The sequence below is a fragment of the Phyllobacterium lublinensis genome, assembly GCF_020164435.1.
GTDB classification, from domain to species: domain Bacteria; phylum Pseudomonadota; class Alphaproteobacteria; order Rhizobiales; family Rhizobiaceae; genus Phyllobacterium; species Phyllobacterium lublinensis.
The window spans coordinates 57,448-170,830 of the sequence record NZ_JAIUDQ010000006.1 but is presented as its reverse complement, the minus strand read 5'-3'; the positions used below and the strand labels follow the sequence as shown (position 1 = coordinate 170,830).

Sequence of the window (113,383 nt, the reverse complement as noted above, 5' to 3'; positions counted from 1 at the left end):
CCCGCTGTCTTCAACAATTTCCATTGCGCCCTCGCCTGTTCCAGCTGTTGCTGGTCGTGACCATCGAACATCAGGACGAGACGTTCATAGGCCTCGACATTCCGGGGCTCTGCACCATCAACCAAGAACCGCACGGTTGCACCATTTGGATTGGCGTCGCTGGTCGTCAGTATGATGGGCTGTTCCTCCGGATACGGTTCCTGATCGGTGGCATGCGCGAGAAAGGAGGCGTCGGTCCAAGTCCACAGGAGATTGTCGAGACTGTCGCGGCGCTCTTCGGAACCGGTTTGAATGACGACCTTCCATTTCCGTTCCAGGGACCGCTCGACCAGTCCAGGCAGAGCATTCTCCAGTGTCGATTCGGTCAGGTGGTAGAAGAGAATGTCGGTCATTATCGCCCAAGGTCAGAATTTCGTATGTTTCGATCTGGTAGCCGTCATGATTGGCGTTGTTCGAAAGCTGTTCCACCATTCGCGCAAGCGGGGCCGTTCGTCAATCAGAGCCGTCCCCTGCGCCACGCTGTCGGCCGCGGCGAGAACGCTTGCAAGATAGTACGTCGCCAATGTCGGCTCGTTGAAGCCGGCGTCGGGTGATGATTCGGCAAACCCCTCAAGGACATTGAGGACATGGCGTGCCTGAGCTACCGCCTCGCGCGCAGGTTCAAGCCCTTCACGCCACCAGACTGGAACATAAATTCCCCAGACCAGCGCTGCATAGGCGTAATTGTCGACAACACGCATGATCTGGCGCATGCGCGCTGCGACAACAGGATTGCCGGGCGTGAGTTTTGGAACCGTGACCGCATCGACATAATGGACGATGGCATCTGTCTCATAGAAGGCAGTGCCATCCACTTCCAATGCCGGGATCCGCTTGAAGGGGTGCCGGAGATCGTAACCTTCCGGCAGGCTGCCCCCTTCGAAGGGATTGGCATCGACGAATACGAACTCAACCTGCTTGGCCAGGAGAACGAACCGTACAATGCGCGTGTAGACGCTCTCCTCGGTGCCGTAGAGCCTGACCTCCACGCGATCTAGCCTTCGAAATGATCTCGAATCAGCCGATCCAGCAGGCGCACGCCAAATCCCGATGCCCAGGACTGGCTGTACTCCGTCGCTGGCGCGCCCATTGCCGTTCCGGCAACATCGAGATGGGCCCAAGGGGTTTCGCCGACGAAACGCTTGAGGAACTGGGCGGCGATGATTGCACCACCGTGGCGGCCGCCAATATTCTTCATGTCGGCGTTTTTGGTGTCGATCAGCTTGTCATATTCTTCGCCGAGCGGCATGCGCCACAGCTTCTCCCCCGTTGACTGCCCAGCATCGAAAAGCTGTTCGGCCAGGGTATCGTCATTGGAGAAGAGTCCGGCGCGATAGACACCCAGCGCCACCATGATCGCGCCGGTCAGGGTCGCAAGGTTGACCATGAATTTCGGATTGAAGCGCTCATTGCAATAATAGAGCGCGTCGGCAAGGACCAGGCGGCCCTCTGCATCGGTATTGAGGACCTCAATGGTCTGGCCGGACATGGAGGTGACAATATCTCCCGGGCGCTGGGCATCGCCGTTGATCATGTTTTCGACGATACCGATGATACCGACGACATTCACCTTGGCCTTGCGCGAGGCCAAGGCATGCATGAGCCCTGTCACGGCCGCCGCGCCGCCCATGTCGCCCTTCATTTCATCCATGCCGGCGGCAGGCTTTATGGAAACACCACCCGAATCGAAAGTGACGCCCTTGCCGACAAAAGCGATGGGTTTGTCTTTGCCCTTTCCGCCGTGCCACTCCATGATGGCAAGACGCGCCGGACGCGCCGAGCCTTGTGCCACGCCAAGCAGGGAGCCCATGCCAAGCTTTTTCATGTCTTTCTCGGTGAGAATTTCCACCTTGACGTCAAGCTTCTTCAACTCTTCGACACGCTCCGCAAACTCGACAGGCCCGAGGATGTTGGCAGGTTCATTGACGAGGTCCCTCGCCAGGATGACACCCTCGGCAACTGCCTCGGCGCTGACATAGGCCTTTTTCGCCGCGCCGGCGTCCGCCACCTGTATGGTGATCCTGGCCGGCGATTTGTCTTCCTTCTCCTCGCCGTTGTCCTTGCCGCGTTTTGTCTTGTATTTGTCGAACGTGTAAGAACGAAGCAGCATGCCAAGTGCGAAGTCGGCCGCGTTCTCCGCAGAAATCTGTGCATCAGGCAACGCCAGAAGTACGGTTACGTGCTTTGCGACCCCGATCTTCGAAAGGGCGGCGCCGCCGATTTTCAGCCAATCGTCGCCCTTCAGCTTCGCCGGATCGCCGCAGCCGACAAGTACAAGGCGTTCCAATTCCGTGCCCGCCGGCGCGATCGTGGAAAAGCCCGCGGCTATTTTTCCCTTGAATTCCGAGACATCGATGATACGCGACAGCAAAGCTGGTCCAACAACGGATTCGGCTTCCGCAGCAAACTTGCCTTCAGCAGCGGCGAGCAGGACAGCAGTGCCGCTTTCTACCGGCGCAAATTTGGCGAAACTGATGGATGGGCGTTTGGACATGATATCTCCAGATGAACAAAAATGTGACTTTCCTAATCACCAGAACTGGTGAATGGAGGGGTTGATGACGAAGGGGTTGGCTAAGGCCTTGTTAACCAGCTTTCTTCGCCTATTTTTAGCCAAGCCTGACTAGAGTGAACATATGTCGGGTTTTTTGAACATGTAACGGGTTCGTCCCATAGTGCGGCAAAATAATGCCCTTTATGCCTGGGCATCGATGAACGGTCGGCTAATCGAACAAGGTGGCGGAACTCATTTGCGAAACATGACATGCGCCTGATTGAGATATACATCTTGCGACGGATCGTCGTCATGTTTTTTGCCGTGCTGCTTTCAGCGGTGGGCATTACATGGATTGTTCAGGTGCTCGCCCGCGTTAATTTCCTGACCACCAGCGGGCAGAGCTTCTTCTATATCCTCAAGTTCAGTTCCAATCTGCTTCCCAATGCATTCCCCATCGTTATGCCGTTTGCGCTGGTCATTGCTGTCACGCAAATCCTGTCGACGATGAATCAGGATTCGGAACTCGTCGTCATCAATGCGGCCGGAGCGCCGCGCTCGACGGTTATCCGTCCCGTCATGATCTTCGCGATCATTATTTCCATCTCGTCATTCCTCATCGCCAATTTCATTGTTCCCTACTCCCAGACCAACATGCGCCAGATGGTCGCCGAGGCGCGAGCCGACGTGGTCAATCTTGTCGTCCAGCAGGGTACCTTCAAGAAACTTGACACCGACCTCTATCTTCAGATCGAAAGCCGCGATGCCAATGGAGCGATCAGGGGTCTGTTCGTCTCCGACTCGCGTGACAAGACGACCGACCTGATCATCTACGCCAAAGAGGGGCTTGTCGTTGAGACGGGGACTCAAAGCCTACTGGTCATGAAGGATGGCGAGATTGACCGCCGTGACGTCCAGACCGGCAATGTATCGATCATAAAATTCAATACCTATGCCCTTGATCTGGCATCGTTCCTTTCATCGGACGACCAAGAAGTCAGCATTTATCCCAAGGACCGGCCGCTTGCCTATCTGTGGAATCCGGATCCGAACGACAAGCAGTATCAGCAGAGACCGCTCCGCTATAAAGCGGAGTTGTATAAACGCCTGTCAGACTGGATGTATCCGATCGTTTTTGCCCTCATCGCCCTGGCGGCGGCCGCAGATTCGCGATCGCACCGCGAAGCGCGCATATCAGCATCGTTCAGCGCCATCACACTGTGCCTCATTGTTTTCTGGCTTGGTTACTCGGCCGGACAGGGCGCCGATAAAAATGCTTCCTTGCTGCCACTGCTCTTTGCCATACCCATTCTCGCTGCCCTTTCGGCAATTTATGCGCTTGCGACCAACCGCCAGGTTGGCGTCCCGGTGAAATGGAGCAGCTGGTTCAGACGCACCTTCGAATCGCGGCAGGAGGCAGTTGCCCGGGCCGGAACGAAATGGTTCGGACGCAAGCGCGGAGGTCGCAGATGATGATTGGCTGGACGCTTGGACGATATTTCTTCCTCCGCTATGTGAAGATCACGGCGTATTTCCTGTTGGGCAGCTTTGCCTTGGCGCTGATTCTCGACTTCACGGAACTATCCGGCAAGCTGTCATCCCTGCCGGACTATTCGGCGATTCAGGCTTTTGGCCTGTCTGCGATGCGCATACCCTCGATCATGCAGCAGGTGTTCCCCTTCATCGCCCTGTTTGCGGCGATGGCAACGCTGATTTCCCTCAACCGGAAGTATGAGCTGGTCGTAGCGCGGTCAGTCGGCGTTTCGGCCTGGCAGTTTCTCCTGCCTGCCTGTGCGGGTGCCTTCCTGTTCGGTATCGTCGCGGTGCTGGTTGTCAATCCGCTTGCCGCTTGGGGATTTGAGCGAAGCGAGCAGATAACGGCCAGCTGGCGGGCCGGAAAATCCAATGATGTGCAGGCCGAGCGCGTGCCCTGGCTGCGCCAGAAAACCGAGGATGGCGAGACCATCATTGGCGCCAAGACGATCGTCAACCGTGGCCTGCGTCTCGTTGATGCCACGTTCATTCGCCTGGACCAGAATCAGGATGTTCTGGAACGGCTGGATGCCAAATCCGCTGACCTCGACAACGGGTTCTGGCAGCTGACCGACGTGACGAAATTCGTGCTTGGCGAGAAACCGGTTTCGCTCAGCGAAGTGCGTGTCCCGACTCATCTTCGCCCTGAATTCGTTGAAGAAAGCCTTGCACGGCCCGAGACGATTCCTTTTTTTGAGCTGCGTAACAAAATTGCCGCAGCTCGTTCTTTTGGCTATCCGGCCAATGCTTTTGACATGCATTTCCAGTCTTTACTGGCTTTGCCGGCGCTTCTGATGGCGATGACTTTGATCGCCGCAACCGTTTCGTTGAAATTTGTCCGCTTCGGACAATCTGGCACGATGATTCTGGGTGGCGTCCTCGCGGGCTTCGTGCTTTATGTCGTCACTGTTGTGGTCAAGGCATTTGGCAATGCGGGATTCGTCCCGCCATTCATTGCCGCATGGACACCTGTGCTGATTGCAACATTTTTTGGGGTCTCCTTTCTGTTGCACAAGGAGGATGGTTAGAGTGGGACTGAATTTGACGCGCTCGGTGTTGCCGACGTGGTCTGCACGACTTGCGTGCGGGACGGCGCTGCTATGCCTTGTGGGCGGGATTTCGCTCCCAGCCTATGCCCAGACCAGCGATGCTCTCGTTGGTAATTTCGAGACGAATCCAAACGCTCAAATGCTGCTGGAGTCGGACGAGCTTATTTACGACATCAATGCCAAGACCATCTCCGCCGTTGGCGGCGTGCAGATAGATTATGACGGGAACCGGCTTGTCGCCCGCCAGGTTACCTACGATCAGAATACGGGTCGTCTCAAGGCCATGGGCAAAGTGGAAATTGTCGAAAAGGATGGCAACCGCATCTATGCCGACAATCTGGACATTACCGATGATTTTCGGGAAGGATTCGTCAACGCCTTGCGCGTCGAAGCTGCGGACAATACGCGCTTTGCTGCCGAGAGCGCCGAACGTGTCGGCGGCGAGCTGACGACGTTCAACAATGGTATCTACACTGCCTGTGAGCCATGCCGCTCCAAGCCCGACAAGGCTCCCTTGTGGCAGGTGCGTGCCCAGAAGATCGTCTGGAATGGCCAGAAGAAGACCATACGCTTTGAGCGCGGTCGCTTCGAGATGTTCGGCATGCCGCTGGCATTCCTACCGGCCTTTGAAATTGCCGATCCGACCGTCAAGCGCAAAAGCGGCTTCCTCATGCCGAGCTACCGCTATGAGACGGAACTCGGCTATGGTGTCAGCGTTCCATATTTCTGGGCGCTTGCCCCGAATTACGACCTGACCACGACAGGCACGTACTACTCCAAGCAGGGTTTTCTCGGTGAAGCGGAATGGCGTCATCGGCTGACCAATGGTGCATACACCATCAAGCTTGCGGGGATAAACCAGCTTGACCGCCGCGAATTTGACAGTGAAGACCAGCTTGATCGTGGCAGCACGATGCGCAGTATGGTCGGAACGACCGGTGCGTTCCAGATCAATCCGCGCTGGACATATGGCTGGAACGTCATGGTGCCGTCGGACAAGGCCTTTGCCTACCGCTACGGTATAGAGGGCTACGATAGCTACAATATTACAAACCAGGCCTATTTGACCGGTCTGAACGGCCGGAACTATTTTGACCTGAGATTATATCAGTTCCTGGTTCAGGAAAGCTGGTTCAATTCGAATCCCAACGCTTCGCAGCCCAAGCAGCCATGGGTCTTGCCGAGTCTGGATTATGCCTACACACCGACCCAGTCGGTAGCTGGCGGCGAGCTCAATTTCGATGTCAACCTGCAGGCTTTGCACCGCGATCGGGAGGACGGCACAACGCCAATCGGCATGGCACGCAGTGGCTATCTTTCGGGCGTCGAAGGGAATGATGGCCGTATTACCGCCGAGGCGGAGTGGAAACGGACCTTCATCTCGGATAACGGTCTCGTAATAACGCCCCTCCTCGCCCTGCGAGGCGACGGCATGTATGTCGACTCCGATTCAGTGGGCGTGACGCGTTCCGAGGCCTTCCGCGCCATGGCGACCGCCGGGCTTGAGGCGCGATGGCCAATTCTGTTCTCGAGTACCAGTTCGACTCACGTTCTTGAACCGACCGCCCAACTTTTCGTGCGCAACAATGAGCCCTACGCCGGCGATATGCCGAACGAAGATGCACAAAGCTTCGTGTTTGATGCATCGAGCCTGTTTGATCGCGACAAGTTCTCCGGTTATGACCGGGTCGAGGGTGGCACTCGCGCAAATTTGGGCGTTCGCTATTCGGGAACATTCAACAATGGCTGGTCGCTTAGTGGCGTCGCTGGCCAGTCCTTCCAGCTGGGTGGCCTGAACTCATTCGCGACGGATGATTTTGTCAATGCGGGTGCTGAATCAGGACTTGAGTCGTCGCGTTCCGATTATGTTGCCATGATGGGCGTAAGCAAGGGCGCCTTCAACCTCACCACGGGCGGCCGTTTCGACAAGGAATCTTTCGAAGTACGCCGCGCTGAAGTGGCAACCACGACGGTCGGCCAATATGGCTCAATGTTCGTGAAGTACGCGTTCATCGACCAGCAGCCCACATATGGTTTCGAGAATGACCGACATGAGGTCACCGTTGGCGGTTCGGCAAAACTCACACCGAACTGGCGTGTTCTCGGGTCAGGCACCTATGATATCGTTTCGGATACTCTCGTAAAGCGCACCGCCGCCCTCGCCTATGATGACGAGTGCTTTACCTACATGATGTATTATACTCAGGACGAGCCGGTTACCGCGGACGGTAGCCAGGGCGACCAGACGACCACCTGGGGTTTCAATATTTCATTCCGGACGCTTTGGGAGATCGGCAAGCCGGTCGACATTGGCGGGATCTAATCACTTTGTCTGAACTGGCCGCACTTGCGGCCAGTCATGCTTTTGCCTTAGTAAAGCGACAATAAAGTGGGAATGAACACGCAACAACAATGCAAACCCATTCGTCAGGAATGGTATACGATCGGAATCAGTGAACAATGATGGTGAGGAAGCACATTCTTGCAGCGGCAATTGCTACCGCATTGATTTCTCCACTCACAGTCGGCGTATCTCTCCCGGCTGCAGCCAGTGAGATCAAGATTGTCGTCAATGGCGCACCTATTACCGATTACGATATTTCCAGGCGCGCAGCCTTTCTCAAGCTGCAGCGAAAGAAGGGTAATCTCACCCAGGAAGCGCGTGACGAGCTGACAGACGAGGCGTTGAAACGCCAGGAACTGAAGCGTCTCAACATGATGGTTTCGGACACTGACGTGAACGACGCCTTTGCGCGCTTTGCCACGAACAACAAGATGACCCAGGATCAGCTTACGGGCGTTTTGGACAAGGCCGGGGTCACACCCGGACACTTCAAGGAATATATCCGCATCCAGATGAGCTGGGGCCGTGCTCTTTCGACTCGTAATCGAGCACAGGGCGGCAACAAGATCAGCGAACAGGAAGCCGTGCAACGCATGCTCAAGGACGGCGGCAAGAAGCCGGTTTCCACCGAGTATCAATTGCAGCAGGTAATATTCGTCGTTCCAGCCAACAATCGGGGCATCCTTCCGAAGCGGCGCAGCGAAGCCAGCGCCATGCGGGCGCGGTTCAGCGGGTGCAACACAACACGCGATATCGCCAAGGGCACGCTGGACGTCACGGTGCGCGATCTCGGCAAATTCATCGAGCAGGAACTGCCGCCAGAGTGGACCAAGCAGGTCACGTCCACACCGGTTGGCCAGGCAACGGCAATTCAGGATACCGACAAAGGTGTTGAGTTTCTCGGCATCTGCGCCACCCGACAGGTATCTGACGACCGTGTCGCTCGCATGGTGTTTTCCCAGGAAGATGCCGCGGCATCGGCCGATGGCAAGCAGGATGCAACCGCTCAGGCCGTCGACAGGAAATACCTTGATGAATTGCGCAAGAAGGCGACCATCGTCAACCAATAGTGCCAATGATGGGATCGCCTTCACATGACTTCCACACTTGCCGTCAGTTCTGGTGAACCATCCGGAATTGGGCCAGACATCGCAATCTCGGCGTGGACATTGCGAGAAAAACACCAGATACCAGCCTTTTTTGTTCTCGCCGATCCCGAGTTCCTGGCCGCGCGCGCAATTCGGCTCGGCCAGAATTGTCCCATTGAAATCACGACACCGGAAGAAGCGGGCCATGTTTTTGAACGGGCCTTGCCGGTCGTACCCCTCAAGAATCGGCAAACGGACCATCCCGGCGTCCCCCTTGCAGGCAATGCGCCGGCAACGATCGAGGCCATCGAGCAGGCCGTCGCACTGACGCTTGCCGGGCGAGCACGCGCGGTCGTTACCTGTCCGATCGCCAAGAAAGCACTCTATGAGGCCGGCTTTGACTTCCCCGGACATACTGAGTTTCTGGCGCATCTTGCGGGCCAGCGCCTTGGACACAAGGTGACGCCGGTCATGATGCTGGCCGGGCCGCTGCTCCGGGCTGTTCCGGTCACGATCCACATCCCATTGAGCAAGGTTCCGGCCGCGCTTGATATCGCGAACATACTCTCCGTTGCGCGGATCACGTCGGCTGCATTGAAGGATCAGTTCGGAATCGCCAATCCGCGACTAGCCATTGCCGGGCTCAATCCCCATGCAGGCGAAGGGGGCAGTATGGGCGATGAAGACGAGAATATTGTGCGTCCGGCGGTCGAAACATTGCAGGCAGAAGGCATTGATGCGCGCGGGCCGCTCCCTGCCGACACCATGTTCCACGCAGCAGCGCGAGCCACCTATGATACTGCGATCTGCATGTATCATGATCAGGCGTTGATCCCCGTTAAAACGCTCGGTTTTGATGACAGCGTCAATGTCACGCTCGGCTTACCATTTGTGCGTACATCTCCGGATCATGGTACGGCATTCGACATTGCCGCGACTGGAAAGGCAAAGCCGGACAGCCTGATAGCTGCCTTGCGCCTAGCCGACAAAATGGCAATGCACAATGTGCACAAGCAGCGCCCTGCGGCATGAGCATAGACAGCCTTCCCCCGCTGCGAGAAGTGATTGATCGCCATGATCTGATGGCCAAGAAATCACTTGGCCAGAACTTCCTGCTCGATCTCAATCTAACGGCGAAGATCGCGCGGCAAGCCGGCGACCTCGAAGGAAAAACCGTCATCGAGGTTGGACCCGGGCCAGGCGGTCTCACGCGCGCCCTTCTGGCGCAAGGCGCCAACGTCATTGCGATCGAGCGCGATGAGCGTTGTCTGGCGGCACTTGAGGAAATATCCGGCCATTATCCCGGACGTCTTCGGGTCATCGCCGGGGACGCACTTGACGCTGATTTCGCTACGCTTGCGGCCGGCGACAAGGTGAAGATCATCGCCAATCTGCCCTACAATGTCGGCACCCAGCTACTGATCGGATGGTTGTTAAGCGAGCCCTGGCCGCCATTCTACGAGTCGCTGACGCTCATGTTTCAGCGCGAAGTGGCGGAACGGATCGTCGCGCGCCCCGGATCCGAGGCCTATGGTCGTCTCGGAGTTCTGTCGGGCTGGCGAACCGAAGCAAGGATTACGTTCGATGTCCCCCCGCAGGCTTTCACGCCGCCACCAAAAGTGACGTCGTCCGTGGTCCATCTCATTCCCCGAAATGCGCCGCTGCCGTGCGACGCGGCGACGCTGGGAAGAGTTACGCAGGCGGCATTCGGCCAGCGGCGCAAAATGCTGCGCCAAAGCATCAAATCGCTGGGCGGCGAAGGCTTGCTCGTAAAAGTAGGAATTGATCCGACGCGCCGCGCCGAAACTCTTTCAATCGAAGAGTTCGTCGCGCTTGCCAATGCTGTGTGAGGCTAGGGACAGTAAGCTTAATCCAGCTTTTCATCGAGCAGACCGCTGACGAAATCGAAGAGTCCTGGGCAACGGTCACGCCGCAGGCGCTCTGCGGTCACGATCGACTGGACCTGATGATAGGCGCGGTTGAGATCTTCGTTGACGATGACATAGTCATAGGAACGCCAACGCTCGATCTCGTTGCGCGCATTGCGCAAACGCATGTCTATCACTTCTTCAGTGTCTTCCGCGCGCCGATGGAGCCGCAGTTTGAGGTCGGCCATGGAGGGAGGCAGGATGAAGATGCTGACGACGTCGCCCTTCATCTTGTCCTGCAGCTGCAATGCACCCTGCCAGTCAATGTCGAAAAGCATGTCCTGCCCGTCGGCGAGCGCATTTTCTGCGGCTTCGCGCGGCGTGCCGTAAAAATTGCCATGCACCTCTGCCCATTCAATCAGTTCGTCACTGTCACGCAGCCGTTCAAACTCGCGCGTTGTGATGAAGTGATAATGAACCCCGTCGATTTCACTAGGCCGGCGCGCACGTGTGGTCACGCTGATCGAAAGCGCCAGCTCGAGCTTCTCCTTGTCGGTAAGCAGCATTCGGGCAAGCGTCGACTTCCCGGCTCCTGATGGCGACGACAGGACGAGCATGAGACCGCGTCTTTTGATGCTGTTGGGCATGGCTACTCCAAATTCTGAATCTGCTCGCGCAATTGATCCACAACAGCTTTCAGGTCAAGCCCGATTGACGTTATGGATGCAGCATTGGCCTTCGAGCAGAGCGTATTCGCCTCGCGGTTGAATTCCTGGGTCAGGAAATCAAGCTTGCGGCCAACGCCGTTCCCTTCCCTGAGAAGGGTCCGCGCGGCGGCAATATGCATTTCCAGACGATCGAGCTCTTCCTGAATATCGGCTTTCGTGGCCAGAAACGCCGCTTCCATATGCAATCGGGCTTCATCAAGCGCTGGAGCAGCATCAAGCAGCAGGGCAACCTGTGCGGCCAGCCGAGCACGAATGGCTTCAATTGACCGGCTGGGGTCGAGCTTAGCCTGTTCCACCAGCATTTCTATTGCAGCAATCTGTACCGTCAGTATCTCGCCAAGCGCCCTGCCCTCGGCCTGACGGTTGTGTGCCAACTGAATCAGCGTCTCATCTAGAATACCGAGGATAGCACGTTCGAGCTCGACCTGATGCTCCGGCGCCGTAACCTCCTGCGGAGTCTCCATGACACCACGAAGGGCCATCAGCCCTTCCGGCGTCGAGGCCGCAAGCCCATATTCCTCGCGCAAATGTGCTGCGATGGCCGCCAATTCCTTCAGGAGAGGCTGATTGATCGTCGCCTTGGCAGCACCAGCACTGAGGTCGACTGACAGAGCCGCCTGGAAATTACCTCGCTTGAAATGCTCGTTGAACAGCGCTCGAGCCTTCGGCTCGACTGCCTCGAAGCCTGCGGGAAGGCGAAACCGCACATCTAGTCCCTTGCCGTTGACAGATTTGATTTCCCACGAGATTTGCGCCCCGGCACTGTTCCGGAGGTGACGGGCGAACCCCGTCATGCTTTGCAACGACATATTTCCCCCTACGATAAGGGCCCGATTGCAATCAGGCCCCTCGCTCTAGTTGCCGCTGTCCGCGTCCGGAGATGCGTTTTTATCACCGGTCGCTGCCTTGGCAGCTTCATCCAAGCGGTTTTTTTCCACCTCGCGCCAGCGCCTCACATTATCATTGTGTTCTTCAAGCGTCTCGGCAAATACGTGCCCGCCAGTACCATCGGCGACGAAGTAAAGATCCTTGGTCTGCGAGGGATGGGCGACGGCTTCCAGTGCGTCGCGGCCAGGATTTGCGATCGGGCCTGGCGGCAGGCCATTGACCGTATAGGTATTATACGGAGTCGGCTTCTCCAGATCCGATTTAAGGATCGGTCGGTCCGACGGCTTTCCCTTGCCGCCGAAGAGGCCGTAAATGATTGTTGGATCCGATTGCAAGCGCATCTTCTTGTTTAGCCGATTGATAAAGACGGCAGCAACGCGGGGCCGCTCGTCGGCTTTCCCTGTTTCCTTCTCGACGATGGATGCAAGCGTGATGAACTCTTCGATTGTCTTGAGTGGAATATTGGGGTCGCGGCGCTCCCATATATCCTCAACCAGTTTCTTCTGATCCGATTGCATCTTCTTTACCAGCTCCTCACGCGTCGTACCGCGCGAGAAACGCAATGTATTTGCAAAGAGCGAGCCTTCACTTGGCATGACTGCCGGGAGGTCTCCCACCAGGACGTCGTCCTCTTGAACACGCTGGAATATCTGCTCGACCGTCAGGCCTTCAGGAATGGTAAGCGAATGAAGGACCGACTTGCCACTGCGCAAAAGGTCCATGACGTCACGCATGGAGGCCCCCGCCTTGATCTCGTACTCTCCGGCTTTCATGTCGCCCTGATAGCCATAGGCCTTCACGCCATACATGAAGATGCGCGCATCAGAAATGATGCCGCGGCGCTCTAGACCGTCCGCGATCTCCGTGATGCCAGTGCCGCTCCTGACCACATAATTGGTCGCGACTTCTGTGGGTCCCGGTTCGTTGAAGGCAAGCTTGCCGAAATACACCGCGGCGGCAGCCGCAATGACCACGAGCACGACCAGCGACAACATGAAGTTTGCAAAAACAACGATCTGACTGCGGGCGCCACGCGAGCGCTTTTTGGGCGCCGGCGGCGGCGTTCCAGGCTCTGGACGCAGCGCTTCCGAAGCCGATTGCGGCACAATCGGCTTGCGCTCCGGCACGTTGGCCGTGGCTGAACCGTTTGTCTCTTCAGACGGCTGATCTGAACTCACGCAAGCACCTCGGACATGTTAACCGGCTAGAATAGCATCCAGCCGGTAGAATCGATTGCGAATATGGCGAAAGCGCGAAAGCGCTGACGCCAATGCAACAATCACTGTTGATAACGCCGAAGAACCAGCGAGGCATTTGTACCGCCAAATCCAAAGGAATTGGACAGCGCAATATCGATCTTGCGTTCGCGCGGCTTGTGCGGAACCAGATCGATCTTGGTTTCCCTGGACGGCTTATCCAGATTGATCGTTGCTGGCGCGATATTGTCGCGGATCGCCAGAGCACAGAAAACAGCTTCGGTCGAACCGGCTGCACCGAGAAGGTGACCGATCGAAGATTTGGTCGATGACATCGATATTTTGGATGCCGCATCGCCAACGACCCGTTCGACGGCACCGAGTTCGATGGTATCGGCCATCGTCGAGGTGCCGTGCGAATTGATGTAATCGATGTCGTCCGGCGTAATACCGGCACGCTTCAATGCCATTTCCATGCAGCGCTGGGCGCCCTCGCCATCCTCGGAAGGTGCGGTGATGTGGAAAGCGTCACCCGACAGGCCATAGCCGATCACTTCCGCATAAATTCTCGCGCCACGAGCAAGGGCGTGCTCGAGTTCTTCGAGTACGACCACACCGGCGCCCTCGCCCATGACAAAACCGTCCCGGTCGTCGTCATACGGACGGGAAGCCGTCGTGGGGTCATCATTGCGCGATGTGGACAAGGCCTTGCAGGCAGCAAAACCGGCAAGGGAAATACGGCTGACCGGTGATTCCGTCCCGCCAGCAACCATGACGTCGGCATCACCGAAAGCAATCAAACGCGACGCGTCGCCGATGGCATGTGCCCCTGTCGAGCATGCTGTTACAACAGCATGATTGGGGCCGCGAAGCTTGTGCTTGATGGAAACATGGCCCGACGCCAGATTGATCAGACGACCCGGGATGAAGAAGGGAGAGATGCGACGCGGGCCCTTGTCGCGCAGGGTATAACCCGCTTCGACAATGCCTTCGAGACCACCTATTCCCGATCCAATGAGAACACCGGTGCGAATCTGATCCTCGTCGCTCTCCGGCGCCCATTTGGCGTCGGCGAGCGCCTGGTCGGCCGCCGCGACTGCATAGATGATGAAGGGATCAACCTTGCGCTGCTCTTTCGGCTCCATCCAATCATCCGGATTGAATGTTCCATCCGTGCCATCGCCAACCGGAATCCGGCAGGCAATCTTGCAAGGCAGATCGTCGACTTCAAATTCAGTTACCCGCCGGGCACCGCTCTGGCCGGCAAGGAGCCGCGACCAGCTGGCTTCAACGCCGGATGCGAGAGGAGACACCAGCCCAAGGCCGGTTATGACAACACGCCTCATGGCCGATCCTTCAATGTCATACGCAACATGATTGTTTCCGGCCCCATGCATGAACGAGCAAGGCACAACACCTTATATCACGATCCATGCGATGGCGAGCCGAACGAAAATCAGGCAGATGCTTTGTCGATAAACTTGACGGCATCGCCGACTGTCAGAATGGTCTCAGCAGCATCGTCCGGGATTTCAACGCCGAACTCTTCTTCGAAAGCCATCACGAGCTCGACAGTATCGAGGCTGTCTGCGCCCAGATCGTCGATGAAGCTCGCACCATCGGTGACTTTCTCGGCATCGACGCCCAGATGCTCAATAACGATTTTCTTGACGCGTTCTGCAGTATCACTCATGTGGAAACCTCAACCTGTTTGTTTTTCCTATGCCTTGGTTAGCGGCACGGATGACTCTAATCAAGCAATAAGATGGTTGTTTCACCCTGTTCAGCAGCTAAAACAGCCATTCCTTGCGGTTCTTTCCTTGCGGAATTGAAAGGGCATCAAATCGGTTTGATTGCCCAGACTGGTGCGCGACTTATCACGCTTTATTCATGGCCTCAATCTCATAAATGTGATTGGGGCGGATACCCACCGATACCTTCGGCCTGAAACGCGCAGGCCGGGTCAGATCATGGCCATGCCACCATTGACATGAATTGTCTGGCCCGTGACATAGGCCGCCTCACTGCTAGCCAGATAAATAACCGACGAAGCGACTTCCGCTCCCGTGCCCATGCGGCGCATAGGAATGGCGGCCATGATGGCTTCCTTCTGCTTGTCATTGAGCTTGTCGGTCATGGCCGATTCGATAAATCCAGGCGCCACGCAGTTGACCGTGACGTTGCGGCTGGCGATCTCCTGCGCCAGCGATTTGGAAAAGCCGATCAGGCCAGCCTTCGAGGCCACATAATTTGTCTGTCCAGGATTCCCGGTTACACCCACCACCGAAGTGACATTGATGATACGGCCATAGCGCCGGCGCATCATTGGGTGGGTGAGTTCGCGGGTAAGCCGGAAAACTGCGGTCAGATTGACCTCCAGCACACTGTCCCAATCCGCATCACTCATGCGGACAAAGAGGCCGTCCTTGGTAATGCCGGCATTGTTCACGAGGATCTCAACGCCCTCGAGATCAGCCTCTGCCTTCTCGCCCAACGCCTTGACCTCATCCCTATTGGAAAGGTTGGCCGGAAAAATCTTCACGCGGTCGCCGAGTTCGGTTGCAAGGGCCTCGAGCTTTTCGACGCGCGTGCCATGCAGACCAACAATGGCGCCCTGCGCGTGCAGCGCTCTGGCAATGGCCTCGCCAATACCACCTGTCGCACCGGTGACAAGAGCCTTGCGGCCTGTGAGATCAAACATTACGCGTTCCTTTCAAGCGTTCAGGGCAGCCAGAGCCGCGTCGATATCCTCCGGAGTGCCAATTGCGACACCGGAAATGTCCTTGTTAATACGGCGTGCGAGGCCAGTCAGTACCTTGCCGGCCCCGATTTCATAAAGCGTGGTCACCCCGTTCTCGCCAAACCACTGTACCGTCTCGCGCCAGCGCACCTGCCCCGTCACCTGCTCGACCAGCAGAGCCGCGATTTCATCCGCGGATTTGACCGGGGCCGCACGCACATTGGCAATGAGCGGAACGACGGGATCGTTTTTTGTGACCTGAGCAAGGGCCTCGCGCATGGCCTCTGCGGCAGGCTCCATCAATGCAGAATGGAATGGAGCGGAGACAGGCAACATCAGAGCACGCTTGGCACCCTTGGCCGATGCAAGCGCGGCGGCCGCCTCGACCGCATCTTTCGAACCGGAAATGACCAGCTGACCACCGCCATTATCATTGGCGATCTGGACAGGTCCCTGCTCTGACGCTTCGGCGCAGATGGCTTCAACATCCTCGTGCTCTAGGCCGATGATGGCTGCCATCGCTCCCTTGCCGGCAGGGACTGCCTTCTGCATGGCATTACCGCGAATACGCAGCAGCCGCGCCGTATCGGAAAGCGAGAACGTTCCTGCCGCGCACAGGGCCGAGTATTCGCCAAGCGAATGGCCTGCGACGTAGGAGACCTTGTCCTTTAACCAAATACCCTTGGCTTCCAGAACACGGATCACGGCAATGGACACCGCCATCAGCGCGGGCTGGGCGTTGGCCGTGAGGGTCAAGGTTTCCTCCGGCCCCTCCCAGATGATCGAAGATAGCTTTTCACCAAGTGCATCGTCCACTTCGTCAAAGACCGCCCTGGCCTCGGCGAAGTTTTCGGCCAATGCCTTGCCCATGCCAACGGCCTGACTTCCCTGGCCTGGAAATGTGAATGCAATGGACATCGGGGCTCCCTTCGATCGTTGCTTATATATATGCCAATCTGCCGCGCGGTGTGCCTACAGCCAAGCGCGAAGTCAAGCTTTGATGCAAGCTCGATGTTAGGCTAAGTGATAGATTGACGGTTGCCCAAGACTTCCTCTTGATGATCCAGGCCTGTGGGTTTGGATATTCGATTGGTAGACGTTTTGAGCAGACGCGCCGGAATCCCAAGGATTATTGGCGCATACAAGATATTCAGGCGTTGTGTAGAGAATTCGATATTACTTGCGAGAGGTCCCGGGCCGGAAGCTCACACTACACAATCGCCCATACATCGCAGTGCGAGATTCCAACCATCCCTTTTAAGAGACCCATCAAAACCTGTATATGATGCCATTGAGGCCTGGATAGAGACAGCCAGCGAGCTCGGACGGGATATCGCTACTCCATCGAAGAAACTCATCTTTGCCTGAATTGCCACCATCCAATAAAATGCCGCGGCCAGCTTGCTTCTTTTAGAGTTTGCCCGTATAAGCCGCCCGTTCATTGCTCGGCGTCAGCTGGGGGCTGAACGGAGGGCCGGATGTAAGTCCGTCGAAGCGTAATGCTTCAGCCTCCCGTGTCTCCGCTCTCGATCGTCTCCATCAGCGTCCTTTCTTCCCCGGTCATCCGGCAGAGAGATTCGCAGAGGTTTACCGTTGATACCGGGCAATATTATCGAAGAAAGGCAAAGACAATGGCTCTTTATGAACATGTGTTCCTTGCCCGACAGGACATTTCGCAGCAGCAGGTTGATGCGCTTGTAGAACAGTACAAGGGCATCATCGAAGCTAATGGCGGATCAGTCGGGCGCATCGAAAGCTGGGGACTTCGTGCCCTCACCTATCGTATCAACAAGAACCGCAAGGCGTATTACTCGCTAATCAACATCACTGCTCCAGCAGCAGCTGTTGCCGAGCTAGAGCGCCAGCAGCGCATCAATGAAGACGTCCTGCGTTTCATGACGATCCGCGTTGATGAGCACGAGGAAGGCCAGTCGGCCATGCTCGCACGCCGTGACGATCGCCGTGACCGTGACGACAACAAGTTCGGCGGCCGCGACGACGACCGTCCGCGCCGTCCACGCCGTCCGCGTGACAATGAAGCCGGTGAAGGAGCAGAATAATGGTTGATATCAATCAGATCCCGACCCGTCGTCCTTTCCATCGCCGTCGCAAGACCTGCCCGTTCTCGGGTGCCAATGCGCCGAAGATCGACTACAAGGACATCAAGCTCCTGTCGCGCTACATTTCCGAACGCGGCAAGATCGTTCCTTCCCGTATCACGGCCGTCAGCCAGAAGAAGCAGCGCGAACTCGCCCAGGCGATCAAGCGTGCCCGTTTCCTCGGCCTGCTGCCTTACGTCGTAAAGTAAGACATCCGAAGGCGGCTGAGTCATCTCCGCCGCCTTCACTTCACCATCCGCGATGGGCGTGGGCCTGGTGAACTCTAATAACGCAATTCATCATGGAAAACCGCTAGGCGCTTTTCCTCGAATTGTTTCGAGAAACCCAAGTTGAGGCATTGGTTCAGGAACCACCTCTAACTGCTTCGGTAAGCAGGACAGCGAGCGTAGATGAAACCGACTGCAAAAGACATTGGCGTTGGAGTGTTGGCGGGCCTTGCGGCCGCGCTGCTATCGGTTGGCGTTATCACGCAATCGACCCTTGCCATGGCTCTCCTGCTTTTCTCGCCGCTGCCAATCTTTGTGGCTGCTCTGGGATGGGGTACAGCCGCGGGTTTCATTGCTGCACTGTCGATGGCCGTCGCCGTTTCGGTCCTGGCCGCGCCAACCGCCGCACTCATCGTCGTGCTGATCACCGCCATTCCCGCCGCCGCGGCCGCTTATTTTACCGGCCTCGCCCGCCCCGCTGATGAGATCGGTGGCCCCAAGAACGTTTACGTCTGGTACCCGCTTGCCGACACGCTGCTGCGGCTCGCGCTGATCGTTGGGGCCAGCTTCATTGTTATCGGCATGCTGGTCGGCTATGGCGACGATCTCGCCGCCGAGCTTGCCAAATCGCTCGGTCAGCAGCTTGCCGCCAATAACCCCGAGCTTACCGCGAATGCCGATGTCGCCCAGAACATGGCGGCCTTCGTCGTGCGTGTCCTGCCGGCCCTGCAGCCTGCAGTATGGGTGATGATCATCCTTGCCAATCTCTACATGGCGCTGCGTCTGACCGCCGCCTCGGGCCGGTTGCGCCGCCCGAAAGACGACTGGCCGCGTGCTTTGCGCATGCCGAGACCGGCACTTATCATTTTTGCCGTCGCCTGCGCCGCCTGCTTCTTGCCTGGCGGGATCGGCTACGCCGCGACAGCCATTGCCGGCGCACTTGGCGCAGGCTTCATGATGGCGGGCTTTGCCATGATGCATGCAAGGACACGGGGTGCGCCCTGGCGTCCGGTGGCGCTCTGGCTAGCCTACCTCGCCGTCATGCTTTTTGCTTTTGCGCTTTTTCTCTTCCTTCTGGCCGGCTTGTTCGACACATCGCGCAACGCACCGGTCTCGAAGGCTGCGAATTCAACTCCACCCAGCAATGACAATTGAATATCAAGACAGACAAGGAAAACGAAAATGGAAGTCATTCTTCTCGAACGTATCAGCCGCCTCGGCCAGATGGGCGAAACAGTCAAGGTAAAGGACGGCTTTGCCCGCAACTTCCTCTTGCCGCAAGGCAAGGCCCTTCGTGCAAACGAAGCCAACAAGAAGAAGTTCGAAGGCCAGCGCGCCCAGCTTGAAGCCCGCAACCTCGAGCGCAAGTCCGAAGCACAGGCTATCGCCGAGAAGCTCGACGGAAAGAGCTTCGTCGCCGTCCGTTCCGCAGGTGAAACCGGCCAGCTCTACGGTTCAGTTTCGACCCGCGACATCGCCGACCTCATCACTGCCGAAGGTTTCTCGATCAACCGCAACCAGGTTGAACTGAACACGCCCATCAAGACGATCGGCCTGCACAGCATCGTTCTGGCGCTTCATCCGGAAGTTGAAGCTACGGTAACGATCAACATCGCCCGTACGGCCGATGAAGCAGAGCGTCAGGTAAAGGGTGAAGACCTCACCTCCGCCCAGGCAATCTATGGCATTGAAGAAACTCCACTTTCGGATGAGTTCTTTGATGAAGACGAAGAGGGCGAAGAAAACGCCTGATTTATTTCGATAGATCATTGAAATAAATGATCTCATCAATATTTTGCGACACCCGGTAGCGATACCGGGTGTTTTTTTGCTTTTCAGGAACAAAAAATCGATTAGATTTGTTTGGTCCTCCCCATGCCCGACCTGGACTCTTCCCGAGTCCTTTTATGGCCGAGCTCTGTCATCAATGATGGAGATTGTTCATGAATGCCATTCTAAAGGCTACACTTTCGCGACTGATACATACCGGCACACTGATCATCACGGACTCGTCCGGCAAAACGCGAACCTTCGGTGATGGAACCGGAGTTGCTATCCACTTCCGCATCAACAGCGCCGCCGCCGAAAGAAAGATCGCCTTCGATCCATCGCTGCATTTCGCCGAAGCCTATATGAATGGCGATCTCGACGTACTGGACGGCGATATCTATGACGTTCTGAAGATTATCTTTGAAAACACTGGCGCAACGGTCGCCAGGGAGCCGTGGATGCTGGCGGTGGAAGGTATCCGCCGCGCAACCCGACGCCTGCACCAGATGAATACGTTGACGCGGGCCTCGAGCAACGTGCAACGCCACTACGACCTTTCGGAAGACCTCTACCGGCTGTTTCTCGACACGGACATGCAATATTCCTGCGCCTATTTCGAACGGCCTGACGCAACGCTCGAAGAGGCGCAACTGGCGAAGAAGCGCCACATCGCGGCGAAACTGCTCGTTGAAAAAGGACACAGGACGCTTGATATCGGCAGCGGCTGGGGTGGCCTCGGGCTTTATCTCGCCAAACATCTCGAGGCTGATGTTACGGGTGTGACCTTGTCGCAGGAGCAGCATGGGATCGCCAACAAACGCGCCTTCGAGGAACGACTGTCCGCGCAAGCCCGCTTTGACCTGCGCGACTACAGAACCATCGAGGAAAGCTTTGACCGGATCGTATCCGTCGGCATGTTCGAGCATGTCGGCATCGGACATTTCCCCGAATATTTCCAGCATACGGCACGGCTCTTGAAGAAGGATGGTGTTTTCCTGCTGCACACGATCGGGCGCTCGGACGGGCCGTCCTATACCAATGCCTTCATCCAGAAATACATCTTCCCAGGCGGTTATATTCCTGCATTGTCCGAGGTCATCCCACATATCGAGAAGGCGGGCCTCGTCATCACCGATGTCGAGATCCTTCGGCTGCATTATGCTGAAACGCTGCGAATCTGGCGGGACCGCTTCATGGCCAACCGCGAAAAGGCCAAGGCGATCTATGACGAACGCTTCTGCCGGATGTGGGAATTCTACCTTGCCGCCTCGGAAGCGGCATTCCGCTGGCAAAATCTTGTTGTGTTCCAGATTCAGCTGGCTCACCGCCAGGAAGCTGTCCCCTTGACGCGGAATTATATCGAGAAGGAAGAAAAGCGTCTGAAGCGGCTCGAATGCGAACGCAGTTCCGCCAATAGCCAGGTCCAGAACAAGGAATCAGCAGCCGGGCGGTAACGACATAGTTCAACGGCACACTCTCTCCGTCATCGTCGTCTTCGGGTTAAACCCGAGCACTCATGCCTGGACCGCGCAAATTCGAAATCGCCTACCGGTTGGCCGAAGGACGCGATTTTGTTAACAGCATCACTCTCTCGCTATGGGTCCTCGGGTCAAGCCCGAGGATGACGGATAGGTAGGAGCTGGGCGCTGGCAGAAGAGTTGGGTGCTCGAACATGAACTGACACAAGTCAAGCACATAAACATTTATCTTCAGAGGCTGTTAATAACGGGAATCATGGTACCGTTTCCCTTGGATATCAGGTGACGGTGGCAAGCCGCTTTACACCTCGTTCTTGTCCGACTACCCCGATACGGCACAGGGATTGAGAATCAAAATGGCTGAAGCAACGGTACGCAAGATCAACGAGGCGCGGGACGCATTTTACCGCGAGGCCCCGAATAACATCGAGGCAGAACAGGCGTTGCTTGGCGCGATCCTCGTCAACAACGACGCCTTCTACCGCGTATCGGACTTCCTGAAGTCGACCCATTTCTACGAGCCGCTGCACCGGAAGATCTTCGACGTGTCGTCAGACATGATCCGCATGGGCAAGATGGCCAATCCCGTCACTTTGAAGACATTCCTGCCGGCCGAGGAAAAGGTCGGCGAGATGACCGTGATGCAATATCTTGCACGTCTCGCTGCGGAGGCGGTGACTGTCATCAATGCGGAGGATTATGGCCGGGCAATCTACGATCTTGCCACGCGGCGCGCGCTGATCACGATTGGCGAGGACATGGTCAACATTGCCTATGATGCACCGGTCGACGTCGCGCCGCAGGGCCAGATCGAGGATGCCGAGCGAAGGCTATTCGAACTCGCCGAGACCGGCCGCTATGATGGCGGATTCCAGACGTTCACCGATGCGGTCAAGACGGCTGTCGACATGGCCAATGCCGCCTTCATGCGTGACGGTCACCTTTCCGGCATTTCCACCGGCATTCGCGCACTCGATGCCCGCATGGGTGGTCTGCAACCCTCGGACTTGATCGTCCTCGCGGGACGCCCGGGCATGGGCAAAACGTCACTCGCCACGAATATTGCGTTCAACATTGCCGCGGCCTACGAGCCTGAGCAATTGGCGGATGGCACGTTCAAAGCCAAGAATGGCGGCGTCGTCGGCTTCTTCTCCCTCGAAATGTCGTCCGAGCAGCTGGCAACCCGTATCATCTCCGAGCAATCGGAAATCAGCTCCTCGAAGATCCGCCGCGGCGAGATCAGCGAAGCGGATTTCGAGAAGCTGGTGGCCTGCTCGCAGCATATGCAGAAGGTACCGCTCTACATCGATCAGACAGGTGGCATATCGATTGCGCAGCTCGCGGCCCGCGCACGGCGGCTGAAGCGGCAGCGCGGGCTCGATGTTCTTGTGATCGACTACATCCAGCTGATGCAGGGCTCATCCAAGCGCGCGTCTGAAAACCGCGTGCAGGAAATCACGGAGATCACCACGGGTCTGAAGGCTCTCGGCAAGGAACTGAATACGCCGATCATCGCCCTGTCCCAGCTCTCCCGCCAGGTGGAAAGCCGCGAAGACAAGCATCCGCAGCTCTCCGACCTGCGTGAATCCGGTTCGATCGAGCAGGACGCCGACGTTGTGCTTTTCGTTTATCGTGATGAGTATTACATCAAGAACAAGGAGCCAAAGGCAGGTACTGAGGAACATTTCAAATGGCAGGCCGATCTGAGCGAAGCCACTGGCAAGGCCGAGGTCATCGTGGCCAAGCAGCGTCATGGTCCGACGGGCACGGTGCGGCTGGCGTTCCAGGCGGAGTACACGCGCTTTACCGACCTTGCCGAAGATTCGCATCTGCCAGAACGGTTCGAGTGATCACTTGACTGCCAAGAAACCTCACATCACCTACGCCGGCGTCGATCCAACCCTTGCGGGCGGGCGGCTCACGATCGACCTCGATGCCCTTGCCGCGAACTGGCGACTTCTCGCTGAGAAGTCGGAGCCGGCAAGTATGGGTGCGGTGGTCAAGGCGGACGCCTATGGTCTTGGCATCGTGCATGTCGTACCGGCATTGTGGCAGGCGGGATGCCGAACGTTCTTCGCTGCGCTGCCCGAAGAGGGCTTGCGGGTGAAAGCCGTGGCGCCCGATGCCCGGGTGTTTATCCTCAATGGTTTCTTTCCAGAGGCTTTCCCGGCCTATGAACAATCCGATCTGATCCCGGTTTTAGGCTCGACCCATCAACTCAGGCTTTGGAATCAATTGAACGACGGGCGCGGCGACAAGCTGCCTTTTGCGATGATCGTCGACACGGGCATGAACAGGCTGGGCCTCAACGTCGATGAAGCGCTTGCCTTTGCTGCAGACGAACGGGCCGACAAACCAATCCTTTTGATCACGCATCTCGCAACGGCCGATGACCGGGCTCATGCGTTGAACCAGCAGCAATTCGAATCTTTTCAAGAGCTTCACGCCGCTTTTGCAGGAATTGAATCAAGCATAGCCAATTCTCCTGGCATCTTTCACCCTGCAGGCAGCCAATTCGATCTCAATCGCCCGGGCATTGCGATTTATGGCGGGGAACCGCTTTCGGACACGCCCAATCCCATGCGCCCGGTCGTGACTCTGGAGGCACGTATCGTCCAGATCCAAACTGGTTTGAGGGGTGAAACGGTGGGCTACGGTGCAACGACGACCCTTCCCCGCGATACGCGCATTGCCATTTGTTCCGTCGGCTATGCGGACGGATATCTCCGATCTGCATCCGGCAGCGGCGTCCCATTGCGCAATGCTGTCCCCCGCGGAGGCGAAGGATTCGTGGCCGGCAAGAAAGTACCGGTCATCGGCCGGGTTACCATGGACCTTACCTCGTTCGACATCACCGACCTAGCTGAAGATGCAGTGGGGCCGGGCGACTACATCGAGCTCTTCGGAGAGAACATTGCGCTCGACGACGCAGCCCGCTCGGCTGGGACCATAGGTTATGAATTGCTGACAAGTCTCGGAAACCGGTATCACCGTCGCTACCTCCATTCCGGAACCAGCAACTGATGGCCAAATCGAGAATTCAGTTCATTTGCCAGAATTGCGGGGCCGTTCATGCGCGCTGGGCGGGCAAATGCGACGAGTGCGGCGAGTGGAATACGCTGGTCGAAGAAGGAACATCCGGTGGCATCGGCAGCGGACCCGGCAAACTCTCGAGCCGGAAAGGCCGAGCGGTCGCCCTGACCACCCTTTCTGGCGAAATCGAGGACGCGCCGCGTATCCAGTCCGGAATCAGCGAGCTCGATCGTGTCACCGGCGGTGGCTTCGTGCGCGGTTCGGCGATCCTTGTCGGCGGCGATCCCGGCATTGGCAAGTCCACCTTGCTTACCCAGGCGGCAGCCGCACTGGCGCGCAAGGGTAATCGGGTTGTCTACGTTTCCGGTGAAGAAGCAGTGGCCCAAATCCGGTTGCGCGCCCAGCGCCTGAACGCGGCCGACACGGATGTACTGCTGGCCGCGGAGACCAATGTCGAGGACATTCTGGCGACCATATCTGACGCCAAACGGCCGGACCTGATCATTATTGATTCGATCCAGACGCTTTGGACTGACGCCGCCGATTCGGCACCAGGCACGGTGACCCAGGTGCGGGCGGGTGCACAGGCCATGATCCGCTATGCGAAGCAGACGGGTGCAGCGGTGGTGCTCGTCGGCCATGTGACGAAGGAAGGCCAGATAGCAGGCCCCCGTGTCGTTGAGCACATGGTCGATGCGGTGCTCTACTTCGAGGGTGAAGGCGGTCATCACTACCGGATTTTGCGAACGGTGAAGAACCGCTTTGGGCCGACAGACGAGATCGGTGTGTTCGAAATGTCCGATCGGGGCCTGCGCGAAGTCGCCAATCCGTCCGAACTTTTTCTCGGCGAGCGCAACGAAAAGTCGCCTGGAGCTGCAGTTTTCGCCGGCATGGAGGGCACGCGGCCAATTCTCGTCGAAATCCAGGCACTTGTGGCCCCCTCAACCCTTGGCACGCCTCGCCGCGCCGTCGTCGGTTGGGACGGCAACCGGCTGTCGATGATTCTCGCGGTACTTGAAGCGCATTGTGGTGTCCGCTTCGGACAGCACGATGTCTACCTGAACGTGGCGGGCGGGTATCGCATCGCCGAGCCGGCAGCCGACCTGGCCGTTGCATCTGCACTGGTTTCCTCCATTGCCGGTATTGCCCTTCCGGCAGATTGCGTCTATTTCGGCGAAGTCAGCTTATCTGGTGCGGTACGTCCCGTGGCCCATGCCGTGCAGAGGCTGAAAGAAGCGGACAAGCTTGGGTTCAAGCAGGCCGTACTTCCGAAGGGAAGCAACGACGTGCCCAAGAACGGTAATGCTCGTCTGACCCAGACGGCTTCGCTGCCGGACCTAGTGGCCCGGATCGCGGCGTCGGGACCCGGGAAGAGACAACGCGAAGACTGACCAAGTGCAGCCCATTGGTCAGAAATATTGGGGATGAAAATAAATGCCGATTACGTTGCTTGACGGAATTCTACTGGGCATCACCCTCGTGTCTGCGGTCCTTGCCATGGTGCGGGGCTTTTCGCGCGAAGTGCTTTCGGTTGTCTCCTGGGCTGCAGCGGCCGCCGCGGCCTATCTCTTTTACAAGCCCGTCGTGCCCTTTCTTACGCCATACATCAACAATGAGACCATTGTGCAGATTGCGGCTGCCGGGCTTGTCTTCGTCGTTACGCTGATTGTTGTTTCGATCATCACCATGAAAATCGCCGATTTTATCATCGACAGCCGTATCGGAGCGCTGGACCGGACGCTTGGCTTCCTCTTTGGTGCAGCCCGCGGTGTACTTCTGGTTGTCGTCGCCATGCTGTTCTTCAACTGGCTTGTCACGGACAACCAGCCCGCCTGGATCGCCCAGGCGAAGTCCAAGCCGATGATTGATTCGCTGGGGGCGAAGCTGATCGGCCTGTTGCCGGAAGATCCGGAATCGACCATCCTGAACAGACTGAAACCTGGTACGACGACGGCTCCGGATGCAGCGCCAGATGGAACCGCGGCGCCTGAGCCCAAGGAGGATATTCCTCCGGAAGGTACGACAAACCAGTAATCGAGCGTATGAAGGACATACCTGCGTCAATATTGGCACTTATCGGGTCTTGGCGTTTATTTGGTAATGCACCATATAGGGCATCGAATGACAGTATGAGCGCTTTCGGCTGGAGGCATCCGGCGGATTGTCTGGTCAACGGGCAAACTGAACTGGTTCATGCTGTTAGTCGATGCTCTCGTATGGCATAATGCAAGCTAGACACAATTGAATCTGCGGCGAAAGGCTGGCGGTAATGACCGACATTTCTCGTGATGATAACCAATTGATGTCCCTCGATGATGACACACTGCATGAAGAGTGCGGTGTGTTTGGCATTTTGGGGCATCCCGACGCTGCAACGCTGACAGCGCTCGGGCTACATGCCCTGCAGCATCGCGGGCAGGAAGCGGCCGGTATCGTGTCTTATGACGGACGGCAGTTCTGCTCGGAACGCCGCATGGGCCTGGTTGGTGATCATTATACCAATCCGGCCACCCTCGCCCAGTTGCCCGGTGACCGCGCCATCGGACACGTACGCTATTCAACAACTGGCGATACGGTCCTGCGCAATGTGCAACCCCTTCTCGCCGAACTTGAGGTCGGCGGTATCGCCATTGCCCATAATGGCAATTTTACCAATGGCTTGACCCTGCGCCGCCAACTCATTGCCGACGGCGCAATCTGCCAATCGAATTCCGACACGGAAGTCGTCCTGCATCTCATTGCGCGCTCACGGCACGCCTCTTCCAGCGACCGCTTCATTGACGCGATCCGCCAGATGGAAGGCGGATATGCCATGCTCGCGCTTACCCGCACGAAACTCATTGCTGCGCGCGATCCTATCGGCATTCGCCCGCTGGTCATGGGCGACCTGGACGGCAAGCCGATTTTTGCATCGGAAACCTGTGCGCTCGACATCATCGGCGCCAAATTCGTACGTGATGTTGAGAATGGCGAGGTCGTGGTCTGCGAGATCCAGCCGGATGGCTCGATCAGCATCGAGACTTACAAGCCACAGAAGCCGAAGCAGGAACGACTTTGCCTCTTCGAATATGTCTATTTCGCCCGGCCGGACTCCGTTGTCGGCGGCCGCAACGTCTACACCGCGCGCAAGAACATGGGCATCAACCTTGCCAAGGAAGCTCCGCTTGAAGCCGATGTCGTCGTTCCCGTACCGGATGGCGGCACACCCGCAGCCATAGGCTTTGCGCAGGCGAGCGGCATACCTTTCGAACTCGGCATCATCCGCAACCATTATGTCGGACGTACCTTTATCGAACCTACCCAGTCCATCCGGGCATTCGGCGTCAAGCTTAAACATTCCGCCAACCGGGCTGTCATTGAAGGCAAGCGTGTCGTGCTCGTCGATGACTCCATCGTGCGCGGAACGACGTCGGTAAAGATCGTGCAGATGATCCGCGATGCGGGTGCACGCGAGGTCCATATCCGCGTCGCCAGCCCGATGATCTTCCATCCGGATTTCTACGGGATCGACACACCGGACGCTGACAAACTGCTGGCCAACCAATATGCCGACCTTGCCGCCATGTGCGACTATATCGGTGCCGATTCATTGGCATTCCTGTCAATTGACGGCTTGTACAAGGCGGTCAGCGGAGCGCCGCGCGATCCACGAGCGCCCTTGTTCACCGATCATTATTTCACTGGCGACTATCCGACACGGCTTCTCGACAAGGACGGCCCCGGCAACGTCCACAAACTATCGCTTCTCGCAAATAACGGTTGAGCTGAATTCATGATTTCTGACGGCAGTTTTCGGCTGGACGGCAAGCTTGCGCTTGTCACTGGCGCATCCCGCGGCATTGGCTATTCCCTTTCCAAAGACCTTGCAGCCCGGGGTGCGCATGTAATTGCCGTTGCCCGCACGGTAGGCGGGCTAGAAGAACTTGACGACGAGATCAAGGCAGCCGGTGGTAAGGCAACGCTGGTGCCGCTGGACCTGACTGACATGCCAGCCATCGACCGCCTCGGCGGTTCTATCCACGAGCGTTGGGGCAAGCTCGACATCATGGTGGCAAACGCCGGCGTTCTCGGCACGATCTCGCCGATTGGCCACGTCGAGGCGAAGGTCTTTGACAAGCTGATGGCGATCAATGTTTCGAGCGTATGGCGCCTTATCCGCACCACCGATCCACTGTTGAAGCTTTCTGATGCCGGGCGTGCCATCCTGCTGTCGTCGGGCGTTGCGCACACGGCACGTGCTTATTGGGGGCCCTACGCGGCATCCAAGGCGGCCGTCGAAATCATGGCTCGCTCATGGGCCGAGGAAACGCGCCAGACAAAACTGCGCGTCAATTCCGTCAACCCCGGCGCAACCCGCACCGCCATGCGCGCACAGGCCATGCCGGGCGAAGACCCGGAAACCTTGCCGACGCCCGCAGCTGTGGCTGCCAAGATAGCGCTGCTTTGCGATCCCGCGCTTGATGCGACAGGCAAGCTCTACGACGTGCGCTCCGGCAAGTTGTTAAGCTATAACGATCCGAGCTAACCCCTGACGTTCGTCCGCATCGCAAACGGAGTGAAAAGCTCCGTTGGCAACGAAGGTACGCGCTCCGTGTCGTTTGACTCAGGCAACGGCCTCTGGGCTATCCTTTTCAGCATTCGCAAGCGCTGCAGCGGCATCCGCCGCTTCGAAGCGTTTCCATGCCCTGGCGCTGAAAGGCAGCGTGATGAAGAAGGCAATCGTCGTCAGCGTGAGCGTCTCCCACGTATAGCTCATCAAGAAGGCGACGTAGACGACAATGAACAGAAATGTCGGCATCACCCAATCTGAACGCAGCTTCGTACCAGCCGCCTTGCCGCTGTAAACCGGCAGGCGGCTGATCATCAGGATCGCGACGCCTACGGTATAGGCGGCCGCAGTAAAAGCCAGCGTGCGAGTCGGCGCGAGGCCGAGGAAGCCGAGATAGACGGGCAACATGACCAGCATGGCGCCGGCCGGTGCCGGAACTCCGGTAAAGAAGTTGTTCTGCCACAGGGGCTTATCCAACACATCCAGCATCACGTTGAAGCGTGCGAGGCGAAGGCAGCAGGCAATGCAGTACAGCAAGGCCGCGATCCAGCCGAAGGAACGTGCCTGGTCGAGCATATAGGCGTAGAGGACAAGCGCGGGGGCGACGCCAAAATTGACAATGTCGGCGAGCGAATCCATCTGTGCGCCAAATTTTGTCGAGCCCTTCATCATGCGGGCGATGCGCCCATCAATTCCGTCGAGAAAGGCCGCCAGAAGGACCATGGAGACCGCCAGCTCAAAGCGGTTCTCGAAGGCAAGTCGTATGCCAGTCAGTCCGGCGCATATGGCCAGAACCGTGATCACATTGGGTGCAAGATAGCGCATGGGAATACGCGAGCCAGTCAGCGCCCTCACCTGCGGCTTTTCATCGAATAGTGGGTCAGCGTCGTGCTCGCTCATTTTGACTGCCTCAGCTGATGCGGACGAGAGGAGCGCTTGCGGCGCCCCCGAATTCCGCGATCACGGATTCGCCGCCGACGGCAATCTGGCCGATCGCGACGCGCGGGGTAAACCCTTCCGGCAAGTAGACATCTACGCGCGAGCCAAAACGGATCAGCCCGAAGCGTTCGCCGATCGCGATTGCATTGTGTTCGTCCGCCCAGCATACGATACGGCGCGCCACAAGCCCGGCAATCTGCACCACCGCCACTTCGCCATTGGGACTATCGATCAACAGGCTGTTACGTTCATTTTCCGCGCTGGCCTTGTCGAGTTCCGCATTGAGGAACTTGCCTGGCTTGTGGACGATGGTCGAAATGCGTCCACGCACCGGCGCCCGGTTGATGTGGCATGAAAAGACATTCATGAACACCGAGATGCGAGTCATTTCCTTCTCGCCAAGACCAAGTTCGCGTGGCGGCACAGCGGGACCGACTGCCGAGACGATACCGTCGGCCGGGCTGATGACCAGCTTGTCATCCGTCGGCGTCACCCGCTGCGGATCCCGGTAGAAATAGATGCACCAGGCTGTCAGGATGAGCCCAATCCAGAACAGTGGCTCCCAGAAATACCCGATGATGATTGTCGCGCCCGCAAAAGCAGCGATGAATGGATAGCCTTCCCGATGAATGGGCACCAGCGTGTTACGGATGGAATCGACAAGGCTCATTCGTTTATTCCTGATTGTGCCGGAATCTCAGCAGGGGACATCCCGTGAACGGCAACTACTCCAAAGGATTAGGAGCGTTACTTATCGGAGATCAATGAATTGGGCAAACCCTTCGCACTAACCGATCCATTTGATCTTCAGCTTTTTCGGATTACGCGGGCAACGCAGGCTTGCCGCGAACGACGACCCCAAGGTCGTCTTCCTCCTGTACCCGACGCAGCCGCTCTTCGGCCTCCGTAGCCTCGCGCTGGCGATTCCACATGGAAGCATATAGTCCATGCATGGCCAGCAGCTTCAGATGCGTGCCACGCTCGGCGATCACGCCGTCCTTCAGCACGATGATCTCGTCCGCCCCGATGATCGTCGAAAGCCGGTGTGCAATCACCAACGTTGTACGGTTGCGACTGACCAGATCGAGAGAGGACTGGATTTCATGCTCTGTCGCGCTATCGAGCGCCGATGTCGCTTCATCCAGAACCAGAATTGGCGGGGCCTTCAGAATGGTCCTGGCAATTGCCACCCGCTGTTTTTCGCCGCCTGAAAGTTTCAGGCCACGCTCGCCAACCATGGCATCATAGCCTTCGGGCAGGCTCTCGATGAATGGCCCGATCTGTGCCAGTTCCGCGGCACTGCGCACTTCCTCGTCGGTCGCACTGATGCGACCGTAGCTGACGTTGTAGGCAATGGTATCGTTGAAGAGGACCGTATCCTGCGGCACGATACCAATCGCCGAGCGCAGGCTTTCCTGCGTCACATCGCGAATATCGTGACCGTCAATACTGATGGATCCCTGCTGAATGTCATAAAAGCGAAACAGCAGTCGTGACAGTGTAGACTTGCCCGCGCCTGAAGGGCCGACAATGGCCACGGTCTTGCCGGCAGGCACATTGAAACTGACCCCTTTCAATATCGGACGCTTGGGGTCATAGGCGAAGTATACATTGTCGAAACGAACGGAGCCGCGATCGATCTCCAGAGGCTTTGCGTCCGGCTTGTCCATCACTTCCTGTTCGACGTCGAGCAGGTCGAACATCTGCTCGATGTCTGTCAAGCCCTGACGCACTTCACGATAGATGAAGCCGATGAAGTTGAGCGGTATTGAAAGCTGCATCAGCATGGCGTTGATGAAGACAAAGTCACCGATCGTCTGGGTTCCCGCCAGCACCTCCCTGCCCGACATGATCATCATGACGGCCATACCGATGCCGAAGATCACTGCCTGACCGAAGTTCAGCCAACCGAGCGACGTCCAGATACGGGTTGCCGAAATTTCGTAACGCGCCATGGCCGTGTCGAAGCGCTTGGCTTCCATCGCCTCATTGCCGAAATATTTGACAGTCTCAAAGTTCAGTAGGGAATCGATGGCCTTGGAATTGGCATCGGTATCGGAGGCATTCATGTCTTTACGAATTCCGATGCGCCAATCGCTGGCCCGTACGGTGAACCAGGTATAGAGCCACACCGTCGCAACCACCACGGCGAGGTAAGACAGGCCGTAGGTGACCGCAAATATGATGGCAGTCAGCAGGAATTCGATGATCGTCGGCGCCGTGTTCAGAATTGTGAACCGCACAATCGTTTCGATGCCCTTGGTGCCACGTTCGATAATACGGGAGAGCCCGCCGGTGCGGCGCTCGACATGGAAGCGCAGCGACAGGTCATGCATGTGCACGAATGTCCTGTAGGCCAGTTTCCGCACGGCATATTGGCCGACACTGGCAAAGAGCGCATCGCGCAATTGATTGAGACCCGCCTGAACAATGCGGGCGACATTGTATGCAGCCACGAGCATCAGCGGCCCGATCAGCAGAACAGGCACGAGTTCTGAAGTTTCGAGCTTGCCGTTCAGCGCATCCGTTGCCCATTTGAAGAAATAGGGAACCAGCATCAGCACGACCTTGGAGACCAGCAGATACGCGGTCGCCCACACGACACGCATTTTCAGGTCCGGTCGTTCGTCGGGCCACATATACGGCCAAAGGTTGCGAATTGTCTGGAGTGTCTTTCCAGATTCGGCGGACACGGTTTTGTTGGCCACGATCAATCCTTGTATACAATTTCAGGCTGGGGCGGCGCCACTTGCCCGATCATTGTGTCTGGCGGACAGCAAAGGTTGGCCATGTCGCTTACCAAAGAGGCGACTTGGGCGAATGCCTCCGGTTGAATGCTGTAACGGGAGCTCTGGCCTGCTGGCCGATAACGTACCAGACCGGCATCCACCAGAATCTTGAGGTGTTGTGATACGGTCGATTGTGCGAGGTCGAGCTGTGCGACGATATCCTTGCAGCAGGACGCATCCAGGCAGGCAAGCTGGCGAACAATGCGTAGCCGGGTCGGATGGGCCAGCGCGGCAAGCACCCGCGCTGTGTCAGTGTCGGCCTCAGGACCTTCAAATCGATTGCTGCAGTTCATCGTTCATCGCCGATAAACGATACAAGTTGCCAATGCAAGCAGAAACGGTCGGCTGCCCTTGAGCCGAAGCGCCGCCTTCGATCTGTGTTTCTATTACTGGACCGGTTTGTCCTGCTCAGGCAATGCAAATACCTGACCGGGGAAAATCATGTCCGGATTGCGGATCTGTTCCTTGTTGGCCAGATAGATCGTCGTGTAGCGCATGCCCTCGCCATAGGTACGGCGTGAGATTCGCCAGAGATTATCACCCCGACGGATGATCACCGATCCCTCGACATTCTTCAAAGGCGCTTCGACATCCCCGGCCTGGGCGACTTGCGCGTCCGGCTGCGGAACAGCACCTGTCGGAGTCTGCGAGCCATCGACGGCGGGCGCCGGAGCGACAGACGCCACCGCCGAAACGCGATCGCCGGCCTCACGCTTGAAAGGAACCGCCGCCCGGGCGGCGACGGTCGTGCCATCCTTGCCGATCATGTCAGCACGCACGATGTAGTCTCCGACGGCCAGCTCGCGGGTTGTCTGTATCAGGAAGCGGCCGTTTGGCGATGTCTTCGTGACGCCAACCAGATCGTCATTGGCATAGACCTTGACGGTGGAACCGGCCTCCGCCGTCCCGGCAATGAACAACTTGTTGCCCTCGATCTCGACTGCCTCAACGGCTATCAGTGCCTTTTCCTCGACTGCAGCCGCTGGCTTGTCACCCTTGGGAGCGGCCGCCGTCACCGTTTCAGCTGGCGGAGTCTCGACGGCCTGAGGTTTGGTGATCATCCGGCTTGGCTGGCCCGACTGCTCCACGAGCGCCAATACCTGCCCGGTCTTTGACTCCGGAATTGAGACAATTGCCGTCTCAAGCGATGTCAGCGCTGTTCCGTCCGGAAGTGTCGAGCGCAGGACAAGTTGATAGTCCCCGGGCTTCAATGGGTCATCCAACACGATGACGAAGTCGCCACTCTCTGACGATTTCGTTGTGCCAATTACGTTGGAGCGGGCAAGAAGATCGACGGTGGCGTTCTTGCCGGCCTTGCCGGCGATGACAATCGACCCCGATGGCTCGACTCGCAAGATATCAAAGGTCGGTGCAACCGGCTTGACCTCGGCCACCTCGCCTTGGGGCGCAGCGGCCGGCGCGGTAGGTTGGGCAGCCTGGGGAGCAGGCGCGTTCGTGTCTGGCGCGGGCGACGGCCGTGCGTCAGGTGCCTTTGGCTGCGGAGCGGATTCCGTCTGTGCCGTGCCGCTGACCGGAGCAACCGGTTTGTCCAACGCCGGCTTGCCTGGCAGGTATCCCATGTAAGCAGCCGCAACCCCCACCGCCACGACTGAACCAAACCCCAAGAATGCAAATTTATTGTTGATCATTATTCCCCGATCCTATTGTTCTTTTTGCTCTAGCGCCTTTTGTACCAAGCTACAAGAAAACCCTTTAAATTCAGCCCTATTCTTTAGAGTTACTCACCAGAAACCGTACATCGGCATTTTATCGCCTTTGTATCGGGCTTGACGTTTTGCCATGCACAAGGCACCACTCGTCGAATGAGCAAGATTCGATCCATTTGTGTCTATTGCGGCTCCTCGACCGGCCGCGATCCGATTTACAAACAAAGCGGCAAGCTGCTCGGCAAGTCGATCGCTGAGCACGGGCTTGAGCTTGTCTACGGCGGCGGCACCAAAGGCATCATGGGCGCGGTAGCAGACGGTGTCATGTCTGCTGGCGGCAAGGTCACCGGGATCATCCCGAAATTCCTGATGAACAAGGAAGCCACCGAACACGCGCTTGGCCAGCTCTCGGAACTGATTGTTACCGAAGACATGCACGAGCGCAAGCACAAGATGTTCGAGCGGTCTGACGCTTTCGTAACCCTGCCCGGTGGTATTGGAACGGTCGAAGAGATCGTCGAGATCATGACCTGGGCGCAGCTCGGCCGTCACCGGAAACCCATGGTGTTCGCCAATATCAATGGCTTCTGGAACCCCATGCTCGCGCTCATAGACCACATGAAGGCAGAGGGCTTCGTTCATACGTCACATTTGGTCAATCCGCTTGTGGTAGAAGCGCCCGAAGATATCGTGCCTGCCGTATTGAACGCCGCCTCAAGGGGCGACCGGGAAGGAAACGAAGCCATCATCGAGCGAATGTAGGACTCAAGAAGGGATCTAATGGCGGACAACTTAACCCCCGATCCCACTTCCCTCATTCCAAAGCTTCACGATGATGATTTCGTCATAACCCACGGTTTTGACCCGGAAGGTGTATTACTGCGGAAGGCGTCTTTCCCGAGCGAAGCTGCCTGGATCTGGAAAAGCTACGCCCTTGCCGATGCCAGGGCGCGCCGCGCAATCCAATCCGACGCGGATCTGCCGGAATTGGTCAGGGAGGCGTTTCTTTCCACTGGAGACCAATACCAGATCAGCTACGCGGATGGATGGCTGTTCGGAGAGTTGCCCGATCTGCAACATGAACACTACGGCGATCCGCGCGAATTGGGTTATCTGCGGTTTGCCTTCAACGGCAAGGTATTCATCAGTGGACGCCGCCATCCTCTCCAATCGGTCGATGATGTAAGACAGTCCATCGGCCGCGGCAGGATCAAGCCGGCAGCGCCAATTGCACTGTTCAATGCCATTTTCCGCCGCTTTCTCGAATTGTTGAAAGCTGAAATCGCCAAGCTCGCTGAGACGCTCGATTCCATCGAAGATCATATCGTCGGCGAAAACTGGCAGGGAGAGCGCGAACGGCTCGTGCCAGTCAGGCGCCAGATCGTGGTCTTTCACCGATACCTGACCGCTGCGACGAGCCTGTTCCGGCATATCGACCATGCGGACCGGCGCGCCCTTCCCGAAGATCTGGATGATCTGATCGAAGGATTGTCACGGCGTGCCGAAACATTGCACGCGGAAGGCGACCAGCTTCAGCAACGCGCCAGACTGCTCCAGGACGAACTGATGGCCAAACTGACGGATCAGTCCAACCGGTTTCTGTATGTACTTTCGGTCATGACGGCCGTTCTCTTGCCAAGCACGGTTATCAGCGGGCTGTTTGGCATGAATACGGGTGGCCTGCCCCTTGCGAGCAGCGACCAAGGATTCTGGATCGTTGCCCTTGTCGCGCTGGCGATCTCGGCGATGGTATTCCTGATCGTTCGAAAGATCGGCGGCTCGAGAAGCTAGAGCCTTCAGGCCCAGATGGTTTGAGCCTTCACGCAGGCACTGTGCGGGCCTTGCGGGCTTCTCTCAACATCGACCAGGTGTAGATGACCAGTGCCGACCAGATCAACGCGAACGCGATAAACTGGATATGCGAAAATGGCTCGCCGAAAATGAAGATCGCGCTCAGGAACACAATCGTGGGTGCGATATACTGCATCAGACCAATTGTTGTATAGCGCAACAGCTTCGCACCGAACGCGTATAGGATGAGTGGCACTGCCGTGGCTGGACCGGCAAACAACAACAGGGCAATGTCATGGGTATTGCCGTTGAAGAAATGGCTGGTTCCTTGTGACACCGTCCAGATGATGTAGCCTATCGAGGGTACCGAGAGAAGCAGAACCTCCAGCATGAAGCCCTGCGTCGGTCCAATCGGCAGTGTCTTGCGGAAAAAACCGTAGAAGCCAAAGCTGAAGGCGAGGACCAGTGAAACCCAAGGCAGTCCGCCAGATGACACGGTCAACAGGATCACCGCACACGCGGCAAGCGCTACGGCAAGAAGCTGCGGCTTCGTCAGCCGTTCCGACAAAAAGATGGCGCCAAGGACAACATTCACCAGAGGATTGATGTAATAACCGAGCGCCGTATCGATGGCATGGCCGCTGCCAATGGCCCAGACATAGGTGCCCCAGTTCAGGGTGATAAGTGAGGCCGTCAGCATGGCCATGACAAGCATGCGAGGCGTTGTCAGCGCGACTTTCAGATCGCCGACGAGGCCAAGCCACCAAAGCAGTGCGCCGGCTATCGGCACGGACCAGACGATGCGGTGCGCCACCACTTCAAGTGCGGGCATGTGCGCAACCGTCTTCAAATAGAACGGCAGAACGCCCCAAAGCAAATAGGCCGACAGCGCGAAGATAAACCCTCGCTTGCCATCAGACATGCGAACCGTTGATTCGGTCGTCACGGGACATACGGTTGCTGCACCGGGATGGTTGATTTGCTCGGTCATGACGCGAAGTCCTATGCTTCGCAGCATGCGGCGTCCATTGAATTCCACTGATCAATCGATCAAGACGGTTGATGTTTTTTGCGTCAATTGTACCAACGGCATACGTGCGAGCGTTCACTCGGCTGCAATCTTGCCGGCCAGATCACGGTTTTTCATGAGCTTGTAGATGACTGAATCCATGAGTGCCTGGAACGATGCATCGATAATGTTGTCCGAAACGCCCACCGTCCACCAGCGCACATTGCTGGAATCGGTTGATTCGATGAGAACACGCGTGATGGCTTCCGTGCCGCCGTTGAGGATGCGGACCTTGAAATCCGCCAGCACCAGATCATCGATTTCATGCTGATAGCGCCCCATGTCCTTGCGCAGCGCAAGGTCGAGCGCATTGACGGGACCATGGCCCTCGGCAACCGACATGCGGGTTTCACCGTCGATTTCTACACGCACCACCGCTTCGGAGACCGTCTTGATGTTGCCATTGGCGTCGAAACGCCGTTCGACCATACAACGGAAAGACTCTACCTTGAAGAATTCCGGCACTGTCCCGAGCGTGCGCCGCGCCAGCAATTCGAAACTCGCATCCGCTCCCTCATAGGCATAGCCTTCCGCTTCATGCTCCTTGACCAGAGCAATCAGCGTGTCGAGCCGGGGATCGGACTTTGCGACGGATATGCCGCGGCGTTCCAGTTCATTGATGAAATTAGACTTACCGCCCTGATCGGACACCATGACCTTGCGACGGTTTCCCACCGTTTCCGGTGGAACATGTTCGTACGTCGCAGGTTCCTTGATGAGAGCAGAGGCGTGGATACCGGCCTTCGTCGCGAAAGCAGACCCGCCAACGAACGCGCTCTGGGGATCAGGTGCCCTGTTGAGCAATTCATCGAAACTGCGCGACAGGCGGGACAGCCCCTGCAACTTCTCCAGACTGATGCTGGTCTCAAAGCGATCCGACCAGAGCGGCTTCAGCATCAGCGTCGGGATGATCGTAACCAGGTTGGCGTTGCCGCAGCGTTCCCCGATGCCATTCAGGGTACCCTGCACATGACGGACCCCGGCATCGATCGCCGCCAGTGAATTCGCGACCGCCTGTTCGGTGTCGTTGTGGGCGTGGATACCCAGGTGATCGCCAGGTATCAGTTTCGTGACGATGCGGACAGTTTCCGCCACTTCTGCGGGCTGTGAACCACCATTCGTATCGCACAGGACAACCCATCGCGCGCCGGCATCATAAGCGGTTTTGGCGCAGGCGAGCGCATAGTCGGGGTTGGCCTTGAAGCCATCGAAGAAATGCTCGCAATCGACGATGGCTTCCTTGCCAGCTTCGACGGCCACCCTGACGGAAGCATCGATGGATTCAAGATTCTCCTCGTTTGAGCAACCGAGAGCAACGCGGACGTGATAGTCCCAGCTCTTGCCGACGAAACAAACGGTGTCTGCCGAAGAACGGACGAGTGCGGCAAGGCCCGGATCATTTGACGCTGACACGCCTGCCCGTTTCGTCATGCCGAACGCTGCAAATTTCGCGCGCTTGGTACGCTTCTCGGCAAAGAAGGCGGTGTCAGTCGGGTTTGCGCCGGGGTAACCACCCTCGACATAGTCAAACCCGAACTCGTCCAGCATGTCGGCAATGACCTTCTTGTCCTCGACCGAAAAATCGATGCCCGGCGTCTGTTGACCGTCGCGTAATGTCGTGTCGAAGAGGTAGATCCGTTCCTTTGTCACTTGCCCGTCTCCCCTCGCGGCCCCGATGGCGGCCACTGATCCGTGTCATGGTCCGGATGTTGGTACGATATCATTGTTTTCAGGAATTCGGCCGATTCCGGGTCGTCCTCGGACGTGTAACCGGGCAGAGCCGAGAGATCGTCGGTATAGGGTAGTTTTCCCTCAAGGCCCCACTGGATGGTCGGAGCCAGTTCCTCCGGATGATCGAAGGTGGCAATGGCAAGAGCCATCCCGTCCGGCGCTTCATAGGTCAAAGGGGTCCCGCAATCGGCGCAGAAGCCGCGTTTTACATGGTTTGACGATTGAAACCGCTTAGGAACTCCCCGGGTCCATTCAAGCTTTGCATCGCGCACCGACGTCAAAGGCGCAAAGAAATTGCCAAACGCCTTCTGGCACATCCGGCAATGGCAGATCGATGCGTCGCCGAGCGCGCCTTCAACCCGGAAGCGGATGGCGCCACATTGACACCCGCCGGTGTAGACCGGCCTGTTGTCAAGACTCATCGCTTAAGCTCCCAGGTTGTGACACGCTCGCCCGTCTCCGGATCCTTGCCGTCCTTCAGCTGAATACCCTTTCCAAGCAACTCATCGCGAATGCGGTCTGCTTCGGAAAAGCTTTTTGCAGCAAGCAAAGCCATACGCCTCTCAACCTTGGCGTTGATTTCACTTTCAAGCTCAACCGAAACTGACGCCGTGCTCAGATCGATGCCGAGTAGGCCAAATGCTGCCCGGTATACCGAGGGTTCGAGGACACGCGATTTCCTGATCGACGCCAGCCAGTTGATCAGGCCCGGCGTCGCAAGATCGTCGGAGAGAATTTCGACAGCCTCATCAGGGATGGCTCCGATGGCAGCGTCACCCACATATTCGCGGGCCTTGGCGAGAATATTCTCCGCCTCTTCCAGCTTTCTCACACTGAAGTCGATCGGTTCGCGATAGTTGGTCATGAGCATGGCAAGACGCAATACTTCGCCGGGCCACTTGCGGCCGCCGAACGTGGTCGTCTCCAGCAGTTCGTGGATCGTCACGAAGTTACCAACGCTCTTGGCCATCTTCTGACCTTCGACCTGCAGGAAGCCATTGTGCATCCAGATATTGGCCATACGGTCAGTCCCGAAGGCGCAGCAGGACTGGGCAATCTCGTTTTCATGGTGGGGAAAGACAAGATCGATACCGCCGGCATGAATGTCGAAGATGTTCTTCATGGGATCGTCACATTTCAGCCCGCCACCGAAAGGTTCCAGCAGCTTGGCCATCGACATCGCCGAGCACTCGATATGCCAGCCAGGACGCCCCAACCCGTCTATGCCCGCCGGCGACTGCCAGCCAGGTTCACCATCCTTGGAGGGCTTCCACAGGACAAAATCCATTTCGTCGCGCTTGTAGGAAGCGACATCCACGCGCGCTCCTGCCAGCATGTCGTCAGTCGAGCGGCGAGCAAGCTGGCCGTAGCGTGGCCCTTTGGCGGCGTTCATTGCCGAAGGAGAAAACAGCACATGGCCATCTGCCACATAGGCAACACCGCGCTCAACGAGGCGATCTATCATTGCGACCATCTCGGCTATGTATTCGGTTGCCCGCGGCTGATCCGACGGCTGCAGATTGCCAAGTGCGGCAACGTCCGCCTGGAACTGGCGGTTAGTCGTTTCAGTGACCTTGCGGATTGCCTCGTTGAGAGGCAGTTCCGGATGGTCGCGGGCGGCGCGTGCGTTGATCTTGTCATCGACGTCGGTGATGTTGCGAACATAGGTGACGTGCTGCTCGCCATAGACATGGCGCAGCAAGCGAAACAGGACGTCAAAGACAATCACGGGCCGCGCATTGCCGATATGGGCATAGTCATAAACGGTCGGGCCGCAGACATACATGCGCACATTGGCTGGATTGATGGGCGCGAAGGTCTCTTTCGTGCGGGTGAGCGTATTGTAGAGGCTCAATTGCTGCGGCATGGCGATCTTCTCAAATTTCAGGCTGATGTCGAATGCGTATCATTCCACTGGTCTGTCGACCGGAGCGTTTCACATCTTGGTATCGATTTTTGAGACGAAAACGGCCGGGCCAGCAAGTGCTAGCTGATAATAATCCGACAGGTAATAATAATCGTGACGGGCAACGTTTTCATGCGCGCATTTATGGTCGAGTGTGCGGCAATCGTCAAGCATTGATAACCAAGGGGACGGTGTTGCAATTTTGTCGCCTGTGCCTTGGTTAATTCAAATTAACCGAATAGCCCAAAATCCTCCCGGAAAGTGCCTTCTTTCCGGCCAATTTCAACGGGAATCCTCAGGTCTTAGACGAAAGGGGAATAGGCCCCGCCAAAAGGACCAGACCCATGACCAATAAACAGCAATCGGCCAAGCCGCGCGAAAGCGTCCGTGCCGACAATCTTGCCTCACAATACCGAGCCATCGGCCCGGCTGCAATTCTGGCGGCAGTGCTCAGCACGGTGCGCCAGCGTCCGCAGCTGAAACTGGCTTCAATTGTTCAGGAAACGGACTAACAGGCTCAGAGCTATTCCGGCCATTACAAGGCCGATGAGGACGTCAAGTACCCGCCAGGCGGCCGGCTTTGCAAACACCGGCTGCAAGAGCCTCGCACCGTAGCCGAGGCCAAAGAACCAGATGAAGGATGCGAGTGCCGCGCCCGCGCCATAGGCCGCGCGGTCAATGCCTTCAAAGCGAGCCGAAAGGCCGCCCAGCAGAACAACCGTATCGAGATAGACATGCGGATTAAGGAAGGTCAGCGCCAGGACTGTGCCGATCGCCACCCTCAAATTGCCATTGCCCGACGTTGCGGCCTGCAGGACTTCCGGATGAAGCGCGCGGCGGAATGCAACAGACGCGTACCAGAACAGAAACACCGCGCCACCAAGGGTCACGAACGAAATCAACTTTGGCGATTGAGCGATCAGAGTCCCCAGCCCGGCCACGCCGGCGGCGATCAATAACGCATCGGACAGCGCACAGATCAGACTGAGGATGAAGACGTGCTCGCGCAACAGGCCCTGGCGCAATATGAAGGCGTTTTGTGCGCCGATCGCGATGATGAGCGACGCGCCAAGAAGAAAACCGGAGACGGCGGCTGAAAGCATGGAGTGATCGTTCCTGGAGATTTGTAGGTGAATGGGTCGCTTAGAAAAGCTTCAGCTGGTCGTCGGTCTCCGGCGGTTTGACGCGCGAAGATTTCTTGTTCCCTTCCTGGGATTCAGCGACGCGCTCCTGTATTTCCGGTCCTGTGTTTGCAAAGTTGTTGACCTTGTCCGAAACCGGGATCGCCTCGAAGAAATCCGCCTGCGCAGGCTTCAGCAGGTCTGCAACATGGCGGGGTTCCTGCGTTTTGCAATCCAGCCAGCGAGCGTAGTCCTGCCGTTCTATGACCACCGGCATGCGGTCATGGATGAAACGAAGATCTTCACTGGCTGCGGTGGTCAGGATGGCACCCGTATCCATTTCCGATCCTTCGGCATTCGCCCACGGCTCGTAGAGTCCGGCAAATGCGACAATCCCGCCATCACGCGGCCTGACCCAATAGGCCTGTGACTTGTTGTTGCCGTTCCGCCGCCACTCATAAAATCCCGAGGCAGGTATCAATGCGCGGCGATGGCGCATTGCGGTCTTGAAGGAGGCTTTCTCGATGGCCGTTTCCGAACGGGCATTGATCATCAACGGATAATTTGCAGTGTCTTTCACCCAGCCGGGTATGAAGCCCCAGCGTACGAGCAATGCCCTGCGATCAGTCCGATTGCTGCCGGGAGGCGGTGTTTCGCCACTGACCACCATCAGAATCGGTTGCGTAGGGGCGATGTTGAAGCGCGGCGGAAATGTCCCGATGTCCATGAGATCGAAAAGAGCTTCGATCTCTTGCGGTGTACCGAGGAGGGAAAAACGTCCACACATGCCATTGGCGCCTGATTTGGTTTGGAGGTCGCGATCATCCGCATTTGCGATACCGGGTCAAGTCATGGACTGCCCTTGTCAAACACTGCTTCAGCACTTACGCCTGATATATGGACCAGATTCCTCTTTCTGCAACCGTCGATGGTGTCTCCGCCGTTTGTATCCGCGAGCAGTCATTCCTGCTGGTCGAGCGCGGACGTGAGCCATCGAAGGGCTGGCTGGCTTTTCCGGGTGGCCGCCGGGAGGATGGAGAGACGCCGCCGGAAGCCGCAATCCGGGAGCTCTTTGAAGAAACCGGCGTCGTCGCAACGGAGGTTACCTACCTTACAACTGTGACGTTCGATTATTCAACGGCGGAATTCCCGTCGCCGAAACCATTCCGTCTCGCAGTATTTCTGGTCCATGACGCGAAGGGTGAAGCTGTTGCAGCTGATGACGCCGCCTCGGTGCATTGGTTGCGCGTGGAAGACATGGCTGCCTTCGACGTGACCGATAGTGTATTGGAAGTTGCACATTATCTGGCTCGCTCCTTCAAAAGCTGAGGGTATTAACCATCAGCGCCTTGAAGGTGCCTTGCTTTCGCGCAACATGCTTCCTCAAGAGGACTTCAGCTTTCAAGGTTGACTTGTGCGGCGTACAGCATTGACCACAACGTTCCTGGCGGTATTCGTCGCATCGGCACCGGCCTATGCGGTCGATCCCCTGTACGAAGCAAAACTGCTCCGCCTGGCCGAGGTGATCGGATCAATCCATTCGTTGCGCAACCTGTGCGGAGAAAAGAGCAGCCAGTGGCGCGATCGCATGGATTCACTGCTGCTGGCAGAGAATCCTGAACCTGCCCGCAGGGCGCGCCTCATTGCCAGTTTCAACCGCGGCTACCGCACATTCAACGAGACTTATTCCAGTTGTACGAGCCAGGCGATTGCGGCGATTGACCGCTACCAGGCTGAAGGAATGAGACTTTCTTCTGAGATCGTATCGGGCTATGGAAATTAACCAGGCTTTAACTGTTGAAGCCAATGAACCGCATTTTAAACAAAACGTATGGTATTGTTTAGCGGTAGTTTAAGAATTGGCCTCGGCCAAGGATGGTATATCATGAACATGACATCGACGGACCTCGATAGGTTGGTTGCAGAAGAAAAAAAACTGGTTGCGATCGAATATCAGAATGAAGTCTGGGCAGATGGCACGCTTGAAGGTATCGAACCCGAAATTATGGCCGAAGCAGCTTTCGCAACCGCGCTGACCGAGTTGATCCGCGATAACGGTGAAGTGTCTGCACTGGCCTTGCTTGAGGCGCTGCGCGAACGTATTTCTGCTGGTGAGTTTTCATCGAATCGCGTTCTGCAATAATTTCAATTCCGGGTGAACCTGCATGCTTGAAAAGCACTTTTCCGCTTCGGCGATCGCCAGAACCTTTTGTCTGGCAGCGGCAATATGTGCTTTCAGCTCTCCAGTGTTTTCAGCCGGTCGCGATGCGGCAGTGCAACTTGCACTGAGTGAGATCAAGAAAGAAGAACTTCCCAAGGCCGCCCAACCATCGCCTGAAGAACCTTCAGACGAGCCGGAAGGCCCACCAGCTGCCGATGAGCCGGCCGCTGATCCCGAGAAGCCTGCTCCCGAGCAGAAAGCGCCAGACGATGGCGCTGCGGCCGCCAATCCCGCCATGCCCAACGCCAAGGAAGGTGCGCCGGTACCGCAGGTCGAGTACGACATCAGCAAACTGCCCTTCCCAGTGCAGAAGATGCGTGAACTGATACTGACTGCAGCCAAATCCGGATCAATCGAGGCGCTTCGTCCGCTGATCGGTTCGGGCGACGATGTGACGATGCTGTCACTGACTGACATTGAAGGCGATCCATTGGCCTATCTGAAGAGCCTTGCCGGTGATCAGGAAGGGCAGGAAATCCTGGCGATCCTGGTCGACGTGCTGGAATCGGGCTATGTCCATCTCGATGCGGGTACCGCGGATGAGCTCTACGTGTGGCCCTACTTCTTCGCCTACCCGCTCGACAAGCTTGACGCGAAGCAGAAGGTTGAGCTCTTCCAGATCGTTACAGCCGGCGATTACGATGAAATGAAGCAGTTCGGAACCTATGTGTTCTATCGCCTCGGTATCACTCCGAAAGGTCGCTGGCGGTTTTTTGTAACGGGCGATTGACGCAAACCTGCCAAGCTTATCGATTTCTCATTGTACCTTGGCTCCATTCAGAGTGAGACGTTTTCAGCATGTCCAGGATACGCGTTGCAATTCTGTTCGGTGGCAAGTCTGCCGAGCACGATGTTTCCCTGATGTCGGCCAGGAACGTTGATCGGGCCATCGACCGCGAAAAATATGAGGTTGTACTCATTGCCATCACGCGCGAGGGCAAATGGCTGCTGATCGATGGTGCGTTTCCGCAATCCGTCCCGGAGGATGGCGCGCGGGTCAGCCTGCTGCCCGGCGGCAAAGGACGGACACTTGTTCTGCCGCGCTCCGGGCCTGCCTATGAAATTGCGCCGGTCGACGTGCTGATCCCAATCCTCCACGGTCAATTCGGGGAAGACGGCTCCGTCCAGGGCTTCGCCGAAGTTGCCGACGTGGCCTATGTGGGCTGCGGCATTTTTGGTTCTGCTGCTGCGATGGACAAGCATCAGGCCAAATGTCTGTTTGCGCAGGCAGGTCTCCCAGTGGCTCGCGGGCGGACGATCAGCCGCCAGGAGAGGCCTGATGCCGAAGCGATCGCGCAGGAACTTGGATTGCCGCTGTTTGTCAAACCAGTACGGCAAGGCTCGTCCGTCGGCGTGAGCAAGGCAAGGACAGCGGCCGAGCTGTCATCGGCAATCGATGATGGCCTCAAGTATGACAGCCGCGTTCTGATCGAAGAATTCATTGATGCTCGGGAGATCGAGCTCGGTGTACTCGAGGAAGAGGATGGTACGCTGCGGGTGTCTGTTCCCGGTGAAATAGCGCCGGCAGCAGCACACGGTTTCTATTCCTATGAGGCGAAGTATATCGACGCTGATGGCGCCGTCTTGTTTGTACCGGCCCAGCTTGAAGTTGGCACGACGATTGCCCTCCAGGAGATGGCAAAACGGGCTTTCACGGCACTCGGATGCACAGGCATGGCTCGCGTCGATTTCTTCCTGCGTCTTGATGGACATATATTCATAAATGAAATCAATACGATACCAGGTTTTACAAACATCAGCATGTATCCGAAGGTATTCGCCGAAAGTGGTATTCCCTACCCCGAATTGATCGATCGGTTGATCCGACACGCGTTGAAGCGGGCGCGTTAGGTTCGTCGCGAAAAAAATCATTCGGATGTCACGTTCAACCTCACTGCCTCGTCTTGTGTGCAGACAACTGACGACACACAAGGAGATACGTCGTGAAAGCAAGATTGAATCTATTGGACCACGAAGCAATCAAGCCGATGCTCAAGATGGAAGAGAGCATCGCCAGCAGCGGGCTGGAAACAAGTTTGATCAAGCTGATCAAAATGCGTTCCTCGCAGATCAACGGCTGCGCGTTCTGCCTGGATATGCATTCCAAGGAAGCTCGCAAGCACGGAGAGACCGAGCAGCGGCTGTACCTGCTCGATGCCTGGCGGGAATCGCCGGCTTATAGCGAGCGCGAGCGTGCGGCGCTGGCCTGGACCGAATCGCTGACGCTGATCGCAGAGACCCATGCACCGGACAGCGTCTATGAGGAACTGAAGCGACAGTTTACCGAAGAGGAGATCGTCAAATTGTCCATGCTGATCGTAACCATCAACGGGTGGAACCGTCTGGCCATCGGCTTCCGCTCGATCCACCCGGTAGCACCCGATAGTGTCGCTGCTTGATCAAGCGACCGATACGTTCAACCGCCTCAGACCGAGGCTGATCCGCATCGCCTACCGCATGCTTGGATCGGTCGCGGAGGCGGAAGATATCGTTCAGGAAAGCTTCATTCGCTGGCACCAGACAGACAACTCCACGGTGCGCAACGAGGAGGCCTTCCTGGTGCGCATTGTTACGCGGCTATGCCTCGATCACTTGAAGTCCGCTCGCGTCAAAAGGGAAACCTATGTGGGAAACTGGCTGCCGGAGCCCATCTTCGACCCGAGTGAAGATGAGTCGGATGGTGACATCACGTTGACGCTGATGATGGCGTTGGAGCGTCTTTCACCGCTCGAGCGTGCCGCATTTCTGCTGCACGATGTATTCGGACAGGACTTCAACCAGATTTCCAAGGCGATCGGCCGCGATCTGGCGGCATGCCGCCAACTCGCCAGCCGTGCCCGAAGCCATGTCCAAAAGGCCAAGCCGCGCTTTCCAGTGTCTGACGAACAGGGTCGCAACATCGCAAAGGCCTTCTTCGTTGCCTCACGCAGCGGCGACATGCAGGGACTGCAATCCCTTTTGGCCGAGGACGTCGTCTTGTATGCCGATGGTGGGGGCCTCAGACCGTCAGTCATCAACCCTATCCACACGGCGGCAAAGGTCAGCCGGTTCTTTGATGGCGTTGCACGCCGCGAGAAATACCAGTTTCCGACGCTGCTACACGAGGGGACGATCGACGGTCTGCCCGGCTTCGTAACGAGCGAATTCGACGACATGCCGCAGACGACAGCCCTTGAAATCGAGAATGGCAAAATCAAGACGATCTATGTCGTTCGAAATCCGGAAAAACTGACTCATCTGGCGTTTGCTACGTCATCGCCTACCGGCTCTGCGTGAAAGGATCCTCCAGAGCCGACTCCTATCTGCCTTGAGGAAGTGCCTCGCCGAATAGCACCGGTTCGCCTTGGGACGGCGTGACGATTTCACCTTCCCACATGACCTTGCGGCCGCGAATAATCGTTCCGACCGGCCAGCCGGTCACAATCTTTCCGTCGTATGGTGTCCAGCCGGCCTTGGAGCCGACTTGCCCATTGGTAATGGCTTCCCGGCGCTTCATGTCGACGATCGTCAGGTCGGCGTCGTAGCCGACGGCAATGCGACCCTTTCGTGCCATGCCGAACAGCCGATTGGGCCCGTGCGAGCTCAGATCGACAAACCGTTCAATGGAAAGCCGTCCGGCATTCACGTGATCAAGCATGATCGGCACAAGGGTCTGGACGCCGGTCATGCCCGACGGCGAGGCTGGATAGGGCTTTGCCTTCTCTTCAAGCGTGTGCGGAGCATGGTCGGATCCGAGGACATCGACGATCCCCTGGCCTATGCCGGTCCAGATACCGTCGCGGTGGCGCGTATCACGCACCGGCGGATTCATCTGGATCAGTGTGCCAAGCGTTGCATATTGGCTGGCATCAAGCGTCAAATGATGCGGCGTTGCTTCGCAGCTCGCCACATCCTTGTGATCCTGCAGGAAATCGATCTCCTCGGCTGTCGATATGTGTAGGACATGGATACGCGCACGGGTTTCGCGGGCAATCCGTACCAGCCGCTCCGTGCATTTGAGCGCGGCGATTTCGTCACGCCAGACCGGGTGCGAAGACGGATCATTTGCAACACGCAACCCCTCGCGTTCGCGCAAGCGGAATTCATCCTCGGAGTGGAATGCGGCACGCCGGCGCGTGTTCCTCAGGATGGAACGAACGCCCTCATCCTCCTCGACAAGCAGATCGCCGGTGGACGATCCCATGAACACCTTGATACCTGCCGCGCCGGGCAGTCGCTCAAGCTCGGCCACGTCGTTTGCATTGTCACGCGTGCCTCCAACCCAAAAGGCAAAATCGCAATGCATCCGGTGGCGGCCGCGCCTGACCTTATCCTCGAGCGTTTCGGCAGATGTTGTCAGCGGTTTGGTGTTGGGCATTTCAAAGACGGCTGTGACACCGCCGAGCACCGCAGAGCGCGAGCCGCTCTCGAGGTCCTCCTTGTGCTCAAGCCCAGGCTCGCGGAAGTGCACCTGGCTGTCGACCACGCCCGGAAGGATATGCAGCCCGGTCGAGTCGATGATCTCGGCCGCCGATGCGCCGCCAAGATTGCCGATTGCGGCAATGCGGCCGTTGGTAATGCCGACATCACGCAGGCCGACGCCATCCTGGTTGACGACAATACCGCTCCGAAAAATCGTATCGAACGTCCGAGCCATTTGTTTCTGCCTCCATCCAGCCTTGCGAACCCTTCAGCAGCGGATTACGTAACAGGGACGCGAAAGGCAAGGGTGATAGAATGCCATCGGCAAGTTTAAACGGAAGAGCAATCCTTCACATGACAGGCGAGGACTCTGAAACTTTCCTTCAGAACCTCATAACGACCGATCTGGATTCACTCGAACGGCATGATCTGAAACCCGGCGCCCTGCTCAGTCCGCAAGGCAAGATTCTGTTCGAATTCCTTGTCTCACGCAGCGGCGACGGATTTCGCCTCGATACACTGCAGGCTTCTGCTGACGATCTCCTGAAACGCCTGACGCTCTATAAACTGCGCGCCAAGCTTCAAATTGCCGCGGATTCAGAACCACTTGTTCAGGTTTCCTGGGAAACAGATTCCGGCCGTTCGCAAAATGATTCAACATTACATGACCGGCGTTTTCCCAACGCGCTTAACGTTCAACGGCGCTATGGCGGCATTTCGGATGCTACTGGTGATGCGAATGCGTGGACGATGTTGAGGATTGTTCATGGCGTGGCGGAAGCGCCCCTGGACTATCAGCTCGGCAACGCCTTCCCGCATGATGTCAATCTTGATCAGACGGGCGGACTATCATTCAGGAAAGGCTGTTTCGTCGGTCAGGAAGTCGTCTCCCGCATGCAGCACCGTGGCACCGCCAGGCGCCGGATGCTCATCGCTACGGCTCTCTCCGACTTGCCCGCAACAGGAACAACGATTACGGCCAATGGCCGGGACATCGGGACTCTGGGGAGTGTTGCGGGAAATGCCGGGCTTGCGCTTGCCCGCATCGACAGGGTCAAGGAAGCCGTGGACAGCGGAACCCCCATTTTGGCAGGAGAAGTTGCGGTCCACCTTGCCATTCCACCCGAACACCGGTTTACATTCCCCGAGGCAACACAAGAAGCGTAGTCCTGACCTCCGGGAGCATGAATGCCGGCCAAGCCGCAAACTATCGTATTGAAAAAAACCGAACTGCGTGCCTGGCAACGCATGCTGTCCGGCCGCCGGCTGGATCTCCTTGACCCCTCGCCCCTTGATATCGAAATCGAGGACATTGCCCAAGGGCTGGCGCGCGTCGCCCGCTGGAACGGACAAACAGTCGGCGAACATGCTTTTTCGGTGGCGCAGCATTCGCTGCTGGTCGAACAGATATTCGGCAGGATCGTCCCTGAAGCAACGGCCGAGCATCGCCTGATCGCACTTCTCCATGACGCACCCGAATATGTGATCGGCGACATGATTTCACCTTTCAAGGCCGTCGTCGGTGGCGACTACAAGAGTGTGGAATTGCGCCTCCAACATGCCATCCATTTGCGGTTCTCACTGACACCAGAGGTGAAGCAGGAGCTTCGAGCCTTGATCAAGCGGGCAGATGCCATCGCCGCTTACTATGAAGCAACACGGCTTGCCGGATTCTCCGAAAAGGAGGCTGTGCAATTCTTCGGTCGGCCGCGCGGGATAGATCCGCACAAGCTCGACCTGATCGCCCTGCCCACTCAGGAGGTACAGGACGCATTTCTGCAGCGGTTCGCGTTTCTCGACAGGCAGCGCGCGCAGAACAGAGGATAACAGGGTCAATGCCACATATCGTCATCTCCCCACTCTCCCGCCTGGCCGAGACCGCGACGCGTTTCGGTGCTCGAGACATGGTCACGCTGATCAATATCGGTACCCCCGTGATGCGCCCGGCCGAGATTTCCGAGGATCGTCACCTGTTTCTGGGGTTCAACGATATTATCGAGCCAACCGAGGGCATGACCCACCCGGTGGCCGATCACGTCAGTGGCCTGATTGCCTTCGGACAAAGCTGGGATCGAAAAGCCCCCCTCCTCATCCACTGTTACGCCGGCATATCGCGCTCGACGGCAGGAGCCTATATTACGGCCCTTGCACTGAATCCAGAGCTTGACGAGGTGTGGCTGGCCCAGACACTGCGGCGTAATTCACCCTCCGCAACGCCCAATATCCGGCTGGTGGCGCTTGCAGATGATATGCTCGATCGCAAGGGTCGTATGGTCGACGCTATCAAGGAGATCGGCCGGGGTGAGGACGCCTTCGAAGGCACGCCGTTCATCCTGCCCATCCTGGTGTAAGAGATGACCGGCGCGCCCAATGCCGTCGAGATAAACCTGAGCGCGGCCATCGTTGCCGTGGCGAATAACGATCCCTTGATTCTAACCAGTCCGGCTGGCGGCGATGCTGAGCGCGACGAGTTGCCGTTCGGCCCTTTCAATCCCCTGCAACACAGGACCTTCGAAACCGGGCTGCGCGAGTGGGTGGCCGAGCAGACTCCCCTGCGGCTGGGTTATGTCGAACAACTCTACACTTTCGGCGATCGCGGTCGCCACAAGACCGCGGAAGACCAGGACCTGCACATTGTGTCGGTGGGTTATCTCGCGCTTACCCGGATTGCGGATGACAACAGGGAAGCTATCAGCAAGTCGGGGGCGCGCTGGCGCAGCTGGTATTCATTTTTGCCCTGGGAGGACTGGCGCGGCGGCAAGCCGGCAATGATCGATGAGACCATACGCCCGGCGCTGCTCTCATGGGCGAAAAGCGGCGGGTTTTCAGCGCGGTTGAGCCGGCTCCGGCTTGCTTTCGGCGACGATGGTATCGCTTGGGACGAGGAGCGTTCCCTGGAGCGCTATGAACTCCTTTACGAAGCAGGATTGGTCGACGAAGCAGGACGGGATGGGCGGGCAGAGCGGACGGAGCTTTCGCGTGCCCTGGGCCTGCCGATGAGTTTTGATCACCGCCGCATTCTCGCAACCGCAATCTCGCGGCTCCGTTCCAAGCTGAAATATCGGCCGGTCATCTTCGAACTGATGCCACCAACCTTTACACTGACCGCATTGCAGGAGACCGTTGAGGCGATATCCGGAAGACACCTGCACAAGCAGAACTTCCGCAGGCTGGTCGAGACCACCGAACTGGTCGAACCCACAGGAGCCGAACAGACGCAGGCTCGTGGACGGCCTGCTGCGCTTTATCGCTTCCGTCACAACGTGCTGGAGGAGCGCAGCGTGGCCGGCCTTCGTGTCGGAGGACGAGGATAGGGAGAGAGTCATGAACGACAAACCGAAATCATTGAATGCCGACGGTATTTCCGAACCATTCGCGTCCGACACCGTTCCCTGGGAAGATTGGTCCGAAGGGAGCCGCTACGGCTCGCGCTATCGCTATCTTTCGGGCTTTGGCGGGGCGACACATGTGGGGGTTGCCCTGGAGGAGCTATCGCCCGGCAAGGAGTCGAGTCTCAATCACTATCATATGCTCGAGGAAGAGCAGGCTTTCATCCTCGAAGGCGAAATGACGCTACGGCTGGGCGACAAGACCTACAGGATGAAGGCTGGCGACCACGTCGTTTTCCCGGCCGGTCAGCAGGCCGGGCATTCCTTCCACAACCATAGCAATGCGCCCTGCCGATACATCATCATCGGTGAGAAAAACCCCAACGACGTGATCTTCTACACGGAAACCGGACGCGTTGGCGTTCGGTTGATGGGCGAAGGCTACGACCGATCGGCAACCATGCAATATTGGGAGGGCGCTGATACCGAACGGAAGAACCACGATTAGGCCTTATTTCAACGGATAGACGTTCTCGTCTCCTGGAAAAGCACGCGAACGAACATCTTCCGAGTAGGCCTTCACTGCCGCCTCAATTGCGCTGCCCACATGCCCATAGACCTTCACGAATTTGGGCGGTTTCGGATTGTAGCCAAGCATATCCTCCAGCACGAGGATCTGGCCGTCGCACTCCCTGGACCCGCCGATGCCGATGGTCGGAATGAGGCTCTCGCGGGAGATTTCCGCGGCAAGCGGTTCGACAATTCCTTCCAGGACCACGGAAAATGCGCCGGCCTCGCCCACCGCCTGGGCATCGGCCTTGATCAGCGGCCACAACGCCGTGTCGCGGCCCTGCGTCTTGAAGCCGCCGAAGGTGTTGATCGACTGCGGAGTCAGTCCGACATGGGCCATGACCGGAATTCCACGCTCCGTCAGGAAGCGAATGGTATCGGCCATGCGCACCCCGCCTTCAAGCTTGACCGCGCCGCACCCCGTCTCCTGCATGATGCGGGCGGCATTGCGAAACGCCATGGCCGGGCTTTCCTCGTAGGAACCGAAGGGCATGTCCACGACGACCATCGCCCGCCTGGAGCCACGCACAACGGCGCGACCATGGGCTATCATCAGATCAAGTGGAACCCCGAGCGTCGAGTCCATCGCATAGAGGACCATGCCGAGACTGTCGCCAACGAGCAGAATGTCTGCATGGCCGTCAACGATGCGTGCCGTATTGGCGTGATAGGAGGTCAAGGCAACGATCGGCTCGCCGCCCTTGCGGCTCCGAATCTCCGGCGCGGTTATCCTGCGAATGACGACTTCCTGGCTCATGTTACCTTTCCCGGATCGTGATCAGCCGACGACACGCTGATCGATCAATCTCACCTTGCCAAAGCGAACCGTCAGAAGAATGACCGCTGGCTGCCTGAATTTGCCCGAAACCGGATCGAGCGTTTGCGCATCCCGGATATCGACCGACTCAATCTGGCCGCGTTTCTCGGCTTCCAGGACCGAACGCACCGCATTCCGGATAGCCGAAACTGATCGTTGTCCCTTGGCCGCCAGTTCCTCGGCCCTCGCCAGCGATCTGGACAACACGACGGCCGCCTTGCGGTCGGCTGGCGTCAGCATTGCATTGCGCGATGAACATGCAACGCCGTCCTCCTCGCGCACCGTTGCAACACCGGTAATCTCGATCGGCATGTCGAGATCCGCGACCATGCGACGAATGATGGTCAGTTGCTGGTAGTCCTTCTCGCCGAAGAATGCGTGATCGGGCTGTACGATGTTGAACAGTTTGGTCACGACCGTGGTCACGCCGCGGAAATGTCCGGGACGAATCTTGCCGATCAGAATGCGTGATAGCACCGGGGTATCAACGATCGTATCGGCGCCGGGCCGGTAAATTTCCGCAACCTCCGGCGTGAAGGCATAGTCGACACCCTCCGCCCGCAGCTTGCCGAGGTCGCCCTCCATGTCGCGCGGATAGGTGGAGAGATCCTCGTTCGGCCCGAACTGGGTCGGGTTGACGAAGATGGATACCACAGTGACATCGGCAGCCGCCTTCGACCGGCGGACCAATTCCATATGGCCGACATGCAGATAGCCCATGGTCGGTACCAGGCCAATCGTCTTGCCTGCCAGACGTTCCGATTTCAATGCAGCACGCAGCTCGCCAATCGTCGCAATGACTTTCATGTCAGTTCAATATCCAGTCCGATATCCAGCGTTGGAGCAGCCATAGTGATTTTTGATGTCGAAATATAGTCGACGCCCGTTTCGGCTATCGCCTTGATAGTGTCGAATGCAATGCCGCCAGACGCTTCGAGCTTTGCGCGTCCAGCATTGATTTTCACCGCCTTTTCAAGCAGTTCCGGCCCCATATTATCAAGAAGAATCACATCCGCCCCGACCGACAAGGCTTCCTCGAACTGGTGGAGACTATCGACCTCAATCTCGATCTTAACCAGGTGGCCAGCATAGGCACGGGCGGCGAGAACGGCTTTCGCAACTCCTCCGGCAACGGCCACGTGATTGTCCTTGATAAGGATCGCATCGTCGAGGCCAAAGCGGTGGTTGGCGCCGCCACCGCATTTTACGGCGTATTTGGCGAATGCACGCATGCCCGGAATGGTCTTGCGGGTATCACACACCCTGGCACCGGTGTGGGCGATCAAATCGGCGAACCTTGAAGTATAAGTAGCTATGCCGCTCAGGTGCATGAGGTAGTTGAGGGCAACCCGCTCTGCAGACAGAATGGCACGCGCATTGCCCTCCACGCGCGCGATAGCGTCGCCGCGATTGACCCGTGAGCCATCTTCGACAAGAGCGGTGAACTTCAGTGTAGGGTCGACCATTGCGAAGGCTGCTCGCGCAAAGCCCATGCCGCAAATCGTGCCCGCTTCGCGGCTGGCGAGCGCCACGGCGGCGGCGGCATCCGGCGGCAAGGTAGCATTGGTCGTGATATCACCGGCTCTGCCGAGATCTTCAAGCAGGGCGGCCCCCACCGCATCTTCGATCATCAATCGCGGCAAGGAGGGCGGAAAGGCCTTCCGCGGTTCATCCGGACTGCCGGCCATCATGTCAGCTCCATGAATTCGTCAACTGTCGTCTCCACGTCGGCCAAGGTCAGAAATGTCCTGTGCTGCCACTCTTTCCGTTGCTCGGGAAAATCCGTGCGGAAGTGGCCGCCACGGCTCTCCTCACGGCGCAAGGCACTGACAGCAACGAGTTTTGCCGTCGCCAGTACATTGCGGAAGGCAGCGTCGCGATTGGCCCGTTCCAGTTCAAGAATAGTCCTGAGACCACGCAACATGCCTTCCCGGTCGCGAATGACGCCGAAACTTGCACTCATCGTCTTGCGCAATGTGCTCATCGCAGCCGTATCTGCTTCCGGCTGCAGATCGTCCCGATCTACCGAGCCCCTAGACCAGTCATTGAGGTGTCTCTTGTCGCCCTTGCCGATCCTGGCAGCAATGCGGGCCGAGAAGACTACCGCCTCAAGCAGGGAATTGGACGCCAGTCGATTCGCGCCGTGAGCGCCCGTGGAGGTGCATTCACCGCAGGCCCACAGGCCATCAATGGATGTACGGCCATCCTGGTCGGTCAGAATGCCACCCATGAAATAATGCGCTGCAGGAACGACGGGGATCGGCTCGACGACAGGATCGATACCTGCATCGCGGCAATATTTGTAGACCGTCGGGAACTCTTCGGCGAACGCTGCTCCGACCGCCTTGGTGCAATCAAGCCAGGCACCGCGCCCGCTCTTGACCTCGGCAAAGATGCCGCGCGCAACGACGTCCCGCGGGGCAAGCTCGGCATCGGGATCGATCTTCAACATGAAACGCTCGCCTGCGCGATTGATCAGGGTCGCCCCGTGGCCGCGCAATGCTTCCGTGGCCAATGGCGCCGGATCCTTGTCGACATCGAGGGCTGTGGGGTGAAACTGCACGAACTCCATGTCCGCCATCATGGCCCCTGCCCGCGCCGCCATGCCGATACCTTCACCGCGGGCCTCGGACGGGTTGGTAGTGACGGCATAAAGATGACCGATTCCCCCCGTCGCGATCACCACGATGCGCGATGCAAGCCTGACCTGCTTGCCGCGTCCGGCGTCAGTCCGGGCAACGATGCCGGTCACGGCACCATGTTCCGTCATGATGTCTTCGACGACATAGCCTTCCAGAACCCGGATCGAGGGCGTGTCCTCAACAGTCTTCACCAACGCCTGCATGATGGCTCGCCCAGCCATATCGCCGCGCACGCGTACAATACGGCTTTCAGAGTGTGCCGCTTCACGGGATACCTGAAGCTTCCCTTCCAGATCGCGGTCGAAGGGCACTCCATACTCGAGCAGATCGTGGACACGTGCCGCAGCTTCGCCCGCCATAAGCCGGGCGATGCGCTCGTCGACAATGCCATCCCCTGCCGCAACGGTATCGGCCACGTGCTTCTCCATCGTGTCGCCCTCGGACACGGCGGCTGCAATGCCGGCTTGCGCCCATGCAGAGGAGGCACCACGACCGATTGGTGCCGCCGCCAGGATCGTGACCGGACGCGGGGCCAATTTGAGGGCGCAGAAAAGTCCGGCAAGACCGCCACCGATGATGATGACGGGATCGGATTCAATGGACATCGGGATCGCGCTCCACTGTCAGTTCTTGAGGTTCACCATACGCTCGACCGCCAGCCGCGCACGTTCCGCGATGAGCGGATCAACGTGAATTTCCTCGCGCATGAAGACAAGGCTTTCGAGGATGTTCGGCAGCGTGATGCGTTTCATGTGCGGACACAGATTGCACGGCTTGATGAACTTCACGTCGGGCACTTCAGACTCGATGTTGGACGCCATCGAGCATTCTGTCACAAGCAGGACCTTGGCCGGACGGTTGTCTTTCACATAGTGGATCATGCCGCTGGTCGAGCCGGTATAATCAGCAACCGCAACCACTTCCGGCGGGCATTCGGGATGGGCGATGATCTGGATATCCGGATCGGCCGCCTTGTAGGCCAGGAGTTCGCTGGCCGTGAAGCGTTCGTGCACCTCGCAATGCCCCTTCCAGGTCAAGACCTTGACCTTGGTCTGGGCAGCGACGTTCTGGGCCAGGAATTCGTCCGGGATGCAAAGGACACGGTCGACCCCGAAACTCTCGACAATCTGGACCGCGTTGGCCGATGTGCAGCAGATGTCACTCTCCGCCTTTACCTCGGCCGACGTGTTGACATAGGTAACGATGGGGACGCCAGGATAAGTTTCGCGCAACAGCCGCACATCGGCTCCCGTGATGGATTCGGCCAGGGAACAGCCAGCCTTCATGTCCGGGATCAGCACGGTCTTGTGCGGATTGAGCAGTTTTGAGGTCTCGGCCATGAAGTGGACGCCACACTGCACGATGATGTCCGCATCGACCTTGGTCGCTTCCTTGGCAAGCTGAAGCGAGTCGCCAACAATGTCGGCAACGCAGTGGAAAATCTCAGGCGTCTGGTAATTGTGGGCAAGAATGACGGCATTGCGCTGTTTCTTCAGCCGATTGATGGCCGCAACATAGGGCGCATAAACAGGCCATTCGATGCGCGGGATATGATGGGCAACGCGCTCGTACAGATGCTCCGTCTCGGCCGCGACTTGCGGCGTGAAGGCGAGGTCCGGCATTTCAAGAATGCCAAAGCGGTCAGCTGCCGTTTGCACCTTGTTGCTGTCCCTGACGTTCGTCGTGCGAGCGGTATCGGTCATATCCACTTCCTCCTGGGCACTCTACGCGGGTAAGTCCGTTCCTGGCTGGCACTCGCGTCAGCATTTATACTCATATTGAGCATATTTGCGGTCAAAAGAAAAACGGCACGGCCGTCGCGGACTACATAGGGGAATATTTAGATGGCTTCAAGAGGCGTTGATGCAAAAGAGGAATGGCCGCGCAATGGGCGGCCAATTGATTCAAGGGCGAACTTTTCAGATTCAGCGGCCATAAACTCCGCCAAGGATGATCCTGCGGTCATCGCTGAAGCGCCGACTGTCCCTGGCACTCCGCGCGGGACTATCACCACCGACACGCGGCGTGCAGTCGGTAAAGACCTTGGCGCCGAAATCGCTTGGCCGATCACAAAAAACGAGTGGGCTGACGCTGCCTGAGTTCGCACAACCGGCGAGAATTACAGCACCCAATGCCAGAACCGGCAATAATAGTCTCATATTATCAATCCTTTATTCGCTGCGCCAACGGCGCGGTATCCGGCCGCTTATACGCATCAAACTCATTTAAGTACCAATCAACTCAATTCAATTGATTGAGACGGCAAATGCGCTATTGCTGCGTTTCTCAATGAGGAAATCGCCATGGCGCAGTCTGCAGCAAATAACGTCAAGCAACTTGGCATACCCTGGCTGATCATCATCGCCGGTTGCCTCATCGCGCTGCTCACGTTCGGCCCTCGATCGGCGATGGGTTTCTTCCAGTTGCCGCTGCTCGCCGATAAAGGTTGGGATCGCACCACGTTCGGCATGGCAATGGCACTGCAAAATCTGTTCTGGGGCGCAGGACAGCCCTTCTTCGGCGCCATTGCCGACAAGTATGGCACATGGCGCGTCCTTTTCATGTCGGCAGTCCTCTATTGCTCCGGTCTCATGCTGATGGCATGGGCTACGTCGCCAGGGCTCCTCTATATCGGCGGCGGGGTGCTCGTGGGTCTCGGCGTCGCATCGGGCTCGTTCGGAATCATTCTTTCCGCCTTTGCCCGCAACGTATCGGCCGCCAATCGGACCTTTGTTTTTGGTATAGGCACGGCGGCGGGCTCCGCCGGCATGTTCGTCTTCGCGCCGATCAGCCAGGGCCTTATCGACCGTTTCGGATGGTCGGACGCCCTGGTGTATCTCGGAATTGCCATGTTGCTTGTCCCGATACTGGCCATTCCGCTGCGCGGCAATTCCTCAAGTGGCAGGATCAGCGAAGCGCAATACAAGCAATCGATTGGTGAAGCCTTGCGCGAAGCCCTTGGGCACAAGAGCTATGTTTTGCTGACGAGCGGCTTCTTTGTCTGCGGCTTTCAGGTCGCGTTCATTACCGCGCATTTTCCAGCTTACATCGGCGATATCGGCATCGACGCCACCTATGCCGTGCTTGCCCTCGCCCTGATCGGCTTTTTCAATATCGTCGGCTCACTGGCGTCGGGCGTTATCAGCCAGCACTACTCCAAGCCGAAATTTCTGGCCTATCTCTATCTTGGCCGCTCGATACTGGTAACCGCCTTCCTGCTGCTGCCACAGACCGGCACTTCGGTGATCATCTTTTCGATCCTCATGGGTCTGATGTGGCTATCAACTGTACCGCCGACCAATTCGCTGGTTGCCATCATGTTCGGTACGCGTCATCTCGGCATGCTGGGCGGTATCGTGTTCTTCTCGCACCAGATCGGTTCATTTCTCGGTGTGTGGCTCGGCGGCTATCTCTACGACCATTTCGGCAGCTACAACCCGGTGTGGTGGCTGGGCGTAGCGCTGGGCATCTTCGCGGCCATCGTACACTGGCCGATCCAGGAGGCGGCGGCCCACCGGCCAGTCCTGCAGCCCGCCGAATAGTCAGGGCTGCAGTCGTTTGCGAATTGGCTCGAATTCCGGTGTAGCCTGACGCTTCACCGGATCCGGTCCGCCGGCGTCGATTGCTTCCCAATACTTCCAGTTCACCTTGCCCGCGCCAAGTTCGTAGTCCATGCCATCCCAACTGTCTTCGCGGAAGCTGTAGAATGCCCAATGCAGATTGTTGCCGTCGAGCCCAGTCAGAACATCGTCAAGATAGGCTTTGCAGCCAGCCAGACGGCGCATGCAGCCGAATTCACCGGCTACCAGGCGATTGAGTGGTATCCCATGGGTTTTGGCCCATTCAACGGGCCTGGCCAGATAGTCCGCGACCCTGTCCGTGTTCCATACTGAGGTTGAACCGGCATAGGGCACCTTGCCAGGATAGGCAAAAGGCGTCTCGCGCTTCAGGTTCGGAGCACTCGTCGCCTCATAGGGCTCATACATGTGGAAACTGTAAAGGACGTTCCTGTCGTTCAGCGCGGTGGGCCAATAGCCGAACGCGTCGGCAGCCGCATACCAGCCAGCATCGGCTATGATCGGTGTCACGGGATCAACCTTCCGGATTTCGGCGATGACCAGATCATAGAAAGCCATGAGATCGCGCGATCCGCCTTTCTGTTGCGCATACCAGGCCTGCATGTCCGAAAGGCTGGCATGTTCCTGCAGCCCGCCCTTCTTTTCCGGGGCAGGCTCGTTGATCAGGTTGTAGGCGGCAATTGCGGGATGATCCTTCAGAGCTGCGGCCAGATCGTGCCAGAATCGCGCGGCGTCTTGCCAATTGGCCTTTTCCTGCCATAGCCGGTCGTCAAACTTGCCGTTGTTGTTCTGGGCCCACCGCATCCAGGGCAAGGATAGTGGCGTGATTACAACCTTGAGCCCGGCCTTGTCGGCGCGGTCCAGTGCCGCCCGCAAAGTGGCGAGATCACCTGCCGGAATGCCCTGGTAATGGTCGGCATCGCCAAGGAGGAAATCGCGGTTGGCCGGTTTCCACTTGTCGTAGGAAAGTCGCACCCAACTCGCACCATAATTCTTCAATGCATCAAAATAGGCCTGGTCGGGCGGCAGGCGGTTGAAACTGTTGCCGCCGTGCTGAGGCTTGTCCCAGAAACCGATGATATCCGCAGCCTGTGCGCCACATGTTAGGCCAAGAAAAAACAATAGGGTCGTCAAATTGCGCATCAGGAATCGCTCCGCATTAACCGAGCGTGGCAATTGCTTGAACAGTAAGGCGTTTTTTGGCCCAGGCTATTTGCCGCGAACGAAGCTCTCCAGCGGAAAGATGGCGCAGGTTTCCGTGCCATGTGCGAGCAGCTTGCCGTTTGCGTCCTTCAGGAATGCCTCGGCAGTTGCCAGTGTACGCCCGCGGTGAATCAATCGCCCTTCACAAAAGACAGTACCCATATCTGCGCTTAGCGGACGGACCAGGTTCACCTTGAATTCCGCCGTCGTGTAAGCCTCGCCGGGTTTCAACGTGGTCATGATGCTGCAGGCGAGTGCCGAATCCATCAATGTGGCGATCCACCCGCCATGGATACCGCCAAATGGATTGAGGTGTTCCGGGCGTGGTGCCCCCTTGAAGACGACACGATCCTGCTCAACCTCATGCAGGATGAAGGAAAGTGTTTTGGCGATCGGGGGAGCGGGGTAGTCGCCACGCAGCATCGCCTGGAGGATATCCAGCCCGCTGCGGGTGGCAAAATCGGCGAGCGGCAACAAGCCGACGCCTCCGGGAAAATGGATGGCTGAAGCATCATCACAGCTCATGGAAGACCGTGCCTTTCCTGCGCAATAGATCCATGCCCCGGCGCGTTTGATAGTGACCGCGAAACAGCGGTCAAAAAGCCATCGCGGGCTTCAGGGGCCTTTTGCGCCCTGGGCTCCCAAACGTGGCGGTTGAAAAAGAAACTCGTCAACCGGAATGCCGCCATGATCTCGCCAAGCGATGCAGCGCGCACGCTCGAACTGACCATGAAGGGCGGCATTTCCAGAAGCTTGCCCGCCCAGGGCAGCCCCGCGCTGCGTGAGACCGCCCGCCCGGATTTCGGTGAAACATAGGCCAGGTCCTGGTCGCTGCCGGTAGCGGCGCAGCGCTTCAAATCGAGACCGAATCCAAGTTCTTCCAGCATCGACACTTCAAAACGCAACAGCAGTTCGCCTGCGATCAGCGCATCCTCGCAGTGCTCGAGAATGACCGCGAGAATGTCAAAGAGGTTCTGGTGCGGATCCCGCTCGGGTAGCAGTCGCAGATGTGCGGCCGCAAGTTGCAGCCCATAGAGCGCCACGGGCTGTTCAATCAGCCGTGCAGCAGCAAAGCTGACAGGTTCGACCTGCATCATGCCCAGGTGCTCGTCGATACGCGCCCGCCAGATGACGTCGACCCTGTTCCCCGGCTGCAACAGCGGCTGCATGCGGCGCGAGCGGCCACCGCGCACGAGGCCCAGATGGCGGCCATGGTCGCGCGTCATCAACTCAAGGATGGCGCTGGTTTCCCCGTGCCGCCTCGTTCCCAGGATGATCCCTTCATCTCGCCATTCCATGCGGGCAAAGTCGCGCTATCAGTGAGGGAATTCAAGGCCCATTTCGCGGTAACGTTCAGGGTCATTGCCCCAATTGTCACGAACCTTGACGAAGAGGAACAGGTGGACCTTCTGCTCGAGAATTTCCATCAGTTCCTTGCGCGCCGCCTGGCCGATGGATTTGATAGCGTCGCCCTTGTGACCGAGGACAATCTTCTTCTGGCTGTCGCGCTCGACATAGATCACCTGCGCGATACGTACCGAACCGTCCGGCTTTTCTTCCCAGCTTTCGGTCTCGACGGTCGAAGAATAGGGCAATTCATTGTGCAGGCGCAGATACAGCTTTTCGCGGGTGATCTCTGCCGCAAGCATGCGCATCGGCATGTCCGAAATCTGGTCCTCCGGATAGTACCAGGGGCCCTCCGGGAGATTGTCGGCGAGGTATTGCAAGAGATCCTTGCAACCATAGCCCTTCAGCGCCGAAATCATGAAGGTCTTGTCGAAGTTGACCTTGTCATTGGCCTTCTGGGCCAGTTCGAGCAATTTGGGCGGTTCGATACGGTCGACCTTGTTGAGGACGAGGATCACCTTGCGCTTCTTTTCGTGCAAGCTGTCGAGGATGGCTTCGGCTTCCTCGTTGATCCCCAGTTCCGCATCTATGAGAACGAGAATGAGGTCGGCATCCTTGGCGCCGCCCCAGGCGGTCGTGACCATCGCACGGTCAAGGCGGCGCTTCGGCTTGAAGATACCGGGCGTATCGACAAGAACCATCTGGGCGCGATCATGAATGACGATGCCACGCACCAACGCACGCGTCGTCTGTACCTTGTGCGTGACGATCGACACCTTGCTGCCGACAAGCTGGTTGACCAGCGTCGACTTCCCGGCATTTGGCGCACCGATCAGGGCCACGAAGCCCGAGCGCGTTGGCGCGTCAGGCACGGTCTGGGGCTCGGGCGTCTGTTCCTGGTCTGTCATTCGATATCTTCTTCCTGCGCCTTCTGACGGACGCCTTCACGATAGAGCAATGCAACGGCGGCTTCCTGCTCGGCGATCCGCTTGGAACGCCCCTTACCCGTGGCCGGTACGAAACCCTTGACATCGACTTGCACTGTAAACTGTGGATCATGGTCGGGGCCGGTGCGACCGACAACTGTGTATTGGGGCTGCGCGCCATTCTGCTGGTGCGCCCATTCTTGCAATTCAGTTTTCGGGTCACGCTGCGCCGAATTGATTTCACGCGAGCGGGCATTCCAGTAGCGTTCGATGAAAGGTTGCGCCGCTTCCAGCCCGCCGTCCAGATAAATTGTGGCGATCAGCGATTCAACGACATCGGCGCGAAGGCTTTTAAGGCGCTTGTCCGCAAGTCCCTTCACATCGGAGCCGGTGCGGATGAATTCGTGCAGGCCGATTTCGTCGGCTACGGCAGCACAGGTGTCGGCGTTCACGAGCGAGTTCAGCCGCAACGACAATTCGCCTTCGCTTGCAGTCGGATAGGCCCGGAACAACAAGTCGGCAATAACCAATCCCAGAACGCGGTCGCCCAGAAATTCGAGACGCTCGTAATCGGATCCCGCGGAAGAGCGCGCGCTTGCATGGGTTAGCGCACGCTCCAACCGCCCGAGATCGCGAAATGTGTGTCTCGTCTTCTCTTCCAGTCTGTGAACGGCGTCGGCGGACAGACTCATTGGCTCATCAATTGCTTGTCACGGTGTCCGGGGCGCTGTTGACGCTTTGCAACAGGCGGTCGAAGCGCAATTCCGAAGGCCAGCGCCAGAGTTCCAGCGGACTTGCCTTGCCTGCAATCGAGAAGAAGATGATGTTGGCGCGGCCGATAAAGTTCTCGAGCGGTACATAGCCCACATCAAAACGGCTATCGCTCGAGTTGTCGCGATTGTCGCCCATCATGAAATAATGGCCAGCCGGCACAACGAACTCCCGGGTGTCATCGCCCAAGCCGTTTGGTGTCAGGTCAAGCGTGTCGTAGGTAATCCCGTTCGGCAAGGTCTCGCGGTAAACATCAACCGGACGGTTGACTTCCGTCACGTCGGAATTGTCGATCTGTCCAACTTTCTCGCGCGGCACGGCGACATCATTGATGTAAAGAACGCCGCTGCGCATCTGAATTTTGTCGCCGGGCAGGCCGATGACGCGCTTGATGAAATCCAGCGACGTGTCGTTTGGCTTGCGGAAGACGGCAATGTCACCGCGCTTCGGCTCGCCGCTCCAGATGCGGCCCGAAAAGAGGTCTGGTGCGAACGGAATCGAATATTTGGAATAGCCGTAGGAGAACTTAGACACGAAAAGGTAATCGCCCTCCAGCAGCGTCGGCCGCATGGAACCTGACGGAATGTTGAACGGCTGGAACAGCAGGGTCCGAATTACCAGCGCGAGCAGCAACGCCTGCACGATAACGCTGATCGTCTCACCAAGACCACCAGAATTCTTCACAACAGCTTTGTCGCTCACGTGACTCATATCTCCAAAAACCAAAATGTGCCCCCTCATAACCGGTGAAGGCTCGTGGGGCAATGCCGCATAGTGGGGCTCAATGCCGCTTGAATACGGCTATTCTTCGATCTTGACCGCTTCGATGATCACGAATGCTTGTGCAAGCGGAAAATCGTCGGTGATCGTCAGGTGGATTCGGGAAGCATAGCCGGACGGCGTTATGGCGTTCAGGCGATCTGCCGCGCCGTTGGCGAGTTTCATGGTCGGCGCGCCGCTCGGCAGGTTGACAACGCCCATGTCGCGCCAGAACACACCCTGCGCCAATCCCGTTCCTAGCGCCTTGGCACACGCTTCCTTCGCCGCAAAGCGCTTCGCATAGGAGGCGGCGCGTTGCTTCCGGCGCTCCGACTTGGCCTGTTCGACCGGCGTGTAGACCCGGTCGATAAAACGTTGGCCATGACGTTCCAGCGTCTTCTCGATACGCCTGATGTCGATCAAATCGCTGCCAATTCCGATGATCATGATGGCTCGGGAACTTTCTCGAGCCGAAATCCGAGTCTGCGCCGGCTCTGGAAGCTGTTGGCGGCCCAGCGAACCGGAAAGTAAACCAGGAGCGCAGCGGCAAGGCCGAGGGGGACGGCACCGATCAACATGGGCTTGATCAGTGGTGCCCACAAAACCGCAAAGTCCAGATGACGAAGCATGGAACCGAGATGATGCGGCAGCGGATCTGCGTTGAGGCTTCCGGTCAGGACGAAACGGCCGGCTTCCAGTGTAGCGGCCCAGATGAAGGGTAAAATCAGCGGGTTACCGAGCGTTGTGCCGATAATGGCTGCGGCAATGTTTCCACCGATCAACCAGGCTACCGCAACGGCGATCGCGATATGAATGCCCAGAATCGGAATGAAGGCAGCAAATATCCCGCATGCAAATCCGGCAGCGATGGCATGCGGGGTTGCCCTCAGCCGAAGGACCCGCTTGCCGAAATAACGCAGGGACCTGCCGACAGAACGGCGCGGCCACAACGCAACGCGCAGGCGCTCGCGAATGCCGGGGTCTTTACGCCGCTTGAAGAGCATACAGTGCAAGTCCTTCCGTACCAGCGCTCAATGCGAACGGCGTGGTACAATAATCATGGGATCAAATGTTGCGACTACCGGGCTTAACGGGCGGAATTGCGGCAAGTTCCGGCGGAAGTTTGTCTGCAGGATAGGCCGGTACTTCATATTCCGCCAGTGCGATCAACGGCACGCCCACATCGCTTTTGCCAGCGGACCGGTCGATGATGCAGGCGGCGGCCAGCACATTCGCACCCAATTCCTGCAGGCAGGTGACCGTTTCGCGGATCGACAGGCCCGTCGTTACAATGTCTTCGACGATAACAACGCGAGCACCCTTGGCAATTTCAAACCGGCGAAGCCTGAAGACTCCGTTCTCCCGCTCGACCCAAATCGACGGCACGCCGAGATGCCGCGATGTCTCGTAGGCAGGAATGATGCCGCCAATAGCCGGCCCCACCACATAATCGATGTGGCCAAGACCGGCATCCCTGATCTTGTCGGCGAGACCGCGGCAAACGCGCTCCGTCTTGTCCGCATGCATGAAGACACGCGCCTTTTGCAGGAAGACGGGACTGCGGAGACCCGATGTCAGGATAAAGTGTCCCTCCAACACGGCACCGGCCTCGCGGAAGACCTGCAGGACTTGATCAGTGTTCATTCGTGCTCCTTTAGCCGTTCACGCGCTGCGCATCGCTGACGCATTTGCTCTCTTTGAGTTTAGACAATATCCGATTGAGGTGCTTCAGATTCCAAACTTCCAGATCCACGATCATCTGGGTGAAATCCGGTGCCGTGCGAACCATCGAGAGATTGTGAATGTTGGTTTCGTTCTCGGCAATGATCTGGGCAATTTCGGCCAGCGAACCGGGCGCATTGATGGCAGAAATGTTGATCCGGGCCGGAAAGCGGTCACGACGGCTCTCATCGATATCCCAGCGCACATCAATCCAGCGTTCGGGCTGGTCGTCATAGGCCATCAATGCCGAGGATTGTATCGGATAGATCGTCATGCCCGCACCGGGTTGGAGGATACCGACGATCCGATCGCCGGGGACGGCTCCCTCAGGCGAAAAATGCACCGGCATATCGGGACTCGCCCCGCGGATTGGCAGTGCATTAGGCCCGCCCGGTTCGAAACCTGCGCCTTCCGCGCCTTCAGGCATCTTGAAGATCATGCCTGACGTGTTGCGGAAATTGACCCAGCCCTCCTCGCGCTCGCTGGGACTCGGCTTCGGCTTGGCATCCTGATATTCAGGATAGACAGCTTTCATCACGTCCGATGACGGCAGTTCTCCGCGGCCGACCGCGGCCAGAACATCGTCGAGCTCCTTGCGTGCAAGACGAGGCAGGCCCTTCTTCAGTTCCTCGCGGGAATAAACCTTGCCTGCCCGCTCGAACGCCCGTTCAAGGATCTGTGTCCCCAGTCCGGAATATTGCTTGCGTACTGCAAGACGCGTTGCACGGCGGATCGCGGCGCGAGCCTTGCCGGTGACCACGATCGATTCCCAGGCTGCTGGCGGCGTCTGGGCCTTGGAACGGATGATCTCCACCTCGTCGCCATTGTGCAGTTCGGTCATCAGCGGCATGATGCGGCCATTGACCTTGGCACCGACGCAGCTGTCGCCGATGTTGGTGTGCACGGCATAGGCGAAGTCGATGGGCGTTGCGCCACGCGGCAGTGCGATCAATCGCCCCTTCGGCGTGAAGCAGAACACCTGATCCTGGAACAGCTCGAGCTTGGTGTGCTCAAGGAACTCTTCTGGATTGTCGCCCTCGGCCAAAGCTTCGATGGTCTGCCGCAGCCATGCATACGCATTGGTTTCCGTTGAAATCACATGCGGGTTCTGTGCGCTGCCGCGATCCTTGTAGATCGAATGTGCCGCCACGCCGTATTCGGCAATGTCGTTCATCTCGCGGGTGCGTATCTGCAGTTCGACACGCTGGCGTGACGGGCCGACGATGGTCGTGTGGATCGAGCGATAGTCGTTCTGCTTCGGCGTCGAGATGTAGTCCTTGAAACGGCCAGGCACCATGGACCAGGTTGTATGGATTATCCCGAGTGCATTGTAGCAATCGGCGACGCTATCAACCACGACGCGAAACCCGAAAATGTCCGACAGTTGCTCGAAGGAAAGCCCCTTGCTTTCCATTTTGCGGAACACCGACCAGGCCTTTTTCTGCCGGCTCTTCACGCTCGCCTTGATGCCGTGCTTTTCGAACAGGTTTGAAAGGTCCGTTTCGATCTGCTTCAGCGTGACCCGGTTCTTCTCCATCAATTCCGCAAGGCGGTTGGTAACCGCATTGAAAGCCTCGGGGTTGATGTAGCGGAACGCCAGCTGCTCCAGTTCTTCGCGCATGTCCTGCATGCCCATGCGACCGGCGAGCGGCGCATAGATATCCATTGTCTCTTCGGATATCCGCAGCCGCTTGTCTTCCGGCACATGATGAAGCGTGCGCATGTTGTGCAGCCGGTCAGCAAGCTTCACCAGGAGCACGCGTACGTCGTCCGAAATTGCCAGGAGAAGTTTGCGCAGGTTCTCGGCCTGGACGGCCTTCTTGGAAACCAGATCGAGTTTCTTGAGCTTCGTCAGCCCCTCGACGAGCTTGCCGATATCAGGGCCGAACAGCGTATCTATTTCCTGGCGTGTGGCCGACGTATCCTCGATCGTATCATGCAGCAATGCGATGGCGATGGTCGCCTCGTCGAGATGCATGTCGGTCAAGATCGCCGCAACTTCCAGTGGATGCGAGAAATAGGGGTCGCCAGACGCGCGCTTTTGATGCCCGTGCTTTTGCATCGCGTAGACGTAGGCTTTGTTGAGAAGTGCCTCATTGACGTCAGGCTTGTAACGCTGGACACGCTCGACAAGCTCATACTGACGCATCATGGGCGGGGGCCTCCGGATTCACACACACAGAAATTGGTCACAAATCAAATTGTCGGTTGGCTATATGGTAATTCTGTTACCAAGCCGCAAAAATAATGCGCCGCAGAAACTGCGACGCATCAAAAAGCCTGTTGGCTGTCTATCGCGCGAGAGGCGCAACGTTTGATTTAGTAGTCGTCGCTTTTTTCCGGGGCCACGAGGCCTTCAATACCGGCCAACAATTCTTCTTCAGACATCGAGTCGAAGGAGATGTTATCATCCGCATCCATTTCGGCAGCTTCGGTGGTATCGCTGTCGCCGGCCGTGACCTGCGGTACCGCCACTGCCTCAGGCTCGTCAACTTCCACATGCTTTTGCAGCGAATGGATAAGGTCTTCCTTGAGGTCGCCAGGCGACAGGGTCTCTTCTGCAATCTCACGCAGCGCCACAACGGGATTCTTGTCATTGTCGCGATCGATGGTGATCGCAGCGCCTTGCGAAATCAGGCGCGCACGATGACTGGCCAGCAAAACCAGTTCGAACCGGTTCTCGACCTTGTCAACGCAATCTTCAACAGTTACGCGGGCCATGAACTGCCCCTTTCATTTTTTCTGAATTAGCGGATTAATCCGGACATAACGCGGTTGCATATAAAAAACAAGCAAAAGCGCTCGGCACATTTTGACGCCCCATCAGCAACAAGGCTGTATCAGTCACGCAATGTTGAGCACTTCTGTCCAGAAATGTATACAAAATTTCAACGAAGGTATTGGCTTTTGGTCCAACCCGACGTACTAAATATCCTACTTTCGTATAAGTTCAGATCCGGCTTTATTACCTTCAAGCTGATTTGAAATTGAAGCTCAGATTTTTGAAATGGAACCTTATTATGTTTGATCCGCGTGAAAAAATCGTCTTGTTCATCGACGGTGCAAATCTCTATGCAGCCTCCAAGGTACTCGGTTTCGATATAGACTATCGGAAATTGCTCTCTGCTTTTCAGAAGCGCGGGTATTTGTTGCGCGCCTATTACTACACCGCCCTGGTAGAAGATCAGGAATACTCTTCCATTCGTCCGTTGATAGATTGGCTGGATTACAACGGGTACAAAGTTGTAACAAAACCTGCCAAGGAATTCACGGATTCTGCTGGTCGCCGCAAGATAAAGGGCAATATGGACATCGAACTTGCTGTCGATGCCATGCAACTGACTGATACGGTGGACCATTTTGTAATTTTCTCCGGCGACGGCGACTTCCGCTCTCTTGTGGAGGCACTGCAGCGCAAAGGCCGCAAGGTCAGTGTCGTTTCCACCCTGTCGACTCAGCCACCGATGATTTCGGACGAGTTGCGCCGCCAGGCGGACCACTTCATCGACCTTACGTCGCTGCGGGCAGAAATCGGCCGCGAGGCTTCCGAGCGTGCTCCGCGTCGCGTCGAAGAGGAACAGGTCGACTACTGACCTGTTCCAACGGCGCATGAGTGTCGAACCCTCTCCCGACTGCCCTATCTGTACACGCCTGCACGATTTCATCGCCGCGTGGCGCGTGAAGGAGCCTGGCTGGCACAATGCTCCGGTGCCGACCTTCCTACCTGCCGGGAATATCGATCAGGTGCAGTTGCTGGTTGTCGGCCTCGCGCCCGGATTGCGTGGCGCCAATCGCACTGGCCGGCCGTTCACAGGCGACTATGCGGGCGACCTCCTCTACAACACATTGAATGAGTTCGGTTTTTCGCGCGGCACGTTCCAAGCCCGGCCCGACGACGGCCTGCAATTGATCGGCGCGGCTATTACCAACGCGGTGCGTTGTGTGCCGCCGGAGAACAAGCCAATTGGCGGTGAAATCAGCAACTGCCGGCGGTTTCTCACGCCAACGATCGAGCAGTTCGCAAATCTCAGGGCCATCGTCACACTCGGCACCATCGCCCATCAATCTACGATCCGGGCCTTTGGCCGGCCCGTGGCGAAATTTCCGTTCAGCCATGGCGGACAGTCTATGGTCGGCAATGTGCGGATTTTTTCGAGCTATCACTGCTCGCGCTACAATACTAATACCGGCCGCCTGACCGAGGAGATGTTCAAGAGCGTCTTTCGGGAGGTGCGCCGCTATCTCGATGAAATATCTGGATAATTGGCGTCGATTGCTATGCGTGGAGCGACCGATATCTAGCCGCGATCCCGCAGCAGCCGAGATTTTTCGCGGTTCCAGTCGCGTTGCTTTTCGGTCTCGCGCTTGTCATGGAGCTTCTTGCCACGAGCAACGGCCAGTTCCAGTTTCGCCCTGCCCTGGTCGTTGAAATAGAGCTTGAGCGGCACGACAGTCATGCCCTCGCGGTCGACAGACTGAGCCAGCCTCGACATTTCCCGTTTTGAAATCAACAGCTTGCGATGACGTCGCGGTTCATGATTGAAGCGATTGGCCTGCAGATACTCCGGAATATAGGAGTTGATGAGCCAGAACTCGCCATTCTCCAGGCTCGCGTAGCTTTCAGCAATGTTGGACTGGTTGTTGCGCAGCGACTTCACCTCGGTCCCATGCAGGACCAGGCCAGCCTCCAGCGTGTCGAGAATCTCGAAATTGAAGCGCGCTTTACGGTTTTCAGCAATGACCTTGCGAACCGTGATGGGTTTTGAGGCAGATTTTGGCTTGTTCATAGGGCCTATATAATGCTTTCCAACTGGATTGTCAGTTGATCAGCCCCGCATGTTTCATTGCCTGGTCAATGCGCTCCGCCGTCGCCGAATCCACACTAACCATCGGAGAACGCAGGGCATTTTGCATCTTGCCGAGCTTTGACAGTGCATATTTCGGACCGCTCGGATTGGGTTCGATGAACATCGCCTTGTGCAGCGGCATCAACCGGTCCTGGAGTGTCAGTGCGGCATTGTAATCGCCGCGCAGCGTGGCGGCCTGGAACTCGGCACAGAGCCGGGGAGCGACATTCGACGTCACCGATATGCAGCCATGGCCGCCATGGGCGTTGAAGCCAAGAGCTGTGGCATCCTCGCCGGACAGCTGGATGAAATCCTTGCCGCAGGTGATGCGCTGCTCCGAGACGCGCTCGATCTTGCCAGTTGCGTCCTTGACGCCAGCTATGTTCTTGAAATCGTTAGCAAGCTGGCCCATCGTTTCCGGTGTCATGTCGATAATGGACCGCCCCGGAATATTGTAGATGATGATCGGCACCGATACGGATTCGGCGATTGCCTTGTAATGAGCATAGAGACCGCGCTGGCTCGGCTTGTTGTAATAGGGCGTCACGACGAGGATGGCATCTGCACCAGCCTTTTCGGAAAATTCTGCAAGTTCAATGGCTTCACGAGTATTGTTCGATCCGGCGCCAGCGATGACCGGCACTTTGCCGGCCGCTTCCTCGATACAAACTTCGACGACGCGCTTGTGTTCGGCGTGGGAGAGCGTCGGCGACTCGCCCGTGGTGCCGACCGGCACGAGCCCGTTGGTACCCTCGGAGATCTGCCAGGAGACGAAGGTCCGAAAGGCTTTCTCGTCGAACGCGCCATCTTCGGTGAAGGGCGTGACGAGAGCGGTGATTGAGCCTTTCAGCATGGGAAACTCCGAAAAATGATGATCCTCCCCCGACCCGCGCCGATGGAAGGGCAAGTCATGGGTGGCGCACCATAATCGTACGCGCTCAAACCTACAAGTTCATTTCCCTGATCAAATTCATCAACCGCATGCATAGCGATTTCTCGGAAAGGTTGAAATTTTTGGGCCGGATTCGCGATTTTATGATTGGGATTCGGCCATGGACGGGTGAAGCAGGGATAAGTTCGGGCCCTCGTGGTTTGAATCCGAGGAGTATGCACCAAGGAACTCTCGACGATCGCTGCCGGCAATTGTGCCGGCAGCGATCGCCAATGTTCGAAGTCGTCAGACGACGAAGTCGACGGGAGTTGCAAAGCCGCCTATTGTTGGGTTCTGCAGAATAATTCTCAGATCCTCGTCACTGCCGATCACATTGCCGTATATCTGATGACCGTAGGAGGTCCCGAATGGCTGATATCCGATCTGGCCGCCTTGCACGTAACCATCCGTGACAACCGTGAAGTGCTGCTGGCCCGGCTGCGTCAAGTCCGCATCGAACTGCGAAACATCAACGACATCACGGACCCCGCAGTCGTTCAAATCCAGGATATGATCGGACCGGTTTGGGTTTACATCCGACGAATCTCCTACGGCCGAACACACAAATGTATCCCTGCCCCCGCCGCCATTCAGCCAGTCATAGCCAGCCTGACCGTCCAACCGGTCATCGCCGTTTTCACCAAAAAGCGTTTCGTCCCCGGCACCGCCCAGGACTGTATCGTTGCCGTCTCCGCCACGGATTATATCATTGCCACCGCCGCCATTAAGCACGTCATTTCCGCCGTATCCGAAGAGCCTGTTGGCGGTTGCATTGCCAGTGATGGTGTCATTATAATTCGAGCCAACGACATTCTCGAAATTGTTGGAGACTGTATCTCCATTGGCATGACCACCGCTGACGGTTATGCCGCCAGTTAACGTCAGCGTGCTCATGTTGACGATGACGCTTGTTGGCGAGGCCTCATAGCTGAGTGTATCCGAGCCGGCGTCTCCGGACAGCACGTCAGTTCCAGCGCCTCCATGGATGTAATCATTGCCATCGCCACCGTTGAGAGTATTGAGCACAGCGCTATTGCCGAAAAGCTGATCGCTCCCCGCACCGCCATTCACGATGCTCGCCAGTTGGAGACCTCCTTCCTCCAAGGTAATACGATCATCGCGACCACCGCCATTTACGGTGGTCGCTACAATGGGCGCGAAACTGATATCGTCACTGCCAGTGGTTCCGTTCACTGTCGCTGGCAAGGGTCGAGGCACAGCGAACGCCTGCCATCCTCCGTTGGTGATTTGAAGAAAATCAAAGATGTATGGTGGAAGTGCTGAGGGCATGATCAGGTCCTCCCCCTCAAAACGAGCTGCACGAACCGGTATCCTCCCCTGGGGCCTGCTGCTCTGCAGCCAACCACACCATTATATACAAATATTGTGTAATCATTAATAATTAAATTTAGCGTAGCAATGGTTTATTATAAAAGTACCGGATTTGTTAATTTTTTAAATTATATATATTGTATTACGCTCCAAAAATTTGCAAAACACACTCACATACAAGTATGTATACTTGTACAATAGTTATGCCATCAGTGCGACCATGGAGATTCCTTCAGATTTAACCATTGCAGGCGTGATGTCCCGCTGCATCAATGCATGTGCGGCTCCGCAATTCAGATCACCGGCTCATAAACCGAGAACAGCCGCGCCAGTTCTCATCGCCTCCTTGGAAATCTATAAACCTGAACGGAGCCTTATCTTCGATCCCTCGCCGAGGTCCGCGCCGCGCGGAACTGCCAGCGACCATCTCCGGCTACATCGTCGGGCTCGCCGGCGGAGCATCTTCCGCCGCAGCCGTAGCCCTCAGCCGAGGGCGCGCCTTGGCGCAAGCGGCCAGTCAATGTCGTTTGGCCTCCGATGCTCCGGAACTTGACTGTGAAGGCGGGTGCTGGGGACGGCGTTCGCGCGCCAAAATATCCCCGCAGGCGCGAAAACAAACGATTGCCGAATGCCATAATAATATCCTCCCCGTTTTGCTGCGGGAAGGTTGCGGGACACTGCCCCCGCACCGAGCCGACAGGCAGCTCAGCTGTGGTAGTAGCAGAGAGAGTAGCGCGAGCCGGGCTCGCGCTACTCCCTCGCGCGCGCCCCTCCCCGAGGACGTGCGTCCCATCCTTGTTCACCGGCTCCAAAAGTTCGCGAGGATGAAGCCGGTCGCGCTCGGCCCAGAGTCTCAGCCTATTCTCCCGCGGGGGCGTGGGCATCGACCTCGCGCGGCATATGCGAAAGACAATCAGTCGGGCTTCCAGGATGGGAAGCCAGTTTCCATGACGTACACATGAGGATGAGGACTATCGGAATGACCTAGCGTACCGGCGCCAGTCAAAAGCCTGCTCAGACCGACGCTTTCCTTGGATGTCGAGGACTGGGCCGATGCAATTATCCTGGCGACGACGGCTTGCCCCTACCCTCGACAAGGCCTCTCGGCCATGTCCCTACAGGTTAATCCTCCGCGCGACACCGATCAAGTAAATTTGCATATAACTGGGACTACGTGCATACTTTTTCTTCAATTTTTCTCTATTTTTTCGTTGTTTCCGCTACCGATGAATCTCATTTTTCATTAATGAAGGGTTCTGGTGTGTTATTGGCCTAAGCCCAATTGTTGAGCAAATATTCACCGCAACTTCTTCCAGCTAACCTCATTTGCTTACACACGCATACATCGGAAAGATTCCGCCCGGGTGGCAGGTTGCGCCTGCAAGCGCGAATTTGACCGTTTGTCGAAACACTTTGTTAAGAGTGCTTTCATACGTCCGCCACTATTATGATATTGTCTTCGGATCAGGGGACCCTCAAGCGACTTCATGAGAACGCGCCCTGATGAACATCTGCTGCGATTTTCTACGCTTCCGGTGCTCATGGACAACAAGTCCACTGCGCTCCGGTTTTCGAAAACCACACCAGCTGACTCATCGGGCCGAACTCTCAGAAAGTCGCTGATCCGCTTCAACATAACTGGTAGCCCACATGCTGAGAACTTCTGTTTTGCGTCACGTTCTTCTCGCGTCGGCCTTTGCGTTGGTCGCAGTGCCCTCCCATGCCCAGTCGCCGTCACCCTCCGCAGCGGTCCCGGTGCCGAGCCTCAAGCCGTTTGCCGCAACCGGTACAAGAGTGAGCCCGGCCATGCAGGCGGTAACGCGCCCCGACCCGGTGACCACGGCGGGCATCAAGCCGGCAAAACCCAACGCCATTGCCGGGAGCCTGAAAAGCGGCCTCGACGCGATCGCCTCGGGCGACGTGCAGAGGGCGCTCGGCATACGCAATGGCCTGCCTGCCAACGCGCTCGACCGGCATATCCTGACTTGGGCGATCGGGCTTTCCAATGCGCCGGGCGTTCCAAGTTCAGAGATCGCCCACGCGGCGTCGGAACTGCCGGGCTGGCCGGGCATGGCGACATTCCGCAACAATTCCGAACGGGCGCTCTACAAGGAGAACCCTGCTCCGTCCATCGTCATCGGTGCCTTCGGCAACACGCCGCCGCAGACGACAGAAGGCGTCGTCATTCTTGCCCGCGCCTATGTGGCCAGCGGCAACACCGCACGCGCCCGGCAGGTGCTCAGCCCTTTCTGGCGCACGAAGAAGCTCGAAGACAGCCAGGAGAGCATGATTCTCAAGGAGTTTTCACAGGTCATTCCCCGCGACGACCACCTGACCCGGATGTTGACCATGCTCTATGAGGGCAAGGTCAAGCCTGCCGGACGCGTTGCCAAGCTCGCCAATGCCGATTCCCTGTACCAGGCATTTGCGGCGGTGCTGCAGAAATCACCCGACGCCGGCAAGAAGCTGGCTCAGGTCGATGGCTCCTGGTCGCGAAATGCAGCCTACATCTTCGCCAAGGCACAATATCTGCGGCGTCAGGAGAAATTCCGGGAGGCGGCCGACGTCATGGCGACTGCGCCACGCGATGCGGCTTCGCTGGTCGACCCCGACGCCTGGTGGACCGAGCGGCGGGTCCTGTCGCGCGAACTGCTCGACATTGGCGATGCCAAGCGAGCCTATCGCATCGCGGCCATGCACAGTGCCGAGACGCCGAGCGTTGCGGCGGATGCCGAGTTCCACGCCGGATGGGTCGCGCTGCGCGCATTGAACGACCCGAACACCGCACAGAAGCATTTTGCCCGGATCGCCGAAATATCGTCAAAGCCGATGTCGGCGTCACGCGCCTACTACTGGCTCGGGCGGGCGGCGGAAGCCGGCAGCAGCGGCAGCGCCCGCGATTACTATGCGCGGGCATCGCGCTACGGAACGACGTTCTACGGCCAGCTTTCGGCGGCAAAGCTCGGACAGTCCGGGCTGCAGCTACCCTATCCGAGGCCGTCGGACGCCGATCGGGCACGCTTCGCCCAGCGCGAGGCCGTGCGCGCCATCCAGCGTCTGGAGGATACCGGCTATGATTCCCGCGCCGCAATGCTCTATACGAGCCTGGCGCAGGAACTGGACAGCCCCGGTGAACTGGCGCTGCTTGCCGTCATGGCCGAGCGCAAGAACAACCACTATGTCGCCCTGCGCGTCGGCAAGGCCGCAGCACAACGCGGTATCGATGTCGGCGCACTGTCGCATCCGGTCGGCGCCATTCCCGGCAATGCCAACATTTCCGGTTCCGGCACAGCGCTCGCCTATGCCATCGCCCGCCAGGAAAGCGAGTTCAACCCCGCTGCCGTCTCAAGCGCCGGGGCACTTGGCCTGCTGCAACTCCTGCCAGGTACTGCGAAGGGCGTCGCCACCCGTGCGGGGATGAGCTATTCGAAAGACCGCTTGACCACGGATGCGGCCTACAATGCCACCTTGGGCGCAAAGTTCCTTGGCGAACAGATCTCGAAATTTGATGGTTCGTATGTACTAACCTTTGCCGGGTACAATGCGGGGCCCACGCGCGCCAATGAATGGATCGCGCGCTACGGCGATCCGCGCGGCAAATCCGTCGATGAAGTCGTCGACTGGATCGAGCGCATTCCCTATACCGAAACCCGCAACTATGTGCAGCGGGTCATGGAAAATTACGAGGTCTATAAGGCGCGGCTTACCGGCAAGGCACAGATCGAAAGCGACCTGACAGCTGGACGCCGGGGTTGATTTCCAAGCCGGATGTCTGCTCCGGCTTGATGTAAGCCAACACCCTCACCAGCGACGCCAGCGCAGCTGCCATCTGCTCTCGTTCGAAATCACGCACGCTATTAACACCCCCACCCGCAGCTTCGGTGCGACCTCCCCCATCGAGGGGGAGGTGGGGATGCCAATGCTGGCTTTACGCTCCCCTTGATGAGGAAGGTCGGACAGCAGGTCCCGGGTGGGGTGGTTTTTCGCCACTTTTCCAGCAAAATAGCTGCGCCAGGATGGCGAAATCGCTTTCTCTCCCACATGGGGAGAGATAACGTGGCGCGATAATTGCTCGTATTTTTCATCGCATCATGGAGTTACACGATTGGCCAAATCCTTCCGCGAAATCAACTACGACGCGCCGGATGGATTGAAGCTTTATGCTCGGATTTATGATCCTCAGCGGAAGACCAATGCACTGCCGCTCGTCTGCCTGCCCGGCCTGACGCGCAACGCAAGGGACTTCCATGAACTGGCACTGTCGCTGGCGTCTCACCCTGACACCCCGCGCCAGGTGATCAGCTTCGACTATCGCGGGCGCGGCAGGTCGAGCTATGACCCCGAGTGGTCACACTACAATATTGGTACCGAAGCCGGCGATGTCATCGCCGGCCTTGCTCATCTCGGTATCAGCCGCGCGGTGGTTCTCGGCACGTCGCGAGGCGGCCTGATCATCCATATTCTGGCTGCCACTGCCCCGCAGCTGCTTGCCGGGATCATCCTCAACGATATCGGCCCCGAGATCGCATTGCCGGGACTGATCGAGATCAGTCTGTATCTGAACAGCCCCCGCGAGCCAAAGACATGGACCGAGGCGGCAGATATGTTGTGGGTGGTGCATGGCCCCGCCTTCCCGGCACTGACAAGGGGCGATTGCGAACGCTTCGCCCGCGCCATCTACCGCGAGGAAAATGGTGTCATCGTCCCTGACTACGATCCCAACCTTTTGCGAACGATGGAAAGCGTTGACCTGACACAGAAGCTACCGGATCTGTGGGCGCAGTTCGACCTGATGGCGGAACTGCCGCTTTTGCTGATCCGTGGGGAAAATACCAAGTTGCTGAGTCCCGAAACGGTGGAAGAGATGACCCGCCGCCACCCTGCCCTGCAGGTCATCAATGTGGCCGGCCAAGGGCACGCGCCGCTGCTCGAGACCGGGCAACTGCCCGAGTTGATCGCAGCATTTGCAGCGGGTGTCGACTTGCGGGGTTCGTAACCAGGTAGCTCCAGCTAGAATCTGCAAGCTGCCGATAACGCGATCTCCCCGGATTTTGCGGACGGTGGCGATTTGCGTGGTTTGTAGCTCGACAAGCTCGTTACGAACTACGCACAGTAGGGTGGAGGCAGAGGGCTTGCTTCAGCCGCTCTTGCGCGTACCTGCCGGCTTTGCAGCAGTTTTGCGCGGTGCGGGCTTTGGCTTCACAGCCTTTGTCGCCGGCTTGACGAGCGCGGCTGCCTGCCTGATCCAGCTCTCCCGATGGGCTCGCCCGGGAAAACCGATCTCTTCACTGACCCAAGCGGCCTGTTCGACGGTCCATGCCGCGATCTGGTCGTAATGGAAGACGCCGAGTTCGAAGAGCTTCGACTGGATTGTGTTGCCAATGCCATCGATCGCGATCAGCTGATCCGGCTTGCCGCGGCGTGCGGCCCTCAGCACGGGGGGACGATTCTTTTCGTCCTGCCGGGGATTTCTTTCCCTTGCCGCCGATTTCGCTACGCTCTTCTTGACAGCCTTGCGTGGCGATTTGGCGGGCACAGGATTGATAGCCGGGACAGGCTCCGCCGGAGGGACCATGGCTGCGGCTTCGCGTGCGGATTTGCTGATGTCGTCATTGGCCGCGATGCCCAATGACGCTATCGATGCCAATCGGGCATCGGCAGCGCGTGTCGAATGCTCAGATACTGATTCACTTTTTCGGGAAAACCGCTTGAAAATGTTACCTAAAATCGCACCAGCGATGAAAGCTGCAGCAATGAGAAACAGAGACTGAAGAATGAAGACGATCATCTTTCCCTATCCGCTCCAGGGCAGTTTCAGCTGCGCGCTCCATCATGGGTCGACCAGCCTACGTAAAAACCAACAAGAGCAGCTATCAGCAGAAAGAGCCATAGCTGAGTGACAAGAAACCACATGCTTTCATCTCCGATGCTCTAATTGCTGCTGGCGCTGACTGGTGCTTCCAGTTTGATCTCACCCGGTTTGCCATTGCCCGGAAGAGCCAGGCGCAGCGCAGCGTTAATGGACTCGTAGTCGGCCGCGTTCGCCGCCGTTCCGCTGATACTATAGGTTTCACCTGAAACTTCCACCTCCCCATTGGTCAGTTGCGCCGCCTGCATCAGGGCAAAACCGGCAAGATCGAAAAAACCCTGTGGTGCACCACGTGCGACAGCCATTTCGTCGAGGATTTCAATGCCGGGCATGGCGGTTTCCGCCGCGGCCAGAACCTTTGCACGCGCATCGCCATAGGGAACATTGCCGGAAAGGAGGATGCCATCGTCGGATTTGGTTACGACGAAGGAAAACGGTTCCGCCAGCGGCAATAGCGTGGTGGCATTTTCGACAACGCGAACGCCGGTCGTCCGTTCGGCAATTCTCAGCGCGTCGGTAAGCGCCTCTTCCGACGGTGCAATCCCCTTGAGGACCAGATCGCGCCCATCAACCTCGGCGCTTGCCCACGCGTTCTGCGATTCGAGCGCCGCGTTCACCGTGTCGGTTAGGCGCTCGTCGATCGGCCCGGCGAAAAACCATCCAGCCAGGGCGGTCAGGAGCGCAGTGGTGATTACGCCTGGCCAGAACCAGCTCTTGATGATGCGCATTACGGGACTCTCATTCTGTTCGATGGGTCAAACGTTTCATCAATTCCAATTGGGAAAACCGCTTAGCACTTTTTCCTGGAATTGCTTCCTTGTTGCCCGATGTTCATTGCCAATTCAACACAGCCATGTGCTGCTTCTGAGCATAAAGAGTCATTACGGCAGAAGTGCTATGCAAACGGGCAAAAGAAAACCCGGCAGCTTGCGCTGCCGGGTCTCAATCAACCAATCCAGTGAAGGATTAGAAGTTACGCTGGAAGCGGATGATACCCGCAACTGCATCGTCTTCAAAGCCACGGTCGCCGTCGAAGGAGGTGTATGCAACTTCAGGCGTGATCGTGAAGCCAGGAACCAGCTCGTAAGCTACGTTCAAAGCGGCAGCGACTGTGCCTTCGTCTTCATAAGCAACCTGACCGTTGATGGTGGCCTTCTCGGTAACCTTGAAGGAAGCACCAGCCCACAGAGCCCAATCACCGTACCAAGCACCGTAGTACTGGTTCACAACATCGGCATCGTCGAAGTCAGACTGATAGCCGCCCATGATGAAGGCAGAAATCGTGTCGGTGAACTTCACGTCCAAACGGAGCTTACCAGCGAACTCTTCGGCAAGTGCATCATAACCGCCGACAGCGGAGATTGCGCCCCAACCCTGCTCGAACTTCAGACCAGCAACAACGTGCGGCATGTAGTCGTCGATGATGTGAGCTGAGTCACCCTGTTCCAGACCAATAGTAGCCGAGAAGCCATTGCCACCGGCAAAGGTGTAGCTGATCTGGTTCGTACGACCGCCACCGTAATCGATGACATCGTCGAAGATCACGTTACCAGCAGAACCGGTCCATGTGTCGAACTGCGAGTCCGTCACACCAACGCGGAAGCCGCCGAGCTCGATGTAACCATGAGCAAGCGTTTCGTCCTGGTCAGCATAGGACGGGTTGAAGCCATCTTCGTCTTCACCCAAACGACCAGCAGTGTAATCGAAACGGGTTTCGATGTACGAACGCAGCGTGCCGAGTTCGGTTTCCGAACGGGCATCGAAGCGGAGCGTTGCACGAGTGTGCTTGGTCCATGTTTCAGTGTCGATGCCTGTGTAGGGATCATCGCCACCCTGTGCGTCGTAACGCAGGTAGCCGCTGATCTTCAGGCAGGTTTCGGTCCCCGGAATGTAAAAGAAGCCAGCGCCGTAAGCGTCGCAAACGCGAACGTATTCGACGGGCTCTGGTTCAGCGACTACGACTGCGTCTGCAGCACGTGCGCCGGTTACTGCAACGAGAGCTGCAGCGGAGCCGAGTAGAAGGCTCTTGATGTTCATTTCTGACCTCCAGTCAAAGTTAAAAATGGGTCTGGGCATTCCAATTTGGCTGAAGGACAACCTGTCCCCATCCCCTAAGTCCAAGAAGAAATGCGATGAACGCCCTTCCTCCCGACCGACCATACTCGCCAGCGTCGGGGTTTCAACCATGAATGTCGGGTCAGGCGACTTGTGGCAGCTCTATGGCGGACCGCTGTTGCACAAATGACACGAAATTGCCTCGGGCCCTGCAATATCTTTACTACTCATTAATACAGGTGACCCGGTTTTTAATAAATTTCTCCGGGCGATGACGGTATTGGACCTGCAATTGCCACCGGAATCGGCCAAGAGACTGCGGTTCACAGCCAATCCGTGAATCGAATCAATGATTTCCCGTCCAATTCTGAATGGTGATTTGACATGACTTATCTCTACCTCGTTGTCGCCATAGTCTGCGAAGTGGTGGCGACATCGGCCCTGAAGCAGGCGGACGGGTTCACGAAGCTCTGGCCTTCGCTGGTCTGCATCCTCGGCTATGGAGCGGCCTTCTATCTCTTGTCGATTCCCATAAAGACCATCCCCGTCGGTATCGTCTACGCGATCTGGTCGGGCGCTGGCATTGTGCTCATCGCTGCCGTCGGCTGGTTCTGGTACAGACAAACGCTTGATATTGCAGCAATCCTCGGCCTGACGCTGATCGTTGCCGGGGTTCTTGTCGTCAACCTGTTCTCCAACAGCATCGGCCACTAGCGTTCTGCGGGCTGCCGCTTCCAGGCAGGAATCGCGCCCACCTCCAGCCGAATCTTGACTGGAGGTCAGAAATGAACATCAAGAGCCTTCTACTCGGCTCCGCTGCAGCTCTCGTTGCAGTAACCGGCGCACGTGCTGCAGACGCAGTCGTAGTCGCTGAACCAGAGCCCGTCGAATACGTTCGCGTTTGCGACGCTTACGGCGCAGGCTTCTTTTACATTCCAGGGACCGAGACCTGCCTGAAGATCGACGGATACGTGCGGTCTGATATCCAGGGCGGCGACGACGTTTACAGTGGCGCAGAAAGAGACAGCTACGACTGGCGTGCCCGCGCCCTGCTCCGCTTCGATGCCCGCTCAGAAACCGAACTCGGCACGCTGCGCTCATTTGCCGAGCTTCGCTATAACTTCAAGAATGGGGCCGACGCCGACAAGGTCGATCTGAATCAGGCCACCATCGAGCTTGGCGGTTTCCAAGTTGGCGCTGCCGATTCGCAATTTACCAGCTGGACTGGCTATCTTGGTGACATCATCAACGATGACGTGATCGGAGAAGGCCGCTACGTCACGAACCAGATCAGTTACACGTTCTCCGGTGGCAACGGGTTCTCAGCCTTGATCGGCTTGGAACAGGGCTCAGGCTCAACCGGAACAATCGATCTCAACAGCGGCGATGATATCGGCAGCGTTTCACACGTAATTGACGATTATGCCCCCCACGTCGTGGCGGGTGGCAAAGTCGAACAGGGGTGGGGATCGGTTTCCGCCGTCGTCGGCTATGACACGGTGGTCGAAGAGTTTGCTGGCAAGCTTCGCGCTGACGTCAAATTCTCGGATTCGATTTCGGCGTGGGTCATGGGTGGTTACCAGTCTGATTGGGACAAGACGGAAATCGTCGAAGAGGAAGAACTCTTTGTCGGCAACTATTTTGCACCCTGGTTTGGCGATTGGGCCGTATGGGGCGGCGTCGCAATCAAGGCAACCGAACAGGCAACTGTCAATGCACAGCTCGCCTATGAGGATGACGGCACGTTCGCGGCAGCCTTGAACGTTGGGTACGAATTGGTTCCGGGCTTCAAGATCACACCCGAGATCAACTACACCAAATTTGATGGCCAGCGCGCTGAGTCCGTTGAGGCTGTGGGTGGCAAGGACAGCGCCTTCGGCGGTATCGTCCGCTTCCAGCGCAACTTCTGATTTCGAATGCTGACAATTCCCAACGCCGGATTTTTCCCGGCGTTGGCTTTTTTGAAGATTCATTTGAACAAGAACAAATTTTCAGCGTTCGCGTGAGCGGTCGCACAGACATTTAGACGGAGAAAGGATTTTTAACCGGTCGCGGACCGAGGAGGTGGTAAAATGTTTGGACAACAACCCGCGTGGTTGAAGCTCGATGCAGCCGGACATGGCTTCATCGAACCGGATGGTATTCGACTAAAGCACTACAACGTTGCGCATTGCGCTTTTCGGAAAGACGGGTACTACTCGTCGCATATTGTTCCGATGCTTATTTTATCAGTTCGAGTGCATTCATCATGACATTGTCTTCTGCACGCATTGCTTCCCCTCAGCCGATTTTTTCCGTCGGATTTACGTATGACCTGCGCTATGCAGCATCCGACAATGCGACCAAACGACTGGTCAAGGAACATTCCCTGCAAGAGCTGACCGCGCAATATATCGGCATTCTCTGGGATGAAGGCTCGCACAAGACCAACGTCCGGTCCTTCCTTGGAGAAATCGCCGAAATAATGAGCGGCGAGCGTTTCAGCGTCTTCACGCAGGAAATGCTCGATTCTGTGATCGGCACGCTTCGCGAGCGCGGCAACAGCAACGCAACCATCAATCGAAAGATGGCTGCGTTGAGCAAGCTGCTGAGGAAGGCGTGCAAGATGGGCGATATCTACAATCTGCCGGAGTTCCGTCGCCAGAAGGAGCGGCAGGGACGCATTCGGTTCCTGGAAGCCGAAGAAGAGCAGCGGCTGTTTTCGGCAATCCGCGCGCGTTGTGAAGACAGCTACCGGTTGAGTGTGTTTCTGGTCGACACTGGCTGCCGTCTTGGCGAAGCGATCGGCCTCTCGTGGAACGACCTGCAGGATGCACGGTCGACCTTCTGGCTGACCAAATCCGGCCGCAGCCGAACGGTCCCCCTCACCGCGCGTGCCAGGGAAGCCACGCAAATTCCGCATGGGCGTTTGAAGGGCCCCTTCTCCATGCATGGCCAGGTCCGTTTTCGCGCCATCTGGAACGATGCCAAGGCGGAGGTGGGGCTGGCCACGGACGATCAGGTTGTCCCGCATATTCTGCGCCACACCTGCGCCTCCCGGCTCGTGCGCGGCGGCATCGATATCAGGCGCGTGCAGATGTGGCTTGGCCATCAGACCCTGCAGATGACGATGCGCTACGCGCACTTGGCGACAAATGATCTTGATTCCTGTGTGGCCGTGCTGGAGCGCGGCTGACGCCAACGGAGCAACGTGCCGGTCACGACCGGTTCATTGGCAAAATAACCAAGCGCATGGTTCGTAGCTCGACATCCGGCGCGAATGCCGGGGAGATTGCTGTATCGGCTGTGTGCAAATCTGAACGGCACGCGGTCTTATCGTGCGCGGTTCGCAGCTCGACCGGCTCGCTATGATGGGGCTCATCATGAGGGAGGTGGTGGATTGAACCATGCAATGTAATGGCTGCTTGCGGATTATCGCGCTGGATTGCCGAAGGCGCAGCGATTGAGGATCTGACCGGCCGAAAATCGTGCCGCGCGCCGCCATGATTCATCGGTATCGTCGCGATAGGTCACCAATTCCCCGCAAATGGCACGCTGGTCATCCACACCGAGCACCGAATATTCGATCCAGCCGATCAATGTACTGGTTTTCTTGACAACGCCGATAATGAGGAAATGCGCGCCAGCCCGCTTGGCCTCCTCGGACAAGGTCGCGAAGCCGGGGTCTGTCGCCGTGCACTGGGCCGCCTGGCATGGCAGGTCGACAATCCCGAGTTTGCCGCTTTCAGACAATTGCTGGCGAAGGTAATCTGAAAGTGCCGTCAACCTCTTGTCGTGCACGTCCTTCTGGTCCCTTGGCTCGCCGGATGTGTCGAGGAAATCGAAATTTGCTACTGCGACGGGCACCTTCTGCTCCGGCCACGCGGGAGAAGCGGCCAGAACCGCGGCCAATAGAACTGCCGCCAGTGGCACACGCATTTTCATGGTCATATCCTCTTCCTCACCAGTCGAAGCCTAATTCGCCTGCCAGAGCAATGTTCCGAACTGGCCCTGACAAACTTGCCAGAAGCGAGGTCTGCCACCAATGAAATTCATGCAGAACGATGACGCCTTGGTCTCTTGCGCGGCGACGCTGCCGAGAGGCTCCAGTCTTTCCATCCCATGGCCAGCCATGCCTGAACGTCGGGCCGATCGCAGGTGGAGGCACGTCCACAAGGCACATGGCGACTTGACATCCCACTGTCATATGTCCCTGATAGGGACGGCTCAAATGTTGAAAGGGCACACATATATGAAGATGAAGACGAAGAAACCTACATGCATTACACGACGCCAATGTGGTGTCATCTCCTCATCTTCGGGTCCGCCGTCTCCATCGCTGCACTGATCTGCCAGCTCTGCTCCCAGTAGGCATTTTCCCCGATAATCCAGCGGTTTAAGACTAGAACCTCTGGCTCGCCCGATGTTTTCATTCGGGCTCACAGCGATGCGTTCTGCAATGCTGCGCCGGTGCTGGCAAGTGCCGCCCTCCTCCTTGTTTCGTACGATTTTTGTCCCGTCACGACGCTCCTTTACGGAAGCATCGACTTCCCTGCGGGCCCACAAAATGCCCTATTGGGCGTCCGCGGCAATCCCGTCAGGTGGAACGTTCAGTGATATCGAGTCACCGACCTGGTTCGTATTGTGGAGTTGTACGACCATCCATTCGGTTACATTTTTGACGGCCGCAACACCATTGGTCGCTATGGCTTCGGCCCGCAGGAGCTGGCACTGGGAGTCAGCGGTAAAGATGGCATAGGACAGGTTTTTGCCTGAAATGCCCCTGGCGTTTATGACGGCCGCCGATGCGTCCGCCCAGCACTTGCGGTATTTGTCCAGGTTTTGGCTGGCCTGCACCGGGCAAACCAGAAAACCAGCGGCGATAAAGGTGGCAATAAACAGTCTCATCGCGTTCTCATGGATGTGAACCTAGCCCTACCTGCGGGATATATAGCCTGACAAGTGTTTCAAATCTGTTTCACGCGCGGTTTCGGAACCAATTGCAGGATCGACTGTTTCCCATATGAAGGGAACTCTCAAGGGAGAAACAACGATGAAACGAGTATTACTGATAACCACTGCCATGATGCTTGCGACGCTGGGTCCGCTTTATGCCCAAGACGCGGTCATCGTCGAAGTACCACAACCGGCCCGCGACTATGTGATCGCCCATCCTTCCGACCCGATCGTAATCGAAGGCGATGTGGCTGTCGGGACCGCGATTCCCGAAGACATCGAGCTCGTTCCCATTCCTGACTCCCCGGACTATGCCTATGTCTATGTGGACAAGCAACCTGTGATTGTTTCGACAAAAAACCGGAAGGTCGTTTATCTGACCAACTGATCCACCGGAACAAAATGGCGAGAGAGCCGTTGACAGGTGCTGACATTTCTCTGTCGGCAGAGGCGCGATCGATTGGATGAGTAGGCAATCGGTCGCGCCTCGATTCGCCAGGGGATTTTTGGCTAATCATTACCCGACCACGATGGGCGACGCAGAATGCTGTCGCGATTATCCGGCGGGTCGTTGGAAACGCAGCCGCTCAGCGTCAGAAAAGCCAAAATGAGAAACAGTCGCATCTTTCCCTCCGCATGAGGCACAACGCAGCCACCCCCAGGAACGCAGGTTGCCCCCGTCGGACTTGAACCGTCAATTCACAATGATGTCTACGATAAGTGATCTTGGCCCCGACCGCCGAGGGTAGCGGCGGCCGGGTGCTGACTACGGGGGACTTTGGGGATGGGGTTGTCAGCAACCAAAGGCTGCGCCCGTATGGTTAATAAAAGATTAAATACACCATCCGGCGGGTCGATTTCTCAAGGATCGAAGCGATGGCAGAAGGGATCTGCATAGTCAATCGGAAGCATCAAAAAAAGGCTCGGCGGAGCTTGATTCGTGGTCTGGAGCGTCGACGCCGAGCCTATGCCGGTAACGGACAAGCGGCACACCAGAATTATGCAGCGATTTCCGGGTATTAACAATCAATCGCGATCTCCGCAATTGGAGTGATGACCAAAGGCCCGGCGACGTTTTTTCGCCTTCGGGTGGCTGCGCCTAGCGCCAAATCGCATGGAACAGGTCGCCGAAAAAATAGGGTCCAAAACTCCATACGGCTGACCAGACCCCGGCACCGAGGACATTTGCTGCCAGGAATTTATGCCAGGGCATGCCGACAGACCCGGCCACCAAGCCGTTCAATTGCCGCAGCACGACCACAAAGCGTGCACCGAAGACAATGAAGGCGCCGCGCCGCCGAAAGAGTTGCTCGAGTTCGGCAAGCCGCTGCGGGGTAAGCTTGATGAGCCAGCCATAGCGCTGGAGCAATGGCCGTCCACCAAAATGTCCAATCGCATAGCCGGTACTGTCGCCGAGAACCGCGGCGACCCACACGACGAAAAACAGGTTAACCACGCCAAGGTCGCCCCGCATTGCGAGGAGGGATGACGCGACAAGCGCACTTTCACCGGGAAGCGGGGCGCCGAGGGATTCCAGATATATGATGGCGAAGATCGCATAGAGCCCATATTGCTGGATGTATGGCTCGATGAATGAAGCGCCGCTATGCAGAAATTCCACAGGTTTGCCTTCGGTTGCACGAATGATTCCGCACCCAGCCTAGCAGGGACGGGTGCCGTCATTCCATCAGCAAGACATCTGTCTGCACCATTTTCAACGTTCGGGCGCAAGCAAAATCCGGATGAACGCATTGCAAAAAGGGAGGCTCGGCGCAGTTGGGCTCGTGTGTTGTGGGGGGCGTCGAGCCTGTGCCGCGAAAAATGAGCGGCGCATGGGAAATATGAAACGATTTCCGATCGGTAACAATAAATCGAAGGTCGACAATTGGACTGAGGACCAAAGGCCCTGACGACAATCTGTGCAACCCCCAGTCTCTGCTTGTGAGCGCTTTTTCGGCGCGCGGGACAACGTTTGACTTGCTGTCCGCTTTTTGCACCACACGCAGACATGGGCGGCTACTCGCTCGCGGAGGCCAATGCACTGTTGATGGCGTTGATCAGCAAGCTGGCTGGAAACGGCTTGTGCAGATAGGCAATGCAACCCGCTTTCACCGCCTCGGCTTCCAGTGTGCTGTCTTCAAGGGCAGTGATGAAAATAATTGGAAGCGCGGACCCAATATCCCTCAATTGACGCTGCAGCGCTATACCAGACATGCCACGCAGATCAACATCGAGCACAAGGCAATCAATCCTGCTTGCAGAATTGCGGCCAAGGAATGCTTCGGCCGAAGGAAATCCCTCCGTCGGAAAACCATGGGCACTCAACAGCCTCTGGACGCTCCGGCGCATGCTCGGATCGTCTTCCACGACTGCAACGGTCCCTGATAGGCGTTCCAATTTTCTGCCTCATTTCGGCCAGCAGGAGAATGCTCAGCTCGCTGGATGATAGAGCTGACTAAGAACCTCTGATACTGTCCTAAGGGGAAGCGTACCGTCATCACTTGTGGTGCAGCGGGTTTGACTCAGGATCGATACGACCCATCTTTTCCGCAATCAATACCGCTTCGGCAAGCGAATGCACTCCAAGTTTCTCCATTACACAATGCCGGTGGGCCTTGACCGTCCTTTCGGACGTTCCCAGGACGTAGGCGATTTGCTTGTTCAGTTTGCCCCGAACAATGAGGTCAAAAACCTGCGCTTCTCGTGGAGTGAGGCTCGCCACCCGAACCTGAAGCTTGTGGATCCGGTCCTGTTCGACCTGCCGCTTCTCATATTGGTGCAACGCGCGTTCTATTGCTGCCAACAGGGTCTTTCCCGCAACCGGCTTCTCCAGGAAGTCTTCTGCGCCTGCCTTCATCGCCATTACGCTGGCTTTGATGTCACCCTGGCCTGTGAGGTAGATAATGGGCAGCAACGGCGCTTTTTGCGCAAGATGCTGTTGCAATTCCAGTCCGCTCAAACCAGGCAATTGAAGGTCGAGGAGAATGCACCCGGGTTCGACATTCGGCAAAGCCGCGAGGATCTTGTCGCCTGACTCATAGAGGGCGACCCGGAAACCGGATGCCGCTACCAACCGTCCAACCGCGGTCAGAAAGGACGTGTCGTCATCGACGATGTGAACAACTGGCTGCACCTCGACTATCCATTTCGCGCGAGAGGCAGGTCGAAGCGGAAAACAGCGCCGCCGTCCGGACTGTTGTCTGCCCATATTTTGCCTGCGTAGGTTTCGACAATCATCTGTGCGATGGGAAGGCCAAGCCCGGTGCCGCTTGGCTTGGTCGTGTAGAACGCGTCAAAAATTCCGACGAGCTTTTCGCCGGGGATACCGCAGCCAGTATCCGTGATTGACAATTCGACTTTGGATTCCTTGGTCAACCGGCTCTGGAACACCAGCCGTCTGTCAGTCGGCGCCACGTCGAGCATGGCGTCCATCGCGTTGGTGGCGAGATTGAGAATGACTTGCTGGATATGGACCCTGTCGGCGCGCACGCGCAGTTCCTCAGTCGCGCGGGAACTGATCACGATGTTGCGTCGCTTGGCTTCGGGGCCAAGAATCTGAATTGCGCTGCTGATCACCTCGTTAAGGTCGAACTCCTTCCAATCGATTTCTTTGCGCTTCTTGAGCAACCCCCTCAGACGGGCAATGATATCGCCTGCACGCTGGTCGTCGTCCTTGATGTCGACGAGGATCTGCTTGATCAGCTTGAGATCGGGCGCATCGCCCTGGAGCAAAAGTTCTGCCGCCTCGGCGTTGCTGCGGATCGCACCGAGCGGCTGGTAGAGTTCATGGGCAATTGAAGCTGTCAGCGCGCCGGCCGTCGCGGACTGGTTGAGATGGACGAGTTCAAGGAGACGACCGCGCGATTCCAGTTCCGCGGCACGGCGGCGGCGGCGTTCGACGAGCAGGCCGGCAATAACAGCGCCTTGCGCAACAATAACTGCGAGTGTGGCGAGGATCGCCAGCCAGTGCTGCTCCCAGAGTGTTCTTTGCATGAACCATTGCACGGTTCCGGGAGGCAGATCGCTCTCCGAAAGCCCCCAGCGCTTCAATTGCCTCGCATCGGCAATATAGGTCTGCGGCGCGTCTACATTGGCAATCGGCCTTCCGGCAACAGCATCGAGCGCGAGGTTGGCAACGGCGATACCCAGCGCCTCGAATGTCACCATGTTGCCACCAACGATGCCGTAGTCGATGTAAGTTGGATATGGACCATAGAACGGCGCGCTGGCAGTCGCCGAGATCTGCTTGATGGCTTCGCGTGGAATGAAGTTGCGTCCGGCATGATCCTTGAAAATAGTCAAAACAAGGACGATGCTGTCGGGGGGAAAGTGAGCGGCACGTTCGACGAACTCGTCAATCGTCAAATCCTCCAGATAGGTTGTTTCATAATTCTTGGCCAAATCCGCAAGTTCGGCCCGGGCTGTTGCCAGCCACGAACGGTCGAAATCGGCTGATCCCCCGATAATGAAAAGGTGCCGCGCCTGAGGCTGCAGCCCGCGGGCCAACTCGAACGTCTTTGTTATGTCGTACTCATTGAAGACGCCGACCACATCACTGGGCAAGCGCATGTCCCGAGCAGTTCCACTGCTGAAGCCGGTGACGAGAATCCTGGCGCCCGGGGCGATGCTGTTGCGGTTTGTAACAATGAAGCTTGCCGACTCCTCGCCGAGCGCAACCACCACATCCGGGCGACGTTCGGCATATTTGTCGGTGAGGAAGTGTGCCATTTTCTCCTTGTGGGTCGTTTCCGGAAATCTCGAAAGGTCAAGGAACTCAGAGAAAATATCAATCTTGCCCTCAGTGGCCTCCAACAGTCGGGTTCTGACCCCCTCTCCCGCAGCAGTCGTTGCCGCGATCCTTTCGTCATAGGGATAAAGGATAAGGATACGCGGGACCCGGCCCACAATCTCCATCGAGACGGCCGGTGCAGCCATGAAAATCACAAGACACAAGCAACAGAATGCGAACGAATTCTGGGCGAACCGGCTCGATCGAACCTTCCAATCGCGCACCATGATGATCGTCCCTGCCCCACAAGTTGATCCATTGTAGCAGATTGGCCCTGTGGCGCTATCCGGGGAAGTACGGATGCCGTCCGGCGCGCTGTCAGGCGGTCAGATGGGGCTTGGTTGACGGCCGATAGGGCTTGCTGCCCGAAGGTACAATATCGCCTGCTGTCGCGGTTAAGTAGGATGCGCGCGATGGGTGTTTCGCGACACTTTGGGCAGGAGGTCGCGCCAGCTTGGATAGTGCGCGCAATGAAACTCCAGTGTTTCGATTGAATAGAAGATTTAACACCCGGCCGCGGCATCCATTGAATTGTCGTTGCCTATCAGCGCGAAAGTCACCCCTCAGTAATCGTCGTAGCTGGAAGGTCAAACGGAGGAGATGAGAAATGCATTGCAAGGTTCGTCATTTCGGTATTGGTGCATTTGCTGCCACTGCCGTTATCTGGGGCGCGATTGCCCCTTTGCAGGCACAGGAAGCGCCGCAAAAACCCAACATTCTGTTTATCGTTTCCGATGATACGGGCTATGGTGATCTTGGCCCCTATGGCGGCGGTGAAGGCCGCGGCATGCCGACACCGAGCATTGACAAGCTCGCGAGCGAAGGCATGACCTTCTTCTCATTCTATGCGCAACCGAGCTGCACGCCAGGCCGCGCCGCCATGCAGACCGGTCGTATCCCAAACCGCAGCGGCATGACCACCGTGGCCTTCCAGGGCCAGGGTGGCGGGCTGCCGGCCGCGGAATGGACGCTTGCCTCCGTGTTGAAGCGTGGGGGATACCATACCTATTTCACCGGCAAGTGGCACCTTGGCGAAGCCGATTACGCGCTGCCGAATGCCCAAGGCTACGATGAAATGCGATATGCAGGCCTCTATCATCTCAACGCCTATACCTATGCCGATCCGACCTGGTTTCCCGACATGGACCCGTCACTGAGGTCTATGTTCCAGAAGGTGACGAAAGGCGCACTGTCCGGCAAAGCTGGCGGACCAGTGACAGAGGATTTCAAGATCAACGGCCAATATGTCGATACCCCGACGATCGATGGCAAGGAAGGTGTCGTCGGCATTCCATTCTTCGACGGTTATGTCGAAAAGGCTGCACTGGGGTTCCTTGACGAGGCAGCCAAAACGCCCAACGAGCCGTTCTTCATCAATGTGAATTTCATGAAGGTGCACCAGCCGAACATGCCGGCACCTGAATTCCAGCTTAAATCACTGTCGAAGAGCAAATATGCGGATTCGATTGTTGAACTCGACACGCGCATCGGCCGCATCATGGACAAGCTGCGTGAAACGGGCATGGACCGGAACACGTTGGTGTTCTACACGACAGACAACGGGGCGTGGCAGGACGTTTATCCGGATGCTGGATATACGCCTTTCCGTGGCACAAAGGGCACCGTACGCGAGGGCGGGAACCGTGTTCCAGCCATTGCCGTATGGCCGGGCAAGATCAAACCTGGCGCCAAAAATCATGAAATCCTCGGTGGCCTTGATCTCATGGCAACATTTGCCGCGGCTGGTGGCGTCCCGCTACCTGACAAGGATCGCGAAGACAAGCCGATCATTTTCGACAGTTTCGACATGACCCCAGTGTTGACGGGGTCCGGTCCATCCCCGCGCAAGGAGTGGTTCTACTTCACAGAGAACGAGCTGTCCCCCGGCGCGGCACGGGTCGGCAACTACAAGGCCGTGTTCAACCTGCGCGGCGACAACGGCCAGCCGAGCGGCGGTCTTGCGGTGGACAGTAACCTCGGTTGGAAGGGTGCGGAAAAGTATGTCGCGACTGTTCCTCAAGTCTTCGACCTCTGGCAGGATCCGCAGGAGCGATATGACATATTCATGAACAACTACACCGAGCGGACCTGGACCATGGTCACGATTTCTGATGCTATCAACAAGCTCATGAAGACCTATGTGGAATATCCGCCGCGCAAACTGCAGAGCGAGTCCTACAGCGGACCGCTTACGCTCACAAGCTATCAGCGGTTCCAGTGGGCTCGAGAGCAGCTGGCGAAAGAAGGTGTCACATTTGCGCTGCCTACCGGCAATTGAATCTGGCATGGCGGTCCCGCGAAAGCGAGGCCGCCATTTTCCCTGTCGATGCAGCTGCCGTCGACTTGACGCCCGATTGGAGGCGGATATCTCCATGGATCGGGCGCGGTGGATTGAGATTATCAGGCAAAAGACCGGGTGATGTTGCAGCAATCAAGATACGGCGCCTGGTTGGCGGCGGTTCTTCGAGCGGCCTTGCTGCTTGGCGCCCTCGCTGCTGCAGGGCAGAGCTTTGCTGCGGAAAACGCTCCAACGCCCGCTGATCCACGGATCACGATTCATGATGGGTACGTGGACGAGAAGAAGTGTGGTTCCTGCCACGCCGATCAGGCGGCAGCCTTTGCCAAGTCCCATCACGCCAAGGCGATGGCCCTCGCCGACGACACTACTGTTCGGGCTGATTTCAACGACGTGCAGTTCGAGCGCGCTGGCATCGTGACGAAGTTCTTTTACCGGGACGGTCGGCCCTTTGTCCGAACCGAAGGACCAGACGGAAAGCAAGCAGAATTCGAGGTCAAATACACCTTTGCCTACGAGCCGCTGCAGCAATATCTCGTCGACCTCGGTGGCGGAACACTGCAGGCTCTCGACGTGGCTTGGGACACCGGCAAGCGGGAATGGATCTGGCTTGGCGATGGCAGACCAGCCCGACCCGGCTCGACATATCATTGGACGGGCCCATTCTACCGCTGGAATCGCACATGTATTGACTGCCACTCGACTGATCCCCAGACCAATTTTCAGCCGCAATCGAATGAGTACAGGTCAACCTATGTCGCGACCAGCATCGGCTGCCAATCCTGTCATGGCGGCGGGGCGAGACATGTTGAATGGGCGGAGACGAAGTCGAGGACGAACCTGACGACCATAAGCCCGAATCTGGGATTGTCGAAGATCGACGGGAACACCTGCTTTGGCTGTCATTCGCGACGGACCAAGCTGGCTGGCTATCAACCTGGACAACCCTTTCTCGACGCTTTCTCTCCGGCATTGCTTCGTCCGGATCTTTACTTTCCGGATGGGCAGATCCTCGATGAGGTGTTCGAATACGGCTCCTTCCAGCAGAGCAAGATGGCAAGGGCGGGCGTCACATGTCTCGACTGTCACACGCAACATGAATCCACGCTCAAGGCGCAAGGCAATGCCCTGTGCACGCAATGCCATACGCTGGCAGCACCGGAACGCTTCGTGAAATTCAACCCGGGCGGCGACTTCGACACACCCACCCACACCCATCATCCGACAGGCTCCAGCGGAGCACAGTGCGCCAACTGCCACATGCCCCAACGCACTTACATGAAGGTCGACCCGCGCCGCGACCATTCCTTCGTGATTCCGCGCCCTGACCTTTCCGCAATGTATGGCACGCCGAACGGTTGCATCGCGTGCCATGAGAGCAAGAGTGACGCCTGGGCGGCCGAGACTATGGACAAATGGTACGGTACGGCCTGGCGCAATCGCCCCACGATCGCACACGCTTTCGCCAGATCCGCGCAGAATGATCCAGCTTCGATCGGGGCACTGCGCCAGCTTGTTGCCGATCGTGAACAGGCTGGCATCGTCAAGGGCAGCGCAATCACTGCGATGAGCCGGGTCGGAGGAGCGGACGTGGTTGCGGACGTAAAGGCCGCAGCGGGAGATGCTGATCCGCTTGTTCGCCTAGGAGCGGCGGAAGCGGCGGGCAATCTACCGCTGGAGCGCAGGCTGGAAGCGATCGGCAAGCTGCTCGGCGATGAGACACGCGCCGTTCGGGTGGCCGCCGTCACTGCACTTGGCGCGACACCACAGCTGACTTTACTCGGAGAGGAACGTCGTAGATTCGATGCCGCCATCGACGATCTGCGTGCCTACGTACAGGCCAACTCGGACGCCGCCGAGGTGCAGAACAACTATGGGACATTTCTACTCGGACAGCAGCGTCCAAATGAGGCCGAGACGGCATTCCGTCAAGCGATCGTGCTCGATCCGGCGCTTTCCGGTCCACGCATCAACCTTGCCGAGCTTTACCGCGTTACGGGCCAGAACGAAAGATCCGAACAATCCTACGCCGAGGCGATCGCGGTTTCACCCGATCAAGCCGATTTACGCTTCGGACATGCGCTGTCGCTCGTTCGCCAGAAGGCTTTGCCGGACGCGGTGCGGGAGTTCGAGGTAGCAGTACGGCTCAGTCCTGACAATGTACGGTACAGGACGACGCTTGCGATTGCGCTGGATTCAGTTGGGCGTATTGCGGATGCTTTTTCGATACTTGGCGAAGCCGTTGCGGGCGGGCAAGCGGACGCCGACATTCTCGGCATGGCAATCCAGTACGGACTAAAACTTCAGCGCTATCCGGAAACACTCAAATATGCCGAGGCGCTCGCCCGCCTGCAGCCCAACGATCCGCGGCTCGTCGAACTTGTAAGGCAATTGCGGGCAGTGACAGAACAAAAATGAGATCATGTGGATCCACGTTCTCGCGCTGAAAACTACCGATCAATGGTGATGATCGTGCTCGCTCAAAGAGATTTTAATGTCCTGCAGGAACCGGAACAGAGAACCGACCAGCAAACATAGGGAGACAATGAACAAAACACCTGCGCCAAACTCATGGCGATAACCGAGGAGAGCTACGATGAACCCAAACAGCAAGAGGACTACGATCCCGATTGCGCCGGTAACCGCGAGTTGAAGGGACTGATTCAACAATGCCTCACGGCGCTTCAATCGGGCGATATCAGCTTTTAGCCACGCGCGACCAGGATCGTCATCGGCGATCTGATTGATTGCCCGTATGCGGTCGGTCACCCCTGCCATCCGGTTGATCAGGATCGACACCAGAGCTGCGATGGAGGCCAGTAGAAATGCTGGAGCCACCGCATGGGCAATCATGGTCGAAAGCTGATCGACGTTTACCGGCATATTCCTTCGGCCACCGCTGGCTTGATCGTGTCGAGATTGAACATGTCACCGTTTGAAGCTTTCGGCAAACAGATGCCCGGTCGGCCACGCGCAATAGCCTTGTGACATCGAAAGGTCAGGATTACGCTACCTGTGACAAGCTTTCACGCAACGGGCATGCTTCCCGTCAGATCCCAGGTTGAGGACGGTCAGACAACGAGAGCAATGATGGATCCAACGATCATGACTGAGCACGACCTTGTCAAAAGCTGCGGATTCCGGTTCGACCGCCTCGCGACCGAACTGATCGGCGCTGCAGCGATCCAACGCGGATGAACGAGCAACCCGTCCGCAACGAACCAAGATGGGTTCCCGCGCTGGCGATACTGGCGCTGCTCGGCCTCTTGGCCGTATTGCCCCATCACGTGCGACTGATGCCGGCGTGGATATCATACGTCGTCGCGCTTGTGGTTATTGTTCCCATGATCGTGGTGACGCTGACTGCAGACCGTTTGTGGATGCGCATTGAACGGGCCGTGATCATGCTTCTTGGTGCGGCCTATATCGTCAATACGGCGGCGGAACTGGCGGACATGATCGGGATCATCACGCTTCACCCGCCCGAAACACGTGCCGTCTCACTGCTGTCCTCATCGCTTGCGATCTGGGTCATGAATGTTTTGACCTTCTCACTGCTTTACTGGCAAATCGACCGTGGCGGCCCGTTCTCCCGGGCGAGCGGTGCGCCAACAAAGCCGGATTGGCTATTTCCGCAGGCTACGGCACCCGAAGTTGCACCAACGGACTGGCAGCCGCTGTTCCTCGACTATCTGTATCTTGGATATAACACTGCCACTGCATTCAGTCCCACCGATGTGCTACCGCTCACCAGACGCGCAAAGATGCTGATGATGCTCGAGAGCGCGATCTCGCTGTTGACACTGGTCATCGTCGCTGCCCGCGCAGTCAACGTTCTCCCATAGCGGGTCCCAACCTGACAGCAGGCCGCCTCTGCCTCGCTTGGCTGTGACCGACCGCCGTGTGATCTGTGGAAAACTGCCCTAGTTTCCCCCGCCGGCAGCTGCACTCTTCATGTTGTCCATCACCTGATCGATCGAGAAACTTCCAGGCTTCTGTCTGGGTGGGTACTCCTTGAACGTCTCAAGGAACTTCGCGACATAGGCCTGTGCCGGGACGACCACGAACAGATGCTCCACGCGCCATCGTTCATAGTCCATGCCTTCACGGTCAGCCGTCTCAAACGGATCGGAGCGAAGATTGAACAATTTGGGAAGGCGCAGTGGTACGAAGGGCTCCTGCCAAACGTTGAGGCCCTCTTCGCGTTGCTCTGCAAAGACCACTTTCCACTGCAGGTATCGAAGGCCGACAAGCGAACCATCGTCAACGAAATAGATGAATTCCTTGCGCGGATCCTCGCCTTTCCCGGAGAGGTAGTGGGTGATGTTGTAGCCGTCGAGATGCACCTTGAACGTCTTCGCTCCGGCCGTGTAACCCTTGAGCAGTTTCTCCTTGATTTCGGGTTCGCCGGCCGCGGCCACGAGAGTGGGTATCCAGTCTTCATGCGCGATTATGTCGTTATAGGTCGTGCCGGGTTTGATCACCCCAGGCCAGCGCACCATGCTCGGAACGCGGTAGCCGCCTTCCCAGTTGGTGTTCTTTTCACCGCGGAATGGCGACTGGCCACCGTCCGGCCAGGTAAACTTCTCGGCACCGTTGTCGGTCGAATACATGACGATCGTATTTTCTGCGAGGCCGAGATCGTCCAGTGCTTTAAGCATCTCCCCGACCTGGCCGTCGTGCTCGACCATCCCGTCCGGATATATTCCGAGGCCGGTCTTTCCCTGGCTCTCGGCCTTGAGCCGTGTCCAGATGTGCATGCGGGTCGAATTCCACCAGAGGAAGAAGGGCTTGTCCTGTTCCTTGGCGCGCTTCAGGAAGTCGATGGCGGCATCAGTTACCTCCTGATCGATCGTCTCCATACGCTTCCTGGTGAGCGGGCCGGTGTTCTCGATGCGTCCGTCGGCATAGGTGTGGAGCACGCCGCGCGGTCCAAACTTCTGCCTGAACGCGGGATCCTTCGGATAGTCCGGGTTCTCGGGCTCGTCCTCGGCGTTGAGGCGGTAGAGGGAGCCGAAGAACTCATCAAAGCCGTGGGCGAGGCCATGGCTCTCGTTGCAAACACGAGTGCGCGAAGCCTGTTCTATTCTTTCAAGAAGAGCCGCGGTGTCTCCCCGATGACCTTCGTCAAGCAGGTTCGCCTGCGCAAGGCGAGGTCTATGCTGACGGGCCCCAACCCGGCAACCAGTGTAACTTCGGTCGCCATCGCGTGCGGATTCAGCAATCTGGGCCACTTCGCCAGATACTATTGCAGCGCCTTCGGTGAGCATCCATCGGACACGCTCAGGAAGGCGTTCCGCAGGTCAGGCTTCAATTAGCCCCTTCCTGCAATACTGCCTGATGGCCGTCCTAGCGCATCCTTGCGTCTTCTCGGTACATTCGTAAGCGCGGTCGCACTTACCAAAACTCCAGCGCTCCAGATGGCAATTATCGTATGCCCACTGACGTTACTCTTATGCCGTAGCAGAGCTATTCGTTGCTGGTGTTGGCCTCTTCAAGCATCCATGCAATGACCGTATCTAACGGCATGGATTTCCGGTAGCGCGGCCAGACGAGATAGAAATCCGATGGGCCGCGCAGCGATCCTGGGATTACACGTACCAGACGACCTTCCCTCAAATCCTGGGCGACGAAACTCTGGTTCGCAAGAACGATGCCTTGCCCGGCGATGGCCGCCTCGATCGCGTGTGAAGTCTGCGAGAAGCTGATCCCCTTGAACGGCGCATGTTCACTTCTTCCGAAATATGTTTCGACGAACTCAGGCCAAAAATTGTGGGCGTCATGAAGCAGCGTGAAACTCGCGAGATCCTCAGCTGTCTCCGGCGGTCTCCGGCGTGTGAGCAGCATCCGACTACAGACAGCAATGATACTCTGCTCGAACAGTAGTTGCGTGGCCAAGCCCGGACCGAACGGAGGACGGCCGTATCGAACGGCGATATCGACACCGTCCACCTGGAAACTCGACATGCGTTCCGTGGCGAGGATGTGGAGGTCGAGGTCGGGATGCCGTTCCATGAAGTCCGGCAGGCGTGGAATGAGCCATTTCGATGCGAAGGTTGGCGTAGTGCTAATTGTGAGCCTGACCGGTTCAGGTCTCAGGCTGCCCGTCGCGCTACCGATGATTTCGAAGGCGCGTCGGATGTCCGCGATGTAGCGCCGACCTTCACCCGTCAGTCTCAAGGTCCTTGGCAGCCGCTCAAAGAGTTTGACGCCGAGCTCTGCTTCCAGTCCTCGCACTTGCTGCGCCACGGCGGCCTGGGTGACACCAAGTTCCTCCGCTGCCAGTCGAAAATTCAGATGAAGTGCTGCGGCCTCGAAGGCTTTGAGACCGTTCAGAGAAGGAAGATTGCCAAATCTCTTGTTCATCCGATAGATTTTCTACTGTTATTTTCGAGGAAAACTGGTTGGTGACCTGGCCCAAGATCATGATAGATCTTCTGCCACAAGACAATCAGCCAATGCATCCGCTAGGAAGGGAGATCAACATGGCAGTAGGAAAAGTAGCAATCGTTACAGCCGGCGGCAGTGGCATGGGGGCCGAGGCCGCCAGGCGGCTGGCGCAAGACGGATTCAGCGTCGCCATCCTGTCGTCTTCCGGCAAGGGCGAAGCCCTGGCGGCCGCACTCGGCGGCATCGGCATAACCGGCTCCAACCAGTCGAATGATGATTTGAAGCTGCTGGTCGATACCACGATGGACAAATGGGGGCGGGTCGACGTGCTGGTCAACAGCGCAGGCCATGGTCCACGCGCACAGATTACGGAGATCACCGACGAACAGTGGCACACCGGGCTCGACGTGTATCTGATGAATGTCATCCGGCCGGTGCGGCTGGTCACGCCGATCATGCAGGCACAGAAGTCGGGCGCGATCGTCAATATTTCGACTGCCTGGGCATTTGAACCGGCGGCAATGTTCCCGACCTCCGCGGTCTTCCGTGCGGGACTCGCCTCCTACACCAAGATTTACGCCGATACCTATGCCGGCGACAATATCCGCATGAACAATGTGCTACCGGGCTGGATCGACAGCCTGCCTGCCACGGACGAGCGTCGTGACCTCGTGCCAATGAAGCGCTATGGCACAAGCGCAGAGGTCGCCGCGACGATCGCATTCCTCGCCTCTGAGGGAGCGGGTTATATCACCGGCCAGAACCTGAAGGTCGACGGCGGTTTGACCCGATCAGTCTGACCAGAACAAAACGAGGAGGCCCGATCCGGTCAGCACATCTTCGAGGCGCGGGACGCCCTCGCATTTGCCTGCCTTGATCCAGTCGCCCTTGCCGCGAAGGAACACGAGGGCCGCATCCAATGCGGCCTTTCTTGCTTCCAGCCTCTGGACCTGCGACTGCAGGACCTCGATGGTACGCTCCGGCGAATGTCGCCCGCGTGATATTCGTCATTGAGCGCCAGAATCTCCCTCAGTGAATAAGCGAGCGACTGCTGGAGGCCTTCGATGAACCTGGGAGGGGGTTGCCCCTCGGGGAACACGTCGTTTTGTAGCGCGCAAAACAGCGATTGTCGCGCACAAGCCAAAGGGTGCAGGGTAAAACCCGATCGTTAAAGGAAATGCTTTGAAAACAGTTCTTTAAGCAAAGTTGATGGCGGAGAAGAAGTCCGTCGTACTACCGTCCATAACCGGCCGTGTTCGTTCGTATAAGTCCGAATAATCAATAACATGCACACTTCCATCGTTCGTCGCTGTTCTCTATGATTCGTCTCAATCCCACTTTCATAGTGGGACTGGCGTTGGGATTGGATATGGCGCGACCAAGATGCAAACTTTCTGACAAGTTCATTAAATCGGCCAACCGAAAGCCTGGTCGATACAGCGATGGCGGCGGGCTTTACATCAAGGTCACCCCCACCCTTACACGGTCATGGGTTTTCATGTGGGCACGTGAAGATAGGCGTCGGGAAATGGGCTTCGGTGCCTATCCCGATATCAGCCTCGCCATCGCGCGTGACATGGCAGATGAGTTCAGACGACAAGTGGCCATTGGGCTCGATCCAATCCAGGAGCGTCGGAAGGAGGCCGAGCCGACATTTGGGGAATGTGCCGACAAATACATATCAACGATCGAGTCCGAGTTCCGAAACCAGAAACACCTCGACCAATGGAAGATGACTCTGAAGGTCTATTGCGAGAAGATCCGCAAGAAGAAGGTTTCCAAGGTCAGCACTGACGATGTGTTGCACGTGCTCACCCCCATATGGGAGACGAAGCGGGAGACCGCCTCACGGCTTCGTGGACGCATTGAGCGCGTCTTGGACTATGCAAAGGTGAAGGGCTGGAGAACCGGCGAAAACCCCGCCCTTTGGAGAGGACATCTGAAGGGTGCCCTGCCCTCGGAAAAGAAGGCTCTGACGCGCAGCCACCACGACGCAATGCCTTATGCCGATTTGCCCGATTTCCTGCCCCGTGTCAGGGCGGCAGAGGCCATGGCAGCGAGAGCGCTTGAATTCCTTATCCTGACCGCTTCACGTTCTGGCGAGGTCTTGGGTGCCAAATGGGACGAAATTGATTTGGACAACGCCGTGTGGACCGTGCCGGCCGAAAGAATGAAGGCTGGGAAGGAGCACCGCGTACCGCTTACGACGCACGCTCTAACCATACTTCAGGCCCTGAGTGATACGCGCATTAATGACTACGTATTTCCTGGCCAAAAGAAAGATAGGCCCCTCTCGAATATGAGCATGGAAATGCTGCTTCGCCGTTTGAAGATTGATGTCACGGTGCACGGCTTCCGTTCGTCGTTTCGGGATTGGGCTGGCGACCGTACAACCTTCCCTAGAGAACTGGCCGAGGCCGCGCTGGCTCACAAGATTGGCGATGCAGTAGAGCAAGCCTATCGCCGCTCCGATGCCTTAGCTAAGCGCAAGAAGCTTATGATTGCGTGGGCTAATTTTCTCTCGGCAGTGCCGAATGGCAAGGTAATTCCGTTCAAAGCCGATGCGCGAACAAAAAAAGAACAAAAAAAGTGAGACTAGCAGGGGATGAGTGCATGCAGGGTCTTGCGCGCTGTAGCACACTCATGCGAATCTCTAGGTATTCGGCGTCGCAATGACGTGATTTGCGTGGGTCCAGTAGCGCATTTCACAGGAGCACTCGGTAGTTCTGTACGCCCGTCTTCGAGACGGACAGCGTCGAAACACCCATCAACTTTAGATCGAACAACTTCTCAGAAGGAATCCGTTCCAAATGGACACCAAAATTGCACTTACCATCCAGGACTTCTGTCAGAATTACGGCGTTGGCCGCACCTTCGTTTTCAAGGAAATCAAGGCTGGCCGGTTGCCCATTAAGAAGGCTGGCCAAAGAACGCTCATACTGCGGTCGGATGCTGATCTGTGGTTGTCAGCGCTGCCCGATGGAAATCGAGGAGTGGCGGCATGAAATGCTCTACTCAAATGAAAACTCTGGCCGGTAATCGCTCGTCGCCAAACAAACCGATTACCGCCAGAGCCAAAACTGTTCTCTCCCCTAAGAAAGTCACAGCATGGCTAAGTTAACACCCGAATCTCCGAACCCCAAGACCCAATATCAAATCACGGCTGAAATAGCCGATGGGCCCCGCGTGTTGTTCACAGGCAGGAATGCCTGGGCAATTAAACAGCTCGTGGAAGCAGGCACGAGAGGGGTAAGCTCACGGGACATTCCGCCCGGAGTGCGGCTTGCTGCCCATGTCTTCAACCTCAAAAAGGCTGGTGTGGTGATCGAAACCGTTCATGAGTCGCATAAGGGCCCGTTTCCGGGTGTGCATGCACGCTATCGCACCGTCACTCAGGTGACGATTGTAGAAGAGCGCGGGGTGGCAAAATGAGTGCCGCTTGGTTTGCTGCTTTACCTATCGAGATAATGTTAGACAAAAAAGTACCCCCGGCTATCAGGGTCCTTTGCGCTATTACGAAATTTGATCGGGTCGGCAAGAACGGGCGCGGTTGCTTCGCCACGCAGTCCACGATAGCCCAGGAAACAGCCCTGGACATCGGCAGTGTCAAGCGATGGATCAAATACTGGGTGGATTTAGGTTATCTGTCGTCGGAAAAGGATAAGAAGGACGCGCGCAAGCGCGTTCTGCGTGTGGTTTATAAATCACGCGGAGATGAGGCCAGTGAAATAGGTCGCACATCTGCTACCAATCCCAATAAGGATAGGTCGCAGAATGCCCCTGAAATAGGTCGCACCACCGAAAAATATGATGAGGAAAATCATAAGTTTACATCTCGTAAGTATAGAGAGAAGCAGATCGTGTTAAACGACGAAGCAAATGCAGAGGAAACTGCACCTTTTTCGCTTCGCAAAACCGGTGCCTCTATTTCTTCGAGAGAAGAGAACATAGGGGGCTTACTTGCTCAGATAGAGCGCGACTTTAAAGCCGAACCATCCCTAAGATAATCTTCAAAGCTGGTCCGAAACCCTTATCGCCATTGTCGAGCGTGACTGGGCCATCGGAGATCCAAACTACGGCAGAGCCTCGCGCCTCTTGGAACTGATTGGTTACCGTGAGCAAGACGAAGAATACGCTTCGAAAAATGGAGGATACCATGGCTGATAGATGCGTGGTTATTCCCTTCCCTCTCGTAAAGCGTATCGGCAAAGTTCGCGATGTGGCCAAGAAACTCATGGACAAATCCACCGACAGACATGCGGTATCTTATAGGCAGCAAGTGGCTGAAGGTCTCTATAATCAGCTTGGAAAGATCGGCGTGTCGGAAGAAGAGCGAGTACGACAGATCAGAGCGTTTATGCTCGCTGTTCGCGTCGAAGCCAATCGACGTTTGTGCCTTCGTAACCATCCTGGAGGCAGATCTGCATGAGCACCTCCGCAAGGTTCGAAGAAGCTGTGCAGTGGCTCATGGCGACTCCGCGCGACCGTAGTGTTCCTATAGTAGTCCAACTGAGGGAGCGCTTTGGCCTCACCCCATTGGAGGCATGCTTAGCCCTTAAGGAAGAACGCCTGCGTCTCGTGAGGGCGTTATGAGCAAACGACGGGTGATCGGAGGGCGGAGTGCTCGACAGGCTTATTGACCTTTCCGTTGGAGAAAAGATGATTACCGTAACTGAGGCCGCTATTGCCCTTGGCAAAAGCCCCGACACCATTCGTCGCTATGCCATCAAGTATGGGATCGGTCGTCAGCTAGAGAAAAACGCCTCCTGGAGCGTATCTCTCGCTGCCCTAAGGATAATTTACGCCAAGGACTCCGCCGCACTGGCGGCCTATCGTAGCGGAGAAAGAGAGCATCCCCGCCTCGGAGTTTATTTTGACGCGGATACTTAGACCGTCCCAATTCAGACAATTCGTTGAAGAGCCATGATTTCAGCGTAGGAGTTTGTCTCCGAACTCCAGTTCCTGTTGTGCTGTGGGCCGGTCGATATCTCACCGCCCCGATGATCGAAAGCAGCCAAGATATTCTCGGCACGGTCCGCTTGGCCATCAACTGCATGGCGCAATATTCTGAAATGCGGACGAAAGCCCCTACCGAGAATGCCGATACGGACACTCAATTCCGCCGTCGGGTCACCGCAAGCAGCCATGTAGGCAATCAACACCGAAACACACGTTCCAGCGTTTTCCAGTAACTGGATTATATCGGTCAGTTTTGAATCTCGGGGAATTCTAGTTCGCATTTCACACCTCGCGTCTTCCCATAAAAACTCGCCTGGCGTGGGAAGCGGGTGCCAAGCAACAGATATAGGTCTTTCGCCCTGTCAGTGTAAACCAAGCCCCTAATAAAAATTGTTTCTGTATTCTGCAGCATTCCGAAGGATTTGAGCTAACATGCTGATTTTACGACGATTTGCTGCGTGATTCCGCGTTTAAATTGTGGTCCACTTGCAGCGACCATTTTCTCATGGAGGTTGGCCAAGTGGGTGGATTGGTTCGCTGCGGCGTGGCTTGGTTCTATCCTGCTGACCACAATGGTAGCGCCAGAATTGCAGGCCGATATCAACCCTCCCCTTTCGACGTTGCTGCTTTCGTCAATGAACGTGGCTTTCGCGGCTGGCCTATTGCTCCCCCGGCTGATGCGAATGGTCACCTTCTGGCCGATAGCGCTCTTGATCGGTATTCCCCTTGCCTTCGTTGTGCCGGCGGATGATTGGACAACGCTAAGGTGGACTGTCAGCCTGACATGCGTGTTGCTCGTCGGCGCGGCCGCTCAATTGCCCCAGATAACGAGCGAGCGCTGGCTTTCCAAAACCGCGATAAGGTTCGGTAACTGGAGCTATACCACTTACCTCATTCACTGCACCGTGCTCTGGCTGTGGTTTCAATACTTCCAAGGGTATGCGCACCCGACGAGGATCTGGCTGTTCGGCCTGGTGCTTGTCGCGATTGCGACCGCTGCGCTCGGGTGGCTTGACGTTAAGCTGTACGAGAAACTGCGCGATGTGGTGAAATACGCTTCCTTTGACCGGAAGAGGATCGCCGGGAGCATTTACGTTGCAACGTTCGTTCTCTTCTGTGTCCTCGGCGTTGCTCTGGCCTAAGCGACTTTTTATGAAAGCTCGGGTTGAATTCACACCCGAGGTATTCGAACACGGTTCGGTTCCGATAATCACCGTTATAGGAAGCTATCAGCGTAGCAGGCAGACGAGTATCAAACTGACAATCGACACACTTATTTTTTTTATTAAGTGCACACTTTGCCCAGGCGGCCTTTTGGGAGCTTCAGGCAGGAGCTAAATCCGCGTCACCGTTTCCCACACTGAAAAAATTGAGACGCCACGCGCTGAAAAACTGTCACAGCCAATGTCAGATGTTGGTTGTCCTTGGATAGGCGCAGGGTCATGTTGGGCGGCTTGTACAAGTAATATTCGTCATCTCCCACCGAAACCGCGATGGGAGACTCGACGCATGTACCGTCCCTGCCGAAACAGATAGTGATGTGCTTCTTAGCAATATCCAGTATGACCACATCGTTCTCATGATGCCTTGCGCCTGGCAAGCATCTAGATGCATCGCATACGAAGTTCGAAGGGTTTCGACACATGAGGGTCTCGGCCATGGCATTATTGGTCACCAACAGGCCGACCGACAACAAGAGAACGGTCCTTAGCATGGAACCCTCGCGAAGGTCCCACAGCGGACCAAGGGTCTAAAATAGGCTCATTCAGGCAATTTCGGTAGGTCCCTTGTTTGTTGAAAACAGTGGCAGAACAGTGAAGCAATGACTTAACCGTTGCCGTTAAACAAACGGCGGAAAACGGACCAGCCGACTTTTGTCATGCCATAAAAGGCTGGGTTTGACTTTTGCGATGCCATAAAAAGCGGGTTAGCTTTAAACCCGGTTTTTGCAGCCCATTCTCGGACCAGTACCCGCTCGCGCGCGAGGGGCTGACTCCACTAAAATAGTGCGATTTAGTGCATGCTGCCCTTAAACAAAGGGAAAATAAGGGAGGGCGGGGCGGGAGCGATCCACCGTTTAATAACGGGTAATAACGGGCCATCTCCGGTTTTAAAAACCAGAAAAAACCATGACGCGGATCCGGCGACGCTTTTTTGGAGGCATTATGCGCGACTAGGGGAAACTAGAAGTTGCCGCGAATTAACGCGGGAAATACGAGGGCTGACCGCTTTTTTTCAGCCACCCATCCCCCCGTAAATACGGGAAGTTTACGGGAAAGCCCTTTGAGGAAAATCAACGGGTTAAGTCAATTAAATGGCAGGGAAATCCGCTAGCCCAAGTGCCTTGGCCTAAGGAGGCAACTCGACGTCCAGCAAACAATATCAGCCTGATATTATCAGCCAAGAGCACGGAAGGTTTCGGGCATGTCTGAGGGTTGGATTACCCTATGCGGATCAAGCCGCCACCCAAAATTGCGCCTTTTGATTTAATGGAAATGAGACTCGCCTTTTCCTTTTGAATACTGGCATCCCCCACTACTGATGCGTCCCACTCGTCCGCACAATCAAATATAGTCAGGCTAAACCGATCTGCCTTCAGTTGGAGAAAACCGCCTTGTTCAACTCCATTGACGGTATTGCTGCCGATCCAGTTTAAATGCGAGCCCACAGTTTGGTCAAAGAACTCAAACCGGCCAATATCCTTTGCCTTCCTCGGGTCAATGTCTGCGCTTCCAGAGTGCACAAGGCTGCATCGTATCTGGTAGCAATCCTCGGCTGTTACTAAAACGCGAACTTCCCCGGTTCGGGGGTTTGTGCTGCTAAGCTTTGGCTCCAACCATTGTTGGCACCATCGCACATATCGTTTCTGGGACTTGCCTGGTCCCGGGTCTTCTAGCGACGCACAAATGTCAGGCATCATCAGCGCGAGGCTCAATCCTGCGTAAAGATTTCCCGCCTCGATACACGCCCTGCCAGCATCAGTGAATCGCTTCATGTGCCCTCCCACCTGCGATGTAGGGAGACTTTCATAATACTGGGTTTAGTTCAAACGAACCTTTCAATATGGAATCCAGTCTCCGCTGTGGAAAGCAGGGATTGTCACAAACTTCGACTCGCGTTTGCTAACCGAATGAGGTGGGTTCTACCTATGTCACTTGGTCAACTCGCCCGAAATGCCACCAGTGCCGAGCGTTCTCGCAAGAGGATGAGAAGGAGTGGTTTCAACATGGCTGGTCAACCACTCTGGACTGACGAAGAAATCGCGATCTGCCGGGAAATAGGCCACGACTACAAGGCGCTGATGAAAGCTCTAAACGGTCGTCGCAGCTATCATTCAGTTCGAAACCAATGCCAGAAACTTGGACTTGCTCCAAAGCGTCATATTTGGTTGGGAGCGGAGCTTGCTCATTTAAGACGGATCTATCCGAAGTGTTCTTGGGAAGACATTTTGGCAGCGTTTCCTTTTGCCACTAGGAAGCAGATAAAACATATTGCCAAGCACTACAAAATTTATCGGGAGAAGCGACCCTTTAAGCCAACCGGAATCCCAGGAATAGACCAAGTCCGCAACAGATGCTTTGAGCTCAATTTAAGCATGCCCGATGTGGACGCTTTAGCAAAAAGCAAATCCTATTTTTGCAAAGGCCGCCTGGCACGGGGGCCATATCAATTACAGGGCCATTGGAAGGGCCATAAAGGCCTTGGATGGAGAGGTGATGGCAGCCTGGAACAAAAATGACTGAGGCTCTTTATAGAAAACCTTCGCGCATTGATACCATAATGTCTTGTGTCGGAAGAAGCAGCGTTCCATCCAAATTCTTGGCGTCAACAAACCCAAACTTTCTATAGAAAGTTTCAGATTCTTTATCCAGCGCGTGTACCATCACGGCACGGAAAGCGACTGCTTGGGCCGCTGAAACAACGCTGAGCAGCGCGTTTTTTAAAAGTGCTGCCCCCAAGCCCTGTCCCTGGTATTGCTGGTCAACAGCGAGACGAGCTAAAAGCGCGACGGGTATCTGGTTAGGCGCTTGTTTGCCCTTTATTTGTTTGGGAACATCGTTCCGGCTTATCATGCCAGCGCAGAGGGAGTGGTAACCAACAACAACATTGTTCTCGTCGGTTACCACGAAGGTTCGAGAATATCCTTGAGCCTGATTATAAAGGGCCATGTCTCGAAGCCATTCATCTAACATGGGCTTTCCGCTAGAAAAATTGAGAACGTTATGTATCTCACTAAGCGGAGCTGGCTTCTTGAACGGCACGATTAGTCAATCCAAGCGATATTGCTCTTGAACAACTTTATCAGCTCATCATTAGGCTTCCCTTCTCTAGATAGAAGGGCATCCACGTTGTCAAAAACGCTAGCATCGACGCCGATAAAGCGCTGATCGAGCAATTCCTTTTGTGCGGAATAGACTGCGGCTTCTGTCATAAATGCCGTAAGAGACTTGCCACAAATTTCCGCCGCCCTACTGATGGTATCGTGGGCATCCGAATCCATTCGCAGATTCACTTTTTCGGTCTTTTTAAGAGCTGCCATTTTACGCCTCCACCAATCAACACTGATCGGAGTTTTATTCTCTCTACAGGAGCAGTAGATAGTCCACTGTACGTACGATGTAAATACATCCCATAAATTTTTTTCGATCTGTCTAGCGCAAGTGGGGCGGCGAGTCTCCCTCATCTGGACCAGGCTTGGCCATCCTTACACCTGCCCCCTGCCCGTTCTCGTCGATGAATACGACACCGGCAGACTCCAGAGCGCGCTTACCGGAGAACGAGGAAGAGGCAATTGACTGTGCTGCGACACGCGCGCGATCTGGTCAGCTTCGTTAGCCGGGGCCGAGCGTGTCTAATGTCAATCGTGCCTGCAAATGGGGCTTCATGAGCGGCGGAGTTTTCTCTGTTAAAACAGAGGAAATACAGAGGCAGGGCTAACTGATAATACAGTTGGGAAACAGTTACAGCAGGCCTGTTAATAGGAGGGTGACACACCAAATCAAACACTTAGCGATTCAGAACAGGACCGCTTTTTAGCGGGAAATAGCGGCGCAATAGAGGGGGCTGGTTCCATGAAGGAACTGGCCCCTTCTGCTGAAAACAGCGCAGGAACAGCGGGCGCACCATGGATGATCCAGCCAAAAAGCAGCCATAGGCGACGGGCTCCTAGGTTGAAAACAACCGCGGAACAACCAAGGCGGTTACTTTTCGGAACCTGACAAAACCTCACATTGGGACCATATATTTCTTGGTTGCTCGAACCCAACAAAACCCAACGTTGGGCGTCTAAAGTAGACGGATTTAGAATGCTGCAAATGTTGCCCAATTGCGCGCAACGGGAAGCTAACGCCTATATTCTGTCTCGGGAGAGCCTTTTGCATGCTAACAAATGCTAACATTTTGGGGTGAGAACACGTGAACAAATGTGAACAATATGAGGGGGGGGGTGAAATTCAATTGTTCAATGGTCCCAATGCCTTGGCCATTTTAAAATGGGGTAAAATGGAACGCCTCCTCGGAATAAAATAGTGGAAAATATTCCCAACCGGACCAGCAAAAACAATCACTTTCTATTGCTAGCAATGGGGGACCACCTAGCTCGAATAGCCCATTAGTTTCCCAAGCGCTTATCGATAATTTACAAAATTCCAATGGCTTAACTATGTAAAGCATGGCGATTACAGAAAGCCAGCCCCCGCATGGTCCTTATACCGCTCGGCTCTACGGATATAGCCGCGAACGGTGCGGGGATCTGTGTGCCTGGTCTGGTCCATGATGCGGTTTATGTCTGCGCCGCGATCTGCTGCACTGGTGACAAAGCCAGCCCGTAGCGAGTGGCCGGAGAAGTCGGCAACCGACAAGCCAGCCTTCGCAGCATAGGCTTTGACGATATTCGCGACGGATCGATCTGACAGGCGTTCGCTCGATACCCTACCCGACTTGTTCACCGGCCGGAACAGTGGCCCGCTTGTGATGCCTGCCAGCTCCAGCCATTCTTGCACGGCACTCACCGGCTTAAGGCTTTGACCGTGGGGAATAGCTACCAGATGGCCTTGGCGCTCCTGATCGGTCTTTGACTTGCGGATACTAACATCGAGGCCATTGGTCGTTTCCGCCAGATCCTCCACGTTGAGCCCAACTAGCTCAGAGCGCCGCAGCGCGCCAGCCATGCCGAGCAGGACCAGAAGCCCGATCCCGCTTGCCAGCCATATCGTGGGGCATGTGCGCCAGCATCGCGGCCAAACGTTCCGCCGTAGCAGGCTGCTTTTTGTTCGGAGCGGTTCCGATCGTGCGGCGAATCCCGCGCATGACGTTCTGGACACCTTCGCTTTCCGAAGGTGAGATGATGCCGGACTCTCGATGATAATGGCGGATCGCAGCAAGGAACACACTCAAGCTGGAGGCTTTAGCCCCGCCCCTCATGCGCGCGGTTATATAGGCGGCGACCGTCCCGGGTTCAGCCGGCAAAGCCGTAACACTCTTGTCCTGACACCAAAGAATGAAGGCCTGCATTGCATGCTTGTATGCTTTCAGGGTGTTTTCGGAGCGAGAAGCTTTGGCAAGGCTCAACACGTCCTCATCGATCAATGCAATTGCTCGTGCCCGCTGCTCGTCATCCGAACTGGCCAAAACAGGGAGATTGGCCGTCATGGTTCCTGCCCCCTCCGTTCTTGTTCCGCCTCGACAAGCAGGATGAATGTGTCCGCTAGTTGCCGCGTATTGTCTAACATGGTGTGGAAACGCAGAAGTTCGGCGCGGGAATGACCGGACAGTCCATCCAGGAAAAGATTTACGGCGTCACTCGCGAAAAAGTTGGGCCGTACCACTTCGGTGGATCCTGTGAACTTCAGGACGTTGTCGTTATCGTCACCCATATCGATCGCTTCCTATAAGTGTCATTATCGGAATTAATATGACAGGTTGTATCAAACATAGCAAGCTAGCTTGATATCGAAATAGCTTGGTACGCTCGCCGGATGATTGGGATGACGACCTGTAATAGTATTACACCGGCAGCGGATCTAGAAGGAGGCGCGGATCAATTGAGCGTTGAGCGTCAAGCGCACGCTCGTGTCCGTTCTTGGCTTGGGCATTAGGGAATGACAAACTGACCACGTTTCGCCTGCAGCGGTTGGAACATCGAAATTCAATGTTCCATTCTCCAACACGTCGACCTCTATCGGAGTGTTCGCCTTGTTCGCAGTATACCGGATTATCACGAGCCGCAGAGTCCGGCCCGTAATGTTGGTATAGCCGACCACCACGCCATACGGCTTGTCGCACTCGGCATTGTCCGTGTCCATGATAACCGCGATCTGCGACAGGTGGCGGTTGCTCCACCAACTCAAGCCCAGGACGGCAACCGTATATCCAGCGCCAACAATCACGAGGGCCAAAGCTAAATTGATTGCACGCCCGCCAAGTCTTTTCAGAATGCCCGCCATGGGTCGGCCCCTTGTTGCTAGCTATCAAGCTAGCCAGATACAAATAACACGTTGTAGCTTCGTTACAAGTCAAGCGCTATCTTGGTGCCCGGTGAGCGAATCGATACGTAGGAAGGAACGCCCGGTGAAAGAACCGAACCTGAAACCCGTAAAACGTGGCGCTCAGCCGGATGGACGCAAGGGTATTCTGATCCGCGTCAATCCAGAAGGCTGGCGCGAGCTACGCGACCTGGCTGCAGAATTGACTCTTGCGACTGGCGATCAAGTCACAATGCAGAGCCTTATAACCGACGCTATCAACGATACGCTCAAGCGCCATAAGCGCTCTCCCCTCGCCTAAAAGGAGATTGGTCAACAATCCAAGGGGATGACCAAGAACGATTTAAAGTTTCCGTGGAGCATATAGCGGTACTCCACGGCCGCAATCTCCCGGTTTACGAAAGAGGTGCGCCATGCGTTGCAAATGCCACCGATGCTTTCTGATTTTATTACTGAAACGTCGGCATCGGCTGGTACCTTGTCACTGAGAGTGTAGTGATATGTGAAGGTCCCATCGGAATAGGATGCCGCGTCCAGCCTGGTAACCTCGTCCAACTGTTTCGGCAAATCCTTATTCGCCACATCAACGGCATGAGCTATCTGAATAGGCGGAAGGACAAACGATTTGGTGATTTGGGGCGACGCAACTACCGCTGCGATTACCAAAACACTCCTAAGTTTCGGCGACCTAAATAGACCACCGGTAAAGGCAGCTATAGCGCCCATTATACCGCCAACAATGCCATAGATCACAAATGGTGGCCATTCCCCCATAAAACCCACAGTATGCCCCCTAAAACGCGCCCAGTATTATGCCCCGAGTCATCGCACTTTTAAGTCCACTATATATATTCAGAAAAACAATGCACACCATTGGCGATAGGACGCGGCGAAGTAATGCATAGCTGGGGGCGAAATGGGTAAAGCGAAAATCGTAGCACGCAAAGTGTCAGGTCGGACGTTCGGGACTACGCGACAAAACACACATTTGTCACAACGTGAGACCCTAGAAGAAATTATCGTGAATCTGGCTACGGCACAGGGAATCAAAACTGTCGAAAGGGCGCTGTCAGC

General features: G+C 56.9%; 116 protein-coding genes and 1 pseudogene (1 of these 117 cut by a window edge). 55 read left to right on the top strand and 62 right to left on the bottom strand.

Annotation, left to right across the window (positions count from 1 at the left end; all coding sequences use genetic code 11):
- The 3 genes in view from K9U38_RS10350 to K9U38_RS10340 are tightly spaced (at most 12 nt apart) and all read right to left on the bottom strand, a layout consistent with a single transcriptional unit that may run on beyond the window.
- Window positions 1–392, bottom strand: partial view of a DNA polymerase III subunit chi gene (locus tag K9U38_RS10350; protein WP_224494241.1) — the 5' portion only. 58 nt of this gene lie to the left of the window's left edge; only the first 392 of its 450 coding nucleotides appear in the window; the start codon lies at window positions 390–392; its stop codon lies off the left edge, out of view.
- A 12-nt stretch (window positions 393–404) separates the two neighbouring features.
- Complete coding sequence (locus K9U38_RS10345) at window positions 405–1,028, bottom strand: glutathione S-transferase family protein (RefSeq protein WP_224494240.1); 624 nt, start codon at window positions 1,026–1,028, stop codon at window positions 405–407.
- 5 nt (window positions 1,029–1,033) lie between these two features.
- A complete protein-coding gene (locus tag K9U38_RS10340; protein ID WP_224494239.1) occupies window positions 1,034–2,533 on the bottom strand; it encodes a leucyl aminopeptidase in 1,500 nt (499 codons plus the stop codon).
- A 270-nt stretch (window positions 2,534–2,803) separates the two neighbouring features.
- Here K9U38_RS10340 and lptF point away from each other — a divergent pair, with 270 nt between their 5' ends.
- The 6 genes from lptF (at window position 2,804) to rsmA (ending at window position 10,397) form a co-directional block, all read left to right on the top strand.
- A complete protein-coding gene (gene lptF / locus K9U38_RS10335; protein ID WP_224494238.1) occupies window positions 2,804–4,006 on the top strand; it encodes an LPS export ABC transporter permease LptF in 1,203 nt (400 codons plus the stop codon).
- Complete coding sequence (lptG, locus tag K9U38_RS10330; protein ID WP_224494370.1) at window positions 4,006–5,094, top strand: LPS export ABC transporter permease LptG; 1,089 nt, start codon at window positions 4,006–4,008, stop codon at window positions 5,092–5,094. Before lptF ends, lptG begins: the two co-directional genes overlap by 1 nt.
- 1 nt (window position 5,095) lies before the next feature.
- Window positions 5,096–7,438, top strand: coding sequence for an LPS-assembly protein LptD (locus K9U38_RS10325; protein ID WP_224494237.1), 2,343 nt, complete (start codon window positions 5,096–5,098; stop codon window positions 7,436–7,438).
- 137 nt (window positions 7,439–7,575) lie between these two features.
- A complete protein-coding gene (locus tag K9U38_RS10320) occupies window positions 7,576–8,529 on the top strand; it encodes a SurA N-terminal domain-containing protein (protein ID WP_224494236.1) in 954 nt (317 codons plus the stop codon).
- A gap of 24 nt (window positions 8,530–8,553) precedes the next feature.
- Complete coding sequence (gene pdxA / locus K9U38_RS10315) at window positions 8,554–9,579, top strand: 4-hydroxythreonine-4-phosphate dehydrogenase PdxA (protein WP_224494235.1); 1,026 nt, start codon at window positions 8,554–8,556, stop codon at window positions 9,577–9,579.
- The gene (rsmA, locus tag K9U38_RS10310; protein WP_224494234.1) at window positions 9,576–10,397 is read left to right on the top strand and encodes a 16S rRNA (adenine(1518)-N(6)/adenine(1519)-N(6))-dimethyltransferase RsmA; all 822 of its coding nucleotides are present in this window, start codon (window positions 9,576–9,578) and stop codon (window positions 10,395–10,397) included. Before pdxA ends, rsmA begins: the two co-directional genes overlap by 4 nt.
- 17 nt (window positions 10,398–10,414) lie before the next feature.
- Here the strand turns inward: rsmA and gmk are convergent, their stop codons facing one another.
- The 7 genes from gmk to fabD form a co-directional block, all read right to left on the bottom strand.
- On the bottom strand, window positions 10,415–11,032 hold the full coding sequence (gene gmk, locus K9U38_RS10305; RefSeq protein ID WP_224494369.1) for a guanylate kinase: 618 nt from the start codon (window positions 11,030–11,032) through the stop codon (window positions 10,415–10,417).
- 32 nt (window positions 11,033–11,064) lie between these two features.
- The gene (locus K9U38_RS10300; protein ID WP_224494233.1) at window positions 11,065–11,952 is read right to left on the bottom strand and encodes a YicC/YloC family endoribonuclease; all 888 of its coding nucleotides are present in this window, start codon (window positions 11,950–11,952) and stop codon (window positions 11,065–11,067) included.
- Window positions 11,953–11,997: 45 nt separating this feature from the next.
- The gene (gene mltG, locus K9U38_RS10295; protein ID WP_370631892.1) at window positions 11,998–13,209 is read right to left on the bottom strand and encodes an endolytic transglycosylase MltG; all 1,212 of its coding nucleotides are present in this window, start codon (window positions 13,207–13,209) and stop codon (window positions 11,998–12,000) included.
- 101 nt (window positions 13,210–13,310) lie between these two features.
- Window positions 13,311–14,573 (bottom strand): beta-ketoacyl-ACP synthase II, encoded by a 1,263-nt coding sequence (gene fabF / locus K9U38_RS10290; RefSeq protein ID WP_224494232.1) that lies wholly within the window; start codon window positions 14,571–14,573, stop codon window positions 13,311–13,313.
- Between the two features lie 110 nt (window positions 14,574–14,683).
- On the bottom strand, window positions 14,684–14,920 hold the full coding sequence (locus K9U38_RS10285; RefSeq protein ID WP_091880344.1) for an acyl carrier protein: 237 nt from the start codon (window positions 14,918–14,920) through the stop codon (window positions 14,684–14,686).
- Between the two features lie 270 nt (window positions 14,921–15,190).
- A complete protein-coding gene (gene fabG / locus K9U38_RS10280) occupies window positions 15,191–15,928 on the bottom strand; it encodes a 3-oxoacyl-[acyl-carrier-protein] reductase (RefSeq protein ID WP_224494231.1) in 738 nt (245 codons plus the stop codon).
- Between the two features lie 12 nt (window positions 15,929–15,940).
- Window positions 15,941–16,885, bottom strand: a complete 945-nt coding sequence (gene fabD / locus K9U38_RS10275) for an ACP S-malonyltransferase (RefSeq protein WP_224494230.1) — start codon at window positions 16,883–16,885, stop codon at window positions 15,941–15,943.
- Between the two features lie 713 nt (window positions 16,886–17,598).
- Here fabD and rpsF point away from each other — a divergent pair.
- The 11 genes from rpsF to K9U38_RS10220 all read left to right on the top strand — a co-directional run bounded on the left by rpsF (window position 17,599) and on the right by K9U38_RS10220 (window position 29,099).
- Window positions 17,599–18,027 carry a 30S ribosomal protein S6 gene (rpsF, locus tag K9U38_RS10270; protein ID WP_224494229.1) on the top strand — a complete coding sequence of 143 codons (429 nt, stop codon included), beginning with the start codon at window positions 17,599–17,601 and terminating at the stop codon, window positions 18,025–18,027.
- Window positions 18,027–18,275, top strand: coding sequence for a 30S ribosomal protein S18 (gene rpsR / locus K9U38_RS10265; RefSeq protein ID WP_027229803.1), 249 nt, complete (start codon window positions 18,027–18,029; stop codon window positions 18,273–18,275). The genes rpsF and rpsR overlap by 1 nt, the downstream gene beginning before the upstream one ends.
- Before the next feature lie 201 nt (window positions 18,276–18,476).
- Window positions 18,477–19,448 (top strand): DUF2232 domain-containing protein, encoded by a 972-nt coding sequence (locus K9U38_RS10260; protein WP_224494228.1) that lies wholly within the window; start codon window positions 18,477–18,479, stop codon window positions 19,446–19,448.
- Between the two features lie 27 nt (window positions 19,449–19,475).
- On the top strand, window positions 19,476–20,045 hold the full coding sequence (gene rplI, locus K9U38_RS10255) for a 50S ribosomal protein L9 (RefSeq protein WP_224494227.1): 570 nt from the start codon (window positions 19,476–19,478) through the stop codon (window positions 20,043–20,045).
- Window positions 20,046–20,236: 191 nt separating this feature from the next.
- The gene (locus tag K9U38_RS10250) at window positions 20,237–21,517 is read left to right on the top strand and encodes a cyclopropane fatty acid synthase (protein WP_224494226.1); all 1,281 of its coding nucleotides are present in this window, start codon (window positions 20,237–20,239) and stop codon (window positions 21,515–21,517) included.
- A 380-nt stretch (window positions 21,518–21,897) separates the two neighbouring features.
- The gene (locus tag K9U38_RS10245; protein WP_224494225.1) at window positions 21,898–23,391 is read left to right on the top strand and encodes a replicative DNA helicase; all 1,494 of its coding nucleotides are present in this window, start codon (window positions 21,898–21,900) and stop codon (window positions 23,389–23,391) included.
- 4 nt (window positions 23,392–23,395) lie between these two features.
- Window positions 23,396–24,565 carry an alanine racemase gene (gene alr / locus K9U38_RS10240; protein ID WP_224494224.1) on the top strand — a complete coding sequence of 390 codons (1,170 nt, stop codon included), beginning with the start codon at window positions 23,396–23,398 and terminating at the stop codon, window positions 24,563–24,565.
- Window positions 24,565–25,965: a DNA repair protein RadA gene (radA, locus tag K9U38_RS10235; protein WP_224494223.1), complete on the top strand. Its 1,401-nt coding sequence runs from the start codon at window positions 24,565–24,567 to the stop codon at window positions 25,963–25,965. Before alr ends, radA begins: the two co-directional genes overlap by 1 nt.
- Before the next feature lie 43 nt (window positions 25,966–26,008).
- Window positions 26,009–26,608, top strand: coding sequence for a CvpA family protein (locus K9U38_RS10230; RefSeq protein WP_224494222.1), 600 nt, complete (start codon window positions 26,009–26,011; stop codon window positions 26,606–26,608).
- Window positions 26,609–26,876: 268 nt separating this feature from the next.
- Window positions 26,877–28,337, top strand: a complete 1,461-nt coding sequence (gene purF / locus K9U38_RS10225; RefSeq protein WP_224494367.1) for an amidophosphoribosyltransferase — start codon at window positions 26,877–26,879, stop codon at window positions 28,335–28,337.
- Window positions 28,338–28,346: 9 nt separating this feature from the next.
- The gene (locus tag K9U38_RS10220) at window positions 28,347–29,099 is read left to right on the top strand and encodes an SDR family NAD(P)-dependent oxidoreductase (RefSeq protein ID WP_224494221.1); all 753 of its coding nucleotides are present in this window, start codon (window positions 28,347–28,349) and stop codon (window positions 29,097–29,099) included.
- Between the two features lie 78 nt (window positions 29,100–29,177).
- On the opposite strand, the gene pssA is transcribed toward K9U38_RS10220, so the two are convergent.
- From pssA to K9U38_RS10195, 5 genes are all read right to left on the bottom strand, one after another.
- Window positions 29,178–29,948 carry a CDP-diacylglycerol--serine O-phosphatidyltransferase gene (gene pssA, locus K9U38_RS10215; RefSeq protein WP_224494366.1) on the bottom strand — a complete coding sequence of 257 codons (771 nt, stop codon included), beginning with the start codon at window positions 29,946–29,948 and terminating at the stop codon, window positions 29,178–29,180.
- Window positions 29,949–30,033: 85 nt separating this feature from the next.
- The gene (locus K9U38_RS10210; protein ID WP_224494220.1) at window positions 30,034–30,732 is read right to left on the bottom strand and encodes a phosphatidylserine decarboxylase; all 699 of its coding nucleotides are present in this window, start codon (window positions 30,730–30,732) and stop codon (window positions 30,034–30,036) included.
- A 151-nt stretch (window positions 30,733–30,883) separates the two neighbouring features.
- On the bottom strand, window positions 30,884–32,770 hold the full coding sequence (locus K9U38_RS10205) for an ABCB family ABC transporter ATP-binding protein/permease (protein WP_370631891.1): 1,887 nt from the start codon (window positions 32,768–32,770) through the stop codon (window positions 30,884–30,886).
- Window positions 32,771–32,772: 2 nt separating this feature from the next.
- A complete protein-coding gene (locus K9U38_RS10200) occupies window positions 32,773–33,144 on the bottom strand; it encodes an ArsR/SmtB family transcription factor (RefSeq protein WP_224494219.1) in 372 nt (123 codons plus the stop codon).
- A 93-nt stretch (window positions 33,145–33,237) separates the two neighbouring features.
- A complete protein-coding gene (locus tag K9U38_RS10195) occupies window positions 33,238–34,500 on the bottom strand; it encodes a LysM peptidoglycan-binding domain-containing protein (protein ID WP_224494218.1) in 1,263 nt (420 codons plus the stop codon).
- 174 nt (window positions 34,501–34,674) lie between these two features.
- On the opposite strand from K9U38_RS10195, the gene K9U38_RS10190 reads away from it, so the two are divergent.
- A complete protein-coding gene (locus K9U38_RS10190; protein WP_224494217.1) occupies window positions 34,675–35,280 on the top strand; it encodes an LOG family protein in 606 nt (201 codons plus the stop codon).
- An 18-nt stretch (window positions 35,281–35,298) separates the two neighbouring features.
- Window positions 35,299–36,309 carry a CorA family divalent cation transporter gene (locus K9U38_RS10185; protein WP_224494216.1) on the top strand — a complete coding sequence of 337 codons (1,011 nt, stop codon included), beginning with the start codon at window positions 35,299–35,301 and terminating at the stop codon, window positions 36,307–36,309.
- Between the two features lie 28 nt (window positions 36,310–36,337).
- Here K9U38_RS10185 and rarD read toward each other — a convergent pair whose 3' ends face one another.
- The 4 genes from rarD to cysS all read right to left on the bottom strand — a co-directional run bounded on the left by rarD (window position 36,338) and on the right by cysS (window position 40,976).
- The gene (rarD, locus tag K9U38_RS10180; protein ID WP_224494364.1) at window positions 36,338–37,231 is read right to left on the bottom strand and encodes an EamA family transporter RarD; all 894 of its coding nucleotides are present in this window, start codon (window positions 37,229–37,231) and stop codon (window positions 36,338–36,340) included.
- A 183-nt stretch (window positions 37,232–37,414) separates the two neighbouring features.
- Complete coding sequence (gene cimA / locus K9U38_RS10175) at window positions 37,415–39,028, bottom strand: citramalate synthase (protein WP_224494215.1); 1,614 nt, start codon at window positions 39,026–39,028, stop codon at window positions 37,415–37,417.
- Entirely contained in the window at window positions 39,025–39,531 is a 507-nt protein-coding gene (locus tag K9U38_RS10170; RefSeq protein ID WP_224494214.1) for a GFA family protein, read from the bottom strand. Before K9U38_RS10170 ends, cimA begins: the two co-directional genes overlap by 4 nt.
- Window positions 39,528–40,976, bottom strand: a complete 1,449-nt coding sequence (cysS, locus tag K9U38_RS10165) for a cysteine--tRNA ligase (protein ID WP_224494213.1) — start codon at window positions 40,974–40,976, stop codon at window positions 39,528–39,530. Before cysS ends, K9U38_RS10170 begins: the two co-directional genes overlap by 4 nt.
- A gap of 383 nt (window positions 40,977–41,359) precedes the next feature.
- Here cysS and K9U38_RS10160 point away from each other — a divergent pair, with 383 nt between their 5' ends.
- A complete protein-coding gene (locus K9U38_RS10160) occupies window positions 41,360–41,527 on the top strand; it encodes a hypothetical protein (RefSeq protein ID WP_224494212.1) in 168 nt (55 codons plus the stop codon).
- Here K9U38_RS10160 and K9U38_RS10155 read toward each other — a convergent pair.
- Both K9U38_RS10155 and K9U38_RS10150 read right to left on the bottom strand, forming a co-directional pair.
- Complete coding sequence (locus tag K9U38_RS10155) at window positions 41,504–42,118, bottom strand: LysE/ArgO family amino acid transporter (RefSeq protein ID WP_224494211.1); 615 nt, start codon at window positions 42,116–42,118, stop codon at window positions 41,504–41,506. The two genes, K9U38_RS10160 and K9U38_RS10155, sit on opposite strands and share 24 nt — an antisense overlap.
- Window positions 42,119–42,158: 40 nt before the next feature.
- Entirely contained in the window at window positions 42,159–42,923 is a 765-nt protein-coding gene (locus K9U38_RS10150) for an SOS response-associated peptidase (RefSeq protein ID WP_224494210.1), read from the bottom strand.
- A 110-nt stretch (window positions 42,924–43,033) separates the two neighbouring features.
- On the opposite strand from K9U38_RS10150, the gene K9U38_RS10145 reads away from it, so the two are divergent.
- The 7 genes from K9U38_RS10145 (at window position 43,034) to K9U38_RS10115 (ending at window position 47,633) form a co-directional block, all read left to right on the top strand.
- Window positions 43,034–43,465, top strand: coding sequence for an NUDIX hydrolase (locus K9U38_RS10145; RefSeq protein WP_224494209.1), 432 nt, complete (start codon window positions 43,034–43,036; stop codon window positions 43,463–43,465).
- A 100-nt stretch (window positions 43,466–43,565) separates the two neighbouring features.
- Window positions 43,566–43,919, top strand: coding sequence for a TIGR02301 family protein (locus tag K9U38_RS10140; protein ID WP_370631890.1), 354 nt, complete (start codon window positions 43,566–43,568; stop codon window positions 43,917–43,919).
- 102 nt (window positions 43,920–44,021) lie between these two features.
- On the top strand, window positions 44,022–44,279 hold the full coding sequence (locus tag K9U38_RS10135) for a hypothetical protein (protein ID WP_106712012.1): 258 nt from the start codon (window positions 44,022–44,024) through the stop codon (window positions 44,277–44,279).
- Between the two features lie 22 nt (window positions 44,280–44,301).
- Window positions 44,302–45,087, top strand: coding sequence for a hypothetical protein (locus K9U38_RS10130; protein ID WP_224494208.1), 786 nt, complete (start codon window positions 44,302–44,304; stop codon window positions 45,085–45,087).
- A gap of 68 nt (window positions 45,088–45,155) precedes the next feature.
- Window positions 45,156–46,208, top strand: coding sequence for a D-alanine--D-alanine ligase family protein (locus K9U38_RS10125; RefSeq protein WP_224494207.1), 1,053 nt, complete (start codon window positions 45,156–45,158; stop codon window positions 46,206–46,208).
- 92 nt (window positions 46,209–46,300) lie between these two features.
- On the top strand, window positions 46,301–46,756 hold the full coding sequence (locus K9U38_RS10120) for a carboxymuconolactone decarboxylase family protein (RefSeq protein WP_370631889.1): 456 nt from the start codon (window positions 46,301–46,303) through the stop codon (window positions 46,754–46,756).
- A gap of 58 nt (window positions 46,757–46,814) precedes the next feature.
- Window positions 46,815–47,633, top strand: coding sequence for a sigma-70 family RNA polymerase sigma factor (locus K9U38_RS10115; protein WP_370631900.1), 819 nt, complete (start codon window positions 46,815–46,817; stop codon window positions 47,631–47,633).
- A gap of 22 nt (window positions 47,634–47,655) precedes the next feature.
- Here the strand turns inward: K9U38_RS10115 and K9U38_RS10110 are convergent, their stop codons facing one another.
- Window positions 47,656–48,993 (bottom strand): dihydroorotase, encoded by a 1,338-nt coding sequence (locus tag K9U38_RS10110; protein WP_224494205.1) that lies wholly within the window; start codon window positions 48,991–48,993, stop codon window positions 47,656–47,658.
- Between the two features lie 80 nt (window positions 48,994–49,073).
- On the opposite strand from K9U38_RS10110, the gene ygfZ reads away from it, so the two are divergent.
- From ygfZ to K9U38_RS10085, 5 genes are all read left to right on the top strand, one after another.
- Window positions 49,074–49,925, top strand: coding sequence for a CAF17-like 4Fe-4S cluster assembly/insertion protein YgfZ (gene ygfZ / locus K9U38_RS10105; protein WP_224494204.1), 852 nt, complete (start codon window positions 49,074–49,076; stop codon window positions 49,923–49,925).
- 81 nt (window positions 49,926–50,006) lie between these two features.
- Complete coding sequence (locus K9U38_RS10100) at window positions 50,007–50,585, top strand: YfbR-like 5'-deoxynucleotidase (protein WP_224494361.1); 579 nt, start codon at window positions 50,007–50,009, stop codon at window positions 50,583–50,585.
- Between the two features lie 8 nt (window positions 50,586–50,593).
- Window positions 50,594–51,109: a tyrosine phosphatase family protein gene (locus tag K9U38_RS10095; RefSeq protein ID WP_224494203.1), complete on the top strand. Its 516-nt coding sequence runs from the start codon at window positions 50,594–50,596 to the stop codon at window positions 51,107–51,109.
- 3 nt (window positions 51,110–51,112) lie between these two features.
- Entirely contained in the window at window positions 51,113–52,072 is a 960-nt protein-coding gene (locus tag K9U38_RS10090) for an NUDIX hydrolase (RefSeq protein ID WP_224494202.1), read from the top strand.
- Window positions 52,073–52,082: 10 nt separating this feature from the next.
- Window positions 52,083–52,595, top strand: a complete 513-nt coding sequence (locus K9U38_RS10085) for a cupin domain-containing protein (RefSeq protein ID WP_224494201.1) — start codon at window positions 52,083–52,085, stop codon at window positions 52,593–52,595.
- A 3-nt stretch (window positions 52,596–52,598) separates the two neighbouring features.
- On the opposite strand, the gene panB is transcribed toward K9U38_RS10085, so the two are convergent.
- The 6 genes from panB to K9U38_RS10055 form a co-directional block, all read right to left on the bottom strand.
- Window positions 52,599–53,414, bottom strand: coding sequence for a 3-methyl-2-oxobutanoate hydroxymethyltransferase (panB, locus tag K9U38_RS10080; RefSeq protein ID WP_224494200.1), 816 nt, complete (start codon window positions 53,412–53,414; stop codon window positions 52,599–52,601).
- A 21-nt stretch (window positions 53,415–53,435) separates the two neighbouring features.
- Complete coding sequence (gene panC, locus K9U38_RS10075; RefSeq protein WP_224494199.1) at window positions 53,436–54,281, bottom strand: pantoate--beta-alanine ligase; 846 nt, start codon at window positions 54,279–54,281, stop codon at window positions 53,436–53,438.
- Entirely contained in the window at window positions 54,278–55,162 is an 885-nt protein-coding gene (gene nadC, locus K9U38_RS10070; protein ID WP_224494198.1) for a carboxylating nicotinate-nucleotide diphosphorylase, read from the bottom strand. The genes panC and nadC overlap by 4 nt, the downstream gene beginning before the upstream one ends.
- The gene (locus tag K9U38_RS10065) at window positions 55,162–56,721 is read right to left on the bottom strand and encodes an L-aspartate oxidase (protein WP_224494197.1); all 1,560 of its coding nucleotides are present in this window, start codon (window positions 56,719–56,721) and stop codon (window positions 55,162–55,164) included. Before K9U38_RS10065 ends, nadC begins: the two co-directional genes overlap by 1 nt.
- Window positions 56,722–56,739: 18 nt before the next feature.
- Window positions 56,740–57,819, bottom strand: coding sequence for a quinolinate synthase NadA (nadA, locus tag K9U38_RS10060; protein ID WP_224494196.1), 1,080 nt, complete (start codon window positions 57,817–57,819; stop codon window positions 56,740–56,742).
- A 222-nt stretch (window positions 57,820–58,041) separates the two neighbouring features.
- Window positions 58,042–58,275: a hypothetical protein gene (locus K9U38_RS10055; RefSeq protein WP_224494195.1), complete on the bottom strand. Its 234-nt coding sequence runs from the start codon at window positions 58,273–58,275 to the stop codon at window positions 58,042–58,044.
- A gap of 144 nt (window positions 58,276–58,419) precedes the next feature.
- Here K9U38_RS10055 and K9U38_RS10050 point away from each other — a divergent pair, with 144 nt between their 5' ends.
- On the top strand, window positions 58,420–59,658 hold the full coding sequence (locus K9U38_RS10050; protein ID WP_224494194.1) for an MFS transporter: 1,239 nt from the start codon (window positions 58,420–58,422) through the stop codon (window positions 59,656–59,658).
- On the opposite strand, the gene K9U38_RS10045 is transcribed toward K9U38_RS10050, so the two are convergent.
- The 11 genes from K9U38_RS10045 to rpoZ all read right to left on the bottom strand — a co-directional run bounded on the left by K9U38_RS10045 (window position 59,659) and on the right by rpoZ (window position 69,143).
- Window positions 59,659–60,837, bottom strand: a complete 1,179-nt coding sequence (locus K9U38_RS10045; protein WP_224494193.1) for a glycoside hydrolase family 5 protein — start codon at window positions 60,835–60,837, stop codon at window positions 59,659–59,661.
- 66 nt (window positions 60,838–60,903) lie between these two features.
- On the bottom strand, window positions 60,904–61,422 hold the full coding sequence (locus K9U38_RS10040; protein WP_224494192.1) for a PaaI family thioesterase: 519 nt from the start codon (window positions 61,420–61,422) through the stop codon (window positions 60,904–60,906).
- Complete coding sequence (recO, locus tag K9U38_RS10035) at window positions 61,419–62,195, bottom strand: DNA repair protein RecO (protein ID WP_224494191.1); 777 nt, start codon at window positions 62,193–62,195, stop codon at window positions 61,419–61,421. Before recO ends, K9U38_RS10040 begins: the two co-directional genes overlap by 4 nt.
- A gap of 18 nt (window positions 62,196–62,213) precedes the next feature.
- A complete protein-coding gene (gene era, locus K9U38_RS10030; RefSeq protein WP_224494190.1) occupies window positions 62,214–63,152 on the bottom strand; it encodes a GTPase Era in 939 nt (312 codons plus the stop codon).
- Window positions 63,149–63,862, bottom strand: a complete 714-nt coding sequence (rnc, locus tag K9U38_RS10025) for a ribonuclease III (RefSeq protein ID WP_224494189.1) — start codon at window positions 63,860–63,862, stop codon at window positions 63,149–63,151. The genes era and rnc overlap by 4 nt, the downstream gene beginning before the upstream one ends.
- A gap of 7 nt (window positions 63,863–63,869) precedes the next feature.
- Window positions 63,870–64,652: a signal peptidase I gene (lepB, locus tag K9U38_RS10020; RefSeq protein ID WP_224494188.1), complete on the bottom strand. Its 783-nt coding sequence runs from the start codon at window positions 64,650–64,652 to the stop codon at window positions 63,870–63,872.
- Between the two features lie 90 nt (window positions 64,653–64,742).
- Entirely contained in the window at window positions 64,743–65,147 is a 405-nt protein-coding gene (acpS, locus tag K9U38_RS10015; protein ID WP_224494187.1) for a holo-ACP synthase, read from the bottom strand.
- Window positions 65,144–65,704 carry a DUF2062 domain-containing protein gene (locus K9U38_RS10010; RefSeq protein WP_224494186.1) on the bottom strand — a complete coding sequence of 187 codons (561 nt, stop codon included), beginning with the start codon at window positions 65,702–65,704 and terminating at the stop codon, window positions 65,144–65,146. The genes acpS and K9U38_RS10010 overlap by 4 nt, the downstream gene beginning before the upstream one ends.
- A gap of 61 nt (window positions 65,705–65,765) precedes the next feature.
- Window positions 65,766–66,344: an orotate phosphoribosyltransferase gene (gene pyrE / locus K9U38_RS10005; protein ID WP_224494185.1), complete on the bottom strand. Its 579-nt coding sequence runs from the start codon at window positions 66,342–66,344 to the stop codon at window positions 65,766–65,768.
- A gap of 10 nt (window positions 66,345–66,354) precedes the next feature.
- On the bottom strand, window positions 66,355–68,574 hold the full coding sequence (locus K9U38_RS10000) for a RelA/SpoT family protein (protein WP_224494184.1): 2,220 nt from the start codon (window positions 68,572–68,574) through the stop codon (window positions 66,355–66,357).
- 167 nt (window positions 68,575–68,741) lie between these two features.
- Window positions 68,742–69,143 (bottom strand): DNA-directed RNA polymerase subunit omega, encoded by a 402-nt coding sequence (rpoZ, locus tag K9U38_RS09995; RefSeq protein ID WP_224494183.1) that lies wholly within the window; start codon window positions 69,141–69,143, stop codon window positions 68,742–68,744.
- Window positions 69,144–69,442: 299 nt separating this feature from the next.
- Here rpoZ and K9U38_RS09990 point away from each other — a divergent pair, with 299 nt between their 5' ends.
- Together K9U38_RS09990 and K9U38_RS09985 are read left to right on the top strand one after the other, a co-directional pair.
- Window positions 69,443–70,015 (top strand): LabA-like NYN domain-containing protein, encoded by a 573-nt coding sequence (locus K9U38_RS09990; protein WP_224494360.1) that lies wholly within the window; start codon window positions 69,443–69,445, stop codon window positions 70,013–70,015.
- Window positions 70,016–70,031: 16 nt separating this feature from the next.
- Window positions 70,032–70,685 carry a uracil-DNA glycosylase gene (locus K9U38_RS09985; RefSeq protein ID WP_224494182.1) on the top strand — a complete coding sequence of 218 codons (654 nt, stop codon included), beginning with the start codon at window positions 70,032–70,034 and terminating at the stop codon, window positions 70,683–70,685.
- 35 nt (window positions 70,686–70,720) lie between these two features.
- Here the strand turns inward: K9U38_RS09985 and smpB are convergent, their stop codons facing one another.
- The 3 genes from smpB to K9U38_RS09970 form a co-directional block, all read right to left on the bottom strand.
- Complete coding sequence (gene smpB, locus K9U38_RS09980; protein WP_224494181.1) at window positions 70,721–71,209, bottom strand: SsrA-binding protein SmpB; 489 nt, start codon at window positions 71,207–71,209, stop codon at window positions 70,721–70,723.
- 31 nt (window positions 71,210–71,240) lie between these two features.
- Window positions 71,241–72,122 carry a 4-hydroxy-tetrahydrodipicolinate synthase gene (gene dapA / locus K9U38_RS09975; protein ID WP_224494180.1) on the bottom strand — a complete coding sequence of 294 codons (882 nt, stop codon included), beginning with the start codon at window positions 72,120–72,122 and terminating at the stop codon, window positions 71,241–71,243.
- Window positions 72,123–72,446: 324 nt separating this feature from the next.
- Window positions 72,447–73,490 (bottom strand): calcium-binding protein, encoded by a 1,044-nt coding sequence (locus K9U38_RS09970; RefSeq protein WP_224494179.1) that lies wholly within the window; start codon window positions 73,488–73,490, stop codon window positions 72,447–72,449.
- A gap of 1,692 nt (window positions 73,491–75,182) precedes the next feature.
- On the opposite strand from K9U38_RS09970, the gene K9U38_RS09965 reads away from it, so the two are divergent.
- Both K9U38_RS09965 and K9U38_RS09960 read left to right on the top strand, forming a co-directional pair.
- Entirely contained in the window at window positions 75,183–77,288 is a 2,106-nt protein-coding gene (locus K9U38_RS09965) for a lytic transglycosylase domain-containing protein (protein ID WP_224494178.1), read from the top strand.
- A 349-nt stretch (window positions 77,289–77,637) separates the two neighbouring features.
- Window positions 77,638–78,528 carry an alpha/beta fold hydrolase gene (locus tag K9U38_RS09960; protein WP_224494177.1) on the top strand — a complete coding sequence of 297 codons (891 nt, stop codon included), beginning with the start codon at window positions 77,638–77,640 and terminating at the stop codon, window positions 78,526–78,528.
- A gap of 141 nt (window positions 78,529–78,669) precedes the next feature.
- Here the strand turns inward: K9U38_RS09960 and K9U38_RS09955 are convergent, their stop codons facing one another.
- From K9U38_RS09955 to K9U38_RS09945, 3 genes are all read right to left on the bottom strand, one after another.
- Window positions 78,670–79,320, bottom strand: a complete 651-nt coding sequence (locus tag K9U38_RS09955) for a helix-hairpin-helix domain-containing protein (RefSeq protein ID WP_224494176.1) — start codon at window positions 79,318–79,320, stop codon at window positions 78,670–78,672.
- Window positions 79,321–79,463: 143 nt separating this feature from the next.
- Entirely contained in the window at window positions 79,464–80,129 is a 666-nt protein-coding gene (locus K9U38_RS09950; RefSeq protein WP_224494175.1) for a BON domain-containing protein, read from the bottom strand.
- Window positions 80,130–80,367: 238 nt separating this feature from the next.
- Window positions 80,368–81,438 carry a porin gene (locus K9U38_RS09945; RefSeq protein WP_224494174.1) on the bottom strand — a complete coding sequence of 357 codons (1,071 nt, stop codon included), beginning with the start codon at window positions 81,436–81,438 and terminating at the stop codon, window positions 80,368–80,370.
- Window positions 81,439–81,840: 402 nt separating this feature from the next.
- On the opposite strand from K9U38_RS09945, the gene K9U38_RS09940 reads away from it, so the two are divergent.
- From K9U38_RS09940 to K9U38_RS09930, 3 genes and pseudogenes are all read left to right on the top strand, one after another.
- A complete protein-coding gene (locus K9U38_RS09940; RefSeq protein ID WP_224494173.1) occupies window positions 81,841–82,170 on the top strand; it encodes a DMT family transporter in 330 nt (109 codons plus the stop codon).
- 71 nt (window positions 82,171–82,241) lie between these two features.
- The gene (locus K9U38_RS09935) at window positions 82,242–83,366 is read left to right on the top strand and encodes a porin (RefSeq protein ID WP_224494172.1); all 1,125 of its coding nucleotides are present in this window, start codon (window positions 82,242–82,244) and stop codon (window positions 83,364–83,366) included.
- A 431-nt stretch (window positions 83,367–83,797) separates the two neighbouring features.
- A pseudogene (locus tag K9U38_RS09930) lies at window positions 83,798–84,631 on the top strand (tyrosine-type recombinase/integrase); the annotation flags it as partial.
- A 236-nt stretch (window positions 84,632–84,867) separates the two neighbouring features.
- Here K9U38_RS09930 and K9U38_RS09925 read toward each other — a convergent pair.
- On the bottom strand, window positions 84,868–85,380 hold the full coding sequence (locus K9U38_RS09925) for a DUF2380 domain-containing protein (RefSeq protein WP_224494170.1): 513 nt from the start codon (window positions 85,378–85,380) through the stop codon (window positions 84,868–84,870).
- Window positions 85,381–86,007: 627 nt separating this feature from the next.
- Complete coding sequence (locus K9U38_RS09920; RefSeq protein WP_224494169.1) at window positions 86,008–86,343, bottom strand: hypothetical protein; 336 nt, start codon at window positions 86,341–86,343, stop codon at window positions 86,008–86,010.
- A gap of 145 nt (window positions 86,344–86,488) precedes the next feature.
- Here K9U38_RS09920 and K9U38_RS09915 point away from each other — a divergent pair, with 145 nt between their 5' ends.
- Window positions 86,489–86,779 (top strand): DUF1236 domain-containing protein, encoded by a 291-nt coding sequence (locus K9U38_RS09915; RefSeq protein WP_224494168.1) that lies wholly within the window; start codon window positions 86,489–86,491, stop codon window positions 86,777–86,779.
- Window positions 86,780–87,490: 711 nt separating this feature from the next.
- Here the strand turns inward: K9U38_RS09915 and K9U38_RS09910 are convergent.
- The 4 genes from K9U38_RS09910 to K9U38_RS09895 all read right to left on the bottom strand — a co-directional run bounded on the left by K9U38_RS09910 (window position 87,491) and on the right by K9U38_RS09895 (window position 91,407).
- The gene (locus K9U38_RS09910) at window positions 87,491–88,012 is read right to left on the bottom strand and encodes a DedA family protein (protein WP_224494167.1); all 522 of its coding nucleotides are present in this window, start codon (window positions 88,010–88,012) and stop codon (window positions 87,491–87,493) included.
- 395 nt (window positions 88,013–88,407) lie between these two features.
- Window positions 88,408–88,788, bottom strand: a complete 381-nt coding sequence (locus tag K9U38_RS09905; RefSeq protein WP_224494166.1) for a response regulator transcription factor — start codon at window positions 88,786–88,788, stop codon at window positions 88,408–88,410.
- A 100-nt stretch (window positions 88,789–88,888) separates the two neighbouring features.
- On the bottom strand, window positions 88,889–89,524 hold the full coding sequence (locus K9U38_RS09900) for a response regulator transcription factor (protein ID WP_370631887.1): 636 nt from the start codon (window positions 89,522–89,524) through the stop codon (window positions 88,889–88,891).
- Window positions 89,525–89,529: 5 nt separating this feature from the next.
- Window positions 89,530–91,407 (bottom strand): sensor histidine kinase, encoded by a 1,878-nt coding sequence (locus K9U38_RS09895; RefSeq protein WP_370631886.1) that lies wholly within the window; start codon window positions 91,405–91,407, stop codon window positions 89,530–89,532.
- A 380-nt stretch (window positions 91,408–91,787) separates the two neighbouring features.
- On the opposite strand from K9U38_RS09895, the gene K9U38_RS09890 reads away from it, so the two are divergent.
- Entirely contained in the window at window positions 91,788–93,458 is a 1,671-nt protein-coding gene (locus K9U38_RS09890; RefSeq protein ID WP_224494164.1) for an arylsulfatase, read from the top strand.
- A 141-nt stretch (window positions 93,459–93,599) separates the two neighbouring features.
- On the top strand, window positions 93,600–95,894 hold the full coding sequence (locus tag K9U38_RS09885; protein WP_224494163.1) for a tetratricopeptide repeat protein: 2,295 nt from the start codon (window positions 93,600–93,602) through the stop codon (window positions 95,892–95,894).
- Between the two features lie 39 nt (window positions 95,895–95,933).
- Here K9U38_RS09885 and K9U38_RS09880 read toward each other — a convergent pair whose 3' ends face one another.
- A complete protein-coding gene (locus K9U38_RS09880; protein ID WP_224494162.1) occupies window positions 95,934–96,329 on the bottom strand; it encodes a DUF2721 domain-containing protein in 396 nt (131 codons plus the stop codon).
- A gap of 341 nt (window positions 96,330–96,670) precedes the next feature.
- Between K9U38_RS09880 and K9U38_RS09875 the strand changes: the two genes are divergently transcribed.
- Window positions 96,671–97,321 (top strand): hypothetical protein, encoded by a 651-nt coding sequence (locus K9U38_RS09875; RefSeq protein WP_224494161.1) that lies wholly within the window; start codon window positions 96,671–96,673, stop codon window positions 97,319–97,321.
- Between the two features lie 78 nt (window positions 97,322–97,399).
- On the opposite strand, the gene K9U38_RS09870 is transcribed toward K9U38_RS09875, so the two are convergent.
- A complete protein-coding gene (locus K9U38_RS09870) occupies window positions 97,400–98,563 on the bottom strand; it encodes a sulfatase-like hydrolase/transferase (RefSeq protein ID WP_505483613.1) in 1,164 nt (387 codons plus the stop codon).
- On the opposite strand from K9U38_RS09870, the gene K9U38_RS09865 reads away from it, so the two are divergent.
- Window positions 98,522–98,794, top strand: coding sequence for a helix-turn-helix domain-containing protein (locus K9U38_RS09865; RefSeq protein ID WP_224494358.1), 273 nt, complete (start codon window positions 98,522–98,524; stop codon window positions 98,792–98,794). The genes K9U38_RS09870 and K9U38_RS09865 overlap by 42 nt on opposite strands.
- 151 nt (window positions 98,795–98,945) lie before the next feature.
- On the opposite strand, the gene gcvA is transcribed toward K9U38_RS09865, so the two are convergent.
- Window positions 98,946–99,842 carry a transcriptional regulator GcvA gene (gene gcvA / locus K9U38_RS09860; protein ID WP_224494160.1) on the bottom strand — a complete coding sequence of 299 codons (897 nt, stop codon included), beginning with the start codon at window positions 99,840–99,842 and terminating at the stop codon, window positions 98,946–98,948.
- Between the two features lie 119 nt (window positions 99,843–99,961).
- On the opposite strand from gcvA, the gene K9U38_RS09855 reads away from it, so the two are divergent.
- Window positions 99,962–100,666, top strand: coding sequence for an SDR family oxidoreductase (locus K9U38_RS09855; RefSeq protein WP_224494159.1), 705 nt, complete (start codon window positions 99,962–99,964; stop codon window positions 100,664–100,666).
- Here the strand turns inward: K9U38_RS09855 and K9U38_RS21995 are convergent.
- Window positions 100,658–100,786, bottom strand: a complete 129-nt coding sequence (locus tag K9U38_RS21995) for a hypothetical protein (protein WP_255607100.1) — start codon at window positions 100,784–100,786, stop codon at window positions 100,658–100,660. The genes K9U38_RS09855 and K9U38_RS21995 overlap by 9 nt on opposite strands.
- A 449-nt stretch (window positions 100,787–101,235) precedes the next feature.
- On the opposite strand from K9U38_RS21995, the gene K9U38_RS09850 reads away from it, so the two are divergent.
- From K9U38_RS09850 to K9U38_RS09820, 7 genes are all read left to right on the top strand, one after another.
- Window positions 101,236–102,459 carry a tyrosine-type recombinase/integrase gene (locus tag K9U38_RS09850; RefSeq protein WP_224494158.1) on the top strand — a complete coding sequence of 408 codons (1,224 nt, stop codon included), beginning with the start codon at window positions 101,236–101,238 and terminating at the stop codon, window positions 102,457–102,459.
- A gap of 217 nt (window positions 102,460–102,676) precedes the next feature.
- Complete coding sequence (locus tag K9U38_RS09845) at window positions 102,677–102,871, top strand: MerR family transcriptional regulator (protein WP_224494157.1); 195 nt, start codon at window positions 102,677–102,679, stop codon at window positions 102,869–102,871.
- A 103-nt stretch (window positions 102,872–102,974) separates the two neighbouring features.
- Complete coding sequence (locus tag K9U38_RS09840) at window positions 102,975–103,298, top strand: winged helix domain-containing protein (protein ID WP_224494156.1); 324 nt, start codon at window positions 102,975–102,977, stop codon at window positions 103,296–103,298.
- Complete coding sequence (locus tag K9U38_RS09835) at window positions 103,295–103,873, top strand: helix-turn-helix domain-containing protein (RefSeq protein WP_224494155.1); 579 nt, start codon at window positions 103,295–103,297, stop codon at window positions 103,871–103,873. Before K9U38_RS09840 ends, K9U38_RS09835 begins: the two co-directional genes overlap by 4 nt.
- Before the next feature lie 149 nt (window positions 103,874–104,022).
- Window positions 104,023–104,295 (top strand): DUF6074 family protein, encoded by a 273-nt coding sequence (locus K9U38_RS09830; protein ID WP_224494154.1) that lies wholly within the window; start codon window positions 104,023–104,025, stop codon window positions 104,293–104,295.
- A 191-nt stretch (window positions 104,296–104,486) separates the two neighbouring features.
- Window positions 104,487–104,756: a hypothetical protein gene (locus tag K9U38_RS09825; RefSeq protein ID WP_224494153.1), complete on the top strand. Its 270-nt coding sequence runs from the start codon at window positions 104,487–104,489 to the stop codon at window positions 104,754–104,756.
- 641 nt (window positions 104,757–105,397) lie between these two features.
- Window positions 105,398–105,967: a hypothetical protein gene (locus K9U38_RS09820; protein WP_224494152.1), complete on the top strand. Its 570-nt coding sequence runs from the start codon at window positions 105,398–105,400 to the stop codon at window positions 105,965–105,967.
- Between the two features lie 1,298 nt (window positions 105,968–107,265).
- Here K9U38_RS09820 and K9U38_RS09815 read toward each other — a convergent pair.
- A complete protein-coding gene (locus K9U38_RS09815) occupies window positions 107,266–107,820 on the bottom strand; it encodes a hypothetical protein (RefSeq protein WP_224494151.1) in 555 nt (184 codons plus the stop codon).
- Between the two features lie 231 nt (window positions 107,821–108,051).
- Between K9U38_RS09815 and K9U38_RS09810 the strand changes: the two genes are divergently transcribed.
- Window positions 108,052–108,564, top strand: coding sequence for a hypothetical protein (locus tag K9U38_RS09810; RefSeq protein ID WP_224494150.1), 513 nt, complete (start codon window positions 108,052–108,054; stop codon window positions 108,562–108,564).
- A gap of 10 nt (window positions 108,565–108,574) precedes the next feature.
- Here the strand turns inward: K9U38_RS09810 and K9U38_RS09805 are convergent, their stop codons facing one another.
- The 6 genes from K9U38_RS09805 to K9U38_RS09780 all read right to left on the bottom strand — a co-directional run bounded on the left by K9U38_RS09805 (window position 108,575) and on the right by K9U38_RS09780 (window position 112,270).
- Window positions 108,575–109,018, bottom strand: a complete 444-nt coding sequence (locus tag K9U38_RS09805; RefSeq protein WP_224494149.1) for a GNAT family N-acetyltransferase — start codon at window positions 109,016–109,018, stop codon at window positions 108,575–108,577.
- A gap of 71 nt (window positions 109,019–109,089) precedes the next feature.
- The gene (locus K9U38_RS09800) at window positions 109,090–109,365 is read right to left on the bottom strand and encodes a type II toxin-antitoxin system TacA family antitoxin (protein WP_224494148.1); all 276 of its coding nucleotides are present in this window, start codon (window positions 109,363–109,365) and stop codon (window positions 109,090–109,092) included.
- A gap of 1,138 nt (window positions 109,366–110,503) precedes the next feature.
- The gene (locus tag K9U38_RS09795; protein ID WP_224494147.1) at window positions 110,504–110,995 is read right to left on the bottom strand and encodes a site-specific integrase; all 492 of its coding nucleotides are present in this window, start codon (window positions 110,993–110,995) and stop codon (window positions 110,504–110,506) included.
- Window positions 110,970–111,476, bottom strand: coding sequence for a site-specific integrase (locus K9U38_RS09790; protein ID WP_224494146.1), 507 nt, complete (start codon window positions 111,474–111,476; stop codon window positions 110,970–110,972). Before K9U38_RS09790 ends, K9U38_RS09795 begins: the two co-directional genes overlap by 26 nt.
- Window positions 111,473–111,700, bottom strand: a complete 228-nt coding sequence (locus tag K9U38_RS09785) for a hypothetical protein (RefSeq protein ID WP_224494145.1) — start codon at window positions 111,698–111,700, stop codon at window positions 111,473–111,475. Before K9U38_RS09785 ends, K9U38_RS09790 begins: the two co-directional genes overlap by 4 nt.
- Window positions 111,701–111,847: 147 nt before the next feature.
- Entirely contained in the window at window positions 111,848–112,270 is a 423-nt protein-coding gene (locus K9U38_RS09780) for a hypothetical protein (RefSeq protein ID WP_224494144.1), read from the bottom strand.
- 124 nt (window positions 112,271–112,394) lie between these two features.
- On the opposite strand from K9U38_RS09780, the gene K9U38_RS09775 reads away from it, so the two are divergent.
- Complete coding sequence (locus tag K9U38_RS09775; RefSeq protein WP_224494143.1) at window positions 112,395–112,610, top strand: hypothetical protein; 216 nt, start codon at window positions 112,395–112,397, stop codon at window positions 112,608–112,610.
- Window positions 112,611–113,383 lie beyond the last annotated feature (773 nt).

Excerpts from the sequence above, each read along its gene's own strand:
- K9U38_RS10340 (WP_224494239.1), bottom strand. The coding sequence starts at position 2,533 with ATGTCCAAACGCCCATCCATCAGTTTCGCCAAATTTGCGCCGGTAGAA.
- lptF (WP_224494238.1), top strand. The coding sequence starts at position 2,804 with ATGCGCCTGATTGAGATATACATCTTGCGACGGATCGTCGTCATGTTT.
- lptG (WP_224494370.1), top strand. The coding sequence starts at position 4,006 with ATGATTGGCTGGACGCTTGGACGATATTTCTTCCTCCGCTATGTGAAG.
- K9U38_RS10320 (WP_224494236.1), top strand. The coding sequence starts at position 7,576 with ATGATGGTGAGGAAGCACATTCTTGCAGCGGCAATTGCTACCGCATTG.
- pdxA (WP_224494235.1), top strand. The coding sequence starts at position 8,554 with ATGACTTCCACACTTGCCGTCAGTTCTGGTGAACCATCCGGAATTGGG.
- rsmA (WP_224494234.1), top strand. The coding sequence starts at position 9,576 with ATGAGCATAGACAGCCTTCCCCCGCTGCGAGAAGTGATTGATCGCCAT.
- gmk (WP_224494369.1), bottom strand. The coding sequence starts at position 11,032 with ATGCTCGTCCTGTCGTCGCCATCAGGAGCCGGGAAGTCGACGCTTGCC.
- K9U38_RS10300 (WP_224494233.1), bottom strand. The coding sequence starts at position 11,952 with ATGTCGTTGCAAAGCATGACGGGGTTCGCCCGTCACCTCCGGAACAGT.
- fabF (WP_224494232.1), bottom strand. The coding sequence starts at position 14,573 with ATGAGGCGTGTTGTCATAACCGGCCTTGGGCTGGTGTCTCCTCTCGCA.
- K9U38_RS10285 (WP_091880344.1), bottom strand. The coding sequence starts at position 14,920 with ATGAGTGATACTGCAGAACGCGTCAAGAAAATCGTTATTGAGCATCTG.
- fabG (WP_224494231.1), bottom strand. The coding sequence starts at position 15,928 with ATGTTTGATCTCACAGGCCGCAAGGCTCTTGTCACCGGTGCGACAGGT.
- fabD (WP_224494230.1), bottom strand. The coding sequence starts at position 16,885 with ATGTCCATTGCATTCACATTTCCAGGCCAGGGAAGTCAGGCCGTTGGC.
- rpsF (WP_224494229.1), top strand. The coding sequence starts at position 17,599 with ATGGCTCTTTATGAACATGTGTTCCTTGCCCGACAGGACATTTCGCAG.
- rpsR (WP_027229803.1), top strand. The coding sequence starts at position 18,027 with ATGGTTGATATCAATCAGATCCCGACCCGTCGTCCTTTCCATCGCCGT.
- K9U38_RS10260 (WP_224494228.1), top strand. The coding sequence starts at position 18,477 with ATGAAACCGACTGCAAAAGACATTGGCGTTGGAGTGTTGGCGGGCCTT.
- rplI (WP_224494227.1), top strand. The coding sequence starts at position 19,476 with ATGGAAGTCATTCTTCTCGAACGTATCAGCCGCCTCGGCCAGATGGGC.
- K9U38_RS10250 (WP_224494226.1), top strand. The coding sequence starts at position 20,237 with ATGAATGCCATTCTAAAGGCTACACTTTCGCGACTGATACATACCGGC.
- K9U38_RS10245 (WP_224494225.1), top strand. The coding sequence starts at position 21,898 with ATGGCTGAAGCAACGGTACGCAAGATCAACGAGGCGCGGGACGCATTT.
- radA (WP_224494223.1), top strand. The coding sequence starts at position 24,565 with ATGGCCAAATCGAGAATTCAGTTCATTTGCCAGAATTGCGGGGCCGTT.
- K9U38_RS10230 (WP_224494222.1), top strand. The coding sequence starts at position 26,009 with ATGCCGATTACGTTGCTTGACGGAATTCTACTGGGCATCACCCTCGTG.
- purF (WP_224494367.1), top strand. The coding sequence starts at position 26,877 with ATGTCCCTCGATGATGACACACTGCATGAAGAGTGCGGTGTGTTTGGC.
- K9U38_RS10220 (WP_224494221.1), top strand. The coding sequence starts at position 28,347 with ATGATTTCTGACGGCAGTTTTCGGCTGGACGGCAAGCTTGCGCTTGTC.
- pssA (WP_224494366.1), bottom strand. The coding sequence starts at position 29,948 with ATGCGCTATCTTGCACCCAATGTGATCACGGTTCTGGCCATATGCGCC.
- K9U38_RS10210 (WP_224494220.1), bottom strand. The coding sequence starts at position 30,732 with ATGAGCCTTGTCGATTCCATCCGTAACACGCTGGTGCCCATTCATCGG.
- K9U38_RS10200 (WP_224494219.1), bottom strand. The coding sequence starts at position 33,144 with ATGAACTGCAGCAATCGATTTGAAGGTCCTGAGGCCGACACTGACACA.
- K9U38_RS10195 (WP_224494218.1), bottom strand. The coding sequence starts at position 34,500 with ATGATCAACAATAAATTTGCATTCTTGGGGTTTGGTTCAGTCGTGGCG.
- K9U38_RS10190 (WP_224494217.1), top strand. The coding sequence starts at position 34,675 with ATGAGCAAGATTCGATCCATTTGTGTCTATTGCGGCTCCTCGACCGGC.
- K9U38_RS10185 (WP_224494216.1), top strand. The coding sequence starts at position 35,299 with ATGGCGGACAACTTAACCCCCGATCCCACTTCCCTCATTCCAAAGCTT.
- rarD (WP_224494364.1), bottom strand. The coding sequence starts at position 37,231 with ATGTCTGATGGCAAGCGAGGGTTTATCTTCGCGCTGTCGGCCTATTTG.
- K9U38_RS10170 (WP_224494214.1), bottom strand. The coding sequence starts at position 39,531 with ATGAGTCTTGACAACAGGCCGGTCTACACCGGCGGGTGTCAATGTGGC.
- cysS (WP_224494213.1), bottom strand. The coding sequence starts at position 40,976 with ATGCCGCAGCAATTGAGCCTCTACAATACGCTCACCCGCACGAAAGAG.
- K9U38_RS10160 (WP_224494212.1), top strand. The coding sequence starts at position 41,360 with ATGACCAATAAACAGCAATCGGCCAAGCCGCGCGAAAGCGTCCGTGCC.
- K9U38_RS10155 (WP_224494211.1), bottom strand. The coding sequence starts at position 42,118 with ATGCTTTCAGCCGCCGTCTCCGGTTTTCTTCTTGGCGCGTCGCTCATC.
- K9U38_RS10150 (WP_224494210.1), bottom strand. The coding sequence starts at position 42,923 with ATGTGTGGACGTTTTTCCCTCCTCGGTACACCGCAAGAGATCGAAGCT.
- K9U38_RS10145 (WP_224494209.1), top strand. The coding sequence starts at position 43,034 with ATGGACCAGATTCCTCTTTCTGCAACCGTCGATGGTGTCTCCGCCGTT.
- K9U38_RS10135 (WP_106712012.1), top strand. The coding sequence starts at position 44,022 with ATGAACATGACATCGACGGACCTCGATAGGTTGGTTGCAGAAGAAAAA.
- K9U38_RS10130 (WP_224494208.1), top strand. The coding sequence starts at position 44,302 with ATGCTTGAAAAGCACTTTTCCGCTTCGGCGATCGCCAGAACCTTTTGT.
- K9U38_RS10125 (WP_224494207.1), top strand. The coding sequence starts at position 45,156 with ATGTCCAGGATACGCGTTGCAATTCTGTTCGGTGGCAAGTCTGCCGAG.
- K9U38_RS10115 (WP_370631900.1), top strand. The coding sequence starts at position 46,815 with ATGCTTGGATCGGTCGCGGAGGCGGAAGATATCGTTCAGGAAAGCTTC.
- K9U38_RS10110 (WP_224494205.1), bottom strand. The coding sequence starts at position 48,993 with ATGGCTCGGACGTTCGATACGATTTTTCGGAGCGGTATTGTCGTCAAC.
- ygfZ (WP_224494204.1), top strand. The coding sequence starts at position 49,074 with ATGCCATCGGCAAGTTTAAACGGAAGAGCAATCCTTCACATGACAGGC.
- K9U38_RS10100 (WP_224494361.1), top strand. The coding sequence starts at position 50,007 with ATGCTGTCCGGCCGCCGGCTGGATCTCCTTGACCCCTCGCCCCTTGAT.
- K9U38_RS10095 (WP_224494203.1), top strand. The coding sequence starts at position 50,594 with ATGCCACATATCGTCATCTCCCCACTCTCCCGCCTGGCCGAGACCGCG.
- K9U38_RS10090 (WP_224494202.1), top strand. The coding sequence starts at position 51,113 with ATGACCGGCGCGCCCAATGCCGTCGAGATAAACCTGAGCGCGGCCATC.
- K9U38_RS10085 (WP_224494201.1), top strand. The coding sequence starts at position 52,083 with ATGAACGACAAACCGAAATCATTGAATGCCGACGGTATTTCCGAACCA.
- panB (WP_224494200.1), bottom strand. The coding sequence starts at position 53,414 with ATGAGCCAGGAAGTCGTCATTCGCAGGATAACCGCGCCGGAGATTCGG.
- panC (WP_224494199.1), bottom strand. The coding sequence starts at position 54,281 with ATGAAAGTCATTGCGACGATTGGCGAGCTGCGTGCTGCATTGAAATCG.
- nadC (WP_224494198.1), bottom strand. The coding sequence starts at position 55,162 with ATGGCCGGCAGTCCGGATGAACCGCGGAAGGCCTTTCCGCCCTCCTTG.
- K9U38_RS10065 (WP_224494197.1), bottom strand. The coding sequence starts at position 56,721 with ATGTCCATTGAATCCGATCCCGTCATCATCATCGGTGGCGGTCTTGCC.
- nadA (WP_224494196.1), bottom strand. The coding sequence starts at position 57,819 with ATGACCGATACCGCTCGCACGACGAACGTCAGGGACAGCAACAAGGTG.
- K9U38_RS10055 (WP_224494195.1), bottom strand. The coding sequence starts at position 58,275 with ATGAGACTATTATTGCCGGTTCTGGCATTGGGTGCTGTAATTCTCGCC.
- K9U38_RS10050 (WP_224494194.1), top strand. The coding sequence starts at position 58,420 with ATGGCGCAGTCTGCAGCAAATAACGTCAAGCAACTTGGCATACCCTGG.
- K9U38_RS10045 (WP_224494193.1), bottom strand. The coding sequence starts at position 60,837 with ATGCGCAATTTGACGACCCTATTGTTTTTTCTTGGCCTAACATGTGGC.
- K9U38_RS10040 (WP_224494192.1), bottom strand. The coding sequence starts at position 61,422 with ATGAGCTGTGATGATGCTTCAGCCATCCATTTTCCCGGAGGCGTCGGC.
- recO (WP_224494191.1), bottom strand. The coding sequence starts at position 62,195 with ATGGAATGGCGAGATGAAGGGATCATCCTGGGAACGAGGCGGCACGGG.
- era (WP_224494190.1), bottom strand. The coding sequence starts at position 63,152 with ATGACAGACCAGGAACAGACGCCCGAGCCCCAGACCGTGCCTGACGCG.
- rnc (WP_224494189.1), bottom strand. The coding sequence starts at position 63,862 with ATGAGTCTGTCCGCCGACGCCGTTCACAGACTGGAAGAGAAGACGAGA.
- lepB (WP_224494188.1), bottom strand. The coding sequence starts at position 64,652 with ATGAGTCACGTGAGCGACAAAGCTGTTGTGAAGAATTCTGGTGGTCTT.
- acpS (WP_224494187.1), bottom strand. The coding sequence starts at position 65,147 with ATGATCATCGGAATTGGCAGCGATTTGATCGACATCAGGCGTATCGAG.
- K9U38_RS10010 (WP_224494186.1), bottom strand. The coding sequence starts at position 65,704 with ATGCTCTTCAAGCGGCGTAAAGACCCCGGCATTCGCGAGCGCCTGCGC.
- pyrE (WP_224494185.1), bottom strand. The coding sequence starts at position 66,344 with ATGAACACTGATCAAGTCCTGCAGGTCTTCCGCGAGGCCGGTGCCGTG.
- K9U38_RS10000 (WP_224494184.1), bottom strand. The coding sequence starts at position 68,574 with ATGATGCGTCAGTATGAGCTTGTCGAGCGTGTCCAGCGTTACAAGCCT.
- rpoZ (WP_224494183.1), bottom strand. The coding sequence starts at position 69,143 with ATGGCCCGCGTAACTGTTGAAGATTGCGTTGACAAGGTCGAGAACCGG.
- K9U38_RS09990 (WP_224494360.1), top strand. The coding sequence starts at position 69,443 with ATGTTTGATCCGCGTGAAAAAATCGTCTTGTTCATCGACGGTGCAAAT.
- K9U38_RS09985 (WP_224494182.1), top strand. The coding sequence starts at position 70,032 with ATGAGTGTCGAACCCTCTCCCGACTGCCCTATCTGTACACGCCTGCAC.
- smpB (WP_224494181.1), bottom strand. The coding sequence starts at position 71,209 with ATGAACAAGCCAAAATCTGCCTCAAAACCCATCACGGTTCGCAAGGTC.
- dapA (WP_224494180.1), bottom strand. The coding sequence starts at position 72,122 with ATGCTGAAAGGCTCAATCACCGCTCTCGTCACGCCCTTCACCGAAGAT.
- K9U38_RS09970 (WP_224494179.1), bottom strand. The coding sequence starts at position 73,490 with ATGCCCTCAGCACTTCCACCATACATCTTTGATTTTCTTCAAATCACC.
- K9U38_RS09965 (WP_224494178.1), top strand. The coding sequence starts at position 75,183 with ATGCTGAGAACTTCTGTTTTGCGTCACGTTCTTCTCGCGTCGGCCTTT.
- K9U38_RS09955 (WP_224494176.1), bottom strand. The coding sequence starts at position 79,320 with ATGATCGTCTTCATTCTTCAGTCTCTGTTTCTCATTGCTGCAGCTTTC.
- K9U38_RS09950 (WP_224494175.1), bottom strand. The coding sequence starts at position 80,129 with ATGCGCATCATCAAGAGCTGGTTCTGGCCAGGCGTAATCACCACTGCG.
- K9U38_RS09945 (WP_224494174.1), bottom strand. The coding sequence starts at position 81,438 with ATGAACATCAAGAGCCTTCTACTCGGCTCCGCTGCAGCTCTCGTTGCA.
- K9U38_RS09940 (WP_224494173.1), top strand. The coding sequence starts at position 81,841 with ATGACTTATCTCTACCTCGTTGTCGCCATAGTCTGCGAAGTGGTGGCG.
- K9U38_RS09935 (WP_224494172.1), top strand. The coding sequence starts at position 82,242 with ATGAACATCAAGAGCCTTCTACTCGGCTCCGCTGCAGCTCTCGTTGCA.
- K9U38_RS09925 (WP_224494170.1), bottom strand. The coding sequence starts at position 85,380 with ATGAAAATGCGTGTGCCACTGGCGGCAGTTCTATTGGCCGCGGTTCTG.
- K9U38_RS09920 (WP_224494169.1), bottom strand. The coding sequence starts at position 86,343 with ATGAGACTGTTTATTGCCACCTTTATCGCCGCTGGTTTTCTGGTTTGC.
- K9U38_RS09915 (WP_224494168.1), top strand. The coding sequence starts at position 86,489 with ATGAAACGAGTATTACTGATAACCACTGCCATGATGCTTGCGACGCTG.
- K9U38_RS09895 (WP_370631886.1), bottom strand. The coding sequence starts at position 91,407 with ATGGTGCGCGATTGGAAGGTTCGATCGAGCCGGTTCGCCCAGAATTCG.
- K9U38_RS09890 (WP_224494164.1), top strand. The coding sequence starts at position 91,788 with ATGCATTGCAAGGTTCGTCATTTCGGTATTGGTGCATTTGCTGCCACT.
- K9U38_RS09885 (WP_224494163.1), top strand. The coding sequence starts at position 93,600 with ATGTTGCAGCAATCAAGATACGGCGCCTGGTTGGCGGCGGTTCTTCGA.
- K9U38_RS09880 (WP_224494162.1), bottom strand. The coding sequence starts at position 96,329 with ATGATTGCCCATGCGGTGGCTCCAGCATTTCTACTGGCCTCCATCGCA.
- K9U38_RS09875 (WP_224494161.1), top strand. The coding sequence starts at position 96,671 with ATGAACGAGCAACCCGTCCGCAACGAACCAAGATGGGTTCCCGCGCTG.
- K9U38_RS09865 (WP_224494358.1), top strand. The coding sequence starts at position 98,522 with ATGGCTCTCGTTGCAAACACGAGTGCGCGAAGCCTGTTCTATTCTTTC.
- gcvA (WP_224494160.1), bottom strand. The coding sequence starts at position 99,842 with ATGAACAAGAGATTTGGCAATCTTCCTTCTCTGAACGGTCTCAAAGCC.
- K9U38_RS09855 (WP_224494159.1), top strand. The coding sequence starts at position 99,962 with ATGGCAGTAGGAAAAGTAGCAATCGTTACAGCCGGCGGCAGTGGCATG.
- K9U38_RS09850 (WP_224494158.1), top strand. The coding sequence starts at position 101,236 with ATGGCGCGACCAAGATGCAAACTTTCTGACAAGTTCATTAAATCGGCC.
- K9U38_RS09845 (WP_224494157.1), top strand. The coding sequence starts at position 102,677 with ATGGACACCAAAATTGCACTTACCATCCAGGACTTCTGTCAGAATTAC.
- K9U38_RS09840 (WP_224494156.1), top strand. The coding sequence starts at position 102,975 with ATGGCTAAGTTAACACCCGAATCTCCGAACCCCAAGACCCAATATCAA.
- K9U38_RS09835 (WP_224494155.1), top strand. The coding sequence starts at position 103,295 with ATGAGTGCCGCTTGGTTTGCTGCTTTACCTATCGAGATAATGTTAGAC.
- K9U38_RS09830 (WP_224494154.1), top strand. The coding sequence starts at position 104,023 with ATGGCTGATAGATGCGTGGTTATTCCCTTCCCTCTCGTAAAGCGTATC.
- K9U38_RS09820 (WP_224494152.1), top strand. The coding sequence starts at position 105,398 with ATGGTAGCGCCAGAATTGCAGGCCGATATCAACCCTCCCCTTTCGACG.
- K9U38_RS09815 (WP_224494151.1), bottom strand. The coding sequence starts at position 107,820 with ATGAAGCGATTCACTGATGCTGGCAGGGCGTGTATCGAGGCGGGAAAT.
- K9U38_RS09810 (WP_224494150.1), top strand. The coding sequence starts at position 108,052 with ATGGCTGGTCAACCACTCTGGACTGACGAAGAAATCGCGATCTGCCGG.
- K9U38_RS09805 (WP_224494149.1), bottom strand. The coding sequence starts at position 109,018 with ATGTTAGATGAATGGCTTCGAGACATGGCCCTTTATAATCAGGCTCAA.
- K9U38_RS09800 (WP_224494148.1), bottom strand. The coding sequence starts at position 109,365 with ATGGCAGCTCTTAAAAAGACCGAAAAAGTGAATCTGCGAATGGATTCG.
- K9U38_RS09795 (WP_224494147.1), bottom strand. The coding sequence starts at position 110,995 with ATGGCTGGCGCGCTGCGGCGCTCTGAGCTAGTTGGGCTCAACGTGGAG.
- K9U38_RS09790 (WP_224494146.1), bottom strand. The coding sequence starts at position 111,476 with ATGACGGCCAATCTCCCTGTTTTGGCCAGTTCGGATGACGAGCAGCGG.
- K9U38_RS09785 (WP_224494145.1), bottom strand. The coding sequence starts at position 111,700 with ATGGGTGACGATAACGACAACGTCCTGAAGTTCACAGGATCCACCGAA.
- K9U38_RS09780 (WP_224494144.1), bottom strand. The coding sequence starts at position 112,270 with ATGGCGGGCATTCTGAAAAGACTTGGCGGGCGTGCAATCAATTTAGCT.